This window comes from Pseudomonas sp. 3296, from assembly GCF_031456615.1.
Taxonomy (GTDB): Bacteria; Pseudomonadota; Gammaproteobacteria; order Pseudomonadales; family Pseudomonadaceae; genus Aquipseudomonas; species Aquipseudomonas mucoides.
The window spans coordinates 230,686-346,028 of the sequence record NZ_JAVDUY010000004.1 but is presented as its reverse complement, the minus strand read 5'-3'; the positions used below and the strand labels follow the sequence as shown (position 1 = coordinate 346,028).

Below are 115,343 nucleotides of genomic sequence, written 5' to 3'. Positions count from 1 at the left end.
CACTCAATTTTCGGTTCTGTAGACCGTGGTTGGGCGAAGTAAGTTTTCCTACAAGAAAAAAATAGTCAGGGGCGGTGAAATTCAGAGCCCGCTGGGTGAATCGTCATCTATACCTACAAGTTCTTTCCATCGGACAGTCGAGACATCTTCCATGAGTAACGTCTATACGATCGCTGTCGTGGTCGGCAGCTTGAGAAAAGCATCGATCAATCGCAAGGTGGCATTGGCCTTGGCTGACCTCGCGCCGGCCAATCTCAAGCTACAAATCGTCGAAATCGGCGACTTGCCGCTCTACAACGAAGACATCGATGGTGCTTCACCGCCGGCAGCCTACAGCACTTTCCGGCAGCAAGTACGTTCATCCGACGCAGTGCTGTTCGTCACCCCGGAATACAACCGCTCCGTACCCGCGCCGTTGAAGAATGCCATCGACGTGGGATCGCGGCCCTATGGCCAGAGCGCCTGGAGCGGAAAACCAGGTGGTGTGATCAGTGTTTCACCCGGCGCAGTCGGTGGATTTGGTGCCAACCACCACTTGCGCCAGTCCATGGTGTTTCTGGATGTGCCGTGCATGCAGCAGCCGGAAGCCTATCTGGGAGGGGCGGGTTCGGCGTTTGACGAGGCGGGTAAATTGTCCGAGTCGGTGAAGCCGTTCCTGCAGAGCTTCATCAATGCCTATGGCAAATGGGTCGAACAACACAAAAAGGTCTGAAAACACCGTTCCTCCTGTAGGAGTGAGCCTGCTCGCGATAGCGGTGTGTCAGTTGGCGTTGATTTGGCCGACACACCGCCATCGCGAGCAGGCTCACCCCACAGGGAATTGGGGGCTAAGGGGAGGGCTGCAATCGGCTACAGATCATCGACTCGATCTCCGCCAGCCACGCAGCTGTTTGTGCCGCCGACGGTTGTGCAGTCACGCAATAGCGGCGGCCGCCCCAGGCGGTGATCAACCAGGCATCGATGGTTGTATCTGACGGATGCTCAGGCAAATCACTGCACGCGGCAAACGCTTCGCGCCACTTCTGTGACAGCTCCTGGAACACCCGTCGATGGTGCTTGGGTTCGGCGATCTGGTGTTCAAGGGTCATCAACTCATAGTCGAACAACGGCTGATCAGCATCGGTCGGGTCACAGGTGATGCGGATCAAACGCTTGATTCGCGCCTGCCAATCCAGATGCGTGGGTCGTACGATCTGTTCATCGATGTGCTGTAACAGATTTTCCAGGCAGTGGCGGACATACCCTGACAGCAGCGCTTCCTTGCTCGGGAAATAATCGTACAACGTCCCGATGGCGACGCCAGCTTCCAGCGCCACCGCTCGGGTGGTCAGCCCGGACCAGCCATCGCGCCGCCAAATCCGAACAAACGCCTCGTAAATCGCTTCCACGGTGAAGATCGCCCGGGCCTGACTCGGCCGTTTCAGCGGTTTGGCGCGGGGGTTGAGGGTGGGCGCAATGCCCCTGGTGTTTCCGACCCCGCTCTTCATCGGCTGCCACTACTCTGGTGCTACCCGCCACTCACTCGCAGCAGGAGTCTGAAAGATGCAAAGTCCGAGCACGGTAACACGGCTGATCACCCGCAAAAACGCCCTTGAGCAGAGTCGAATCGAACAGGAACAGCGCAGTCTCGTTCCCGTCGAAGGGGAGGTGATTCTGAAAATCGACCGCTGTGCGCTGACCACCAACAACATCACCTACGCCGCTTATGGCGATTCGATGAATTACTGGGGGTTCTTTCCTACAGGGCTTGAGGAATGGGCACACATTCCGGCGTGGGGATTTGCCGATGTGATCGCGTCAACCGTGGAGGGGGTCGCGGTCGGAGAACGCTTCTACGGCTACTTTCCGATTGCCAGTCATCTGTGGATGCGTCCCGAGCGCGTCACTGATCGAGGGTTCTATGATGCCGCCGAGCACCGGCAGGCATTGACCTCGGCCTACAACCAGTACACCCGCTGTAGTTGGGATCCGTACTACAGCCCCGACACCGAAAACCTGCAGATTTTGCTGAAGCCGCTGTTTTTGACGTCATCGATGCTGGCGGATTTCCTGCAGGATAATCAGTTTTTTGGTGCTACCCGGCTGGTATTTTCCAGTGCTTCGAGCAAAACCGCCTATGGCACCGCCGTGTGCCTGGAAAACCACCCCGACATTGAGCGGGTGGCGCTGACTTCCGCCGGCAACAAGACCTTCGTCGAAGCGCTCGGTTGTTATGAGCGCACGGTGTCATACGCCGAACTGGCGAGCCTGGCCAATGATCGTCCCACGCTGTATGTGGATTTTTCCGGCGACCTGGGTTTGCGTGACCGGGTGCATCAGCATTTCGCCGGGCAACTGGCGTACAGCTGCTTTGCCGGTTCCGCGCAAAGCACCGACGAGGCACAACTGAGCGCCATTGAAGGGCCGCAACCGGTGTTCTTTTTCGCCCCGATCCAGCTGCGCAAGCGCAACGCAGAGTGGGGAGCGGAACGGGTCAGTCAACATATCGGCGAGGGGTTGCAGCGGTTTTATGGGCAAGTGACCGCGCCCGCCAATCCACTGTTGGAGGTGGTGGAGAGTGACGGTTATGAGGCGGCGCAGACGGTGATCACACGGCTGTTCAACGGCCAGGTCGCGCCAATGCAAGGCCATGTCATCCGACTGTAACCCTCCTGTTGTAGCAGCTGACGAGCCTCGCGCTGCCCGCCAGCTGCTACGGGATCGTGGTGTGTAGAAATTGGGGCTTTACTCTGGTCGTGCGTTGCGGCTGAATCGCGGTTTGTTTTTCCGCGCAAGGTTGCTTTGCATGCTCATCGCCTCACTCATTTTCCTGCTGACCATCACCCTGGTAATCTGGCAACCCAAAGGCCTGGGTGTTGGCTGGAGTGCGGTATTCGGTGCCGTGCTGGCACTGATTTTCGGTGTCGTGCACCTGGGCGACATCCCGATCGTGTGGCAGATCATCTGGAATGCCACCGGCACGTTCGTGGCGCTGATCATCATCAGTTTGCTGCTGGATGAGGCGGGTTTCTTTGCCTGGGCTGCGTTGCATGTGGCTCGTTGGGGGCGGGGCAGCGGGCGCAAACTTTTTGCTTATATGGTGTTGCTGGGGGCTTTGGTCTCGGCCTTGTTCGCCAATGACGGCGCGGCGCTGATCCTCACGCCCATCGTGATTTCCATGCTGTTGGCGCTGCGGTTCTCCCCGGCGGCGACCCTGGCGTTCGTGATGGGCGCCGGTTTCATCGCCGACACCGCGAGCCTGCCGCTGGTGGTGTCGAACCTGGTGAACATCGTTTCCGCCGACTTCTTCCACATCACGTTCAACCGTTACGCGGCGGTAATGATCCCGGTCAACCTGGTGAGCGTCGCGGCCACATTGGCGATGCTGATGTGGTTCTTCCGTCGCGACATTCCGAAAGACTATGACCCCGAACAACTGGAGCTGCCCGCCACGGCGATCCATGACAAGGCGACGTTTTATGCCGGTTGGGTGGTGTTGGTGATCCTGCTCGTGGGCTGTTTTGCCTTGGAACCACTGGGTATTCCAATCAGTGCCATTTCTGCGGTGTGCGCTGCGTTGTTGCTGGGTATTGCCGCGCGCGGCCACAAGATTTCCACGCGCAAGGTGATGAAAGAAGCACCGTGGCAGATCGTGATTTTCTCGCTGGGCATGTATTTGGTGGTGTATGGCCTGCGCAATGCCGGCCTGACCGGGTATCTGGCGGGATGGCTCGATGGCTTTGCCCATTACGGCATATGGGGTGCGGCCATGGGCACGGGCGTGCTGACGGCGATTCTGTCTTCGATCATGAACAATTTGCCGACAGTGCTGATCGGTTTGCTGTCGATCGATGCCAGTCAGGCCAGTGGCGTGGTGAAGGAGGCGATGATTTACGCCAACGTCATCGGCAGCGACCTGGGGCCGAAAATCACGCCGATTGGCAGTCTGGCGACGTTGTTGTGGCTGCATGTGCTGGAGCGCAAGAGCATCCGGATCGGGTGGGGGTATTACTTCAAGGTCGGGGTGGTGTTGACGGTGCCGATTTTGTTGGTGACGTTGGCGGCTTTGGCCTTGCGGTTATCCGTTTAGACCGAGTTGGCTTCATCGCGAGCAGGCTCACTCCTGGATGGAATCTCCTTCTGCAGGAGTGAGACTGCTCGCGATAGGGCCAGTTCAGGCGCTACAAAACCTCAACCATTACCCGGCACATTCGGCCAAAGATCCGCCACCAGAAACAACCGCTCCGCTTCCTCCCAGTCCCCCTCGGCATTCTCGGTCAGGCGCACCAACAACTGCGCCGGCGCCAACGGCTCCAGAGCACCGAGCCACGCATTCAATTGCTCGACGCTCCAGGTCTGCTCCGCAGGATAATGCGCCGGCGCCAGCCAGGCATGGCGGGGCAGGGGCTGCCAGCGACCGAAGGGGCGCTGCACGACAAAATCCGCCCAATCCTTCTGATGCAGCCAGCTACCGCGCAAATGCTGCGGATGCGCGCCGCTGGGCGGTTCGGCCTGTCCCGGCCACGGATACAGCAGGTAACCGCCGAGCCACAAGTGTGCGCTGAACTGCTGGATATCCAGGGCCGCCAGCACTTCGCGGCTTTCGCCGCGGGCAGAAATGGGCAATTGATGGTGAGCCAGGTGCGCCAGTTTTCGGTCCAGTCGATCATGACAGCCGGGGCCGAGCCATTGCGCGGTGTCATACCCGTCGCCATGTTGCGGCCCCAGATAGAGCTTGATCGCCAGTTCCAGGTGATGCACGCCGTCGCGGTCACGCAGCAGCATGTCCAGTTCGCCCAGAGTGTGGCCTTCACGGCGGATCGGCAGGTTGGCGGCGATCAGCTCGATCCCCGGCGCGTGACGCACCGCGTACTGCCATAGCCGCTCGCAATACAGGCCCAGACGCCGGGTTCGGGCCTGGGACAGCCAGTGCAGCAAGTCATAGCTGTCACGGTCCAGTTGCCGCAGCCAGCGCTCCAGGCGTTGCGGTTCTTGCACCCATTCACTGCCGGCCAGCGGATGCCGCTGCGGCCACGGCGTATCAACGAGCATCGGCGGCGCGAGGATGACCCAGGCCAGGTCGCGCACTTCGGGGTGGCGCAACTGATGGGGCAACGAGAGCAAATCGGGAAATAGGATCATCTTGCGAGCATAGCCCTAAACATGAGTACACCCTTGTGGCTGAAAGGATTTTGTCTATCCCGCGCTTTCGCCCATAATCGTCTTTTTCGCCGTCCTTGCAGGAACCCCATGGAGCAATTTCGTAATATCGGCATCATCGGTCGCCTGGGCAGTTCCCAGGTGCTGGATACCGTCCGCCGACTGAAACGGTTTCTGCTCGATCGTCACTTGCACGTGATCCTCGAAGACACCATCGCCGAAGTCCTTCCCGGTCATGGCCTGCAAACCTCGTCCCGCAAGATGCTCGGCGAAGTGTGTGACATGGTGATTGTGGTCGGCGGTGACGGCAGCCTGCTGGGCGCCGCTCGCGCGCTGGCCAAGCACAACATACCGGTGCTCGGTATCAACCGTGGCAGCCTCGGTTTCCTCACTGATATCCGCCCCGACGAGCTGGAAGTCAAAGTCGCCGAAGTGCTCGACGGCCATTACCTGGTGGAAAACCGCTTCCTGCTGCAAGCCGAAGTCCGCCGTCACGCCGAAGCCATTGGTCAGGGCGATGCCCTCAATGATGTGGTGCTGCACCCCGGCAAATCAACGCGGATGATCGAGTTCGAGCTCTACATCGACGGCCAGTTCGTCTGCAGCCAGAAGGCCGACGGCCTGATCGTCGCGACGCCCACCGGTTCGACGGCCTATGCGCTGTCGGCGGGCGGACCGATCATGCACCCCAAGCTTGACGCTATTGTGATTGTGCCGATGTACCCCCATACCTTGTCGGGCAGGCCGATTGTGGTCGATGGCAACAGTGAGCTGAAAATCGTCGTGTCCAAAGATATGCAGATTTACCCGCAAGTCTCCTGTGACGGGCAGAACCACTTCACCTGCGCGCCGGGAGACACCATCACCATCAGCAAAAAAGCGCAGAAGCTGCGGCTGATCCATCCGCTTGACCACAACTACTACGAAGTCTGCCGGACCAAGCTCGGTTGGGGCAGTCGATTGGGTGGTGGAGGCGACTGATGCTCGATCCCGCGCGTAGCTACGACCTGATCGGTGACGTGCACGGTTGCGCTCTGACCCTTGAGCACTTGCTCGACCGGCTCGGTTACCACAAACAAGGTGGCGTCTGGCGGCATCCGTCGCGCATGGCCGTGTTTGTGGGCGACATCATTGATCGCGGCCCGCGGATTCGCGAGGCGCTGCACATCGTGCATGACATGGTCGAGGCCGGCCAGGCGCTGTGCATCATGGGCAACCATGAATTCAACGCGCTGGGCTGGAGCACGCCGGCGCCACCGGGCAGCGGCAAGCAGTTCGTCCGTGAACACACACCGCGCCATGCCCGGCTGCTGGGTGAAACCCTGACCCAGTTCGAAGACCATCCCGGTGACTGGCATGACTTCCTGCAGTGGTTCTACGAAATGCCATTGTTCGTCGATGCCGGGCGCTTCCGGGTGGTGCATGCGTGCTGGGATTCGGGCCTGATCGAGCCGCTGCGCGGATTGTTTCCCAACGGTTGCGTCGATGAGCATTTCCTCCAGGCCTCGGCCGTGCCGGGCAGTTTCGCCTGCACCGTGTTCGACCGGTTGCTGCGCGGCACCGACATGCGCTTGCCCGATGGCTTGACCATGACCAGCGGCGACGGTCTGGTGCGTTCGTTCTTCCGCACCAAATTCTGGGAGGACGACCCGCAAACCTACGGAGACATTGTGTTCCAGCCCGACGCATTGCCTGAGCCCGTGGCCAGGACGCCACTGTCGTCCACGGAAAAAAATACCCTGCTGCGCTATGGCGTCGACGAGCCACTGTTGTTCGTCGGCCACTACTGGCGCAGCGGCAAACCGGCGCCGATTCGCCCGAACCTGGCCTGCCTGGATTACAGCGCCGTGCTCTACGGCAAACTGGTCGCCTATCGGCTGGATCAGGAAACCCGGCTCGATCCGCATAAATTTGTCTGGGTCGATGTCGAACGGCCGGAGGTGCTGCAATGAGTGTGGTTGCCGTATTGCGTCTGCCGCTGGCGGTGGATTTGAGCGGGTTCGTCAAACTGCTGCAGCGTATGCAGGTGCCGCACCGCGTCAGCGAGGAGGCGGGCGAGCAGGTATTGTGGGTGCCGTCCAACATCAGCGAAGACGTGCGTTCGCTGTACGAACGTTTTCCGGCCGGTGATCCCGATCAACAGCTCGACATTCCGGCAGCGCAAACCACTCGGCGCCCCGGTTTCGTCGAGCAACTGCGTTACGCCAGGGCGACCGCGGCGATTTTGCTGCTGAGCATCCTGGTCGGTGCTGTGACGCTGCTGGGCGAAAACCTCGACACGATGCGCTGGCTGACCTTCCTCGATTTCCGCGTAGTCGGCGAGTACATCCATTTCGTACCGTTGGCCGACAGCCTGGCGGCGGGGCAGTGGTGGCGCCTGATAACGCCGATGCTGATCCACTTCGGCATCCTGCACCTGGCCATGAACGGTATGTGGTACTGGGAGCTGGGCCGGCGCATCGAATCGCGTCAGGGCAGCATCAACCTGATCGGCCTGACGTTGCTGTTCAGCCTCGTCTCAAACTATGCCCAGTATTATTTCAGTGGTCCGACCTTGTTCGGTGGCTTGTCCGGCGTGCTGTACGGCCTGCTCGGGCATTGCTGGATCTTCCAGCTGTTGTCACCGAACCCGGCTTATCGCCTGCCGCGCGGCGTGCTGGTGATGATGCTGGTGTGGCTGGTGCTGTGCCTGTCCGGGCTGGTCTCGATGATCGGCTTCGGTGAAATCGCCAATGCGGCGCACGTCGGCGGGTTGCTCGTCGGATGCCTGACCGGTTTGTTGGGTGGTTTGTACAACCGCCGTAAACTGGCCGCCTAAAACAGTTTATGTAGTAAAGAGCGCGGAGACCTAGATGTCCTCTTTTAACGAAATGATCCAAAACATCACCCCCGATATCTACCAGAGCCTGAAACTGGCGGTGGAAATCGGCAAATGGTCCGACGGTGGCAAACTTACCGCCGAACAACGCGAGCTGTCGTTGCAAGCGATGATCGCCTGGGAAATCCAGAACCTGCCCGAAGACCAGCGCACTGGTTACATGGGCCCGCAGGAATGCAGTTCGAAGTCGATCAGCGTACCGAACATTCTGTTCAAGTCGGATGCCATCCATTGATCGAGATTGGCCGCGGTGCAATCAGTAAAATGTCGGCGCGTCTTGATGGGTCCGACGTGCAGTACGCGTTTCGCCTGGGCGATGTCGAGGTGCCGGTCAATCCAATGATCGGCACCACTGTACGCCTGGAATACCTGGGGGCGATCTTTTGCTCCCATTGCGGGCGCAAGACCAAAACCAGTTTCAGCCAGGGCTATTGCTACCCGTGCATGACCAAACTGGCGCAGTGTGACATCTGCATCATGAGCCCCGAGCGTTGCCACTACGACGCTGGCACCTGCCGTGAGCCGGAGTGGGGCGAGAAGTTCTGCATGACCGACCACATCGTGTACCTGTCCAACTCGTCGGGGGTGAAAGTCGGGATTACCCGCGCCACCCAGCTGCCGACCCGCTGGATCGATCAGGGTGCCCGCCAAGCGTTGCCGATCATGCGCGTTTCGACCCGTCAGCAGTCGGGTTTCGTCGAAGACCTGTTCCGCAGCCAGGTGGCGGACAAAACCAACTGGCGTGCCTTGCTCAAAGGGGAAGCGGCGTCGGTGGACCTGGCCGAAGTGCGTGATCAACTGTTCGACAGTTGCGCCGAGGGCCTGCAAACCTTGCAGGAACGATTTGGCCTACAAGCGATTCAGACCATTGCCGACGTAGAAACCCTCGAAATCCGCTATCCGGTCGAGCAATACCCGGCCAAGATCGTCAGCTTCAACCTGGACAAGAATCCAATTGCCGAAGGCACGCTGTTGGGCGTCAAGGGTCAATACCTGATCTTCGACACCGGCGTGATCAACATTCGTAAATACACGGCTTATCAGCTCGCCGTGCATCAGTAAGGACTCCAGCATGCGCACCGAACAACCGAAGATGATTTACCTGAAAGACTATCAGGCGCCCGAGTACCTGATCGACGAGACGCACCTGACCTTCGAGTTGTTCGAGGACCACAGCCTGGTCCATGCGCAACTGGTGATGCGCCGCAATCCCGAGCGCGGCCCTGGCTTGCCGCCGTTGGTACTGGACGGTCAGCAGCTGGAGCTGCTGTCGGTCACCCTGGCTGATCGCGAGCTGAGTGAAAGCGACTATCAGTTGACGGACAATCACCTGACCCTGCACCCGACCAGCACCACGTTCACGGTCGACACCAGCGTCAGGATTCACCCGGAAACCAACACCGCGCTGGAAGGCTTGTACAAATCCAGCGGCATGTTCTGCACCCAGTGCGAGGCCGAAGGCTTCCGCAAGATTACCTATTACCTCGACCGCCCGGACGTGATGAGCAAGTTCACCACCACGGTCGTCGCCGATCAGCATAGCTATCCGGTGCTGCTGTCCAACGGCAACCCGATTGCCTCGGGCCCTGGCGAAGACGGCCGGCACTGGGCGACCTGGGAAGACCCCTTCATGAAGCCGGCGTACCTGTTTGCGCTGGTGGCCGGTGATTTGTGGTGCGTTGAAGACACCTTCACCACCATGACCGAGCGTTCCGTGGCGCTGCGCATCTACGTCGAGCCAGAGAACATCGACAAGTGCCAGCACGCCATGAACAGCCTGAAGAAGTCGATGCGCTGGGATGAAGAGGTGTACGGTCGCGAGTACGACCTGGACATCTTCATGATCGTCGCGGTCAACGACTTCAACATGGGCGCCATGGAGAACAAGGGCCTCAACATCTTCAACTCCAGCGCCGTGCTGGCCCGCGCCGAAACCGCAACCGATGCCGCACACCAGCGCGTCGAAGCCATCGTCGCCCACGAATACTTTCACAACTGGTCGGGCAACCGCGTGACCTGCCGCGACTGGTTCCAGCTGTCGCTCAAGGAAGGCTTCACCGTGTTCCGCGATGCCGGATTCTCCTCGGACATGAACTCGGCTACGGTCAAGCGCATCCAGGACGTCGCTTACCTGCGTACGCACCAGTTTGCCGAAGACGCCGGTCCCATGGCTCACGCCGTGCGCCCGGACAGCTTCATCGAGATTTCCAACTTCTATACCCTGACCGTGTATGAAAAGGGTTCGGAAGTGGTCGGCATGATCCATACCTTGCTCGGGGCCGAGGGCTTCCGCAAAGGCAGTGACCTGTATTTCGACCGCCACGATGGCCAGGCGGTGACCTGCGACGACTTCATCAAGGCGATGGAAGACGCCAACGGTGTCGACCTGACGCAATTCAAGCGCTGGTACAGCCAGGCGGGTACACCGCGCTTGGCGGTGAGCGAGTCTTACGACGCAGCGGCGAAAACCTACAGCCTGACCTTCCGTCAAAGCTGCCCGGCGACCCCGGACAAGGTTGAAAAACTGCCGTTCGTGATACCTGTGGAATTGGGCCTGCTGGACGCCAAAGGCGCGGCGATTGCCTTGCGTCTGTCCGGCGAAGCCAGCGCTCAGGGCACATCGCGGGTGATCTCGGTGACCGAAGCCGAGCAGACGTTCACCTTCATCGATATCGCTGAACAGCCGTTGCCTTCATTGCTGCGTGGTTTCTCGGCGCCGGTGAAACTGAGCTTTCCGTACGACCGCGATCAATTGATGTTCCTGATGCAGCATGACAGCGATGGTTTCAACCGCTGGGATGCCGGTCAGCAATTGTCGGTTCAGGTGCTGCAAGAGCTGATTGCCCAGCATCAGGCGGGTGAAACGCTGGTGCTGGATCAGCGTCTGATTTCTGCTTTGCGCACGGTGTTGTCGGACGAGACGCTGGACCAGGCCATGGTTGCGGAAATGCTTTCGTTGCCGGGTGAGGCGTACCTGACTGAAATCAGCGAAGTGGCTGATGTCGATGCGATTCACATTGCCCGTGAGTTTGCTCGCAAGCAATTGGCTGAAGGTTTGTTTGAGGCGTTGTGGCTGCGTTATCAGGCCAATCGTGACCTGTCGAAGAAGACCCCTTATGTGGCCGAAGCCGAGCACTTTGCTCGTCGCGCGTTGCAGAACATTGCGCTGTCGTACTTGATGCTCAGCGGCAAGGCGGAAGTGTTGGCGGCGACGCTTGAGCAGTTCGAGGCGAGCGATAACATGACCGAGCGCCTGACGGCGTTGGCGGTGTTGGTCAATTCGTCGTTTGAAGCAGAGAAGGCCAAGGCACTGACAAGTTTTGCCGAGCACTTCAAGGACAATCCGCTGGTCATGGATCAGTGGTTTAGTGTTCAGGCGGGCAGTACGTTGCCGGGTGGTCTGGAGCGTGTGCGTCAGTTGATGCAGCATCCGGCCTTCAACATGAAGAACCCGAACAAGGTTCGCGCGCTGGTCGGTGCGTTTGCCGGGCAGAACCTGATCAACTTCCATGCGGCGGATGGTTCAGGGTATCGCTTCCTGGCGGATCTGGTGATCGAGTTGAACGGGTTTAACCCGCAGATCGCTTCCCGGCAGTTGGCGCCGCTGACTCGCTGGCGCAAGTATGATGATGCGCGTCAGGCGTTGATGAAAGGCGAGCTGGAGCGGATTCGTGCTTCGGGTCAGTTGTCCAGCGATGTGTTTGAAGTCGTAAGCAAGAGTCTGGCCTGAGTCTGGTTTTTTCTCCCTCAGGGTTCACTCGGACCCTGTGGGAACTGACTTTTGTGCTTTGACTGCCTACTGATGTACACCGACCACTAAAACCCCAATCACCTAACCTGATACCCAATCATTCAGCCAAACCCCATCCCCGTCAGGTTAACAAAAGATAACGTGGCGTCGATTGTCAGACCTTTCCAAACCCCGATAGGATAAGCCAGCTTCCGAAGGGGCTCTAGATTGCGCGTTTCAGGACTAAGCTCCAAACAGCCAATCACCACGAGCCACCTTACGGCGCCCTGAAAGGTTGAACGACCTAACAATAATAATGGGGGAAGGTCTATGAGTGAGCCTGTCATGGGTGTGGGTATCTGCCGCCCGCCGGCACTGCGCAAATTCGCGTTGCTGGCTACAGCGCTCTCGCTGTTGGGCTGTGCCGCATTGTCGGCACCTGCGCTGGCCGCTGCCGCGCCAGCATCCGATACTGTTTTTGCCATTGAATCTGCCAAGGCCGTCAAAAGCCTGATGCTCGATGTCGTCCACGCCGGCAAGCGCCTGGTGGCGGTCGGTGATCGCGGGCATATCCTGTATTCCGACGACCAGGGCGCAACCTGGGTTCAAGCCAAGGTGCCAACCCGCGCACTGCTGACCTCGGTGTTTTTCGTCGATGACAAACACGGCTGGGCCGTCGGCCATGACGCTCAGATCCTCGCCAGCGAGGACGGTGGCGCCACCTGGACCAAGCAATTCGAAGATTTGAAACGCGAAGCACCGCTGCTCGATGTCTGGTTCAAGGACGTCAACAGCGGCTTTGCCGTGGGCGCGTATGGCGCGCTGCTGGAAACCACCGACGGTGGCAAGCACTGGGAAGACGCCAGTGATCGCCTGGACAACGAAGACCAGTTCCACCTCAACGGCATCGCATCGGTCAAGGATGCCGGGCTGTTCATCGTCGGCGAACAGGGCAGCATGTTCCGCTCTGCCGACTGGGGCCAGACCTGGGAAAAACTCGAAAGCCCGTACCAAGGTTCGCTGTTCGGCGTGATCGGCACAGCACAGGCCAATACGCTGCTGGCTTACGGCCTGCGCGGCAATCTCTACCGCTCTACGGATTTCGGCAGCACCTGGGAGCAGGTTGAGCTGAAAGCCGCTCGCGGCGCGCTGGAGTTCGGGTTGTCCGGCGCAACCCTGCTCGACGACGGTTCCATCGTGATCGTCGGCAACGGCGGCTCGGTGATCCGCAGCAACGACAACGGCGAAACCTTCAGCGTGTTCAACCGTCCGGATCGCATTTCCGTTTCGGCAGTGACGGCGGCGGGCAATGGCAATCTGATTCTGGCAGGACAGGGCGGCGTTCGCGCTACTTCGCCAACCGGCTCAGAGCTGGGCAAATAATAAGAAGGGCGGAGCTATGACATCCATGACAAGTCATCACCAGGACAAGGCGACGTTTCTTGAGCGCCTGATTTTCAACAACCGCCCGGCAGTGATCACGATCTGCCTGCTGGTCAGTATTTTCCTGTTCTGGCAGGCGACGCTGATCCGGCCGTCCACCAGTTTCGAAAAAATGATCCCGCTCGAGCATCCCTTCATTCAAAAGATGATGGAGCACCGCAACGATCTGGCGAACCTGGGCAACACCGTGCGCATCTCGGTGGAAGCGACTGACGGCGATATCTTCTCCAAGGAATACATGGAGACCCTGCGTCAGATCAACGACGAGGTGTTCTACATTTCCGGCGTCGACCGCTCCGGCCTCAAGTCGCTGTGGAGCCCGAGCGTGCGCTGGACCGAGGTGACGGAGGAAGGCTTCGCCGGGGGTGAAGTGATCCCGCAAAGCTACAACGGTTCCCAGCAAAGCCTCGATCTGCTGCGCAACAACGTCCTCAAGTCCGGGCAGGTCGGGCGGCTGGTGGCCAACGACTTCAAGTCGAGCATCGTCGACATCCCGCTGTTGGAGTCCTACCCGGACCCGCAGGACCAGGGCAAGTTGATGGCGCTGGACTACCGCCAGTTCTCCCACGAACTTGAAGACAAGATTCGCAACAAGTTCGAAGTGCAGAACCCCAACGTCAAGATCCATATCGTCGGTTTCGCCAAGAAAGTCGGCGACCTGATCGATGGCCTGGTCATGGTGGTGATGTTCTTCGGCGTCGCCTTCATCATCACGCTGATCCTGCTGTACTGGTTCACCAACTGCATGCGCAGCACCGTGGCGGTACTCAGTACCACCCTGGTGGCGGTGGTCTGGCAGTTGGGGTTGATGCACTTCTTCGGCTTCGGGCTCGATCCTTACTCGATGCTGGTGCCGTTCCTGATCTTCGCCATTGGTATTTCCCACGGCGTACAGAAGATCAACGGTATCGCCTTGCAATCCAGTGAGGCCGATAACGCACTGACCGCTGCGCGACGCACGTTCCGTCAGCTGTTCCTGCCGGGGATGATCGCGATCCTCGCGGATGCGGTGGGTTTCATTACGCTGCTGATCATTGATATCGGTGTGATTCGTGAACTGGCCATCGGCGCGTCCATTGGCGTGGCCGTGATCGTGTTCACTAACCTGATCCTGCTGCCGGTGGCGATTTCCTACGTCGGTATCAGCAAGCGAGCCGTTGAGCGCAGCAAGAAAGACGCACACCGCGAACACCCGTTCTGGCGCCTGCTGTCGAACTTTGCCAGTAAAAAAGTCGCGCCGGTGTCGATCTTCCTTGCCTTGATCGCCTTCGGTGGCGGCCTCTGGTACAGCCAGAACCTGAAAATCGGTGACCTCGATCAGGGCGCGCCAGAACTGCGTCCGGACTCGCGCTACAACAAGGACAACAACTTCATCATCAGCAACTACTCCACCAGTTCCGATGTGTTGGTGGTGATGGTCAAGACCAAGGCAGAAGGTTGCTCACGCTATGAAGCCATGGCGCCGATCGATGAGCTGATGTGGAAGATGCAGAACACCGAGGGTGTGCAGTCGGCGATTTCCCTGGTGACCGTGTCCAAGCAGATGATCAAGGGCATGAACGAGGGCAACCTGAAATGGGAAACCCTGTCGCGTAACCCGGACGTGCTGAACAACTCCATTGCGCGTGCCGATGGCCTGTACAACAACAGTTGCTCCCTGGCGCCGGTGCTGGTGTTCCTCAACGATCACAAGGCGGCAACGCTGGATCGCGCGGTGCATGCCGTGCAGGACTTCGCCAAGGAGAACAACAAGGACGGTCTGGAATTCATCCTCGCCGCCGGTAACGCCGGCATCGAGGCGGCTACCAACGAGGTGATCAAGGAATCCGAGCTGACCATCCTGATCCTCGTCTACATCTGTGTCGCGACCATGTGCATGATCACCTTCCGTTCGTGGGCGGCGACCTTGTGCATCGTGTTGCCACTGGTGCTGACCTCGGTACTCGGCAACGCCCTGATGGCCTTCATGGGTATCGGTGTGAAAGTGGCGACCCTGCCGGTGGTTGCGCTGGGTGTAGGGATTGGCGTGGACTACGGCATTTACATCTACAGCCGTCTGGAAAGCTTCCTGCGTGCCGGTCTGCCGTTGCAAGAAGCCTATTACCAGACGCTGAAGTCTACCGGTAAAGCCGTGTTGTTCACCGGTCTGTGCCTGGCCATCGGCGTGTGCACCTGGATCTTCTCGGCCATCAAGTTCCAGGCTGACATGGGGCTGATGCTGACCTTCATGCTGCTCTGGAACATGTTCGGCGCGCTGTGGCTGTTGCCGGCGCTGGCACGTTTCCTGATCAAACCGGAGAAACTGGCCGGGCAGAAGGGCAACTCGCTGTTCGCTCACTGATTCTTGCCTGGAACAAAAAAGCCGCAACCCTGATTGCGGCTTTTTTACATCTGAAGGTTGACGCTCCCACATTGGATTTGTGGTGACTATGAGTGATCGCTACCCAACACCACATTCAACGCACTGCGCGCATCATCCAGCTGCACCAGCGTCGCATGCCGTGCGCCGAGGGCGTCGCGATTCTCGATGGCTGTGAGGATTGCCTTGTGCCGGGGCAGCGCCAGTTCGTGCAGATTCGGTCGCTGGTTCGAATGCTTCAAGGCTTCGGCAATCGCCACCGACAGCATGTTGCACAGGTTGGCCAGCAAATCGTTGTGGGTTGCATCGGCGATGCGGCTGTGGAAGTCCAGGTCCGGTTGCAGCAACGCTTCCGGGGTCGGCGCCGCTTCCATGCGCTGGTAGGCTTCGCCGATGGACGCGATGTCTGCTTCCGTGGCGAACTGCGCGGCGAGTGCAGCGGCGGCGGGTTCGATGATGCTGCGCACACTGGTGAGCAAATCGAAAAACTGATTCTGCGGGCTGCTTTGCATCAACCAATGCAAAACGTCCGGGTCGAGCATGTGCCACTCCTTGCGCTGCTTGACCACCGTGCCCACTCGCGGACGCGAATACACCAGGCCTTTGGCAACCAATACTCGGGTGGCCTCGCGCAGCACCGGGCGGCTGACCGCATACTCCTCACACAACAGGGCTTCGGCGGGCAGTTTGTCGTCCGGCTTGAAGCGCCCGGAAACGATCTGCATGCCCAGTTCCTGGACAATGCGCGAGTGCATGCTTTTGCGGTCGGAGGGTTTGCGGTAATCCATGGGGAACGGCGCGGTCCTGTGCGTGGGGGTGTCGCGCATGATAACAGGCACGACGGGATCTTGAGGCAGGTGCAAAGCAAATGTGGGAGCGAGGCTACTCGCTCCCACAGGGGGGCAGCGGGGTTAGTGAGAGTGGCGGGGGACCTCTGCGCCGCGGCAGCCGACCAGGAAGTCGAAATCGCAACCCTGATCCGCCTGCAGCACATGGTCGATGTACAGCTGACGATAGCCGCCCAGGATCATCTGTTGCGGTGGCTGCAAGTCCGCCATCCGCGCCGCCAGTTCAGCATCCGGAATATCCAGGTGCAAACGGCCGCTGGCGCAGTCCAGCTCAATCCAGTCACCTTCCTTCACCGCCGCCAATGGCCCACCTGCCGCCGCCTCCGGTGCGACGTGCAAGACCACGGTGCCGTAGGCGGTGCCACTCATGCGCGCATCGGAAATGCGCACCATGTCGGTCACACCTTGGGCGAGCAACTTGGCCGGCAACCCCATGTTGCCGACTTCAGCCATGCCTGGGTAACCCTTCGGCCCGCAGTTCTTCATCACCAGGATCGAGTTGGCGTCGACGTCCAGTTCCGGATCGTTGATCCGCGCCTTATACATGTCGAAGTTCTCGAACACCACCGCACGCCCGCGATGCTGCATCAGTTCTGCCGTGGCTGCGGACGGCTTGAGCACCGCACCGAGTGGCGCCAGGTTGCCGCGCAACACGCAGATGCCGCCGTCGGCGCGGATCGGGTTGTCGAGGGTGCGGATGACTTCGTCCTCGCCATAGATCGGCGCGTCCTTGGTGTTCTCGCCGAGGGTCTTGCCGTTGACAGTCAAGGCATTCGGGTGCGGGATCAGGTTGGCCTCACCGAGACGGCGCAGCACGGCGGGCAAGCCGCCGGCGTAGTAGAACTCTTCCATCAGAAAGCGCCCGGACGGTTGCAGGTCGACGATGGTCGGCATGCCGCGACCGATACGGGTCCAGTCGTCCAGTTCCAGATCCACGCCGATGCGGCCGGCGATGGCTTTCAAATGGATTACGGCGTTGGTCGAACCGCCAATGGCGGCGTTGACGCGAATGGCGTTTTCAAAGGCTTCTTTCGTAAGGATTTTCGACAGCTTCAAGTCTTCGCGAACCATCTCCACCGCACGCATGCCGGACATGTGCGCGAGGACATAGCGGCGTGAATCAACCGCCGGAATCGCCGCGTTGTGGGGCAGGGAAGTGCCCAGTGCTTCGGCCATGCAGGCCATGGTCGATGCCGTGCCCATGGTGTTGCAAGTGCCCGCCGAACGGGACATGCCACCCTCGGCTGCGAGGAAGTCGTCGAGTGTGATGGTGCCGGCTTTCACTTGTTCGCTGAGCTGCCAGACCACCGTGCCCGAACCGATGTCCTTGCCCTTGTGCTTGCCGTTGAGCATCGGACCGCCGGTGACGACGATCGCCGGCACGTCGCAACTGGCCGCGCCCATCAGCAGCGCCGGGGTAGTTTTGTCACAACCGGTCAGCAACACCACGCCATCAATCGGGTTGCCGCGAATGGCTTCTTCGACGTCCATGCTCGTCAGGTTGCGGGTGAACATGGCAGTCGGGCGCAGATTCGATTCGCCATTGGAGAACACCGGGAATTCAACCGGCCAGCCACCGGCCTCGATCACCCCGCGTTTGACGTGCTCCGCGATCTGGCGGAAGTGCGCGTTGCACGGGGTCAATTCCGACCATGTATTGCAGATGCCGATAATTGGCTTGCCCTGGAACTGGTGGTCGGCGATGCCCTGATTCTTCATCCAGCTGCGGTACATGAAGCCGTTCTTGTCGGCGGTGCCAAACCATTGGGCGGAGCGCAGGGTGGGTTTCTTATCAGACATGATCGATTCTCTTATTGTATGACTATATTGTTAAGGCTACGGCGTAACATAGGCTCAAATTCACCAGTTTGGAAGTGTTGTTGGTTAATTAGTAATACTATATAGTCGATTTCAACGGAGGGTTGGCCCTGGTTGTTTTCGGCGAGAGGCGGCCCCCGAGGTTCTATAACAACAACAATCGGAGACCGATCTCATGAGCCAGGAACTGCGGCTTATCCGTCGCATCACGCTGAAACTGATTCCCTTCCTGATCCTGCTGTACCTGATCGCCTATGTGGATCGCTCCGCCGTAGGCTTCGCCAAGCTGCACATGGGCGCCGACATCGGCCTCGGCGATGCCGCTTACGGCTTGGGTGCCGGGCTGTTCTTCATTGGCTATTTCCTGTTTGAAATTCCCAGCAACCTGATGCTCGATCGCTTTGGCGCACGACGCTGGTTTGCGCGGATCATGATCACCTGGGGCGCAATCACCATCGGCATGGCCTTCGTTCAGGGACCGCAGAGCTTCTATGTGATGCGCTTTCTGCTCGGTGCGGCGGAAGCCGGGTTCTTCCCCGGCGTTCTGTACTACATCACGCAGTGGTTCCCGATTCGCCATCGCGGCAAGATCCTCGGTCTGTTCATCCTTTCCCAACCCATCGCGATGATGGTCACCGGCCCTGTGTCCGGCGGCTTGCTCGGCATGGACGGCACCCTTGGTTTGCACGGCTGGCAGTGGTTGTTCATCGTCATCGGAACACCGGCGATCCTGCTGACCTGGCCGGTGCTGCGTTTCCTGCCTGACGGCCCACAACAGGTGAAATGGATGGACCAGGCCGAGAAGGACTGGTTGTCCGGCGAGCTGAAAAAGGACCTCGAGGAATACGGCCAGACCCGTCACGGCAATCCGTTGCACGCACTCAAGGACAAACGTGTGCTGCTGCTCGCGCTGTTCTATCTGCCAGTGACGTTGAGCATTTATGGCTTGGGTCTGTGGTTGCCGACGCTGATCAAACAGTTCGGCGGCAGTGACCTTGTGACCGGTTTCGTTTCAGCAGTGCCGTACATTTTCGGAATCATCGGCTTGTTGATCATTCCTCGCAGTTCCGACCGATTGAATGACCGCTACGGTCACCTGGCCGTGCTGTATGTACTGGGTGCCATCGGCCTGTTCCTCAGCGCCTGGCTGACGGTGCCGGTGTTGCAACTGGCGGCGCTGTGTCTGGTGGCGTTTGCGCTGTTTTCCTGCACGGCAGTGTTCTGGACTTTGCCGGGTCGATTCTTTGCCGGGGCCAGTGCGGCGGCCGGGATCGCCTTGATCAACTCGGTGGGCAATCTGGGCGGTTACATCGGTCCGTTCGTGATCGGAGCGCTCAAGGAGTACACCGGCAACCTGGCGTCGGGGCTGTATTTCCTGTCGGGTGTGATGGTGTTCGGGCTGGTGCTGACGGGCGTGGTTTACCGGTTGCTGGAGCGCAGGCATGTGCTGCCGGCGGATCAGTTTGCCGCTAGCGCCCGAGGTGCAACCCGTACTTGAATCTCAGGATTAACACCAATCAACTGTAGGAGTGAGCCGGCTCCGGGCGTCGTTACGACGATAGCGGTGTATCAGTCGTCATCAATGTTGAATGTGATGGCCTCATCGCGAGCAGGTTCACTCCTACAGGGAGATCGGTGGTGTTTCGAATAAACAGGAGAATATTCATGCGTTTGGTTCAATTCGAATTGAGTAACGGTGAGCGCCGCGTCGGTGTCGTCGAGGACAGTCTGGTCCGTGAAGTGCAGAACGCGCATACCGTTCGCGACCTGGCACTGGCAGCCATTGAAGCCGGCACCACTCTGCAGCAGCAAGTAAACGCCCTGGGCCTGGGCATCAGCCACAACTACGCCGAACTGCTCGCCGCGCTGCGCATCCTGCCACCGCTGGACCACCCGGACCCGGCGCATATGCTGGTCAGCGGCACCGGCCTGACCCATTTGGGCAGCGCCTCGGCGCGGGACAAAATGCATCAGCAGGCCGGTGACGAAGCGGCTATGACCGACACCATGCGCATCTTCAAATGGGGCGTGGAGGGCGGTAAGCCGGACGCGGGGCAGGCCGGCGTACAACCGGAATGGTTCTACAAGGGCGACGGCAGCATCGTCGTTCGGCCCGGCCACCCGTTCCCGCTGCCACCGTTCGCCGAAGACGCCGGTGAAGAGCCCGAGCTCAGCGGCCTCTACGTGATCGGTCACGACAGCAAGCCTTATCGCCTCGGTTATGCCGTCGGCAACGAATTCTCCGACCACGTCATGGAACGTAAAAATTACCTGTACCTGGCGCACTCCAAATTGCGCAGTTGCAGTTACGGCCCGGAGCTTCGGGTCGGCGAATTACCCCAACACCTGGCCGGCACCAGCCGCATCCTGCGCGACGGCGAAGTGCTGTGGCAGAACGAGTTTCTCAGCGGCGAAGCCAACATGTGCCACAGCCTGGAAAACCTCGAATATCACCATTTCAAATACAGCCAGTTCCTGCGTCCGGGGGACGTGCACATTCATTTCTTCGGCACCGCGACCCTGTCGTTCGCCGACGGTATTCGTACGCGGCCGGGTGATGTGTTTGAAATCAGCCAGGCCGAGTTTGGTGCACCGTTGATCAACGGCATCGAACTGGCGCCAGCGGCGTTCGAACCCGGCACCGTCGGCACCCTTTAAGGAGATACGCATGACCCTGATCCTTGGACACAACTACATCGGTGGCCAGCGTAGCGCTGTCGGCTCACTCAAACTCCAGAGCATCGATGCCAGCACCGGCGAAGCCTTGCCACACGATTTCTACCAGGCCACCCCGGAAGAAGTGGACGCCGCCGCCAAGGCTGCAGCGACCGCTTACCCGGCCTATCGCAGCTTGAGCGCGGAACGTCGTGCGCAATTCCTCGATGCAATTGCCGATGAACTGGACGCGCTGGGTGACGAGTTCGTCGCCGTGGTCTGCCGCGAAACCGCGCTGCCTGCTGGCCGTATTCAAGGCGAACGCGCTCGCACCAGCGGCCAGATGCGCTTGTTCGCCAAGGTGCTGCGTCGCGGTGATTTTTACGGTGCGCGGATCGATAAAGCATTGCCCGAACGCACACCACTGCCACGTCCGGATTTGCGCCAATACCGTATCGGGCTCGGCCCGGTGGCCGTGTTCGGGGCGAGCAATTTTCCGTTGGCGTTCTCGACGGCCGGCGGCGACACCGCCTCGGCCCTGGCGGCGGGCTGCCCGGTGGTGTTCAAGGCGCACGGTGGCCACATGGCCACGGCCGAATGGGTAGCTGACGCGATCGTGCGTGCCGCGGAAAAAACCGGCATGCCGGCCGGTGTGTTCAACATGATCTACGGTGGCGGGGTCGGCGAAGCGCTGGTCAAGCATCCGGCAATTCAGGCCGTCGGCTTCACCGGCTCGTTGAAGGGCGGTCGAGCCTTGTGCGACATGGCCGCTGCACGCGCGCAGCCGATCCCGGTGTTCGCTGAAATGTCGAGCATCAACCCGGTGATTGTGTTGCCGCAGGCGTTGCACAGCCGCGCTGAAACGGTCGCCCGAGACCTGACAGCGTCGGTGGTTCAAGGTTGTGGTCAGTTCTGTACCAATCCCGGATTGGTGATTGGGATTCGTTCGCCGCAGTTCAGCGTGTTTGTGCAGCAGGTGGCCTGGTTGATCAACGACCAACCGGCGCAAACCATGCTCAATGCCGGGACCTTGAGCAGCTATGGCAAAGGCCTGGAAAAACTCCTCGCGCACCCGGGCATTTCGCATCTGGCGGGCAACGCGCAACAGGGCAATCAGGCTCAGCCGCAATTGTTCAAGGCTGACGTCGACCTGTTGCTCAAGGGCGACGAAGCCTTGCAGGAAGAGGTTTTCGGTCCGACCACGGTGGTGGTGGAAGTGGCCGATCAGGCACAACTGAGCGCTGCACTGAACGGGCTGCATGGCCAGCTCACGGCGACGATCATTGGCGATCCGGCGGACTTTGAACAGTTCGGCGAACTGACGGCGCTGCTGGAGCAAAAGGTCGGGCGGATTCTGCTCAATGGTTATCCGACCGGTGTGGAAGTGTGCGATTCGATGGTCCATGGTGGACCGTACCCGGCAACATCCGATGCACGCGGCACATCGGTGGGCACTTTGGCGATTGACCGTTTCCTGCGCCCGGTGTGCTTCCAGAACTACCCGGACAGCTTGCTGCCGGACGCGTTGAAGAATGGAAATCCGCTGCGTATCCAGCGGTTGGTGGATGGGCAGCCGTCCAGAGAAGCCCTCTAACAGCCGGAAACGGACCCTGTGGGAGCGAGCAAGCTCGCTCCCACAGTGGGTTGGTGTTGTGTCGGAGTTTTGTGTTCGGCATTGGGCTGCAAGCACATTGAGCTATCATTGCGTCTTTCCCATTCAAAGATTGATTGCCATGACTGCCCAAGCCGACACTTTGCTCAACACGCTCGAACACTGCGACATGGTGGAAATCGACGGGTTGCATGCATTCGAATTCTCCCTCGATGAAGACGACAACTTGCACATCGAATGCATCGACGGTCGTGTGTCCAAGCACTGGGAATTCACCCCGGCCGAAGTCGAAGCCGCGACCTTCGATCCAGACCTGCAAAGCTGGCTGATCACGGGCAGTTCCGGCGAACACCGCCTGGTGTGCGTGACCGCGTTCAGCGCCGGTGACGACGAGGACGAGGACGAGGACGAGGACGATGAGCGTGGGTAAGCGTAATTTTTGGCCTCTGCTGATGGCGGGCAGTATCGGTGCTATGGGCGTTCAGATGGCCTCGGCCGAGGACTATCAGTTACTGGTGGGTTCCTACACGGCGGGTCAGAGCCAAGGCATTTATCGCCTGAATTTCGACAGCTCGACCGGGCAGATCAACCCCAAGCCTCTGCAAGTCATCAAGAGTGAAAACCCGTCCTGGCTGGCCCTGTCCAAGGATCAGCATCGGCTGTTCGTGGTCAACGAAAATGGTCCGGGACAGAACGATCCAGTCGGGCGCGTCAGCAGTTATGCGATCGACCCCAAGACCCATGCCCTGAGCCTGAGCAATCAGGTGCAGAGCCTGGGCAATGAGCCGACTCATTCGAGCCTCAGCGTTGATGGCAGTCATCTGTTCGTCAGCAACTACTCGGTGGCTGAAGATCCGGGCGGCACCCTCGCTGTGTTGCCCGTGGGCGCAGACGGAAAACTCAGCAGCGTAGTGCAGATGAGCAGTCATCCCTCGAGTCGGGTCAACCCTGAGCGGCAGATGTCGGCTCACGTGCACTCGACGATTTCCTCGCCAGACGGTCGGTACGTGTTCTCCAATGACCTGGGCGCTGACAAGGTCTTTGTCTATCGCTTCGACCCCAAGGCCAACCCGGACTTGCCATTGACGCCGGCCAAACCGGCGTCAGTCCAGTTGCCGCCAGGCAGCGGGCCGCGTCATCTGCTGTTCAGCGCCGATGGCAAGCATGCCTGGCTGACCCTGGAAATGAGTGCTCAGGTGGCCGTGTTCGATTACAAGGACGGCACGCTGGAGCAAACGCAGATAGTTGACCTGGCAGCGGGTCAGCCCGCGTCTGATAAGGCCGCGGCGGCGCTGCATGCCTCCGCGGATGGCAAATTCCTCTACGTCAGCAACCGTGGCACCGCCAATCAGTTGCTGGTGTTTGCCATCGACCCGGCGACTGGCCAGCTCAAGGAATTGCAGCGACGCTCCGTGGACGGCGACCATCCGCGCGAATTCAGCCTCGATCCCAGTGGCCAATTTGTGTTGATTGCCAACCAGAAGAGCAACCAGATTGTCGTCGTCGAACGCGATGCCAAGACCGGTTTGCTGGGCAAAACCGTGCAAAAGCTGCCGATGGACGCGCCAAGCGACCTCAAGTTCATGCTGCGTCAATAGGCCGCAGGCCCCGGTACAAGGGGCCTGCATCCTTCTATTAATGATGCTGATATCTGCTAATGCTACAAAGCATTTCAAGACGCGGACCCTCGAAGGTTAAGTTTGCTTCACGGCCCCACCGGGCAAGCAAGCCAACTGAATCCGAGGAATACCGCCATGAACTTCAATCTCTTCTCTGTAATCGCCGCTTCCGCCATCTCCGCCACCGTTGCTCTGCCAGCCAGCGCCAACGTTGAAATCAGCGAGAAAAAATCCCACGCTCAGAGCTACACCCAGAAATACCTGCAACAGAGCGCCAACTTCTACGCCGCTCTGGATCACAAAACCCAAGCCTGAAATTCCAGCCCTGCACCTTTTATGCAGGAGCGAAGTCACTTGCGTTGATCAGGCTGAAAAGCTTTGAGAAACCTGAGTGATGTCGCTCCTGCATAACGCGTTTACGACAGCATCACATTGCCACCTACTCTCGACTTGATATCACATGGCCACGAGTCTAGATTTGACGCTGAGTTTTTGACTCCTTTTCTAATAATAAGGATCGACAGCATGGCGATGCGTCTGGCAGTGGTTCTTCTTTTTCTGTATTCCACCCCCATTCTTTCGGACGCACAGCCCGTTCCAGACGAACCGGACGCGGCCCGCGAACGCATGATGAGTTTTATCAACGACTGAAATAGATCGGCTTAATGATCAACGAAGCTGATGGTCACTATGGATAACCCTGAGTGGTTACCACAGCATTTTTGATTGATTCTGTGGGCATCGAAACATGCCCACGGAGAACACCATGGCCAGCTCAATCCTCACTTCTGCCAAACACGGCGCCTACCTGGCCATCGGTCTTTACGTTTCAATGGTGCTGGTGGTCAGCCTTTCGGCTCAATCGCAACACACCGTGGACGCACCGATTCAGGTCGCTTATCCCGCCATCCAGTTCGAACACCGCGCTCAAGACGTCGTGGTCGATCACGCAGAAATGGCGGGAGTGGTCGGAGCATGAAAGGGCGCAAACTCTGGGTAATCGCCTTTCTGGCAATCATAACCAACGGCGCTTCGTTGCTGGGCATCGGGCAGGGCTCGGCCGGTTCCGTGGCCCGGTCGATAGAGGCCAATCACAACCTCGCACGCAATATCGAAACGCAGAAAGCGTTGGGGTTGTTGGCGGGCAATCCACCGATCAAGCGCCAGCTCGATTTCCTTGGGCCATTCCAGGTGGATTGCTCGGTGTTGCAGATGTGCGAAGTGTTCGCCTGAATCGCCTGGACGACACACACTTTGTAGCGGGGATCAGGGTGTAGTTATTTTTGCATCACGCCGGTAAACAGGTCCGACTCCAGAAACCGCTGCAACCATTCCTGCAACCGCACATAAGGCGTCTGTGTAAACCATTCGCGATCGACATGGGCGAACTGCCGTACGAACGGCAACAACGCTACATCCGCGAGGCTTGGATGTGCTGCCAGCAAGTATTCGCGCCCCTGCAGCCATTCATCAAGCTGACGCAAAAACACTTCACCTTGCGCCCGATAAACCTCCATCGGCTGCTCGGGATAACGTTCGGCGTACTTGTAGCGATTCAAATGCACCTTGAACACCTGATCGTTTGCTTCGATCAGGGCGGTGATCTGCGCCTGTCCGGCGGGATCATCCTTGAGCAGCCAGTCCTGCGGATCGTTTTGCGCCAGCGCCCAGTGCATGATCGCCAGGCTTTCATCAATTACCCGGCCATCAGCGTTCAGCACCGGCACCGTGCCTTTGTTCGACAGCGCGAGCATCTCGGCGGGTTTGGCCTTGAGGCTGACCTCGACGATATCAACCGCGACCCCTGAGTAGCGCAGGGCCATGCGCGCACGCATGGCGTACGGGCAGCGGCGGAACGAATACAGCGTATTCATTTCACCTCCAGCGTACTCAGGCCGTTGCCCTGGCGATGAACCTGAATCTGCACCGGAATCCGCTCATGCATTTCCTGCACGTGGGAAATCACCGCGACTTTACGACCCTGAGCCTGCAAGCCATCGAGCGCGTCCATGGCCAGTTGCAGGGATTCCGGATCGAGGCTGCCGAAGCCTTCGTCGATGAACAGCGATTCGATTTTCAGCGTGCTCGAGGCCATCGACGCCAGGCCCAATGCCAGCGCCAACGACACCAGGAACGTCTCGCCGCCCGACAACGAATGCACCGAGCGCAGTTCATCACCCATCTCGGTGTCCATCACCAATAACCCAAGCATGCTGCCGCCGCGCTTCAACCGATAACGGCGCACCAGTTGGCGCAGTTGCACGTTGGCGTGATGCACCAGCAGGTCGAGGTTGTACGCCTGGGCGATCTTGCGGAAGGTATCGCCGGTGGCCGAGCCGATCAGGGCACTCAAACGCGCCCAGCGTTGATACTCGGTGTAGGCATCGGCAATCTGCTGTGCAAGCGCCTGATTGGCGTTTTGCCGACGCTGATCTTCGGCCTGTTCGGCGCGCAGCTCGGCGCAGCGGTGTTCGCTGGCGGCAAACAGGTTTTGCAGTTCGGCAAGCGCGCTAGCCAATTGTTCGGCGTCGAGGTTGCCGTTGTGCTGCGCTTGATGGTTGAGCAGGCGCTTGTCGCGCTCCTGCAACAAGACCTTGGCCTGTTCGATGGCTTTTTCGCTGTGCTGCAATTGCTGGCGCAGTTCGCTGAGCTGTTGGTCGTCGACGCTCAGCAACGCTTCCAGACCACCGTCATCCAGCTCCGGATGCAGCGCGCGCCAATCAGCAATCTTGCTGTTCAACTCACGGTCTTCGGCTTCCAGTGCCAACGAGCGTTCCTGCAGGGCCTTGAGTTCGGCTGCCAATTGCACCAGGCGCGTGCGCACGGTTTGCAGTTCCTGATTGGCGGTCGATTCTGCGGTGCGTGCCTGTTCGACCGCTTGATCGAGTTGCTGCTGCCATTGCTCGGCACTGGCGTGTGCGCCCAACAATTGCGTCAGGGTCTGCTGACAGGCTTGCTGCTGCTCGGCGAGGGTATCGAACTGCTGCTTGGCAACTTCCAGTTGCTGAAGGCGCGTCTGCTGGCGGTCCTGTTCTTTCTCCAGCGTCTGCTGGCGTTGCAGCTGTTCGCTGAGTTCATCGCGTTGCTGGTCGAGTTGCTCCAGGCGCTGGGCAATCTGCCGGTCGAGTTGCATGAACGTCGCGGCGGGCTCGTTGCGCAATGCCTCCAGCGTCTCGCGCGGAAGCAGGGTGCTGAACGCCGTCAGTTCTTCATCCAGACGCTGGCGATCGCTGCTCAACTCGCGTTGCTGAGTACTCAAGTGCTGCGCCGCTTGCTGGCTCGCAGTTTCGGCACTGCGCAGTTGATGCTGAAGGCGTGCGGCGTCCTGTTGCAAGGTGAGCAGGGCGGTTTGCCGCTGTTCGTCCTGGGTGATGCTCTGGTTCAACTGAGTGTTTTGCTGTGTCAGCCAGGCATCGCGTTTGTTCGTGTCCTGCGCCAGTAATTGCGCCGACAAGGGATGAGCGTCGAGGCTTGGCGTCAGGGCTTGTTGCTGGGTGGCGAGCTGTTCTTGCTGCTGTAACAGCTCTTTTTGCTGAGCGATCAAGCCACCGACTTCGCCGCGCAAGTCAGTGAGCCTTTCCTTCAGCTGGTCGACGGCTTTCTGCGCGTTGGCCTGCTCGCTTTCATCATGACGACCGAGGCTTTGCAGCAGCGCTTCCGGCTGATGATAGGGATGGTCGGGGCTGCCACAAACCGGGCACGGTTGATCGTCTTGCAACTGCTCACGCAATTCTTCGACGCTGGCGCTGCGGGCCAGACGCTGACGCTCCAGCAGTTCGCGGGTGACGGTCAGGGTCTGTTCGGCGACCGTCAGTTCGTTCCTGGTTTTTACCCCGTCCTGGGTCAGCCGATCCCGTTCTTGCTGAGCGGTCGACTGGCGTTTTTGAAGCTCCGCGCCACGGCTGTCCAGTTCCCGCTGCTGGGTCCACAGTCGTGTCAGCTCTTCGAAGGCTCGCAGTTGCTTGCGGTTGTCCTGCAACAGATTGCCGAGTAACTGGATCTGTTCAGCCACGGCCTCGGGCTCGGCGCCTGCCTCTTTGTAGAGCACTTCCAACTGCTGCTTTTGCACGGCGAATGCTTGCGCTGCGCGAGTGGCGCTGTGCTCAAGGTCGGCCATTTCGGCCTGGCCCTTGTTCAGGCGATTGCCGATCAACATCAGCTGTTGCAGGCGATCGCGATAGGCATTCCACGCCTCGCTGAGCGGCGCCAGAGCGGCGCTTTGTTCCAGCTCGCCGGCGATGCGTTGCAGGCGTTCGGCGACGAGTTTCTGTTGGTCCAGCAAACCTTGAATCGTGTTCTGACCCTGAGTGCAGGCCAGTTCGGCTTGCTGCTTGAGATCGGCGCTGAGGCTCGTGTCCTTGACCAGACGGGTGAGGGTGCTTTGCGCTTCAAAGGCCTGGCGCAGCAACGGCGCACTGTGGGTGTGCTGATGTTGCGCTTCGGTCAGTGCGGTGTGGGCGCTGCTCAGGCTCTGCTCGAGTTGCGCCTGGCGCAGCGTCAGTTCCTGTTGCTGTTGCGTGTGGTGCTGAATCTGTTCGGCCAACGGTGTGAGCTGGGCGGTGAGTTCGGTTTTGCGGGCGAATTGATGCCGTTGCGGGGCCAATTGCTCCAGGCGCGTCAATTTCAGGCGTTCGCCAACCTGGCTTTCCCAATGCTGCTGCGCGCCGGTCAATTGCTCCGTGGCGCTCTGCTGTTCTTCCTGCAACTGGCGCAGGTCTTTGAGCCAGGTGTGTTGCAGCTCAAGCTGCTTGAGCTGCGCCTGCTGTGTCTTCAGTTGTTGCTGCGCTTCATTGAAGCGTTCATCCAGTTCGGCGCGGGCTTCGGGCGCCAGCGGCGTCACGCCGGTGGCCTGGTCTTGCAACAGCTTGTGCGCTTCACGCGCCTCCTTGGTCTTGTCGAACGCACGACGACCGAGCTGGGTGTACAGCGCGGTGTCGGTGAGTTTTTCCAGCAGTTCGCTGCGTTCGTTGTCGTTGGCCTTGAGGAAGGCACTGAACTCGCTCTGGGCGAGCAACACAGCGCGGGTGAACTGCTCGAAATTGAGGCCCAATACGGATTCGAGCTGGGTTTTGAACTCGACTTTCTGGCTCGCCAGCAGTTGATCCTGATCGATGTCGCGCAAGCTCTGGCGACTGGCTTGCAACTTGCCGCCAGCCTTTTCCCGGGCGCGATTGGCTTCCCAGCGCGCCCGGTAGCGGCGACCGTCAATGCCGACGAAATCCACTTCGGCATAGCCTTCGCCGGTGCCGCGACGCAGCAGCGTGCGCGGGTCGCCGGTGCTGATTTCGCCATCGGCGTCCGGCGCTTTCGCGGACACTTGCGCATTGCTCAGGCGCGGCACGGCGCCAAACAGAGCCAGGCACAAGGCATCGAGCAAGGTGCTCTTGCCGGCGCCGGTCGGGCCGGTGATGGCAAACAAACCGGCGCTGGCCAAGGGTTCGGCGGTGAAGTCGATCTCAAAGGGACCGGCCAGGGAGGCGAGGTTCTTCAGGCGGATCGCGAGGATCTTCATGGTTGTTCGCTCCCCATCTGCACATCTTGCAGTAACTCGGCAAAGTCCTTCAGCGTTTGCTCATCGACCTCACTGCCGTAGCTGTCCTGCCAGGCGCGACTGAACAATTCCTGAGGTGTGAGCTGGTCCAGTTCCACCAGCGTGGTGCCGTCGTCGACACCATCGCGGCTGCCATTGCCGGCGTATTCGGCGGCGATGCGCACCAGACGCACGGCTTTGCCTTGCAGGGCGGTTTCCACCTGATGACGCAGGTCGGGTTGTGGCTCGTCGAGGCGCACCCGAACTTCCAGCCACGGTTGGCGCTGGATGTCGGCCAGCAAATCGATGTTGGGCAGGTCCGCCAGTTGCAGGAGGATCTCTGCCAGCGGCGCCGGGCCGATGCGTTGCAGGTTCACTGCCCGTGGAATCAGTTTCGGTTCGACGCTGACCAGGGTTTCGCCGTCGAGGGCGACGTCGAGAATCTGATGCTGATAACCGATCTCGGAGAACGACAGCGGAATCGGCGAGCCGCTATAGCGGATGCGCTCTTCGCCGTTGACCTTCTGCGGCTTGTGCAAATGACCGAGGGCGACGTAGCTGATGCTGGGGCCGAACAGGCTGGCGGGCAGGGCCTCGGCGTTACCGATGATCAGGCTGCGCTCGGAATCTTCAGACACCGAACCGCCGGCCATGTGCGCGTGGCTGATGGCGATCAATGCCTGGCCAGGTGTGCGCTTGGCGTTGGCCGCTTCGATCAGCCATTCGTGAACCTGGCCAATCCCGCGCAGATAATTGTCGCCCAACTGCGCACCGGTGACTTCGGCAGGGCGCAGGAACGGCAGCGCCAGGCACCAGGCGGCAACCTCACCGCTCGCATCCGGTAACGGTAGCAACAGGCGTTCAGCATCCAGTTGACCATCATCCAGCCACAGCACGCGGCCGAGCGCATGGGTGCGCAGGCGTCGCATCAATGGCGCGGGCAGTTCGATTCGTGAGCCGGAATCGTGGTTGCCGGCGATCATTACGATGGTCAGCAACGGCTGCTGCTCGTGGGCACTGACGATGAAATCGTAGAGGCGTTCCTGGGCTTTGACCGGCGGGTTGACCGTATCGAAGATGTCGCCGGCGATCAGCAGCACATCGGGCTGGTCCAGCTTCAGTTGGCGTAACAGCCACTCGAGAAAACAGGCGTGCTCGAAATCGCGTTCCTGGCCGTGCAGATTCTGCCCAAGGTGCCAGTCGGAGGTGTGGAACAGACGCAAGGCGGACTCCGTTGGAAATAAGGTAATGGCCGCGTGAGGAATGAAGGCGGCTAAAGGGGAGGGAGTTTACTGGCAAAAAAAGCGTGGCGCGCGGTGGATGTGATCAAACCGCGGACTTGTGGCGAGGGGGCTTGCCCCCGTTGGGTCGCGAAGCGGCCCCAGCAATTTCACTGACATATCGCAGCGCCTGAGTTTACGACTGCTACGCAGCCGAACGGGGGCAAGCCCCCTCGCCGCAAAAGCTCGATTACTTGGGGTATAGCGGAGGCAGCCCGCTATCACCCACCGGGTCCTGAATCCGTTCGGCAATCGGGATGGCCTTGATCGCCCGCCACAGTTCTTCGCCTTGCCAGTGCTGACCGGTTTCGCTGTAGAGCGCACCGTTCAAGCCGTCCAGCGCATCGGACAAGGGCACGAAACGGGCGGCCATGTCGGCCAGGGTTTCCGGTTGTTGCCGCGCCCAGGCGTCGAGCGCCTGGCGGGTGGCGTGTGGATCGTTCGCCAGGCAGGCGCGCTTGAGGTCATCCAGCACGGTGCGCGGGCTTGGGCCGGTCTGCGTGGCACGCAGGATCGCCGGTTGCCAGCGCGCTCGCCACCACAGGCCGAAGCCGAGCAGGGTGGTGCAGGCCAGGATCAGCGTGCTGAGTTTCCAGCGCCACAGGGTTTCGCTATCCGCGACGAAACCGGCCTGAGGCATCCCGGCTGGCGTATCGACCTGCATGCTCGGATTGTTCGCGACCTGCAGGGTGCGCGCCGGCAGGCTGCTGCGTTCCAGATGATCTTCGAAGGTGTTCCACCAGACTACGTCCACTGCTGGCAACTCGATGGCACCGCTGCGCGCAGGCACCAGGGCCTCACGGTCTTCACGACTGCCGATCAGGCCGCGTTCGCTGTTCTGGTTACCCAGTACCGGTTGATCCGGGTAGCGCCGCAAGCCGTTGACATCGGTGGCTGGCAGCGGTGGCAGTTGCGAACTGGCCAGGCCTTCAACCTTGAGGATCAGGCTGCGGGTCAGCGAGTCGCCGACCTGCGCATGGTCCGGTTCCGGATTCCAGCTTTCGCTCAGGGTTACGCTGCGGGCCGGCAACCAGGGCAGATCGGCAGGGTAGGTGATCGGTTTGGCCTTGACCGTCAGCAACATTTGCGTAGAGCTGACGCGCATCAGCTTGCCGGATTTTGGCACTTGGGCGGCGGCGTCCTGTGCCGGCTGGGAGTCGACCAGTGTGGCGCTGAAGATCTGCGCCGGAATCGCCAATTCGCCACTGTGTTGCGGATAAATCGCGTAGCGCATTTCGATCACGCCATGGCGCAGACCATTGATGACTTTCTCGTAGGTGCGCGACTCGCCCAGCTGTTCGATGCGCGCATCGGGCACCTGCAATGGGGTCAGGCTGCTGTCGTCGTACAGCGACACCGAATGGTAGATGCGCAAAGTCAGGATCGCCTGGGCCTGCACGTACACACTGCTCTGGTCGAGGCTGGCGTCGATGAACACCGGGGCGAGTTTGGTCGCGGTGTCCTGGTTTTCGCTCTCGACCACTTGCAGTGTGATCGACTGGCTCTGCGCCTCGCCCAGTTGCAACGGCGGAATGGTCACGCTGCCGTTTTCCTTGGGCAGCAAGGTAATGATCCAGCGCGTGGTCGCGCGGTTGTCGCCACTGAGGGTGTTCAACTGGTTGACCTGTCGGGTGCCGCGCACTTCGAACATCGGCTCCAGCGGGTTCAGGTCCGGCTTGCCAAACTGGGTGACGTCGCTGGATTCAAGAGTCAGCTCGACCGTCTCGCCGGAGTTCAGGCGACTGCGATCAACGCTGGCAACCAGCCCCTCTGCCTGTGCCTGGACGGCACAGCACAGCAGGGCGAGTATGAAGAGGGTGAAGCGGGTCATCGAGTTTTTCCCTGATCCTGATGTTGTTGCTGTTCGTACCAGAATTTGCGCCGGAGCAATTCACCCGGATCATCCGGGATCTTGCGCAACCATTGCTCCAGTGCTTGAAGCTGTTCGCCTTCGATCGTGTCGCTGGTCGGGCGCGGTGGCGGCCGGGTGCTTTGCTCGTCGCCCAACTCGCTGCCCGGCACTTCATTGGCGCCCGGTTTCGGCGGCGAGGTGGCCTGTTGTTGGGCGTCCGGTGTGGTCTGTTGGACGTCGGTCTGCGGTTCACCTTCGCTCGTCGGTTGCGTGGCCGCGCCGGGCTGCGATTCTTGCGCGGCGGACGGTGCCTTGTTGTCGTCAGGCGTTTCGGGCTCTACCGGCGGCGGGGTGTTTTTCTGTTTGAGCAGACTCTCCACCAACGCTTTGTTGGTCAAGGCCGGGCGCAGATCCGGTTGCAATTCCAGCGCCTGTTCGTACGCATCCAGCGCAGCTTCCAGCTCACCGCTTTTGGCCAGGGCGTTGCCTCGATTGTAGTGGGCGTGGGCGTCACTGCCTTGGGCAAACCGCTGGGCGGCGCCACTGTAGTCGCCGGCTTCATACAGCGCCACGCCTTGCCATTGCGGGTCCTGGAAATACTGCGCAGCCCTGGCCGGATGGTCTTGCCTGAGCAAGTGCAGGCCCCGTTGATCGGGGCGCAGCCATAAGTCTTCGAAGTCGAAGGCATAACTCGGTTGTGGCAGCGCCAACAGCAACGGCAGGCAGAACAACCAGCCGCGCCGCCCGGCACACGCCGCCAGCAGCAACAGCGGCAGCAACAGCCAGTAACCCTGGTCGGCCCAGGTATCGAGACGCAACATTTGTCCGTCATTGCGTAGCATGCGCGGGCCATCCAGCAGGCCAAGCGCACGCAGGTCGGCCTCGTCCAGTTGCGCCTGGCGATAGCGTCCGCCGAGATCATGGGCAAAAGCTTTAAGGCTTGAGTTGTCCAGGCGCGGCACCAGAATGGCGCCCTCGCTGTCCTTGAGGAAGCTGCCATCCTCCTGAGCCACCGGCGCACCCTCGGCGGTGCCGATGCCCAGCATCAAGAATTCGGTTGAGTGACCGTCCAGAGCCTTATGGATGCCTTCGCGTTCCTGTTCGGTCAGGGTCGAACCGATCAGCAGGATCCGGCCATCGCCCAGGGCTCCCTGACTGAGCAACGCAAGGGCCTTGCTCACCGCGAGGTCGGCGCGATGGCCAGCCTCGGGCATCAGCGAGGGTTTCAGCGCATCCAGCAGGTTGCGGCTGGTCGACAGATCATCCGACAGCGGCACCAACGTGTGAGCGCTGCCGGCGTAGACGACGATGGCGGTCTGAGCGTCGCTGCGCACCTCAAGCAGATCGAGGAGCTTGCGCCGAGCCTGCTCCAACCGGTTCGGTGTCACGTCGGTGGCGAGCATTTCCGGGGTCAGTTCAAGCACCACTACCAGCGGGTCGGCGGGTTTCTGACTGTTTTGTTCGACCCGTTGCCAACTCGGGCCGAGCAGCGCCAGCACGGTCAACATCCAGGCCAGGCCCAGCACGACCCATGGCAGTTTGCTGTCGCGTCCGTTGCCGCCGCTGAGCAGTGCGGCGTGAAAGGCTGGCGGCAGAATCATCTGCCAGCGCCCGGCTCGCTTTTGCCGGTGCCAGAGTTGCCACAGCAGCCAGCCGAGTACCGGCAACAGCAACAGCCACCAAGGACGGAACCAGAAAGGCCAGAGCGCGCTCATCGGCGTCTCCGCAGGCGCAGGCGTTTGAGGCGCTGGCGCCAGTCAGGCAGGGGCGATTGCAAGAACAGGTCCTTGGTAAACAGGCGTTGCAACGGGTTATCCGGCCAGCGCTCGCGAACGACCAAGAGCATGCTCAACAACAGAGCCAGCGCCAGCGGCCAGTGATACAACGCCTGCGCCGGGCGGGCCTGGGTCGGTTGTTGCGTGACGGGCTCGAGTTTGTCGAGGGTGTCCTTGATGATCTGCAGTTCGTTGCCGTCATGGGCGCGGAAGTACTGACCGCCAGTGGCTTCGGCGATGGCTTTCAGGGCCGGCTCATCGAGGTCCAGGCTCGGGTTGACCCCCAAAAAGCCCAGCGTGCCGCTTTCTTCCGGGTTGGCGCCAATGCCGATGGGGTAGATTTTTACCCCTTCGTTGGCCGCCAGTCGCGCCGCCGTCAATGGGTCGATTTCGCCGCCGTTGTTGGCGCCGTCCGTGACCAGAATCAGCACACGACTCTGTGCCGGACGCATGCGCAGGCGTTTTAGGGCCAGGCCGATGGCGTCGCCAATGGCGGTGTTCTTGCCGGCGATGCCGATCCGCGCTTCATCCAGCCACACGCGCACGGTGTGCCGGTCGAACGTGAGCGGCGCTTGCAGATAGGCCTGGCTGCCAAACAGGATCAGGCCGACCCGATCGCCATCGCGGCTTTCGAGGAAATCACCGAGCAAATGCTGCACCAGGCTCAAGCGGCTGACGTCTTCGTCCTGCCACTGCATGTCGGGGAAATCCATTGAGCCGGACACGTCCACCGCCACCAGCAAATCACGACCACTGGCGGCAATCGGCAGCGGTTCACCCAGCCATTGCGGGCGCGCGGCGGCGATCAGCAGTAACAGCCACAACAGCATGAACGGTGCCTGCTGACGCCAGGCCGGCAGGTTCGCCCGAGCGCGGCGGCGGGCCAGGCCTTCGAGGTCATTGAGGAAGCTGACTTTGAGGGCCGGCTCGCCGCTGTCGGCCACTGGCAGCAAGACGCGCATCAGCCACGGCAAGGGCAGCAAGGCGAAGATCCACGGCCAGGCGAACTCAAACATGTTTGCGAATCCAGGTGTCGACGGCCTGAGTCAGGCCGGCGATGGCCTTGTCGTCGAGTTTGCATTCGGGTTTGTAGGCGCCTTCCACCAGCACCATCCAGCGGGTCAGGCCGGCCGCCGGGCAGCGGTTGTCGAGAAAGGCCAGCCATTTGCGCCCGTTGAGGGTGTGGCTCTGGCTGTAGGGGTAGTGGTTGCGGCACAGCCGCTTGAGCAAGCCATTGAGCTGCTGCAGCCAGGCGCCGGCCGGTGCGCCGTCGTAGGGCTTGGGCATTTGCGCCAGTTCGGCCAGCGCGGCGAGACGCACCGGGTCCAGCGGTTGTTCGGCGCGAACGATGGGACGTTTGCGCACGACCAAGTGGCGCATCCGCCACAGGCCAAAGCCGATCAGCGGCAGCAATAACAGCAACAGCCACCAGCCCGGCGCGGGCGGCCAGAATTCGATGGGCGGCGGGCTAATCAGCGGTTGCAGTTGATCGAGGCTGCTCATCGACCTTTCCCCGGTTTCTGTGGGTTCAGGAATTCGCGCAGTTGTTCGACCATCTCGCTCTGGGTGCTCAACGGCATCAGCAACACGCGCAGCTTCTGGGCGAGCAATTCCCAGCGGGCGATGCGTGCTTCGGCCTGGGCGCGATAGGTCTGGCGCAGTTCGAAATTCAGGGTGTCGAGTTCCAGTTGCGCGCCGCGTTCGGCGAAACGCAGCAAACCGGCGGCGGGCAGGGCGTGATCCAGCGGATCGGAGAGGGGCAGCAGCAACAGGTCGCAATGGCGCGACAGCAGGCTCAACTGTTGTTCTGAACCTTCAGTCAAGGCGCGCTCGTCACAGATCACGATCACCAGACTGCCGGGCCGCAACACTTCCCGCGCCCGACGCAGGGCCAGGTTGAGGGAGTCGCGGTTCTGCTCGGTTTCGGTGTGCAGCGATTGATTGACCCGCACCAGCCGGTTGAGCAATTGCAGCAGGCTCTGTTTGCTGCGCCGCGGCTTGATTTCGTAATGCTCGTTGTCACCGAACACCAACCCGCCCACCCGGTCGTTATGACCCAGCGCGGCCCAGCCAATCAGGCTGGCAGCCTGAGCGGCGAGCACCGATTTGAACATCAGGCCCGAACCGAAAAACAACCGGCAACTTTGCTCGACCATGATGAAAATCGGCCGTTCGCGTTCTTCATGGAACAGTTTGGTGTGAGGCTCCTGGGTACGCGCAGTCACGCGCCAGTCGATGGTGCGCACATCGTCACCCGCCTGGTACACCCGCACCTGGTCGAAATCCACCCCGCGCCCGCGAAATTTCGAGTGGTGCAGGCCAATCAGGGGGCTGCGCTGGCTCGGCGTGGAAAACAACTGCACTTCCCGCACGCGATGGCGCATGTCGATCAGCTCGGCGAGGCTGATACGGATGCCCGGCTCGGGCGGCAGTAGGGCGTTCATCGGGGTCAAGCGACGGCTACGACGTCGAGAATCCGCTGGACCACCCGGTCCTGGTCGATGCCAGCAGCTTCGGCTTCAAAGGACAGAATGATGCGATGGCGCAGCACGTCAAACAGCACGGCCTGGATGTCTTCCGGGCTGACGAAGTCGCGGCCGGCCAGCCAGGCGTGGGCGCGGGCGCAGCGGTCGAGCGCAATAGAACCGCGAGGGCTGGCGCCGTAGGCAATCCAGTCGGCCATTTCCGGGTCGAACTTGCCCGGGTTGCGCGTGGCCATGACCAGTTGCACCAGGTATTCCTCCACGGCGTCGGCCATGTACAAACCGAGGATTTCCTTGCGTGCGGCGAAGATCGCCTGCTGGCTGACCCGGCGTTCCGGCTTGGTTTCGCCGTTCAGGGCTTCGCCACGGGCTTGCTGGAGGATCTTGCGTTCAACCGCGGCGTCCGGGAAACCGATTTTCACATGCATCAGGAAACGGTCGAGCTGCGCTTCGGGCAGCGGGTAAGTGCCTTCCTGCTCGATCGGGTTTTGCGTGGCCATTACCAGAAACAGTGGCGACAGCTCATAGGTGCTGCGCCCGACACTGACCTGGCGCTCGGCCATGGCTTCGAGCAGCGCCGACTGAACCTTGGCCGGGGCACGGTTGATTTCGTCCGCCAGCACCAGGTTGTGGAAGATCGGGCCTTGCTGGAAGACAAAGCTGCCGGTTTCCGGGCGATAGATTTCGGTACCGGTAATGTCGGCAGGCAACAGGTCGGGGGTGAACTGGATGCGGTGGAACTGCGCTTCGATCCCTTCGGCAAGTTCTTTGATGGCCTTGGTCTTGGCCAGGCCCGGGGCGCCCTCGACCAGCATGTGGCCGTCGGCAAGCAACGCGATGAGCAAACGCTCGATGAGTTTTTCCTGGCCGAGAATCTGCGTTGAAAGAAAGGTTCGCAGCGCGAGCAGCGCTTCACGATGTTCCATCGATGACTGTTCCTGGAAAAGGTGGCCGAAGTCGTTCGAATAACGCTTGGGCTGGGGGCGTTACTTTAATCCATCGCGGGGGGCGGGGACTAACGGCATTTTGTGCAAAGTGCGGGAAATGGTTGGGCTAATTGCTGGATTTTTTCTAACAGGGGAGTGATTGGGTGGCTGTGCCGGCCCCATCGCGAGCAGGCTCACTCCTACATTGACGGTGTACGACGATCAATTGTAGGAGTGAGCCTGCTCGCGATGAGGTCAGATCCAACACCTCAAATCTGGCTGATAAAGGTGCCAGTGCCTTTAAGAATGTTTTGCAAGGTTTCCTCGACTTCAGCCAAATCCCCCGCATCCGTGTTGTGAATGATTTCCAAAGAATCATCCCCATTCAGCGCATCCGCATCCGCCGCGGCGATTTCGATCAGCAGGCGGGTAGGGCTGAGGGTGACTTTCACTCCGTCCAGCGTCGAAGGCTCGCCGTCGAGGGTGATTTCCAGTTCGTCCTCGTCCGGGTAGCGGCTCATCAGGAACATGTCACCCGCCTCACTGTGGCAGCAGAGCATGGCCATGTTGTCTTCCTCGTCATCGCAAGGGTTCACAATCAAGAGGGCGGTGGTCATTTGCATGGGAAATTCCTGGCTCGACGAGCGTGGTGAAGACGCACAAAGCGCAATTCTGCCAGCCCAACGGAATTTCTGCTCGGCTGAGTGTCAGAGGAGGGGCGTGGACACCTGGAGTGTTACTGGTCATTTCTGGTACGCAGGTGCCGGAAAACCGGGGATAAAACGCCCGTTTTTGCCTGCGGCTGCTAGTGTTGTTCGAGGCGTGTGCCGCCAGTTGCGTACCGATGACCGAATATGTCGCAGCACCGCAAGCACGGGCCTCGCCGCACTCGTTAAGCTGCGCAACGGATGAGCACCTGTAAAGACATTGCGCTGTTCGCAGCCCAGTCGGTTTTGCAGATGCCCATTCATGGAAGGTGAATGTGACCTGAGTGTCTCGTCCAGCTTCACCCACCTGTCCCCTGTTTCCTCTGCCCGAGAATCAGGAGCAGGGTGACGGATCGCCCCGAAAGGGGTTTTGCACGCGACGCTTCCATCAATAACAAGCCCAAGCGGAGTACCACAGATGGCGTTCTTCACCGCAGCCAGCAAAGCCGACTTCCAGCACCAACTGCAAGCGGCACTGGCACAGCACATCAGTGAACAGGCACTGCCACAAGTGGCGCTGTTCGCTGAACAATTCTTCGGCATCATTTCCCTGGACGAGCTGACCCAGCGTCGGTTGTCCGACCTCGCCGGCTGCACCCTTTCTGCGTGGCGCCTGCTTGAGCGCTTCGATCACGCGCAACCGCAAGTGCGCGTCTACAACCCCGACTATGAACGCCACGGCTGGCAGTCGACCCACACCGCGGTCGAAGTGCTGCACCACGACCTGCCATTCCTGGTGGACTCGGTGCGTACCGAGCTGAACCGTCGCGGCTACAGCATTCATACCCTGCAAACCACTGTGCTGAGCGTGCGTCGCGGCAGCAAGGGCGAATTGCTGGAAATCCTGCCCAAAGGCACCCAGGGCGAAGGCATTCTTCAAGAATCGCTGATGTACCTGGAAATCGACCGTTGCGCCAACACCGCCGAGCTCAATGTCCTGAGCAAAGAGCTGGAGCAGGTACTCGGTGAAGTCCGCGTCGCCGTCGCCGATTTCGAACCGATGAAAGCCAAGGTCCAGGAAATCCTCACCGGTCTGGACAACAGCCAGTACGCGGTCGACCCTGAAGAAAAAGGCGAAATCAAAAGCTTCCTGGAATGGCTGGTGGGCAACCACTTCACGTTCCTCGGCTACGAAGAGTTCGTGGTACGCGATGAAGCCGACGGCGGCCACATCGTCTACGACCAGGATTCCTTCCTCGGTCTGACCAAACTGCTGCGTACCGGCCTGACCTACGATGACCTGCGCATCGAAGACTACGCCGTGAACTACCTGCGCGAACCGACTCTGCTGTCGTTCGCCAAGGCTGCGCACCCAAGCCGTGTACACCGTCCGGCTTACCCGGATTACGTGTCGATCCGTGAAATCGATGCTGACGGCAATGTGGTCAAGGAATGCCGTTTCATGGGCCTGTACACCTCTTCGGTGTATGGCGAGAGCGTGCGGGTCATCCCGTACATCCGTCGCAAGGTCGAAGAAATCGAACGCCGTTCCGGCTTCCAGGCCAAGGCTCACCTGGGCAAGGAACTGGCGCAGGTGGTTGAAGTGCTGCCGCGCGATGACCTGTTCCAGACCCCGGTCGACGAACTGTTCAGCACCGTGATGTCGATCGTGCAGATCCAGGAACGCAACAAGATTCGCGTGTTCCTGCGCAAAGACCCGTACGGCCGTTTCTGCTACTGCCTGGCCTATGTGCCACGTGACATCTATTCCACCGAAGTGCGCCAGAAGATCCAGCAAGTGCTGATGGATCGCCTGAAAGCCTCGGATTGTGAATTCTGGACGTTCTTCTCCGAATCCGTGCTGGCCCGCGTGCAACTGATCCTGCGTGTCGATCCGAAGAATCGCCTCGATATCGACCCGGTTCTGCTGGAAAAAGAAGTGGTGCAAGCCTGCCGCAGCTGGCAGGACGACTACGCGAGCCTGGTCGTGGAAAGCTTCGGCGAAGCCCACGGCACCAACGTGCTGGCTGACTTCCCGAAAGGCTTCCCGGCCGGTTACCGCGAGCGTTTCGCCGCCCATTCGGCCGTGGTCGACATGCAGCACCTGCTGAGCCTGAACGAAAAAAATCCACTGGTGATGAGCTTCTATCAGCCACTGGGTCAGGTGTCCGGCCAGCGCATGCTGCACTGCAAGCTGTATCACGCCGACACACCGCTGGCGCTGTCCGACGTGTTGCCGATCCTGGAAAACCTCGGCCTGCGCGTGCTGGGTGAATTCCCGTATCGCCTGCGTCACACCAATGGCCGCGAGTTCTGGATTCACGATTTCGCGTTCACCGCTGCCGAAGGCCTGGAACTCGACATCCAGCAACTCAACGACACGCTGCAGGACGCTTTCGTTCATATCGTGCGTGGCGATGCCGAGAACGATGCGTTCAACCGCCTGGTGCTGACCGCCGGCCTGCCGTGGCGCGATGTGGCGCTGCTGCGTGCTTACGCTCGCTACATGAAACAGATCCGTCTGGGCTTTGACCTGGGCTATATCGCCAGCACCCTGAACAACCACACCGACATCGCTCGCGAGTTGACCCGGTTGTTCAAGACCCGCTTCTACCTGGCGCGCAAACTGTCGGGCGATGATCTGGAAGACAAGCAGCAACGCCTGGAACACGCGATCATCGTCGCTCTGGACGAAGTCCAGGTGCTGAACGAAGACCGCATCCTGCGTCGCTACCTGGACCTGATCAAGGCCACCCTGCGCACCAACTTCTACCAGACTGATGCCAACGGCAAGAACAAGTCGTACTTCAGCTTCAAGTTCAACCCGCACCAGATTCCAGAGCTGCCGAAGCCGGTACCGAAGTTCGAAATCTTCGTTTACTCGCCTCGCGTCGAAGGCGTGCACCTGCGCTTCGGCAACGTCGCTCGTGGTGGTCTGCGCTGGTCCGACCGTGAAGAAGACTACCGCACCGAAGTGCTGGGCCTGGTAAAAGCCCAGCAAGTGAAGAACTCGGTCATCGTGCCCGTGGGCGCGAAGGGCGGCTTCCTGCCGCGTCGCCTGCCACTGGGCGGCAGCCGTGACGAGATCGCGGCCGAGGGCATCGCCTGCTACCGCATCTTCATTTCGGGCCTGTTGGACATCACCGACAACCTGAAAGACGGCGCGCTGGTGCCGCCGGCCAACGTCGTGCGTCATGACGACGATGACCCGTACCTGGTGGTGGCAGCGGACAAGGGCACTGCGACCTTCTCCGACATCGCCAACGGCATCGCCATCGACTACGGCTTCTGGCTGGGTGACGCGTTCGCTTCCGGCGGTTCCGCCGGTTACGACCACAAGAAGATGGGCATTACCGCCAAAGGCGCATGGGTCGGCGTTCAACGTCACTTCCGCGAACGCGGCATCAACGTCCAGAAAGACACCATCACCGTGGTCGGCGTCGGCGACATGGCCGGCGACGTATTCGGCAACGGCCTGTTGATGTCCGAGACGCTGCAACTGGTGGCCGCGTTCAACCACCTGCATATCTTCATCGACCCGAACCCGGAGCCAGCGAACAGCTTCGCCGAACGTCAGCGCCTGTTCGACCTGCCGCGTTCGGCCTGGTCGGATTACGACACCAGCATCATGTCCGAAGGCGGCGGGATCTTCTCCCGTAGCGCGAAAAGCATCGCGATCTCCCCGCAGATGAAAGAGCGCTTCGACATTCAGGCTGACAAGCTGACTCCGACCGAACTGCTCAATGCCTTGCTCAAGGCACCGGTAGACCTGCTGTGGAACGGCGGCATCGGGACCTACGTCAAAGCCAGCAGCGAAACCCACGCCGATGTCGGCGACAAGGCCAACGATGCGCTGCGCGTGAACGGCAACGAACTGCGCTGCAAGGTCGTGGGCGAGGGCGGTAACCTCGGTATGACCCAACTGGGTCGAGTCGAATTCGGCCTCAATGGCGGCGGTTCCAACACCGACTTCATCGACAACGCCGGTGGCGTGGATTGCTCCGACCACGAAGTCAACATCAAGATCCTGCTGAACGAAGTGGTTCAAGCGGGCGACATGACCGACAAGCAACGTAACCAGTTGCTGGCGAGCATGACCGACGAAGTCGGCAGCCTGGTGCTGGGCAACAACTACAAGCAGACTCAGGCTCTGTCCCTGGCTGCGCGTCGTGCCTTGCCGCGTATCGCTGAATACAAGCGTCTGATGAACGACCTGGAAGGCCGCGGCAAGCTGGATCGCGCCATCGAGTTCCTGCCGAACGAAGAAGCGATCAACGAGCGCGTTGCAGAGGGCCACGGCCTGACCCGCGCCGAGCTGTCGGTGCTGATCTCCTACAGCAAGATCGACCTCAAGGAGGCGCTGCTCAACTCCCTGGTGCCGGACGACGACTACCTGACCCGCGACATGGAAACCGCTTTCCCGCCGACCCTGGTGAGCAAGTTCTCCGAAGCCATGCGCCGTCACCGTCTGAAGCGCGAAATCGTCAGCACCCAGATCGCCAACGACCTGGTCAACCACATGGGCATCACCTTCGTTCAACGACTCAAAGAGTCGACCGGCATGAGCCCGGCGAACGTGGCGGGCGCCTACGTGATCGTGCGTGACATTTTCCATCTCCCGCACTGGTTCCGTCAGATCGAAGCCCTGGACTACCAGGTTTCCGCTGACGTGCAACTGGAACTGATGGACGAGCTGATGCGCCTGGGCCGTCGCGCCACGCGCTGGTTCCTGCGCAGCCGTCGTAACGAGCAGAACGCCGCTCGTGACGTCGCGCACTTCGGTCCACATCTGGCAGCGCTGGGCCTCAAGCTCGACGAACTGCTGGAAGGCCCGACCCGCGAAGGCTGGCAGACCCGCTATCAGGCTTACGTCGCTGCTGGCGTACCTGAGTTGCTGGCGCGCATGGTTGCAGGCACCACTCACCTGTACACCTTGCTGCCAATCATCGAAGCGTCGGACGTGACCGGCCAGAACGCAGCAGACGTCGCGAAGGCTTACTTCGCCGTCGGCAGCGCGCTGGACATCACCTGGTACCTGCAACAGATCAGCGCGCTGCCGGTTGAAAACAACTGGCAGGCCCTCGCCCGTGAAGCGTTCCGTGATGACGTCGACTGGCAGCAACGTGCAATCACCATCTCCGTCCTGCAACAGGGCGATGGCACTCAGGACGTGGAAACACGCCTGGCGCTGTGGATGGAAGCGCACGAAGGCATGATCGAACGCTGGCGCGCGATGCTGGTGGAAATCCGTGCCGCCAGCGGCACGGACTACGCCATGTACGCGGTGGCCAACCGTGAGTTGCTGGACCTGGCGTTGAGCGGGCAAGCGGTGGTAACCACCACTGCAGCCGTTAGTGAAGAGCTGGAGCCGGCGGCCTGATAGGCGCTGGATGAAAAAACCCCGCATGGAGACATGCGGGGTTTTTTTTGCCTGATGGTTATGGGGTCGTCTGCCTCAATACAACTTCCGAGCCGTCTTATTATCCAGCATCGACACTTTATCTGTCGGGCTGGTCAATAAATTACTGAGCGACTGGTCAAACTTTTGCAGCGCCCTGACTTGCACATTCTGTTGCTCGTTAATATCCGAAACGATCTCCGAGCTCGGTTTAAAGTCCGCCCAAAGAGGGCTCAGTGCTTTCGCATCATGCCCTTGTGCGGTGCCAATATAGTTGAGGTTAGTGTCGTAAAAGTCTGCGCTGACATCCGCCGCTATATCCGAACTGCGCGAGGTCATCAACTGGCTGCGGCTGTCGACAATCGCGACCACGTCCGGTTTCGCCGCCTTGAGGCTCTGTATGTCCGGGTACACCGTGACCGAGCCGAACTGGCGCTGCAACGAGGCCTTGATCCAATCCACGGCCAGGTCAGGCTTGGAAGTGGCGACGAAGGCGTCATGAATCGGCTGCACCAGCAAACTCTGGCCGAAACCGGTGCCCGCGTTGGCCTGGTAGTCCTGGAGGTAGGCGCGATTGGTCTGGGTGTTACGGCTGTAGACGATGCCCAGCGAGACGTTACTGCCATTAGGAATAGTCGTGGCATTGCTGCGGCCGACAGGCGCAGTGAAGATGCCGTCCAGCGAAGAGACCGCACTCGGGGCGGTAGGGATCGAGCAGCCGGTTAAAACAACCGTCATCGCCAAGGTACTGACAAGTGCAAATTTCATGGTGTTACTCCAGTGAATCAATCTAAATCGGAAAGTTTGAATGCCGGTAGTGTCCGGCGGTGATTCCAGACTAGACCTGTCTTCACTGAATTAAATAACCAATGGGTGTGCTTGTTGGGAGGTCAATAGTTTTATTTGGTTTAAGTAAAGTCGGTTAATTGCGCCTGGAAATAAAAAGGCCCGAAATCGAAGTTCGAACCAATTTATTTATAGCTGCACGTGCAGCCATCAGTTTTCCAAGGGGATCAACACTTTCTCATCGGGCGACAACACCATGAACACCAGCAGTTTGGCGGGCTGGGTGGCGCTGGCGTTTTTCGAGACCAAATGCTCCGATCCTGCCGGCTCGTACCAGTATTGGCCGGCCTTGTAGGTGATCGCTTTTTCACCCTTCACCTGGGAAGTGATCGAGCCGGAAATCACGTACGCCATGGCCGTGCCTTCATGCTTATGGGCAATCGAGGATTGGCCTGGCTTGTAGTCCACTTCGATCATCATGGCTTTTTTGCCGGGGACGTTTTTCAGCAATTCGTCCTGGAGCACCGTGACCTTTTCTGAAGGGCCTTCGTGGGCGAGCGCGGTGACTGAGGCGGTCAGGGCGAGGACAGCAAGCGGGGCAGCAAGGAAACGCAAAGCTTTCATGGTTCAGTACCTGCGGTGGTTATCGTCAGCAACAACGATAGTCCGCAGGGTGGACCAATCAAACAGCCAATATTCGGGAAGGTGAGGGGACCAATCCAGCCCCCGAATTACGTATGCCTTGTAGCAGCTGTCGAACAACGCGAGGCTGCGTTCGGCGGCTGCTACAGAGCGGCTACAGGGAGCTTTAGCGGATCGGGAAGCTGTTGAAATCCACGGCACTCGCCAGTTGGTGGTCAATCAGGCCGATAAAGCCCTGGACTTCCGGGCAGTTGAAATGCGAGTGCATCGCCGCTTCCGATTGCCAGCGCGCGCTGACGGTCCAGCGGTTGGTGTCCTCGGGGCAGCGGTCGACCATATAAGAGTCGCAGCCCGGTAGCTCGCGCAGGGTTTCGACAATTTTTTGCAGTTGCTTGCCCAGTTCATCCGAGCGGCCGGCGGCAGCCTGCACCTGTACGGTATTGATCACGTCGTTGGACATTGCTCACACTCCTGAATCAGGCCGGACGAATCCTGCTCATTGAGGGATAACGCTTATGCAGGATAGGCCTGCAACCCCGGACCACCAATAGCCAATCACCCGGTAAAGGCGCAGACCAATCTGTCAGGCTACCTGCTGCAAAATGTCGCGCAGACGGTCCAGGGCGGTGTCGATGTCCAGGGTGTCAATCGCGCCAAAACCCAGCAAAAGCCCGGCCTGCGGCGCTTGCTGGAAGTAAAAGGCCTCGATCGAATAGAGCCCGACTTCGACCTTTTTCGCCAATTCAATCACCAGAGCCAGATCGAAAGGCACTTTGCACATCACCACCATGTGGAACCCGGCCGTGGTCGGCACTGGCTCGAACCACGGCGACAGGTCGCCCGCCATGCGCGCCAGGATACGTTCGCGGCGCCCGGCATAGATCGTATGACAGCGGCGGATATGCTTGAGCAGGCAACCTTCGGCGATGAATTTGGCCAGTGCCCACTGCGGCATCGTCGAGGTGTGCAGGTCGGTGAGTTGCTTTGCGCGGATCACCGCTTCGAGAATCGCCGGCGGCAAAATTGCATAGCCGAGCCGCAACTCCGGCAGCAAGGTTTTCGAAAACGTCCCGACGTAGGCGACGATCCCGCGTTCATCCATGCTTTGCAGCGAATCGGTAGGGCGGCCTTCGTAGCGAAATTCGCTGTCGTAGTCGTCTTCGATGATGATTGCGCCCAGTTCATAAGCGCGTTCCAGCAGGGCCACCCGGCGTTCCTGGCTCATCGGCAGGCCCAGCGGGAACTGATGGGACGGTGTGACGTAGATCAGCCGTGTGCCGAGGGGGATTTTGTCCACCTGAATGCCTTCTGCGTCCACCGGTACGCCAATGACCGTGGCACCGTGCGAACCAAACAACAGGCGGGCCGGCGGGTAACCGGGGTCCTCCATGGCGACGATGCTGCCGGGGCGCGTGATCACCCGGGAAATCAGGTCCAGCGCCTGTTGCGCGCCGTTGCACACCACCACGTCTTCGTCCTGGCAATTGACCCCGCGCGAGAACGCGATGTGCCGGGCGATGGCGTTGCGCAGCGCCGGCAGGCCCTCGGGCAGGCTGTAGAAGCCCTTGGAACCGGCAATCTGGCGCAAGGCATGGGAGGTGCAGCGGCGCCAGTCATCCTGCGGGAACTGGCCCTTGCTGGTGGCGCCACCAATGAAGTCATAACGCAACGAGCCTTCCAGCGTCGGATGCCGCAGGAACACCGGCAGTTGGCGCCAGGATTCGATCACCTCAAAACTCGCCAGCTCGGAATGGCTCTGTTTACGGGCGACTTTCGAGGGGCGCGCATTTACGTAAGTGCCCTTGCCGATTACCCCGGTGAGGTAGTTTTCGTAGGTCAGTTGCGCATAGGTGTCGGAAATGGTCTTGCGCGAAATCCCCAGCTGTTCGGCCAGCAAGCGGCTGGGCGGCAGTTGGGTTCCGGCGGCGAGGCGCCCGGATTCGATGGCGCTGCGCAACTGGTTGTACAACTGGCCCGTCAGGTCTTTGCGGCCGTTGATGACAACATGAAGTTCCATACCGGCGAGGCTCCTGCAGCGGTTGAGGCGCGTGTGCGTTGCGCCAGATTACCCGCATGCGCGGCCGTGCAGAAGTTGCGCAGGCGAAAACCCCGGGATTGGCCTGATGCCGAGTGGTCCACGGTTATTCCGCAGAATTGGCTCTGTCACGCCGCTGCCTCGACGACTACCGTGAAATACACATCATCGCGTCACGAGGTCGCCCCATGAGTTCCCGACTGGATTACTACAGCGCGTCGCCCAAAGCGATGAAAGCGATGATTGCCATGGAAGCCTTGACCAGCAACCTCAGCATCGAGTCAGCCTTGTTGCACTTGATCAAGATCCGCGCCTCGCAACTCAACGGCTGCGCCTTTTGCACCGACATGCATTCGGTGGACGCACGTCGTCTGGGCGAGACCGATCGGCGCTTGTATTCGATCGTCGTGTGGCGCGACAGCGGCTTTTTCAACCCTCGAGAGCGGGCTGCGCTGGCCTGGACCGAAGCGGTGACACTGCTCTCCGAAAGCCACGTGCCGGATGACGTTTTCGTACTGGCGAGGGAGCAATTCAGCGAAGCGGAGCTCGTCGATTTAACGATTGCCGTGACCACCATCAACAGCTGGAATCGCCTGGCGGTGAGTTTTCGGCAAACCCCTGGCGGCTGAATCGATTATCCGCACCGGGTGTCACATCAGGTTCATACACGCTGCGCAGGATGAGGTTTTCAAGGATAGATCGACAGGGAGTCAAAGATGTCATTGATGGAATCCACCTATGCGGCCGGCATCGACCCGGTACTGGCGCAGTCCTTCCGGGTGAGCGCTCGTTGCGGGTGCTTCATGCAAGCCGCTCGCAGCCTCAATATCAAATCCACGCAGTTGCGCAAACATCTCGCGCAGCTTGAGTCGCAATTGCAATGTTCACTGTTCAATCACCAGGACAATGGCCTGGCCCTGAGTCGTGAAGGCCTGGCGCTTCAGGCGCAACTGATCGCGATGGCCCATGAGCGCGATGCGCCGGTGATCGAGCAACCGCTGATTCGCCTGGCAGTGGCGGAGTCGATCCTGCATGACATCCTCGGTCGTGACCTGGTCGCCTTGTTGCGCCGCAACGCCAGCGTGCGCCTGGACATCATCACCCTCGACAGTGAGCTGAGCCTGCAAGCGATCAGCGCCGATGTGGTGCTGTGGCTGGCCGGCACGGATTCGCCGCTGCCGGGGCCTAGTTTTGCGGTTAGTGAGCCGCAACGTCTGGCGCGTCTGGAGTATCTGCCGCACATCGCCAAACGCTATTCGCGGGTCGCGGCGCGGCCGGACAGCCTCGATGATCTGGCCGACTTCATGCTCGTGCAGTGGCAGCATGACCGTCAGGTCGAGAGTTTTCGGCCGTGGAACACCGTGGTGGATCAGCGACTGGCCGGCGTGGTGCAGTTGCATTCCTATGAGCTGATGCTGGAGATGATACGCTGCAGTGCCTGCATCGGGTTGTTGCCGCGCTACATCAGCCAGTTCGACCGCGGTTTGATTGCGTTGCCTGAACTGTTCGAGCAGCCGATGCAGCGTCAGGTCTGGATGGCGGTGAATGCCGACACTCAAGGTCAGGCCGATGTGAAGATGATCGTCGAGCTGATCCATAACACCTTCAACGAGCGCCGGGAGTGGTTCGAGAGCTGACCAAGGTCAAAAATGTGGGATCCATGCCTGAAGAATGCGTTGTAGAGTAAGCGGCCATGTCTGCATCAAGGATGAATCACCCATGCCTGCCACCGAACCGGTCATCACCCTCGAACGTTTCAGCGAAGCCCACATCGAGGGCGTCACCGCGCTCTACAACGACCCGGCCATTACCCGTCAGGTCCTGCAAATGCCGTTTCAATCCACCGAGATCTGGCGCCAGCGCCTGGCCTCGGATAACGAACGGCTGGTGAAACTGGTCGCGCTGCATCAAGGCACGGTCATCGGCAACATTGGCCTGGAACAGTTTTCGCGGATCCGCCGCAGCCATGCCGGCAGTATTGGCATGGGCGTCGCGGTGGCGTGGCAGGGAAAAGGCGTGGGTTCGAAGCTGTTGGCGGCGGTGCTGGACATCGCCGACAACTGGATGAACCTGCGACGGGTCGAGCTTTCGGTGTACGCCGACAACGAAGCGGCCATCGGCCTGTACCGAAAGTTCGGATTCGAAACCGAAGGCCTGTTCCGCGACTACGCCGTGCGTGATGGCCGATTGGTCGACACCCTGAGCATGGCGCGTCTGCGTCGCACACCTGTCGCCGATTGACTCAGTCGCCCAGTGCAAACGCCACCGCCGCCTGCGCATGCAGCTCGGTGGTGTCGAGCAGGGGCAGGGCGCTGTGTTCGGGTTTGATCAGCATGCCGATCTCCGTGCAACCGAGGATAATCGCCTGGGCACCGCGCTGGGTCAGCGATTCGATCACTTGCTGATAGACCTTGCGCGATGTTTCGCTGATCACCCCGACGCACAACTCGTCGTAGATGATCCTGTGCACGGCGTTGCGCTCCTCGGCCTCCGGCACCAGCACGGTCAAGCCCATCGCGCTCAGACGGTCCTTGAGAAAATCCTGTTCCATGGTGAACGCGGTCCCCAGCAACCCGACCTTCAGCGCACCGGCATCGACCGCTGCCTCACCGGTCGGGTCGGCGATGTGCAGGAACGGAACAGTGATCGCGGCCTGAATCTGCCCGGCCACCTTGTGCATGGTGTTAGTACACAGCACCACACACTCGGCGCCGCCAGCCTCAAGCCGTTGCGCCGCGTCCACCAGAATCGCCGCCGCATCGTCCCAGCGCCCGGCATGCTGGGCCTGTTCGACAGGCCCGAAGTCGACGCTGTACATTAGCAACTGCGCCGAACGCAACGGCCCGAGCCGGTCACGAACCTGCTGGTTGATGAGGCGATAATATTCGGCGCTGGACTCCCAGCTCATGCCGCCGATAAGGCCGATGGTGCGCATGCGGTGCTCCCTGTGAATGGCTAACCTTGCGAGAGTATCCCGTGGATCTTGACGGTCATCTATCAGGAAATTTCACATGCCCGGCGTGCTGAGCCAGTACGTGCTGGGCGCTAGAGCTTGCCTGCAACTGTTGCCCCGTGCGGCCTACAGCGTTCGTGATCCGGCGCAGTCGTTGACCCTGGGCGTGACGCTTGAGCGCCAGCAAGGCGTACACGCCATTGATTCAGACTTGCGGGTGGATTTCGATACTTTGCCCGGTGTGCTGGCGTTCACGCCGGTGGGCGTCGAGGTGTTTTCCGAATCGGCGAGCGGTGGTGAATACCTGTTGATGCGCCTGGATGAGCCGTTTGCGGATGAGATGCTGCCAGCCGTCCGCCAGCGTGTTCAGTCACCCGGTGATCGACGGGCGCTGACGTTCGCCCGCGAGATCCGACGCCTGTTGCTCACCCCTCAACCGGATCTGATGGCGCTTGAGCAAGCCGCCTTGAGCCTGATTGACCGGGCGCCGGTGACGACCCGGTCCAGACTGCACGCCAAAGCGTTCGCCCCGGTACTGGATCAGATCGCCGAGCAGTTCCATGAGCCGCTGACGCTGGACCAGTTGGCCGCGACTTACGGGCACAACGAACTGCGTTTTCTGCGCGACTTCACTCGGCTCATGGGCCTGACACCGCATGCGTATCTCGTTGAGGTGCGCCTGCAAGCCGCCCGACGGATGATCGAACACACGGACCTGCCGTTGGCCAGCATCGCCCTGGACAGCGGTTTCGCCCATCAGTCGCACATGGGCAGCATTTTTCGCAAACACCTGGCCATGACCCCCCGCCAATACCGCTCGCGCTTTTAGTCGTACGTGGACGGCCTGCATCTGCCATGCTCAATGTCCGCAGCACCGCTCCAACCAAAGGAACACCGCAATGGACGACGTACAACAACTGGGCGAAATGCTTCGCCACTACGCAGAAAGCGAAGCGCACAAAAAGCAGACGTTCGAGTCGCAATCGGCGCTGTGGGCAACGCGTATCGGTGAGCTGTTCGATCAGATCCAGCAGTGGCTGGAACCGGTCCAGGCGCCGCATCTGCTGGAAGTGAGCCGCGAGGCGTATGTGGCTTCGGGGCCGAGCGTGCCGGCGGAAACGTCGCCGTTCAAGACCGAGAAACTGTCCATTGTGATAGCCGGGAAACCGGTGGAGTTCGTGCCGGACGTGATGGGCGCTGGCGGTCAGATTTCCCTGGCGGTGATGGGGCTGACGGCCGCGCGCTATGGCAGCGTTTCGCTGGTGTGCCTGCCGCCGTCGACCAGCTGGCAGTGGCGCAAGACCAATGGCCTGAAAGACCCGGACACGTTTGCATTTGATGCGAATTTTCTGGCGCAGCAGTTGCAGGGCCTGATCCCGCGTGATCGCGGCCAGGTCCTCCCGGACTGAACTAAACCCCCTTGCAGGAGCCGAGCTCGGCTCCTGCATTGGATAGGGTGTGGGTCAGATTTTGAGGTTGCCCCAGCCGGGCTTGGCCTCTTCTGGCGCTACCGCCTTCACCTTCTTCCCCGTGGCCGACTCCACTCGCCGCGCCACTTCGGGATCATCCGCAAACGGAATCAGACTGGCATCCTCCAGGCTCTGCGCCGTCTCTCGCTTCAGGCAATACTCAACCCCCAGCCAAAGCCCCAGCACCGCCATCACATTCAATAACATTTCAAACATTCCAGGCTCCTTGCCTCAGGCAATCTGTGCGTCACGTTCAGCCATCGCCACGTCCGCAACGCGCACGGTGCGCCAGGTGTTGTAGGCCATCAGCAGCATGCCGCTGAGGAAGAACACCCCGCCGGTAAAGCGCACCACAAACCCCGGATGACTGGCCTGCAAGGCTTCGACGAACGAATACGTCAGCGTGCCGTCGTCGTTGATCGCGCGCCACATCAGGCCCTGGGTAATGCCGTTGACCCACATCGAGGCGATGTACAACACGGTGCCGATGGTCGCCAGCCAGAAGTGTGCATTGATCAGGCCGATGCTGTGCATCTGCTCGCGGCCAAAGACTTTCGGAACCATGTGGTAGACCGCACCGAAGGTAATCATCGCCACCCAGCCGAGCGCCCCGGCGTGAACGTGGCCGATGGTCCAGTCGGTGTAATGGGAGAGGGCGTTGACGGTCTTGATCGCCATCATCGGACCCTCGAAGGTCGACATGCCGTAGAAGGCCAGGGACAACACCAGAAAGCGCAGGATCGGGTCTGTGCGCAATTTATGCCAGGCGCCCGAGAGGGTCATCATGCCGTTGATCATCCCGCCCCAGCTTGGCGCCAGCAGGATCAGCGACATCGCCATGCCCAGCGACTGTGCCCAGTCCGGCAGCGCGGTGTAGTGCAGGTGGTGCGGACCGGCCCAGATGTACAGGGTAATCAACGCCCAGAAATGCACGATGGACAGGCGATAGGAATACACCGGGCGCCCGACCTGTTTCGGCACGAAGTAATACATCATCCCGAGGAATCCGGTGGTCAGGAAAAAGCCAACGGCGTTGTGGCCATACCACCACTGCACCATGGCGTCGGTCGCCCCGGAATACACCGGATAAGACTTGAACCAGTCCACCGGGATCGACAGGTGATTGACCACATGCAGCATCGCGATCACCACGATGAACGCGCCGAAGAACCAGTTACCGACGTAAATGTGTTTGGTCTTGCGCTGTACCACGGTGGTGAAGAACACGACCGCGTAAGCGACCCAGACCACCGTCATCCATACCGCGCCGGTGAACTCGATCTCGGCGTATTCCTTGGTGGTGGTGTAGCCCAGCGGCAGGGTGACCAGCATGGTCACGATCACCGATTGCCAACCCCAGAAGGTAAACGCGGCGAGGGTGTCGGAGTGCAACCGCACCTGGCAGGTGCGCTGCACCGCGTAGTAACTGGCGGCGAACTGCGCGCTGCCGGCAAAGCCGAAAATCACCAGGCTGGTGTGCAGCGGACGCAAGCGACCGAAGGTGGTCCACGGCAGGTCGAGATTCATCTCGGGCCATACCAGTTGCGAGGCGATCCACACCCCCATCGCCATCCCCACGACACCCCAGACGATGGTTGCCACGATGAATTGGCGGACAACCTTATAGTTATAGGCCTGTCCGATTGTTGCTGTGCTCATGGTCAATGCTTCCACGGTTGCAAAGTCTTGTACTGTAGAAACCCCGTCGGAAACAAAACAGACTCAGGAAAACTTCATTTATACGGATCAGATTCGAGATAGCCCTGCGGTGATCTGCCACAGGCTGATACGGTTTTTTAACGCCAGGTAGAATCTGTAACGCGCTGCGCCGCAGGTCCATAGACCCTCCTCACAATCACCGCCAACCCCCGTAGGCCGCCGACGAGCACGGGTGTGTTTTTGCTTGGGGCAGTGATGGCAATTTGGTAGAGTCCGCGGCTTGTCAGGGAGCAAGTGAAGAAAGGAGTCTGGTGTGAGTGCGGGCAAAAAGATTTTAGGGCTGATATCGCTAATGCTGATGCTGGCCCTGTGGGCCAGTTACGTTTATGTGTTCAAGGACAACCGTGAAGGGCTGTTGGGCGGCGCCTTCGACAGCACGGCCTGGTGCGGCACGCCACCGGCCAGTGATAGTGCTGCGCTGGGCAAGGATCAACTGACCCTGCGGATCACCAACAACCTGCGCGGCGAGTTCATGCTCAGCGGCGCCATCGTGGTTTCCGAACGCACGTTCAACCGCTACGACCTGGCCCGCAACGAGCTGCGCCTGCGTCTGGAACCCTTGCAATGGTCGTACGGTGTCACGCCAATTTTCCTCGAACAGGTCAAGGTCCAGCCACTGACGCATAACCTGTCATCGCTGAACAAGAGCGCCTATGCCGAACTCGAACCGCGCCCCATTGGCGTTCAGGGGCGGGCGGCGGACTTCCCGTTCGACACTTACCGCTACGGCTACAAACCAGTGTTGTATTACCTCAAGGGTAACGATCGCATCGACCTCAAGTTCAAGCACATCACCACCAGCTTGGAGATGTCGAACACCTTCACACCGATCCAGAAGTACAACCGTGCGGAGTACATCAACGAGAAAAACTCGCTGGCGCGTGAGGAAGACTACAAACCTTATGCAACCAATGAGTGTGCGTTCAGTGTCGAGCGCAAGGGCTCGTTCAAGATGATCGTCTTGATGTTGCTGCTGGTGATCGGCTTGCCGTTGCTGCATGTGTTTTATCGCGACGAGCCGGGTATCGACTTTCTGGCGACGCTGGTCAGCATCGGGGCGATTCGGGTGTTGCTGGTGGGGCCGCTGAATGACTTCCAGTTGTACAAAGTCGACTTTCTGTTTGTCGGAGTGATTTTACTGGTGGGCACGGTGTCGTTGATCAAGGCGATGCGGGCTAACAGTCGGCGGGAATTGGCGTTGAAGAGTGGTTCTTCGTGGTAGGAAGAGGGAGGTCTGCAAGGACTGGCACATAACCTGTGGCGGGGGAGCAAGCGCCCTCGCCACAGAGTGTCCGGCTCCCATTCGTTGGGAGCCATTTACTTCAACGCCGGATCACCCATGTTCATTTTCTTCCAGCCCTGCAGCAGCACTTGCGCTTTCGGTTCCTGCCCGTTGTCCAGGTAATACTGGATCAACGACAGCCGTGCATTGCGGTTGGCCGGCTGCACTTTCAGCAAGCGCTCCAACACTTCGCAGGCCTCTTCAACCTTGCCGCTGTCATGCAACGCCACGGCCAGCACGTAGCCGTATTGAGCGTTTTGCGGTTCCAGTTGCGCGGCTTTGCGCAGCGCCGACATGGCCTGGTCCGATTTGCCGGCACGCACCAGTGACAAGCCTTGGGTGTGTTGCAGCAGCGCGGCGTCCGGGTGGTCTTTTAGCCCTTGGGCCAGCAGCGCCTGTGCTTCCTGGCTGCGGCCATTGGCTTCGAGCCATTGCACCAGCGTCACCAGTGCCGGGTAGAAATCCGGATCGCGCCTGAGCGCCGTGCGCAGGTAAGGTTCGACCTGGTCATTGCGTCCGCTGGCTTGGTAGAGCATCGCCAGGTTGAGGTTGGCTTCGGCGCGTTCCAGCAGGTTTTTCTGTGCTGCTTCGTACTCGGCAATCGCCGCATTCCAGTTAGCCTGGGCAGCGCCCAAACCATTGCGTGCGGCTCCCAGCAGGTCCCGGGCAGAAGCAATACGCACGGCCATCACCGGGTCTGTCAGCAACGGCGTCAACAGCGGTGCCCGCTCAGGTGGCGGCAGGAACGCGCTGATGGCGCGCACGGCACTTTCACGCACTTGAGGCGCCGGGTTGCTCAGGTCCTTGGTGGCCAGCTTCAACGCCTGTTCACTGGGGTACAACGGCAACTCGGCGAGCAGGGTGGCCCGTTGAATCGCCGGCAAGTTGCTGCGTTGCAGTTGTTCATACAGGGCTTGCGCCGCGCCGGGCTGGCCGTTGCGAATCAGCCACAGGCTTTCGTCATATCGCGGGGCCTGTGCGGTCGGTGCGCTGTTCCACAGTTTGAATTGTTCGGTGACTTTGTCGCCATCCTTGCCCTGGTGGCAGGTGAGGCAGGCGTCCGGGGTGCCGAGTTTTTTCGCCCGCTCCGGGTTGGGAATGCTGAAACTGTGGTCATGCCGGAAGTCATTGCCCATGTAGAATTTGCCGGGCATGTGGCAATCCACGCACTGCGAACCCGGCTGGCCCATGATGTGGCGGGTGTGTTCGATGGCGTCGTAGTTTTTTGCTTGCAGGCCTTTGCCGTCGACGCCTTCCACCGGCGTTTTACCGGCGGTGTTGTGGCATTGCAGGCAAACACCGTTGCCCGGCGTCTTGAGTTCGGTGCTGTGCGGGTTGTGGCAGTTGCTGCAACGTACGCCCTTGTCGAACATTTTGCTTTGGGCAAAGGAGCCGTGTTCAAACACCTCGTCCTTGATCTTGCCGTCCAGCGCATACAATTCGCGGGTCAGGGGGCTCGGCAGGTAGTCATCCATCAGGCGTTTGCCGACAGTGTAGCCATCGCTCAGCGGTGCCCGGCGCGAATGGCAGCGGGCGCAGGTTTCGATCTCGACGGTGGCGTTCTTGTCCTTGAGGTCGACGGCAAAACCGGCATGAATCAAATCACCTTTTTTCGCCGTCCATTCCAGGTGATTGGAGGCCGGGCCGTGACAGGCCTGGCAGCCGACGCCGAGGCTGTTCCATTGGCTGTCGAAGGTGTTTTTCGCGGCATCGAAATTGCGCTTGTAGCCAGTGGTATGGCACTCGACGCACATGAAGTTGGCATTCTGGCTCGGTTTGCTCCAGTGCAGCGGGTTCTTGAAATTCACACCCTGGCCCGGATAGAGGTGGAACCAGCGGTTTTTCTCGGTATCCCAGGCCACGCCCAGGGGTTGCAAGCGACCTTCGCCCACTTCGATCAGGTATTGCTGCAACGGCGCGATGCCGAAGGTATAGGCCACCTTGAAGTCGGCGTTCTTGCCATCGATACCCGGCGTGTTGACCCAGAAGCCGTCGTCCTTGCGCGAAAAAACGGTGGTTTCGTTTTCTGCTTTGAAGGTGACGTTATTGAAGTCGCCCAGCATCGTCTCGGCAGTGGCTGCCTGCATCGCCAATTGGTGATGGGAGCCTTTCCAGTCCTTGACCTGTTCGCTGTGGCAGCCTTGGCATTGTTGCTCATCGACCATCTTCGCCGGCGCCATCGCAACCGGTTGCGGTTTGGCCGGTTGAGCGACTGGGGCAGTGAAGGGCGCGGGTTTCAGCGGTGCCGGTGTGCTGCTCAATAGAAACCAGCCGATGCCGATGACCGCCAACAGTAATGCACCGATGGTCACGGGAAAAAGATAGCGGTTAATCAGGTTCGGTGGTGAATCAGGGGTGGGGTTTGTTGCTTTGTTTTTATGTTTCGGCATTGCGACTTCCGTAGTCCAGGTGCGATTGCCTTGAGGCGTGCGATCTAGCTGAGTGCAGCTTTGCCGGATGCCGGGCGTCTGTCAATTGACGGTTGCGAGGGAGTCCGCAGCGTTAGATGAAATGTGTGCTTTTTTTGAGTTTTTTATCGCGAAATGCCTTGACTCCAGTCGCCTTTGCACTAGGGTGTTCGCCCTTCAAAACAGGAGTTCAAGCATGAAGCTTGCGTTAATGATGAGCACGTTGTGCATCGCCACAATCGCGGTGACAGGGTGTGCGAGCAAGGTCGTCGAGCCTGAGCAGTATTCCGGTTTCCTCAAGGATTACAGCCAGCTCCAGGAAGCCAAGTCGCCGTCCGGCGCGACAGTGATGCGTTGGGTCGATCCTGCGCTGGATGTCAGCAAATTCACCAGTGTCTATGTCGAACCGACCCAGCTCTACCCGGCTCCCCAGCCTACGGTGAAAATCCCCCAGGCCACGCTGAGCGGGATCACCGGTTATTACGACCAGGCACTCAAGCGTGAACTGGCCAAGTCGCTGCCATTGGCCGCCGGTCCTGGCCCGGGTGTGATCGTGGTGCGTGCCGCCATTACCGCGGTCAGCAGCAAGACCGAAGGCTTGAAACCTTACGAAGTGATCCCGATTGCGTTGGTTGCCGCAGCCGTGAGCACCGCCAGCGGTATTCGTGATCAGGAAACAGACCTGGCCACCGAAGCGGCATTCATCGACGGCGCCAGCAATAAAGTCATCGCTCAGGTCGTGCGCAAGGGCACCGGCAAGTCGCTGGAAAACGACGCGCAGGTGATGAAGGTGGATGACGTCAAAGGCGTGATGGATGGCTGGGCGTCGGATTTGAATCAGTCGTATTTGAAGATCAAATCCAAGTGACGTGCTGAGGTTGATGGCTTCTTCGCGAGCAGGTTCACTCCCACACTGGATCTGTGTACGCCACAAATCCCCTGCAGGAGTGAGCCTGCTTGCGATGGCTACCTGAACGGCAGCGCCCATACCCTCGGGTCTTACATCCCATCGCCAACAAACCAGCGGTAATACGGGTTCCCGCCATCGCCCATCATCACTTCTCGAATATCCCTGGCCCAGGCATCCCGATCACCGTCATACGCGTGCAGACTCGCCCGATAGAACTGCATCAGGCGTTGCTGATGGGTGTTCATGCGTTCGATGAACCCATCGTCGGCATTTAGCAAGGGTATCGGTTGACGCAAGTCCAACAAGGCCGGCAGCACGCGGCTGATTTCCTTGGCGCGCACCCACGGAGCGTACTCGATCCTCGGCTGATCATCGGTCACCGGCAGCGCATCGTCGGCAAACCGTTCCAGCCCGGCGTGGTCGGTCACCCACGTGGCGAGCAATGCTGCGGCTGAACCGACGCCCACATCCTGCATCGTGCTGCGCACGGTTTCCTGCTGGAAGCGCTGGCTGATTTTCGCTGCGTCCAGCTCGATAGGCTCCAGGGAACCCACCAGTAACATCTCGTGGAACTCGCTGGTCCACAGCGTGGCGTAGGGGAAAACGTCGAGGAAGCTGCGCACCAGCGAGCGCGAATCGTCGATGTTCTGGGTCGGCAATGGCAGCCATTGCGCGACCAGGCCTTTCTTCTCCAGCCGGCTGGCGGCCAATTGGTAGAAATCGCGCGAATACAGATTCACCACGCCGGCGGCGGAGGGCGGTGGGGGTTCGAGGGTGATCAAGTCGTAGTTTTGTGGGCTGCGCAGCAATTCCTGGCGACCGTCACGCAAGCGGACATCCACCGTCGGGTCGGCGGCGGCATTGAAGTTGCCTTTGAACAAAGGCGCGGCTTTGACCACCGACGGCAGCAATTCGGCGACGACGCGATGTTCCAGGCCCGGATAGCGGGTCAGGGCGCCGGCGGTAATGCCGGTGCCGAAACCGATCACCAGCGCCGAGCGCGGTTCGCCGTTATGGATCAGCAGCGGCAGCAGCGCCTGAATCCGCATGTAACGCAGCGATGGCATGGCGTCGCCGGTGTTGGACACGCCCTGGATATACAGGCGCTGAAACGTCTTTTGACCCTTGCCCTGCGTGACCACGGCCACGGTGCCGCCGCGTCCTTCTTGATAAAATGCCAACGTACCGTTGCGGGCACCGGGCAGAAGGCTGGCCAGTTTGTCGACCGGAGTGAGCACCGCCACGACCACCGACAACAGGCCGAGGGCGACCACAGCCTGGCGTCGACCTTTCTTGACGTGATGCCCTTTACGCACCGCGAGGTAACCGATCCCGGCAGCGATAATCGCCAGCAGGCCCAAGGTGTGCACCAGTCCCAGCAGCGGGATCAGCAGGAACCCGCAGAGCATTACGCCGACAATCCCGCCCAGCGTGTTGAACGCAACAACGGCCCCGACATCCTTGCCGATGTGGTCATGGCCCACGCTCAAACGCAACGCCAGCGGAAACGCCGCGCCCAGCAACACGGTCGGAACGAACACGATGCTCAACGCCGCCACGGCGAACCGTGCGCTCATGCCCATCAACTCGCTGGCGCCCATGGCCAACACAGCAATTTCGGCCTGGGATTGCACATACACCAGCCAGCGCCCGAGAAAGGCCACTTCCAGCAACGCGATCAGGCCGGCGCCGGCAATCAGCAAGCCAAATACGCCCCAGGGATCGCGAATGCGATCCACCCGACGGGCCAGCAGTGCGCTGCCGAGGAACAAACCGGTGAGGTAGGTCGCCAGCACCACGGCAAACGCATAGGTACGGGTGCTCATGAATTGCACGATGGATTGCGACCAGACCACTTCATAGCCCAGCGCCACGCCGCCAGCGATGGAATACAGCCACAGCGCCAGGCGATCCGGGGCTTTTGCCACGCGGTGTTTGACCGGGACCTCCACCGGCGCCGGGCGATGGCGCTGAAACCACAGCGCCCCCGCGGCGGCCAACAGGTTCAGCATCGCAGCGGCCAAGGCACTGCCGCGCACGCCCAGGGTGGCGATCAACACGAAGGCCGCGAGGAGGGTGCCGGCAATCGCGCCCGCGGTGTTGGCGGCATACAGTTGGCCGCCAGCCTTGCCCAGGTGTTGCGGCTCACTGGCCAATGAACGAACCAGCACCGGTAGCGTGCCCCCCATCAACAGCGCAGGAATACCCACCAGCGCAAACGGCAAGACCCAGGCGGCCAGCCCCACGTGCTGTTCCAGCCAGGCGAATGGACTGGCCGCCAGGCTCATCGCAAAGGTCGCACCGACGCCCAGCACCGCCACCAACACTTCCAGCCCCGCATACAGCAACACCGGTTGCTGCAAGCGATCAGCCCAGCGCCCGAACAGCAATCCACCCAAGGCCAGCCCGGCAAAAAAAGCGCTGATGCCCGTGGTGATCGCATACACCTCGACGCCCACCACCAGCGACAACTGCTTGATCCACAGCACCTGGTACACCAGCGCAGCCGCACCCGAAACGAACAGCAGCAGGGCGGGAATCAACAGGGCCGGGGAGGCGACGATGTGCGGGGCTGGTAGGGCCGATGACTTGCTGGCGACACGTGAGGACATTGCGGGTTGCCTTGTGCAATTTCTGAAATTTCCAACGATAAACACAGCATCTGTAGCCGCTGCCGAAGGTTGTGTCCGGCTGCGAAGCAGTCGTCAACCAGACAGCCCGGTGTGTCAGATAGACCGAGGGGGCGAGAACTTCGTCCTCGAACGCAGCCTTCGGCAGCTGCTACAGGGTGATGTGTTCACTCAAAATAAGTCCGCCCGCCGGTGAAGGCGAGCGGCGGTCACGCGATCTTACTGCGCAGGCTGTGCAGCTTTCATTTTTTCAGCGATTTTTGCATCTACCGCAGCGCGGATCTGGTCAACACTGAAGCTGGCCGGTTTCTGGCTAGGTGGATACTCGATGAAGGTCTGCAGGAACTGCGCAGACTTGGTCACCGCTTGTGCGACCAGGTAAACGTTTTTGGTGGTCCAATCGTAATACTGATCGGAAACGATGTCGGCGCGTTCGTACGGGTCCATGCGCAGGTTGAAGATTTTCGGTACGCGCAGGCATACGAACGGTTCGCTCCAGACCTTGAAACCGCCCGGTGCGCGTTGCTCGCAGAACACGGCTTTCCAGTTGTCCCATCGCATCGATACCAGCACACCGTCGTCGTTGAAGTAGTAGAACTCCTTGCGCTCGCCTTTAGGCTGTTGGCCGGTCAGGTAAGGCAGTTGGTTGTAGCCGTCCAGGTGCACTTTGAAGCTGGCGCCACCGGAAACCGGCGCCCAGCCCTTCAGCAGTTTGTCTTTCACGCTGTTATCGCCCGCAGCGGCGAGCAGGGTAGGGAACCAGTCCATGCCCGAGAACATTTCGTTGGAGACTTCACCGGCCTTGATCTTGCCTGGCCAGCGCACAATTGCCGGTACCCGGTAAGCGCCTTCCCAGTTGGAGTTCTTCTCGTTACGGAACGGCGTGGTCGCCGCGTCCGGCCAGGAGAACTGGTTCGGGCCGTTGTCGGTGGTGTAGACGACGATGGTGTTGTCAGCGATTTTCAGGTCATCGAGGGTCTTCAGCAGTTTGCCGACGTCGCCGTCGTGCTCCAGCATGCCGTCCGCATACTCGTTGCCGGGCATGCCGCTCTGGCCCTTCATCGATTCGCGCACGTGGGTGAACAAGTGCATGCGGGTGGTGTTCATCCAGACGAAGAACGGTTTGTCGGCCTTGGCCTGTTTCTCGATGAACGCCTGGGCGGCGGCGGTGGTTTCGTCGTCAATGGTTTCCATGCGCTTGGCAGTGAGGGCGCCGGTGTCCTCGATCTTTCCGTCAGCGAAACTGTGGATCACGCCGCGCGGGGAGTTGGCCTTGACGAACTCAGGGTCGTCTTTGGGCCAGTACGGACGTTCAGGCTCTTCTTCGGCGTTGAGGTGGTACAGGTTACCGAAGAACTCGTCGAAACCGTGGTTGGTCGGCAGGTATTCATCCTTGTCGCCCAAGTGGTTCTTGCCGAACTGGCCCGTCGCGTAGCCTTGGGACTTGAGTGCCTGGGCGATGGTGATATCACGCTTTTGCAGACCGACCGAGGCACCTGGCGCGCCGACTTTCGACAACCCGGTACGCAGTGGCGTCTGACCGGTGATAAACGACGAGCGTCCTGCCGTGCAGCTGTTCTCCGCATAGTAGTCGGTGAACATCATGCCTTCCTTGGCAATCCGGTCGATGTTGGGAGTCTTGTACCCGACCACACCCATCGAATAGGCACTGATGTTGGTCTGGCCGATGTCATCGCCGAAGATCACGAGAATGTTGGGTTTTTCAGCGGCCCCGGCAGTTGCCGAAATCGCCATGACCGAGGCTGCCACCAGGGCGAGTTTCGGTAGCCACTTGTGTATGCGAGTCATCCGACTTGCTCCTTTGCTCACTACGTCGCTGATTGCGACAAACGTTTATTGCTGTCCTTCGTTACGCTTTTTTTACTGTTGTTGCTCGGGTGTGGCGGCGTCGTAGGGATAGATCCGGCGCCATTCGGCGGCCATGTCCACGACTGTCCAGTCACGTGTTTTTGCTTCGTCCAGGGCTTTGTCCAGCCGTCCGATGTCGGACTTTCGGTCGTAGGCCCATTCGCGTTTGGCGTCGGTGTGATGCACCAGCCCCATGAAGCGTTTGCCCGGTCCTGCGGCGGTCCATTGCAGCATCTGCAAGTCGCCGTCGGAGTTGCCGAAGGCGAGGATCGGCCGCTTGCCGATGACCGCATCGATGCTTTCCGGTTTGCCCGGGCCGTCATCGTTGTGGGCCAGTTTCGGCGTGCGCAGGATCGAGGCCTTGCCGTCCTTGTACTGGAAGGCTGTGACGAATGTGGTGCCGATCACCTGTTCCGGCGGGATGCCGTAAACCTTCTCGGCAAAGGCGCGCATGAAGCCGGTGTCACCACCGGAGACGATGTAGGTCTTGAAGTTCTGCTCGCGCAGGTAGTCGAGCATTTCCAGCATCGGCTGGAACACCATCTCGGTGTACAGCTTGCCGGTTTTCGGGTGTTTGGCCTGGCTCAGCCAGGTCTTGGCGTAGTCATCGAAGGCTTCGGTGGTCATCCCGGTGTGGGTCGCCCCGAAGATTTTCATGATACCGCCCATGCCGGAGGCGGCCAGCGCCTTGTGATCGTTTTCCAGCACGGCCTGGAACGGCTGGGTGGTTTTCCATTCCGGGTGTTGCGGCGCGGTGCGCTTGACCTCTTCGAGGGCAAACAGCAACTCGAAGTACATAGGCTGTTCGCTCCACAAGGTGCCGTCGTTGTCGAACACGGCAATGCGGTCTTCAGGTTTGACGAAGTCCTTGCTGCTTTGATCGGTGACCGCCTGGACGAACTCGATGATGTGTTTCTTTGATGGACCGTCGTTCCACGAGGGCAAGGGTTCGACTGCTTGAGCGAGCAATGGCAGGGCCAGTGCAAAGAGCAAAGTCAGCCCGAAGCGGTGGTAGATCGATCTCGGGTTCGTCATGGGGAATCCTTCTCGCGAACTGGGTTTAACGGCCGTAATGACGAGGCGGGCGACGCCTGCCGTTGTTCGGCCTGACTATGCAGCGTAGACAACGAATCCTTGAGTTGCCGCAACGCCTGATCTTCGGCAGGCGCACGGCCGTAGCAGGCGCGCAGCAGGTCTTGCAGTCGAGGATTGAGCGTGCTCAATGTCAGGCCCAGTCGGCTGCGCCTGAGCCACAGGTACAACGCACTCAACTGAGCCGGTTTGCCGTCGATTTGTGGCGGAATCTGCCGCCATGCGTAGTCGGCGGATTCCAGCCATGCCGCGTGCCGGGCTTGACGTCGGGCTTGGGCTGCCACGTACGCGCGATGCACGAAGGGGCGGGCGAACCCCCCGGCCAAAATCGCCACCAACAGCAACGTCAGGACCACCAGCCAGTGCCCGGAAAGGTGCACGCGACTTTGCTGGCCGAGTTTTTTCAGGTCATCAGCAATCGAGAAAACAGGTTTGTAAGCACTGTTGGCGGTGGCCTCGAAGCTCACCGCCGGAACTTGCGCGGTAAGGGTTTGCTGGCTGCTGGCGTCCCACCAGGTCAGTTCGATGGCCGGCAGGTTGTAACGGCCTTCGGTGTCGATGCGATAGGTCACAGTGTCAACGCGCTGGCCGCCGTTGAAGTTGCCTCGGCCATCATCCAGATTGCTGACCTGTGGGTTTTTCGGGTATCGGCTCAAGCCACTGACGTCGTCGAGCGCCGGTGCCGGCAGCGACATGGCCATGGCGTTGTCGGCCTGCAAGGTCAACTGACGGGTGATGCTGTCGCCCACTTTCAGCGGCGTCGCCGAGTTGATGACTTTCTGGGTGAAACGCAGGCCTTGCGCCACCAATACCGTCTCGCCGGGCTTGAACCCTGGAGGATGCGCTGCGGTGAAGTGCAGTGCCTGACTTCGCGCGCTCAACGGGGCGCTGGCCTGACCCGGCGTCGCCTGCACAGTCAGCGGCGGAATGTCGAAACCCTGGGCCAGATTCGGGGTGATCCGGTAGGTGTAGCGCATGCCGTTGAACGATTTGCCATCGAGCGTCTGATTGATGTGCTCGGCGTGGCCGTCTGGCGGCAAGACCAGTGCGCCTTGCAGCTTGAGGTCGGGCAGGGTGGGCGCGTCGGTGAACCAGCTGTCGGTGAGGACGTCGAGTTGCAGCTCCAGAATGCCGCCGACCATGACGGAGGTGGCGGGCTGCAGGTGGGTCTGGACGCGGAAGTCGGGTTCGGCGGCCAAGGCTGCGGTGGTGAACAGGCAGAGGAGCAGGGTGCTGATATTTGCATTCAATGATCTGGCGCCTTCGCGAGCAGGCTCGTTCCCACAGGGGATCTTCAGCGCACGCAAATCAACTGTGGGGGCGAGCCTGCTCGCGATGGCCGCGACTCGATTCATGGTTTAGCCCCCGCCTGATCCTGCAAGCTGAATTTCTGCTTGAGGAACTTCGCCGGCGACGTGCTCAAGTTCTGCAACCACAGTTCATCCGAAGCCGCCTGTTCCGTCTGCACTGGTTTGCTCTGGCCCTTGCCCGGCGCCTTGTCCATTTTGATTTCGTCTGGCTTGACCTCGGGCGCGTTCTGCTCGGCGCTGTCGGTGTCTTTCTGCAAGGCAATCGCCAAGGCCAGATTGGCCGTGGCCTCGGGGAATTGCGGCTGCAACTTCAGCGCCTGGGTGTACGCGGCAATCGCCTGATCAAATTTGAAGCGGCGCACGTAAATGTTGCCCAGGTAGAAATACGCCTGCGGTGTTTCCAGCCGGGCGAAACTGGCCAGTGCCAGATCGAAGTCCGCCGCGTTATAGGCGGCGATGCCTTTCCAGTACGGATCAACGAAGTGCGCTGCCGCCTGGGGGAAGTGTTCGTGCTCAAAGGCCCAGCGGCCTTGCTGATCAGGCGTGAAGAAGGCATCGGTCAGGGCGTTTGCTTCGGCGCTGGTCGGCTGCAAACCAAAGCCCAGAGCCAGCAATACACCGGCCATCCAGTTCAGGCTCCAACCCTTGCGCACGCTGAAAAACGCGAGCAGCAGCAACGGCCAACACAGCCAGTAACCGGCGTCTTTCCAATGCAGTTCACGCTGTTCGTCGCTGGCAGTCTGGAAATGCTGCTGGGCGTGCAGTTCCACCCAGTCCAGGTCGTCGTTGTTCAGCGTCAGGCTGCCCAGCGGCGCGTCCACCGCGGATGCCAGCTGCTTGAGCGCCGCCTGATCAAAGCTGCCAAGCACCGGGCGACCGTTGCTGTCTGTGCGCGGCTGGCCACTGGCGTCATGAATGATGCCGCCATCCTCGCTGCCGACCGCGAGGATCAGCACTTGCAGCGCGCTGTCGTCCAGTTGCTTGTCCAGCCCGGCCAGTGGCGAGGTGTCGGCGCCGTCGGTGATCAGCAGCAGCGTGCCCGGGGTTTTCTCGGCGGCCAGCAGGCGCTTGGCTTGCTCGATCACCGCGCCGACGTTTTTGCCTTGCTGGGCGATCAGGTCGGTGCTCAGGGCCTGAATGAACGTCTTCAGCAACGCCGGATCATCCGTGGGCGGCAACACCAGGTGCGCGCTGCCGGCGTAGGCGATCAACGCGTTGCGCGCACCGGCACGGCGCTGGATCAGGTCGTGCAGTTTGTGCTTGGCCGCTTCCAGTCGACTCGGCGGTACATCGCTGGCGTCCATCGACGGCGACAGGTCGATGGCGATGATCAGCGGCGCACGGTTTTCCAGGAAGTCCGGACGATCCTGCTCCCAGGTCGGGCCGGCGGCCGCGACAGCGCCGAGGATCAATACGGCGCAGACCAGATGCACCGGGCGCAAGCGATGTTGATCCTGTGGGGTGATCAGCAGGTGCGGCAGCAAGTGCTCGGCAATGTTGCTGCGCAAGCGTCGTTGCAAGTCACGGCTGCGGCGCCAGAGCATCGGCAGCAAGGCGGCGAATGGCGCGAGCAGCAGCCAGAGCGGGCGCAGGAAATGGAAGTCGTTGAGGTTGATCTCCATTTCAAGCCTCCTGCCGTTGACGCGCGAGTGTCAGGTGCGGGCGGAGCAGGGCGCCCAGGTGATACAACGCCAGCAACCCGATGGCGGCGCCGAGGGGCCACCAGAACAGGTCCTTTTTCGGCTGATGGCTGAGGGTTTTCACCTGGTGCGGGGTCAGCTTGTCGAGGGTGCTGTAGACCTGATCCAGTCCGGTGCGGTCTTCGGCGCGGAAGAACTGGCCACCGGTGGCCTTGGCGATCTGTAGCAAGCCTTGCAGGTTGACCTTGGCTTCGCCTTCGGCAGTCGGGTCGCCAATGCCAATGGTGTGAATCACTACGCCCTTGGCGGCGGCCATTTCTGCGGCGTGGTCCGGGGTAATGGCGCTGCTGGTGTCGTTGCCGTCGGTGAGCAGGATCATCACTTTCTCTTGCTCGTGGGCCTGGTCGAGCAGTTTCAGACTCAGGCCAATCGCATCGCCGATGGCGGTGTTGGGGCCGGCCATGCCGATACCTGTGTCGTCCAGCAACAGCGAGAGGCTGGCGTGGTCCAGGGTCAACGGTGCTTGCGGATAGGCGCCACTGCCGAACACGATCAGCCCCAGGCGATCGTCTTTACGCTTGTCGATGAAGCCCTGCACCACTTCCTTGACGGCCGCCAGGCGATTGATTTTTTGGCCGTTGGCGTCGGTGAAATCGGTGGTTTCCATCGACTGGGAGATGTCGATTGCGAGCATCAGGTCGCGCACCGGTTGCTGACGTTCGATGGGCTGTTCGACGAACACCGGACGCGCGGCAGCCAGCAGCACCAGCGTCCAGACCAACAGGTTCAAGGCGAGCTGCCAGCGATTATTGCGCGTGCCGGCCTGACTCGGCGCCTGACCGACCGCGCGGCTCATGGCGCCGAAAAACGGCACACGCACGGCGCTGCGGGCCTCACGGTAATCAGGCAGGAAGCGGTAGCCGAACCACGGCAACGGCAGCAGAATCAGCAGCCACGGGTAATCAAGCTGCCACATGATGACACTCCACCCAGCGTTTGCAGGTGTTAAACAGGTGCTCGCGTTGGTCGCTTGGCATTGCGAGCAGGGTTGAGTCGGGGGCATAGGCCAACTGCGCCAGTTGCTGGCTGAAGTCGGCGGGTAGTGGCTGTGCACTGTGCAGCACCAAAAATGCCTGCCAGTCCTCGCCCCCAAGCGCTCCCACAGGTTTTGCATTCCAAGGGGAGGGCATGGAGAGGGCCACCCGTTTTAGCAGTTCGGGGAGTTCGCGTAATGCTTTGAGCTGATCGTCGCTGGTCTGCAATCCAGCGAGGCGCACCAGCGCTTCGCGCCGATACCGGTCCCGCTGCCACTGCCAATACCGCCGTGCACCGACCAGCAGAACTGCCACCACCAGCACACCAAGCAACGCCCACCAACCCCACGTCTGCGGCGCATAGCTGACCGGCGCCGGCAGGGCAATTTCCTTCAGTTGGTCGACGCTCGGAATATTCGGATTCATCGCCGACCTCGGCCCAGTTCAACCCGCAACTGTTCCTGCGCATCAGTCGCCGTGCTGAACATCATCAATGGCACCTGGCTGCGCCGCAGCAACGTCGCGACATCCTTGAGCCGCCCACTGAGGAAATCCCCCAGCGGCTGATGCACGCTGCGCTGCTCGACCGCCAATTCCACCTGTAACTGCCCTTGAGTGATCAGCAAGCGTCCGTTCTTCGGCAGGTTCAGCGCCAAGGGGTCATAGACTTGCATGGCAATCACATCGTTGTGCGCCGCCAATTGGCGCATCAGTTGCAGCGTGCGCTCACCGGCGCCGGCAAAATCACTGATGATGCAAATCAAATGATCGTGCCCGGCCACTGCCAGGCAATGCTGCAACACCTTGTCCAGTTGGTCTTCGCCTTCGGCGTCAGGGTTGGCGGCGTTCAGTTTCTGGTTCTGCTCGGCAATACGGCTGCAAAACGCTTCGATCCGTTTGCGGCTGCGCAACGGGGCGATGCTGTCGATGCGCTGATCGTTAAAAACCAGACCGCCGACCCGATCACCAGCGTTGAACGTCATCCATGCCGCCAGTGCGCCCAGTTCGGCGGCAATGGCCGATTTGAAACTGCGTTGCGAACCGAAGAACATCGACATGCGCTGGTCCACCAGAATCAGCGCCGGGCGATCACGCTCTTCGGTAAAGGTGCGCACCACCGGTTTGCCGGTGCGCAGCGAGGCGCGCCAGTCGAGGTGGCGCAGGTCGTCCCCCGGCTGGTAGCGGCGCAGTTCATCGAAATTCAACCCACGGCCGCGCAGACGCGAAGCATGGTTGCCGGCGAGGATGCTGCCTTGGGGCTGCCGCGCCAGAAAACTCAAGTCACGGGCCTTGAACTCCAGCGCCATCAAGTGCGCGAGAGAGACATAGACCAGACCGTCGGTGCTGTTCATGTTCTACCTCAGGCCGGAATCGCAACCATGTCGAGCAAACGATCAAGCACCTGATCCGCCGTCACGCCATCAGCCACCGCGTCGTAACTCAGTTGCAAACGATGACGCAGCACCGGATGGACCACGGCGCGCACGTTATCCGGCGAAACGAAATCCTGCCCCTGCAACCAGGCATCGGCGCGGGCGCAGCGGTCCAGGCCGATGCCTCCGCGCGGGCTGGCGCCAATGGCGATCCAGCGCCCCAGATCAGCGTCGTAATCGGCGGGATGACGGGTGGCGTTGATCAGGTCGATCAGGTAGCGGTCGATGGCCGGGGATACGTGAACCGCACTGACTTCACGGCGCGCGGCGAAGATCACCTCTTGCGACAGTGAGAAGCCCTGGACCGGCGCCGTTTTGGCACCCAGTGCAAACTCCTCCTCACGCAGCAGGCGCAGCACCTGGCTCTCGTTTTCCGCACTCGGGTAGTCGAGCAGGACTTTCATCAGGAACCGGTCCATCTGCGCTTCGGGCAGGGGATAGGTGCCTTCCTGTTCAATCGGGTTCTGCGTGGCGACCACGATAAACAGCTCCGGCAACACATGGCTGTTGCCGGCCACGGTAATTTGCCGCTCTTCCATGGCTTCCAGCAACGCCGCCTGGACCTTGGCCGGGGCACGGTTGATTTCGTCCGCCAGGATCAGGTTGCCGAACAACGGACCGGGCTGGAACTGGATCTCGTTCTTGCCGTCGACCTGGTGCAAGACTTCGGCGCCGGTGATGTCCGACGGCAGCAGGTCCGGGGTGAACTGGATGCGGCTCATTTTCGCGTCCAGGTGCTTGGCCAGCGCCTTGACCGTGCGAGTCTTGGCCAATCCCGGCAAGCTTTCCAGCAGCAAATGCCCGTTGGCCAGCAGCCCCAGCAGAATCTGACGGATCACCTGATCCTGCCCCAGCACGCTTTCGGCGATGCTGGCTTGCAGGGCGTTTAGGTCATTGAGTGCAGTCATGGCGGATCCTTGATTCAAAACATGAACGTTGGAATGACGGGAATGAACGACAACCGGAAATTCCAGCGGCTGCTGATCAGGTCGTCCGGGTGAATCGCCGAGTATTGAATCTCTCCGGAAATCCGCACCGGCATCTTGCCGAAATTGAAGATTCGCCCGGCGCCGAGGCCGATCGGGAAGGTGACCTTGTTGCCGCCTTCGGCCTTCCAGTTGACGGTGACGTTGGGCGTCATGCCGATCCGCCATTGCTCGGGGCCGGGGATGGCGCGCTGGATGAAATACTGAACGTTGGTCAGGCTAACGTCTTTGCGATTGCTGTCGCCGCCGACCGACCACCAGTGCTGCGGGAACAGTGCGAGGGTCCAGTCTTCGCCCAGGTACGCCGCGACAAATGCCGGGCCCAGGGAATATTTGCCGGTGCCGAGCACGTCTTCTTCGGCGGTCGGGAACATCGCGGTTGGGCCGAAGCCCCAGACCATCTTGCCGCCGCCCGCCATGCGCACCGGTTCCTTGGGCGAAAACACGCCGACGTAAGCGATGTCACCGAAGCCGCTGGTACGGTCAAACGGATCGTGTACCACTGAGGCGAAATCGGCTCGGTCGCTCAAGATATCGGTGGGCCCCATGCCGATCAGGTTGCCGGCCTTGCGGTTGACCGGGGCGCTGACGTAGCTGATGGGCAAGCGGTTGATCAGGTTCCAGTCTTCGCCGATGGAGATCGGGAAGGTCGGCATGAAGCTGTATTTGGCCAGCATCCGCGTGCCATTGCTGTTCGGACCTTTGAGCGCGGTGTAGTCGACCTGATTAAACAGCAGCACCAGGTTGCCCACCGGGTTGTCCATCAGCTTGGCGATCTGCTCGGTGGAGGGATCGCATCCGGCCGCCACGACCTTTTTCAGGTCAATTTCGAAGTCCTGTTGCAGTCGCTGGCAGGTCTCGGGATCACCTTTGGCAACGGGTCGCGCGGGTGTGCTGCCGATAGCGGGCAAGTCGCTGCTGGCGCAGGCGAAGCCGCTGAATAGCATGGTGCATAAAGTGAGTCTGGAACCGGTGGCCATCCCTGGTCACTCCCTAGAAAAATGCCAATGTCAGGTTGACGCTGACGCCGTTGCCTTCAGGCCGGTTCTTGGTATCGAACTCTGGCACCCAACGGGCGCTGACGCTGGCCTGGGCATCGTTGAACTTGCCGGCCCAGCCAACGGTCGGGCCTGCACCCACCGAACGACCGCGAAAACCACCGAGTGCGTCGGCGGTATCCCCTTTGTCGTCGGTGAATTGCTGCACGTAACCGGCCACAAGGCCAGCGTTCCAGCCATTGCCGAAGCCATGCGTCCACATCGCATCGAGGGAGAAAATATTGCCGTTACGGTAATCCGTGGCGTGGTTCTCGGTGTAGAACTCCAGCCCGCTCGACAGGGTGAATTCGCCCCCTTTACCGTCAAGGTGCGTGAACGCTACGGTTGGCATGAAGGTGTAGGTATTTTGGCCGGGGTTGGCCAAGCGATTATCGTTATAGGCGCCGGTAGGGACGTAGATCGGTAAGGACAACGAGAAGTGGTTGACCTCGTCGATGTGATAACCGGCGGCAATCGGCGTGATCAGCATGTCGGCAAACTGTGTGCCGGTGTCTTCGCTACCCAGTGTCCGGCCTCGTGGACCCGTGATGGAAATGTTGACGTCGGTGTACTGCACCGGCACGCCTATGGCTGAGGCATAGTTCCAGCTGCCTTTGCCGGTGTCCCAAATGTGCGTGAAGTTGGCCATGGTGTAGGAGACTTTCATGTCCAGACCCGCGCCGATCTCGCCGACAATCGGCACTCCCTTGCTGCCCTTGAGGGTGCCGTCGTACCAAATGCTGGTGATGGACGTTACCCAGCCGGCTTCCGGCGGCACGATACCCGCGTTGGAAAATACCTGTTGCCCGGTAATCGGCCGCCCGACACCGCCCTCGGCCGCCAGCGTCAACGGGCTTGCCCCGATGACACACAGCGCCAATAAAGGACGTACTACAAAAGGCCTGACCATGACTGACTCCGCTTACTGTTCTTATTGTGAATTGACCGGCGTCAACAATGGCATCTGCCACTGGCCGCTGGTGACTTCCGGTTTTGGCAGGTACAACCGCAAGACCCCGTAGAACGGGCCTTTCGGTGCTGGCAGCCAGTTGTTCTGGAATTCTTTGGCCGGGGCCTTGTTCTGCACGTACAGGGTCAGGCCACCATCGGCGTCGAGCTTCAGGTCAGGCAGCATCCGCGAGTTGATCAGGTAGCGATTCAACGGGTTGGCCACCAGCAGTTTGTTCTTGCCGTCGTACATCGTCAGCGACCAGAACGCATCGGCCGGGGGCAGGGCGCCCTTGTCGAAATGCAGGGTGTAATCGTGTTTTGAGGCGTCGACCGGCTGACCGTCCTTGTCGACGAAGTAGCCGATGTAATTCGCTTCTTCGGCAGAATTGCCGAAAATCCCCATGTTGGCACCGGCGTAGCGGTACAGGTAGTTGCCGTTAAGGTGATCACGGGTGCCGAAGACGTCGCCGCTGGTGATCTGGTGAGTGTCGACCTTGTCCTTCTTGAACTGGGCGAACTCGGCCTTGGCGTCGCTGATGCCGTCTTCCAGTGCCTGGCGCTGTTCAACGCTGAGGTCATGCAGCTTGAACGGCTTGCCGGCTTCGATGCCGATCTTGGCAAAACGCGCGAGCAGGTCTTTTTCCGCGTCCTGCGCCGGGGCGAACGACAGCATAAAGTTCAGGTAGCGGAACAGGTCCGGGGTGTCGCTCATGGTCGGCAGCGGTTTTGGCCAGTCGATCTTCGGCGCTGCCGGCGGTGCCTTCTGTTTGACGTAGTGGCTCAGGGTTTCGACCTTGTAGCCTTTCTGGATCTGCTTGACCTTGGCCAGGTCCTTTTCATCGAACAACTGCGTGCGATACAGCGCGTAGGCGATGTTGCTTTCACTGCGCAGCAAACGGTCCATTTCCACCGGTTGCTGACCTTGCCAGTTCGGGCCGGCGATCATGAAATGGCCACCGTTGTTGCCCGTGCTGCGAGTGCCCAGGTACGCAAAGTTCTGCGTATACGCATCAATCAACTGCACCGAGTAATAACGATGCTCTTCGATGGGCGGCAGGGTCAGCACGATCGGCTCGGTACGCAGGTCCATCCACACGAAAGAGTAGGGCGTGTCGGCGTTGGGCGTAACGAACGCGGTGTCCTTGGCGGTGAACGCTTTGGCAGTGTTGCCGATCTGGTTCAGCGGCGCCTTGAAGTTCGGGCTCTTCCTGTCGATGGCCTGGGTGTAGAGGGTCTTGTACATCTCCACCACCGGGAAGCCGTACAGATAGGCTTCCTTGGCGATGCCCCGGGCTTCTTCAGGTGTGGCGGTGAAGTCGGCCCAGGCGCTGGTGCTCAGGGAGAGTGCGAGTGCGGTGAGCAAAAAACGGTTATTCATAAAGCGTCCTTATTGACCTTTTGGGCGTCATTCCACAGCCGTGATGTCGTCGAGCTTCCAGCTTTTATCGAAGTAAGCTTCGGTCGGCGCGTACAGACGGAAATAGCTGAACCAGTGTTTGCCCGGTACGGTTTGCACCCAGTTGTTCTCGAAGCCTTTGGGCGCGGTCGGACCGAAGTACAAATCCACGGAACCATCTTCATTCTTTTTCAGGTCCTGACGGGACGACAGGTCGGCCTTGCGCTGCGGGTTATCGATCAGGCAGCGGCTGTCGGTGTCGTACACCGTCATCGACCAGAACTGCTTGGCCGGCGGATTGGCGCCGACGTGCAGGCGATAATTCTTACTGCCGTCGAGCCAGTTGCCCTTGCTGTCGGTGTAGGCGCCCAGATAGGTCTGACCGAGGCCCGGGGTCTTGGAGACCATGCCCTTGGTGTTGGTGACTGCTTCGTAGAACCAGGCGCTGCGCTCCCACAACTGGTCGTAATAGGCCACTCGCTGCGACGGTTCGGCGATATTCAGCACGGTATCCCACTGACGATCCGGCCAGAACTGCGCACCGGGGAAACGCTTGGCGAAGGTGTTGGCTTTGGCGATCAATTCGCCGACCTGGGCGCCTTGTTCCAGAGCCTTGCGCTGGTTGTCGTCAGGGTTGAAGGGCTTGTCTTTCTCGATGCCGAGGCTGGCGAGCATGGCCATGTAGAAACGGTCACGTTCGTTGACTGGTTCTTTCTGGATGATCTGGTGCAAGCGCTCCCAGTACGCCATCCCGCGCGGTTGGGTGCCGGACCAGGCTTTGCCCCCAGGGCTGAGCAGTTTGGTTTTACTCGGTTCGTTGCGCTGGGCGTACGGGTACATCTTGAAGTGTTCGACCAGCGCCTTGCCTTTGGCCGGATCCGGATCAAGAACCCGGAAGCCGACCAGCACGTTCATCGTTTCCGATTTGGCCAGGTAGTACTTGCCCGCGTCGGCCGGTGGCTCGGCACCCGGTGGCAGGACCAGGTACTTGCCGCCCTTGCCTTTGTCCGGCCCGGTCTGGCCCATGTCGATGATCGCCCGTTGCCAGAAATCACCGACGCCACCTGCGGTTGGGCCGGCCGGCAGTTCGATCACCAGCGGGCCGGTTTCATTCAGGTCGACAAAGCCGAGGATGTAAGGGGTGGTGGCGTTGGCGGTGATGACGCCCAGTTTGTCTTCGTAGCTGTTGAGCACCATCAGGTCGCCACTGCGGGCACCGAGTTTGTCGCGGAACTCTTCCTGCCATTGGGCGTAGGACACCAACGGCAGCGCCCAAAGGTAAGTTTGGGTGGCCTGCTGGAAATCCAGCTCGGCATAGAGCTGGGCGATCGATTGATGTGCTGGCAATTCGCCCTCCATCGCGATTTTGCCGATCCGCGTATCAAAATCCTGGGCGCCAACGCCACAACTGACGAACATGGTCATCAGGCTGAAACCGGCCGCGCGAATTGCACTGTGCATAAATTCTCCTTATTTACCGAACGTGACGTTAATCCCGGCGAACAATGTGAACTGAGGCAAGCCATCGCCTTTGCGTTCAACCGTCCACTGCGGCTCGATGAAGGCGTTAAGAATATTAGTCCCGGATTTCCACACTTTGCCGCCACCCAAACCGAGTGGGATGTAATGGGTGGTGTTTTTCAGATCGAATGTCCAGGTACCGGTGGAACGCAGGTACCAGCCCTTTTCCAGGTTGTGCATGAGGAAGGGCTGCAGCGTTGCGGTTTCGACATGGGCGCGGTCATGGTCGCCGGCGAATGAACTCTGGTACTGCACCAATGCGCCCAGCAGGCCACGAGGGGAGGAGTCGATGGCCACGGCCGCAAAGCCTGCCTGCCACTTGCCGGTGCCCAATTCGTCCTGTTCCGCGGTAGGCGCAGTGATTTGCGGGCCGATGCCCAGCTGCACGCCGTCGGTCTTGAGAATGAAAATGTCGAACAGGTTCAGGTCGCCGATACCGGTGCTGTAGCCGCTGTGCGGGTCGGGGCGAGTGCTGATGGGAAGGGTGGCGCGTAACAGTTGCGGCACACCGATAAAGTCGTTCGACGCCATCGGCAAGGTGCCGCGCAGCAAGACATCGTTGGTGTGGGCGTCGGTGTCGTAGAGCTTGGGGGTGTAATAATCCTGAAGGTTGGCGCCAGGGGCCAGACTCAGCGGGTTGTTACTTTTGTTGGCCACGTCGGCGTTATCGGCGAATGCACAAACGACAGGCGCAAACCATGCCGCCATCACCAACAAAGCGTTCTTTTCCATATTGACTAACATGATTCCCCGGATCCCTGGTGGCTCAATAGGCGACTCGGCACTTTCCGGCCGATGTTGCGTAATCTCTTTCCGATCAAGCTTGTAGGAAAGCTCTGAAGCTACCAGCTAACCACGACTTGGCCAATCGAGGAAGTTAATTCTTTCAAGATGTGTGCAAATTCTCGTTATTTCGGTGTACTAAAAAGTTAATAAAAATCATGGGGTTACGTGCAAAACCTGTTCGGCAGTCGAGACGGTAACCCCGTGGGAGCAGGCTCACTCCTGCATTGAGTGATGCTCAGCGTTTTTTCGCCTCTGCGCGAATCCGTTCTTCCTGCTCGCGCAATTCCGGGGTGAACTCGGCACCAAAATCCTCGGCCTCGAATACCTGACGAATCTCGATCTCTGCGTCGGTGCCAGGCATCGGGTTCGGGCACCGCTTGACCCAGTCGATAGCCTCTTGTTTCGACTTCACCTGCCAGATCCAGTAGCCGGCAATCAGCTCTTTGGTTTCGGCGAACGGGCCGTCGATGACGGTGCGTTTGCCACCCGAAAAGCGCACCCGTGCGCCTTTGCTGCTGGGGTGCAGGCCTTCGCCTTCGATCATGATGCCGGCCTTGACCAGTTCTTCGTTGTAGTTGCCCATGGCGGTCAGCAGTTCTTCGGTGGGCATCACGCCGGCTTCGGAATCCTGGCTGGCTTTGATGATGATCATGAATCGCATGGTGTTATCTCCGGTGGAGGTGGGGGATTCACTACATGGTCGAATGGCGGCAGTGCAATTCGACAGGTCAATGATAAATTTCAGGCAACGCACTACCTGTGGCAACGAAGTGTTGATTGAAGGTTGGCCACAACACTTCACGATTTGTATCAGGCCATAGGTCGCCAGCCCATTTCGTGGTTAACTTTGGCCTTTCCGAGATTCTTTACCACAACGTTCAGAAGGACTCCGTTCATGGCTCAAGTCACTCTCAAAGGCAACCCGGTTCAAGTCAACGGCCAACTGCCCCAAGCCGGTTCCAAGGCACCAGCCTTTTCCCTGGTTGCCGGCAATCTGTCCGACGTGACCCTGGCGAGCTTCGCCGGCAAGCGCAAAGTGCTGAACATCTTCCCAAGCGTCGACACCCCGACCTGCGCGACTTCGGTTCGCAAGTTCAACGCCCAGGCCAACGATGTCGCCAATACCGTTGTTCTGTGCATCTCCGCTGACCTGCCGTTCGCCCAGGCCCGCTTCTGCGGCGCCGAAGGCCTGGAAAACGTACAGAACCTGTCGACCCTGCGCGGTGCCGAGTTCATCGAGAACTACGGTGTTGCCATCGCAGACGGCCCGCTCAAAGGCCTGACCGCCCGTGCGGTCGTGGTTCTGGATGAGAACGACAACGTGCTTCACAGCGAGTTGGTCAAGGAAATCGCTGAAGAACCGAACTACGAAGCAGCACTTTCCGTTCTGAAGTAAGCGGCGTCATTACAATTGTTAACGGCCTGGCCCTGTCCAGGCCGTTTTCATTTGTGCTTCAGTGCCTTAGACAAATCTCCTGTTACGTAAGCCGAAGGTAAATTGCCGGTAAAGCCGCTTTGCTTAATAGCTGCCAGTGCTTATCGTTCAGCCTCATGTAAAAGAAGCCCACGCGCCCAATGGTTGATTATTCAATGCAATCCTCCGCTTCCCGTAGTCCTCGTCGCTGGCTGTTCGGCCTGCTTGTCCTGTTGGTCATTGCTGGCGTGTGCTGGAAATTCTGGCCCACCGGTGCTGCACAAAAGGAGGGCGCAGGGCAGAAAGCCGTGGCCGGTCATACCGGCAGGTCCGGAGGGATGCGTCCAGGGTTCGGCGGGGCGACTGGCCCGGTGCCCGTGCGCGTGGCGCCTGCGGTCAAGGGTGACTTCCCGCTGTATTACAAGGCGCTGGGCACCGTGACTGCGCTGAACACCATCAACGTGCGCAGCCGTGTGGGCGGCGAGTTGACCAAGGTGGCGTTCGAGGAAGGGCAAATGGTCAAGGCTGGCGATCTGCTCGCTGAAATTGACCCCCGTCCGTACCAGAACGCCTTGCTCCAGGCCGAAGGCACGTTGCTGCAGAACCAGGCGCAACTGAAAAACGCCCAGGTCGATGTCGAGCGATATCGCGGGCTGTTCAAGGAAGACAGTATCGCCAAGCAGACCCTGGACACTGCCGAAGCTTTGGTCGGTCAGTACCTGGGCACCGTCAAGACCAATCAGGCGGCGGTCAACGACGCCAAGCTCAATCTCGAATTCACCAGGATCCGCGCGCCGATTACCGGGCGTGTCGGTTTGCGTCAGCTTGATGTTGGCAACCTGGTCGCCGCCAACGACACCACGGCGCTGGCGATCATCACCCAGACCCAACCGATCAGCGTCGCCTTCACCCTGCCGGAAAACAGCCTTGACGTGGTATTGGCCCGCTATCGCACCGGCGCCAAGCTGCCCGCCGAAGCCTGGGACCGCAGCGACACCAAACTGCAGGCCACCGGTGTCTTGCAGAGCCTGGACAACCAGATCGACACCACCACAGGCACCCTGAAATTCAAGGCGCGCTACGAGAACCGCGATCAGACCCTGTTCCCTAATCAGTTCGTCAACGTCCACTTGCTGGCCGACACCCTCAAGGGGGTGGTGCTCGCACCGTCGGCGGCGATTCAGTTCGGTACCAATGGCACCTTCGCCTATGCGCTGGACGGCGACAAGAAAGTCACGATCCGTCAGTTGAAAGTCGGCGCCAGCGATGGCACGAACACGGTGATCACCGAAGGCCTGGCGCCGGGGGATCGTGTGGTCCTGGAAGGCACCGATCGCTTGAAGGAAGGCAGCGAAGTCGAAGTGGTCAATAGCCCCGAGGACGTGCCTGCTACCCCGACCGGTCACCTGCAAGGCAAATCGGCGGCGGACGCCAATGAGCCGGCCGCTGCCGACAAGGCGAAAAAGGGCGGCGCATGAACATCTCGCGGCTGTTCATCCTTCGTCCGGTCGCCACGACCCTGAGCATGCTGGCTATTGTACTGGCCGGTTTGATTGCCTATCGGTTGCTGCCGGTGTCGGCATTGCCCCAGGTCGATTACCCGACGATCCGCGTGATGACGCTTTATCCCGGCGCCAGCCCGGATGTCATGACCAGCGCAGTCACTGCGCCACTGGAGCGTCAGTTCGGGCAAATGCCCGGCCTGACCCAGATGGCGTCGACCAGTTCGGGCGGCGCCTCGGTGCTGACCTTGCGGTTCAGCCTCGACATCAACATGGATGTTGCCGAACAGCAGGTGCAAGCCGCGATCAACGCCGCGACCAATTTGCTGCCCAAGGACCTGCCGGCACCGCCGGTGTACAACAAGGTCAACCCGGCGGACACCCCGGTGCTGACCCTGGCCATTACGTCCAAAACCATGTTGTTGCCCAAGCTCAATGACCTGGTCGACACGCGTATGGCGCAGAAAATCGCCCAGATCAGCGGTGTCGGCATGGTCAGCATCGCTGGCGGCCAGCGTCAGGCGGTGCGGATCAAGGTCAACCCCGAGGCCCTCGCGGCCAACGGTCTGAACCTGTCGGACGTACGTACGCTGATCGGCGCTTCCAACGTCAACCAGCCCAAGGGCAACTTCGACGGCCCGACCCGGGTGTCGATGCTCGATGCCAACGATCAACTGACGTCGCCCAAGGACTACGCCAACCTGATCCTGGCTTATGCGAACGGCGCGCCGTTGCGGCTCAAGGACGTGGCAGAAATCGTCGACGGCGCGGAAAACGAACGCCTGGCGGCATGGGCCAATGAAAACCAGGCTGTACTGCTGAACATTCAGCGCCAGCCGGGTGCCAACGTGATCGAGGTGGTCGACCGGATCAAGGCGTTACTGCCGAGCATCACTGACAACCTGCCGGCCGGTCTCGACGTCACGGTACTGACCGACCGCACCCAGACCATTCGTGCCTCGGTCAAAGACGTGCAGCACGAGTTGCTGATCGCCATTGCCTTGGTGGTGATGGTGACCTTCCTGTTTCTGCGCCGTGCCAGTGCGACGATCATTCCATCAATTGCCGTGCCGTTGTCGTTGATCGGTACGTTCGGCGTGATGTACCTCGCCGGGTTTTCGGTAAATAACCTCACCCTGATGGCCCTGACCATTGCCACCGGTTTTGTGGTGGACGATGCGATCGTCATGCTGGAGAACATTTCCAGGTTTATAGAAGAAGGGGACAGCCCCCTGAATGCCGCGCTCAAGGGCGCGAAGCAGATCGGCTTCACCCTGATTTCCCTGACCCTGTCGCTGATCGCGGTATTGATTCCGCTGCTGTTCATGGCCGACGTGGTAGGGCGCTTGTTCCGCGAGTTTGCGATCACACTGGCGGTAGCGATCCTGATTTCGCTGGTCGTGTCCCTGACCCTGACGCCGATGATGTGTGCGCGTTTGCTTAAGCGTGAACCGAAGGAAGAAGAGCAGGGGCGTTTCTACCGGGCCAGCGGCGCGGCGATTGACTGGATGATCGCGGCCTACGGGCGCAAATTGCAGTGGGTGCTCAAGCACCAGCCGCTGACATTGCTGGTGGCCATCGGCACGCTGGCGTTGACCGTGTTCCTCTACATGGTGGTGCCCAAGGGCTTCTTCCCGGTGCAGGACACCGGGGTGATCCAGGGCATTTCCGAGGCGCCGCAGTCCATTTCCTTCGCGGCGATGAGCGAACGTCAACAGGAACTGGCAAAGGTAGTCCTCGCCGATCCAGCGGTGGAAAGCCTGTCGTCCTACATCGGTGTCGACGGTGACAACTCGACGCTGAACAGCGGGCGCCTGCTTATCAATCTCAAGTCTCATGGCAACCGTGATCTGAGTGCCACCCAGGTGATTGCCCGCCTGCAACCGGAGCTGGACAAGCTGGTCGGCATCCGCCTGTTCATGCAGCCGGTGCAGGACCTGACCATCGAAGACCGTGTCAGCCGCACGCAATACCAGTTCAGCATGTCGTCCCCGGATTCGGAATTGCTCTCCCTGTGGAGCGGCCGTCTGGTCGATGCGTTGTCCCATCGGCCAGAATTGACCGATGTTGCCAGCGATTTGCAGGACAAGGGCCTGCAGGTCTATCTGGTGATTGACCGCGATGCCGCTTCACGGGTCGGGGTCTCGGTGTCGAACATTACCGATGCACTCTACGATGCTTTCGGTCAACGGCAGATTTCGACGATCTACACCCAGGCCAGCCAGTACCGCGTGGTTCTGCAATCGCAGTCCGGTGAGAAGATCGGTCCGGATGCGCTGAATCAGATTCACGTGAAAACCACGGACGGCGGGCAGGTTCGCCTGTCCAGCCTGGCGCATATCGAAGAGCGCCAGGCGCAACTGGCAATCACCCACATCGGCCAGTTCCCGGCGGTGATGATGTCGTTCAATCTGGCGCCGGGGGTGGCGCTGGGGCATGCGGTCGAGATCATTGATCAAGTGCAGAAAGACATCGGCATGCCGATTGGCGTGCAGACCCAGTTCCAGGGCGCGGCCGAGGCGTTCCAGGCGTCGCTGTCGAGCACCTTGCTGCTGATTCTGGCGGCGGTGGTGACCATGTACATCGTGCTCGGTGTGCTGTACGAGAGCTATATCCACCCGATCACCATTCTCTCAACCTTGCCGTCTGCGGCGGTCGGGGCCTTGCTGGCATTGATCCTGAGCGGCAATGACCTGGGCATGATCGCGATCATCGGCATTATTTTGCTGATCGGTATCGTGAAAAAGAACGCGATCATGATGATCGACTTCGCCCTCGATGCAGAGCGGAATCAGGGCATGGACCCGGAAACCGCGATCTATCAAGCCGCGTTGCTGCGCTTCCGGCCGATTCTGATGACCACGCTGGCGGCGTTGTTTGGTGCGGTGCCGCTGATGCTGGCCACCGGTTCCGGCGCGGAATTGCGTCAACCGCTGGGCTTGGTGATGGTCGGTGGGTTGCTGGTCAGCCAGGTACTGACCTTGTTCACCACGCCTGTCATCTATTTGTACTTCGACCGTCTCGGTCGGCGCTGGGGCCACAAGGCTGATACCGTGGAAGCGGTAGAGCAGCCATGAACCTCTCCGGACCGTTCATCAAGCGCCCGGTCGCGACGATGTTGCTGAGCCTGGCGATCATGCTGCTGGGCGGCGTGAGCTTCGGCCTGTTGCCGGTGTCGCCGTTGCCGCAGATGGATTTCCCGGTGATCGTGGTGCAGGCCAGCCTGCCCGGCGCGAGCCCGGAGGTCATGGCCTCGACCGTGGCCACGCCGCTGGAGCGCTCCTTCGGCGCCATCGCCGGGGTCAACACCATGAGCAGCCGCTCCAGCCAGGGCTCGACCCGGGTGATCCTGCAATTTGACCTCGACCGCGACATCAACGGTGCGGCGCGGGAAGTGCAAGCGGCGATCAACGCCTCGCGCAACCTGTTGCCGAGCGGGATGCGCAGCATGCCGACCTACAAGAAGGTCAACCCGTCCCAGGCGCCGATCATGGTGTTGTCGCTGACGTCGGATGTGCTGGAAAAGGGCCAGCTCTACGATTTGGCCTCGACCATCCTGTCCCAGAGCCTGTCGCAGGTGCAGGGCGTGGGCGAAGTGCAGATCGGCGGCAGTTCATTGCCGGCGGTGCGTATCGAGCTTGAACCGCAAGCCCTCAACCAGTACGGCGTGGCCCTCGATGATGTGCGCAACACCATTGCCAATGCCAACGTGCGTCGGCCCAAGGGCTCGGTCGAAGATGGCGAGCGGTTGTGGCAGGTCCAGGCCAACGATCAACTGGAAAAAGCCAAGGATTACGAGTCGCTGATCATCCATTACAACGGCGGTGCAGCCTTGCGCCTCAAGGATGTGGCGAAGGTCAGCGACGGCGTCGAGGACCGCTACAACAGCGGTTTCTTCAACGACGACGCGGCGGTGCTGCTGGTGATCAACCGCCAGGCGGGCGCCAACATCATCGAGACGGTCAATGAAATCAAGGCGCAGCTGCCGGCGTTGCAGGCGGTGCTGCCGGCCAGCGTCAAGCTGAACCTGGCGATGGACCGTTCGCCGGTGATCAAGGCGACCCTGCACGAAGCGGAAATGACCCTGCTGATCGCGGTGACACTGGTGATTCTGGTGGTGTTCCTGTTCCTCGGTAACTTCCGTGCCTCGCTGATCCCGACGCTGGCGGTGCCAGTGTCGCTGGTCGGCACCTTTGCGGTGATGTACCTCTACGGATTCTCGCTGAACAACCTGTCCCTGATGGCGCTGATCCTCGCCACCGGGCTGGTGGTCGACGATGCCATCGTGGTGCTGGAGAACATCTCCCGGCACATCGACGAAGGCGTGCCGCCGATGAAGGCCGCGTACCTCGGTGCTCAGGAAGTCGGGTTTACCTTGCTGTCGATGAACGTCTCGCTGGTAGCGGTGTTCCTGTCGATCCTGTTCATGGGCGGGATCATCGAGAGCCTGTTCCGCGAGTTTTCCATCACTCTGGCCGCGTCCATCGTGGTGTCGCTGGTGGTCTCGCTGACCCTGACGCCAATGCTCTGTGCCCGTTGGCTGAAGCCACACACGCCAGGCCAGGAAAACCGTTTGCAGCGCTGGAGCCAACGCGCCAACGAATGGATGGTCGGCAAATACGCCACCAGCCTCGACTGGGTATTGCGCCATCGCCGACTGACCTTGCTCAGTCTGTTCGTAACTATTGGCGTGAACATTGCGCTATATGTGGTTGTTCCAAAAACGTTTTTACCGCAGCAGGATACCGGGCAGCTGATTGGTTTCGTGCGGGGTGACGACGGCCTGTCGTTCAACGTTATGCAGCCGAAAATGGAAACCTTCCGCCGTGCCGTACTCAAGGACGACGCGGTGGAAAGCGTCGCGGGGTTCATCGGGGGCACGAACGGCACCAACAATGCCGTCATGATCGTGCGCCTCAAGCCGATCAAAGAGCGCAGCATTTCCGCGCAGAAAGTCATCGAGCGCCTGCGCAAGGAAATGCCCAAGGTTCCCGGCGCACAGCTGATGTTGATGGCGGACCAGGACCTGCAATTTGGCGGTGGCCGCGAACAAACCTCGTCGCAGTACTCCTACATCCTGCAAAGCGGTGATCTGGGGGCGTTGCGCGAGTGGTACCCGAAAGTCGTCACCGCGCTCAAGGCGTTGCCGGAATTGACGGCGATCGACGCTCGGGAAGGTCGCGGTGCGCGGCAGGTCACGCTGATCGTCGATCGCGATCAGGCCAAGCGCCTGGGTGTCGACATGAACATGGTCACGGCCGTACTGAACAACGCCTACAGCCAGCGGCAGATTTCGACGATTTACGACAGCCTCAACCAGTATCAGGTGGTGATGGAAGTCGACCCGAAATACGCCCAGGATCCGGTCACGCTCAAGCAAGTGCAGGTAATCACCGCCGATGGTGCGCGGATTCCTTTGTCCACCATCGCTCACTACGAAAACAGCCTGGAAGACGATCGGGTCAGTCACGAAGGTCAGTTTGCCTCCGAAAGCCTGTCGTTCGACATGGCCGAAGGCGTGACGGTCGAGCAGGGCGCCGCTGCCATCGAACGGGCGATTGCCAAAGTCGGTTTGCCTGAAGACGTGATCGCGAAAATGGCCGGTACCGCCGATGCGTTCGCCGCTACCCAGAAGAGCCAGCCTTGGATGATTCTCGGCGCACTGCTGGCGGTTTATCTGGTGTTGGGTGTGCTGTATGAAAGCTACATCCATCCGCTGACCATTCTGTCGACCTTGCCGTCGGCCGGGGTCGGCGCGTTGCTGTCGATCTATGCGCTGGGTGGCGAGTTCAGCCTGATCTCGTTGCTGGGGCTGTTTCTGCTGATCGGCGTGGTGAAGAAAAACGCCATTCTGATGATCGACCTCGCGCTGCAACTTGAACGCCATCAAGGCCTGGCACCGTTGGAGTCGATTCGCAGTGCGTGTCTGCAACGTTTGCGTCCGATCCTGATGACCACCCTGGCGGCGATCCTCGGCGCTGTGCCGTTGCTGCTGAGCCGGGCCGAAGGGGCGGAAATGCGCCAGCCACTGGGCTTGACGATTATTGGCGGGCTGATCTTCAGCCAGGTGTTGACCCTTTACACCACCCCGGTGGTTTACCTCTATCTCGACAAACTGCGCCATCGCTTCAATAAATGGCGTGGGGTCCGTACCGATGCTGCTCTGGAAACTCCGCTATGACTGACCGTTCGCTTATCAATCTGGCCGTCCCGCTGGCCGCCGTCCGAGGCTCGCGTCTGCTGAGTCTGGCGCTGTGCGTGGCGATGCTCAGCGCTTGTGCTGTCGGCCCGGACTATCAGCGCCCGCCAGCGGCGGCGCCGGTGCAATATAAGGAAGCGGCAGGCTGGCGTCAGGCCAGTCCGAGCGACTCCCTGGCGCGCGGTGCCTGGTGGGAGTTGTATGGCGATCAGCAGCTCAACGGCCTGATCGAGCAACTCAACCGTTCCAACCAGACAGTGGCCCAGTCCGAGGCCCAATACCGTCAGGCCCAGGCTTTGGTGCGCAGTGCGCGCGGGGCGTTTTTTCCGACGGTGGATTTGACCGTTGGCAAAAACCGCTCAAGCCAAGGCACCGGCAGCAGCAATTCGAGCCTGACCAGTTCCTCCAGCGGTATTCGTGACACCTATACCGCCCAGGCTGGAGTCAGTTGGGAAGCAGACGTGTGGGGCAAGCTGCGCCGAGGCCTTGAAGCCGACACCGCCAATGCCCAGGCAAGCTTTGCCGACCTGGCCGCGATGCGCTTGAGCCAGCAGTCCGAGCTGGTGCAGAACTACCTGCAATTGCGGGTGATCGACGAACAGAAACGCTTGCTGGAAGCCACGGTGGAGGCCTATCAGCGTTCGCTGACCATGACTGAAAACCAATACCGCGCTGGCGTTTCCGGCCGGGACGCGGTGGCGCAGGCGCAAACCCAGCTCAAAGGCACCCAGGCCGACATGGTTGACCTGATCTGGCAGCGTGCCCAGTTCGAGAACGCCATTGCCGTGTTGATCGGGCTGCCTCCCGCCGAGTTCAGCCTGGCAGAAACCACCAGCATCCCGACCTTGCCCGAAGTGCCGGTAGGATTGCCTTCGCAACTGCTGGAGCGCCGTCCGGACATTGCCTCCGCCGAGCGCTCGGTGATGGCCGCCAACGCCAACATCGGCGTTGCCAAGGCCGCGTATTACCCGGATTTCACCTTGAGTCTGAACGGCGGGTATAGCAGCAGCACCTATTCCAACTGGATCAGTGTGCCGAACCGCTTCTGGTCGGTCGGGCCGCAACTGGCAATGACCTTGTTTGATGGCGGCCAGCGTTCGGCAGAAGTCGATCGCAGTGAAGCGGCCTACGACGAAACGGTGGCCAAGTACCGCCAGACCGTGCTCGACGGCTTCCGCGAGGTGGAAAACTACCTGGTGCAGCTCAAGGTGCTGGAGCAGGAAGCCGGCGTGCGTCAGGAAGCACTGGAGGCCGCGCGTACCTCGTTGCGACTGACCCAGAATCAGTACAAGGCCGGTCTGATTGCTTATCTGGATGTGGTCGTGGTTCAAGCCACGGCGTTGAACAACGAACGCAGCGTGCTGGATCTTTTGCAGAGCCGGTTGATTGCCAGTGTGCAATTGATCGCTGCGCTGGGCGGCGGTTGGGACGGGGCGTTGCAGGTCAGCGAAAACAAATAACTCCGTAGCAGCCTCGCGCTGCTCGTCAGCTGCTACGGGGAACATATGCGTTGGAGGGCATCAAACAAGCGTTTCATCGGGTTGATGGCCAATTGCTCATTTTGTCAGTGCGTTCTTTTGCGCAATCAGTACAATCGCCCGCATTTGCCCCCCGAGTAAGGACGCTCTACGGCGGGCGCTCGCGAGAAGTCTCATGCTGATCGGTAGCTATTCACCCACCCTGGTTATCATTTCGCTCTGTGTGGCGATTCTTGCGTCCTATACCGCGCTCGACCTGACTGGGCGCATCGCCACGGCCAAAGGTCGGGCGGTGCATCTTTGGACGGCGGGCGGTGCCTTTGCCATGGGCATTGGCGTTTGGTCGATGCATTTCATCGGGATGCTCGCGTTCAATTTGCCGATTGACCTGGGCTACGACCTCACGATCACCGTCCTGTCGCTGCTGACCGCCATTCTCTCTTGCGGATTTGCCCTTTGGCTTGTCAGTCAGCCGAAGTTGCCAGCCTGGCAACTGGCGTTTGGCGCGCTGGCGATGGGCGCCGGGATCAGTGCGATGCACTACACCGGCATGGCTGCCATGCGCATGCAACCTGGCATCGATTACGATCCGACACTGTTTGGCACCTCGCTGCTGATCGCCGTTGCCGCGTCGGGCGCGGCACTCTGGATCGCTTTCCGTCTGCGCCAGTACACGCCTTACGTCGGCCTGATCCGCGCGGGCGCGGCGGTGATCATGGGCATCGCCATCGTCGGCATGCACTACACCGGCATGGCGGCAGCGCGTTTCCCGGACGGCAGTTTCTGTGGGGCGGCCGTCAGCGGCTTGAACGGCAAGGGCCTGGACAATCTGGTGCTGATCACCACGCTGGCGGTGCTGAGTATCGCCCTGCTGACATCGGTGCTGGATGCACGTCTGGAAGCGCGCACCGCTGACTTGGCGCGCTCGCTCACCGAAGCCAACCGCGAACTGACGCAACTGGCTTTGCACGACCCTCTGACCGGCTTGCCCAATCGCGTCTTGCTGGCCGATCGCATCGAACAGGCGATGTCGAAGGTAAAGGAGCAGGGCGGTTGTTTCGCATTGATGTTCATCGACCTCGACGGCTTCAAACCGGTCAATGACGCCTTTGGCCACCACATGGGCGATCAGTTGTTGCGCGAAGTCAGCCTGCGTTTGCGTGAAGATTTGCGCAGTCAGGACACGTTGGCGCGCATTGGCGGCGATGAGTTTGTGCTGCTGGTGCGGCTTGCCGAGCCCGATGATGCGCTGAGCCTGGCGGCGCGTCAGGTCGGTTTGATTGCTCGCGCGTTCCGGGTGGCTGAACATGACTTGCAGATTTCCGCCAGCGTCGGCATCGCGCTGTACCCGGGCAACGGACAGACTGCCCAAGACCTCCTGATGAACGCTGACGCCGCGATGTATCACGCCAAGGGTGCGGGGAAAAACGGCTACAGCTTTTTCGACGCCTCAATGAACAGCAATGCGCGCAAGCAGCTGCAATTGCTGCAGGATTTGCGCAATGCGCTGGAACAGAAACAGTTCAGCCTCTATTACCAGCCCAAATTCGACGCGATGGATGGTCGGCCAGTGGGCGCCGAAGCTCTGCTGCGTTGGGCGCATCCGACGCGCGGCATGATCCTGCCGGACACGTTTATCGACCTGGCGGAAAAAACCGGATTGATCATTCCGATCGGCGAGTGGGTGCTCAACGAAGCCTGCCGCCAGATGCGCGAATGGTATGTGCTGGGCTACACCGACTGGCGGATCGCGGTGAACCTCTCGGCGTTGCAGTTCTGCCATGCCGGGCTGGTTCAAAGCGTCGCCAGGGCCCTGAGCGCCCATCAGCTGCCGGCCAATAGCCTGACCCTGGAAATCACCGAAACTACCGCCATGAGCGACGCCGATGCGAGCATGACGGTGTTGCAGGAGCTCTCGGCCATGGGCGTCGACCTGTCCATTGATGACTTCGGGACGGGCTATTCGAGCCTGATGTACCTCAAGCGCCTGCCGGCCAATGAATTGAAGATCGACCGAGGTTTCGTCCGCGACCTCGAACACGACAGCGACGACGCGGCGATTGTCTCGGCGATCGTCGCACTCGGTCAGGCGCTGGGCTTGCGGATCGTTGCCGAAGGCGTCGAAACCGGCGTGCAGCAGGACTTCCTGACCAAGCTGGGATGTGATTCGTTGCAGGGCTATCTGCTGGGGCACCCGCTGCCGGCGGATCGCTTCATGGTCGACATCCTGCGCGCAGAACAGTTGACCACCGCCTGAACCCGCGCGGTCGGTCGGGGCGGGCAGTCGGCGGTGGGGAGGTGTTGGTCGTATCTGTTGATGTGAGCCCATGCAAAAGCCGGCAATGGCGGTTATTCTTGATCCCGACTGCTTACGTTGGATTGGGGGAACGCTTACATGGACAAAGTCATCGTCATCACCGGTGGCGGCCGCGGCATTGGTGCCGCCACCGCCTTGCTGGCCGCCGAGCAGGGCTATCGCATCTGTATCAACTACCAGTCTGACGAGTCCGCCGCGCAAAGTGTGCTGGAGCAAGTCCGCGCAATGGGCGCCCAGGCCATTGCGGTGCGCGCCGATGTCAGCATCGAAGATGAAGTGATCGCCATGTTCCGCCGCGTGGACACCGAACTGGGTCGGGTCACGGCACTGGTGAACAACGCCGGCACCGTCGGGCACAAGTCCCGGGTCGACGAAATGTCCGAGTTTCGCATTCTCAAAATTCTCAAGACCAACGTCCTGGCGCCGATCCTCTGCGCCAAACACGCGATCCTGCGCATGTCGCCCAAACATGGCGGGCAGGGGGGCAGCATCGTCAACGTGTCCTCAGTGGCCTCGCGTCTGGGCTCGCCCAATGAGTACGTGGATTACGCCGCGTCAAAAGGTGCGCTGGACAGCTTCACCATTGGCCTGTCCAAGGAAGTGGCGGGTGAGGGCATTCGCGTCAACGCTGTGCGGCCGGGGTTTATCTTCACCGACTTCCATGCGCTCAGCGGGGATCCGGACCGGGTCAGCAAGCTCGAGTCAGCGATTCCGATGGCTCGCGGTGGTAGACCGGATGAAGTGGCGGAGGCGATTGTGTGGTTGCTGTCGGATAAAGCTTCTTATGCGACCGGGACTTTTGTTGATCTTGGCGGTGGGCGTTAATCCGTAGCTTTTGCATTGCCTTTACTGGCCTCATCGCGAGCAAGCTCGCGATGGCGGCAGCCTGGACAACACAAACCCTCAGAACGACCGAACAATTCGCCCCAACGTCTCCATCGCCTTCTCCGAATCTTCGGTCCACGGACTGCCATAATTCAGCCGAATACAATTCCTGAACCGCTGTGTCGGCGAAAAGATCGGCCCCGGCGCGATGCTGATGCCTTGCGCCAAGGCCATCTGGAACAATTTCAGCGAATCCATCTGCGGCGGCAATTCCAGCCACAAGAAGTAGCCGCCGGCCGGCTGACTGACGCGGGTCTGTGCCGGGAAGTAACGGGCGATGGCGGCGAGCATGGCGCTTTGCTGTTCTTCCAGCGCATAACGCAATTTACGCAAATGCCGGTCGTAACCACCGTGTTGCAGGTAATCGGCGATGGCGGCCTGCGCCGGCATCGAGGCGCAGAGTGAGGTCATGAGTTTCAGACGTTCAATCTTCTGCGCAAAACGCCCGGCCGCGACCCAACCGATGCGGTAGCCGGGGGCCAGGCTTTTGGCGAACGAACCGCAGTGCATCACCCACCCTTCGGTATCAAACGCCTTGGCCGGTTTCGGCGCCTGTTGCCCGTAATACAGCTCGGCATAGACGTCGTCTTCGATCAGCGGCACTTGATGGCGGCGCAGCAATTCCACCAGTTCCTGCTTTTTCGCCTCGGGCATGGTCGCGCCCATCGGGTTCTGGAAACTGGTCATGCACCAGCAGACCTTGATCGGATGACGCTCCAGCGTCTGCGCCAGGACCCCAAGGTCGATGCCGTCCCGAGGATGCACCGGGATTTCCACGGCTTTGAGTTTCAGTCGTTCGAGTACTTGCAGGCAGGCGTAGAACGCGGGCGCTTCAATGGCCACCAGGTCGCCGGGTTCGGTGACTGCTTGCAGGCACAGGTTCAAGGCTTCGAGAGCGCCGTTGGTGATCAGCAGTTCTTCCATCGGCAGCATCAGCCCGCCGACCATGTAGCGCAGTGCGATTTGCCGACGCAATTGCGGGTTGCCCGGCGACATGTCGGTGACCACCATGCGCGGGTCCATCTCCCGGGAGGCGCTGGCCAGTGAGCGCGAAAGGCGCTGCAACGGGAACAGGGTCGGGCTTGGGAAGGCTGAACCGAACGGGACGGTGTTCGGGTCCTTGATCGAGTCCAGCACCGAGAACACCAGTTCACTGACGTCGACCTCGGTGGACTCGTTGACCTGGCTGCTGATCACCGGCTCCGAGAACGGGCTCGGTGCGTGGACGTTGACGAAGTAGCCGGAGCGCGGGCGTGCGCGGATCAGGCCTCGGCGTTCGAGCAGGTAGTAGGCCTGGAATACCGTGGACGGGCTCACGCCGTAGGTCTGGCTGGCGTAACGCACCGATGGCACGCGCTGGCCGGGGCCAAGGACGCCGGAGCGGATCAGTTCAGCGATATCGTCGGCGAATTTTTCGTAGCGTTTCATCGAGTGCCCGAGTTGGAGTGATTCATGTGGTGCACCGTTGTGGCGAGGGGGATTGCCCCCTCGCCACAGAGCACCGCAGTCTAAGGGATCAACGGTTCATCGGCGCAACAAACCGGCTCGTGGCTTCGCTATAAACATCCGGCTCATCGCTGTCTTCAATCTTGAATATGATCGTCTGCGAACTGCTGCTCGGCCGTTCCGTGGTCATCGCCACCGACACCGGCACATCGACAATCTCGCCCGGCGCCAGGCTCAGTTGCGTCTTGCCTTGCAGCTGGAAGCCGTCGCCGTCGAGCAGACTCAAACGATAGTCCTGGCGCAGCTGGGTTTTATTGATGACCTTGAGGCTGTAGATGTTTTCGATCTGCCCCTGACTGTTTTCACGGAACAACCCACGGTCTTTGCTCACGTCCAGCGACACCATCGGCCGTTCCACCAAGGCAAAAGCGAGGGCGCCGATCATCACCAACAGCACTGCCGTGTAACCAATCAGCCGTGGCCGCAGCAGGTGGGTCTTGCCTCCCTGCAATTGATGCTCGGAGGTGTAGCTGATCAGCCCACGGGCATAGCCCATTTTGTCCATGATCGAATCACAGGCGTCGATACACGCGGCACAACCGATGCACTCCATCTGCAAGCCATCACGGATGTCGATGCCGGTCGGGCAGACCTGCACGCACAACTGACAGTCGATGCAATCACCCAGCCCGACCTCGGCCGGTTTCACTTCACGTTTACGCGCACCACGGTTTTCGCCACGGGCCGCGTCATAGGAAATGGTCAGGGTGTCCTTGTCGAACATCACACTCTGGAATCGCGCATACGGGCACATGTGCATGCACACCGCTTCGCGCAGCCAGCCGGCGTTGATGTATGTGGCGCCGGTAAAGAACAGTACCCAGAACAGACTGACGCCGCCCATTTGCCAGGTCAGCAGCTCTTCGGCCAACGGCCGGATCGGGGTGAAATAGCCGACGAAGGTCAGGCCGGTGAGCAGGCTGATCGCCAGCCACAGCGTGTGTTTGGCGGAACGACGCAGCAGTTTATTCACCCCCCACGGCGCGGCTTGCAGCTTGATGCGCTGGTTGCGCTCGCCTTCGGTGATTTTTTCGCACCACATGAAGATCCAGGTCCAGGAACTCTGGGGGCAGGTGTAGCCGCACCAGACCCGACCGGCGAACACGGTGATCGCAAACAGGCCGAACGCGGCGATGATCAACAGCGCCGACAGCAGGATGAAGTCCTGCGGCCAGAAGGTTGCGCCAAAGATGTGGAACTTGCTTTCGGACAGGTCCCAGAGCACCGCTTGGCGGTCGCCCCAATTCAGCCACACCGTGCCGAAAAACAGCAGAAACAGAAAACCCGCACCGCTCAATCGCAAGGTGCGGAACAGGCCGGTGAAGCTACGGGTGTGGATCAGGTTGTCGCTGGACTTGGCCTTTATCTTCGGTCTCGAAGGCTCAAATATCTGGACCGCAGGGGTGCTTTCAACTAATCGGACGGGGATTCTATCGCTCATGGTCTGTCGCTCATCAGCCTCCATCAGGCCAGCGCACTATGAGCGTTGATCTGTTTGCATAACAGACTCAGGTATTGCAATAAAAAGCGGATCAGATGAGCGCAGATCCGCTGTGTGCGACAACTTGAAGCACCTGTCCTGGCAGGACGCAGGCGCCTATCTCAAGCCTGCTCCGCGGTTGTTGATCGACGTCAGTCAAATTACCGAATCACTGTCCGTGGCCTTCAAATGCCGGCGACCGTCTACCGCGCCTGCTACGGTCAATGCGTCGGCTTCTGCTTCGGTGATGTAAATACGCTGGTCGTTGAGGTCCACCGCTGACATGGATTTTTCCGCGTCAGTGATGATGGTGACGTCGGGACCCAAACGAATTTCCTCGCCGTTTTCGGTGGTAAAGAAGCAGGTCTCGTTTTCGATGCGCACGGTCATGGTGTTGTCCTTTTTTCTGCGGGTACTTAAACGTTAGGGCGCATTCGCCGGCCATCGTTCGGTGCAACTGATTAATGGTCGGCGCGGTCCATCCTCAAACAACCCGCACAAAGGACCACAGCATGAACGCCTGGTGGCATGAGGTTTGGGTGACGCTGCAAGCGGAGTTCGCCGACATCGCTGACGCGTCGCAACTGACGCGCATTACCGTGCGCCTGCTGATAGCGGCAGTGCTGGGCGGTATTCTCGGTTTCGAGCGCGAGCATAAGGGGAAGGCCGCCGGGGTGCGCACCCACATGCTGGTGGCGCTGGGGGCGGCGCTGTTTGTGCTGGTGCCACAGATGTCAGGCGCTCAGGCCGATGCCATGAGCCGGGTAGTGCAGGGCGTTATCGCCGGAATCGGCTTTCTCGGCGCCGGGACTATCCTGAAAAACAACGAGGGTGATGAAGGCCATGTCAAAGGCCTGACCACCGCCGCCGGCTTGTGGATGACCGCCGCCATCGGCGTGTCGGCCGGGCTGGGGCGCGAGGCGACCGCGGTGTTCAGTACGTTGTTGGCCTTGGCGATTTTCAGCGTGATGCCGAGGATCGTGCGCCTGATCGACAAGGACCGCACCCCGTAAATTGTCATGATCAGGGCTTCACAATCACCGGCGGCAGGGTGCTCGGTGGTTCTTCCCGAGGTGGCGGTTGAGTGCCGGGCGGGTCTTGCTCGGGCACGGGTTGCGGCTCGGTCGATGGAATCGCCGGGCTGTCGATGTTCGGATCCGGTGTTTCGGCAGGAATTGGAATACTCATTGTTCAAGCCTCCAGTGGCACATGGCGTAAGTCGTGCTTAAGTGGATTGACCTCCCGACTCGGGATTTGATTCCCCTTAAATACCAGGGCAAATCCCTCTGAACTTTTAGTGAAGCCGGTGGCTCCCAACCTAAGTGAATCTATTCAGGGAACATCCGGTACAAGAGCGTCCATGGGGCGTAAAGGAGAGATGCTCGATGACTGCTGAAAAACCGACAGAGCTCAACTACAACCCTCACATGCCGCTGTCGCAGGCGTTGCTGCTACCGCGAATCGCGATTGAAAACACCCACCCGACCCTCGATGGCGGACAGTTCGCCGTCAAGGCCGTGATCGGTCAGGACGTGGTGGTGACCAGCAAAGTGTTTGCCGACGGTCATGACAAACTGGCCGTGCGGGTGCGCTGGCGTGCCGAAGGCGACGAGGTCTGGCAAAGCGCAGTCATGGCGGAGCTGGGCAATAACGGCTGGCAAGGCCAGTTCCGTGTCGTGCGTGAGGGGCGCTACCTGTTTTGCATCGAAGCCTGGATCGATCAGTTCGCCAGCTTCTGTTATGAGCTTGGGAAGAAGCACGCGGCGCGAGTCCCGGTCAGTCTCGAGTTGCAGGAAGGGCGCACGCAGGTCCACCTGGCGGCCGAACGTAGCGACGGCGAGTTGAGCGAACAACTGGCGGCGCTGCACCACGAATTGTCCGGCCTGCTCGAAAACGAGCAGGTGGCGCTGTTTCTGCACCAACGTAGCGCCGACCTGATGGCCCAGGCCGACCATCGTGCTTATCTCAGCCTCAGCCCCGAGTTCCCGCTGGATGTCGAACGGGAACTGGCGCAGTTCGCCAGTTGGTATGAGTTGTTTCCGCGCTCGATCACCGACGATCCGACCCGTCATGGCACCTTCAATGATGTGCACTCGCGGTTGCCGATGATTCAGGACATGGGCTTCGACGTCCTGTACTTTCCGCCGATCCACCCGATCGGCCGCAGTTATCGCAAAGGCCCGAACAATTCCCTGACCGCCGGTCCCGACGACCCCGGCAGCCCCTATGCGATTGGCGGCGAAGAGGGCGGGCACGAGGCGATTCATTCAGAACTGGGGACCCGCGAAGACTTCCGCCGACTGGTCGCCACGGCGGCGGACTACGGACTGGAAATTGCCCTCGACTTTGCCATTCAGTGCTCACAGGACCACCCATGGCTGCAGCAGCACCCGGGCTGGTTCAACTGGCGGCCGGACGGCACGATCAAATACGCCGAGAACCCGCCGAAGAAATATCAGGACATCGTCAACGTCGATTTCTATGCGGCCGAGGCGATTCCCAGTCTGTGGGTTGAACTGCGCGACATCGTGGTCGGCTGGGTCGAGGAGGGTGTGAAGATCTTTCGAGTCGACAACCCGCACACCAAGCCGCTGCCGTTCTGGCAATGGCTGATCGCCGATGTGCGAGCGTTGTACCCCGAGGTGATTTTTCTCGCGGAAGCCTTTACCACCCCGGCGATGATGGCGCGGCTGGGCAAGGTCGGTTACTCGCAGAGCTACACCTATTTCACCTGGCGCAACACCAAGCATGAGCTGGCGACGTATTTCACCGAGCTCAATGAATCGCCGTGGCGCGAATGCTACCGGCCGAACTTTTTCGTCAACACCCCGGACATCAACCCGTTCTTTCTGCATGAGTCCGGGCGCGCCGGTTTTCTGATCCGTGCGGCGCTGGCAACCATGGGTTCTGGCCTGTGGGGCATGTACTCGGGTTTTGAACTGTGTGAATCGGCGCCGATCCCGGGCAAAGAGGAATACCTCGACTCCGAGAAGTACGAGATTCGTCCGCGGGACTTTAACGCGCCGGGCAACATCATTGCCGAGATCGCGCAGCTCAACCGCATCCGCCGGCAGAACCCGGCATTGCATACGCACCTGGGCCTGAAGGTCTACAACGCGTGGAACGACAACATTCTGTATTTCGGCAAGCGCAGCGCCGACGGCAGCAACTTTATTCTGGTGGCGGTCAGTCTCGATCCGCATAACGTCCAGGAAGCGAATTTCGAATTGCCGCTGTGGGAAATGGGTTTGCCTGACGACGCCAGCACCCAGGGCGAAGACTTGATGAACGGGCATCGCTGGACCTGGTATGGCAAATACCAGTTTATGCGCATCGACCCGGCGTATCAGCCGTTCGGCATTTGGCGAATCACCGTCTAGCACGATCGTTCCTGCGCTCTGCGTGGGAATGCAGCCCGGGACGCTCCGCGTCCCCTCCAGAGCCGAACGCGGAGCGTCCGTAGAGGCATTCCCGCGCAAAGCGTGGGAACGATCATCAACAGGAGTTTCAAATGGCGAAGAAACCCAAGGCAGCCACCTTCATCAAGGACCCGCTCTGGTACAAGGACGCGGTGATCTACCAGGTTCACGTCAAATCATTTTTCGACTCCAACAATGACGGGATCGGCGACTTTCCCGGCCTTATCGCCAAACTCGACTACATTGCCGACCTCGGCGTCAACACCATCTGGCTATTGCCGTTCTACCCCTCGCCACGCCGCGATGATGGCTACGACATTGCCGAGTACCGAGGTGTCCACGCCGACTACGGCACGATGGCCGATGCCAAGCGCTTCATCTCTGAAGCCCATGAGCGCGGCTTGCGGGTGATTACCGAACTGGTCATCAACCACACCTCGGACCAGCACGCCTGGTTCCAGCGCGCCCGCAAGGCCAAACCCGGCTCGGCGGCGCGGGACTTCTATGTCTGGTCCGATGACGACCACAAGTACGACGGCACCCGCATCATCTTTCTCGACACCGAGAAATCCAACTGGACCTGGGACCCGGTGGCCGGCCAATACTTCTGGCACCGTTTCTACTCCCACCAGCCGGACCTGAATTTCGATAACCCGCAGGTCATGAAAGCCGTGCTCTCGGTGATGCGCTACTGGCTCGACATGGGCATCGACGGCCTGCGGCTGGACGCCATTCCGTACCTGATCGAACGGGACGGCACCAACAACGAAAACCTCCCCGAGACCCACGACGTCCTCAAGCAGATCCGCGCCGAGATCGACGCCAATTACCCGGACCGCATGCTGCTGGCCGAAGCCAATCAATGGCCGGAAGACACGCAACTGTATTTCGGTGAAACCGACGCCCAAGGCTTGAATGGCGACGAGTGCCACATGGCCTTTCACTTCCCGTTGATGCCGCGCATGTACATGGCGCTGGCCCAGGAAGATCGCTTCCCGATCACCGACATCCTGCGCCAGACCCCGGAGATCCCGGCCAATTGTCAGTGGGCGATTTTCCTGCGCAACCACGATGAGCTGACACTGGAAATGGTCACAGACAAGGAGCGTGACTACCTGTGGAATTACTACGCGGCCGACCGTCGGGCGCGGATCAATCTGGGGATCCGCCGCCGATTGGCACCGCTGGTTGAGCGAGATCGCCGTCGCGTCGAGCTGCTCAACAGCTTGCTGTTGTCGATGCCCGGCACGCCAACCCTGTATTACGGCGATGAAATTGGCATGGGCGACAACATCTACCTCGGTGACCGCGATGGCGTGCGCACGCCGATGCAGTGGTCGATTGACCGCAACGGCGGGTTCTCCCGCGCCGACCCGGCGAGCCTGGTGTTGCCACCGATCATGGACCCGCAATACGGCTACCTGTCGGTCAACGTCGAAACCCAGGCTGGCGATCCGCATTCGCTGCTCAACTGGACCCGCCGCATGCTTGCCGTGCGTAAGCAGTCCAAGGCATTCGGGCGCGGCACGCTGAAAATGCTCTCGCCGAGCAACCGCCGGATTCTGGCCTACACCCGTGAATTCACTGGCGAGGATGGCAAGCACGAAATCATCCTCTGTGTAGCCAACGTCTCGCGCAGTGCCCAGGCGGCGGAGCTCGACCTGTCGGCGTACGTCGGCATGGTGCCGGTGGAGATGCTCGGTGGTAATGCGTTCCCGCCGATTGGCCAGCTGAATTTCCTCCTGACCCTGGCGCCATACGGCTTCTATTGGTTCGGGCTCGCGGCGGAGAACCAGATGCCGAGCTGGCATGTGGAGCCGGCACAAAGCCTGCCGGACTTCACCACGCTGGTGTTGAAGAAACGCATGGAAGAACTGCTCGAAACGCCGTCTCGCGGCACGCTGGAACAAGGCATTCTGCCGAACTGGCTACAGAACCGCCGCTGGTTTGCCGGCAAGGACGCGGCCATCGAACAGGTCAACCTGGCCTATGGCGTACGCTTCGGCGATCCACTGCACCCGGTGCTGTTGAGCGAAATCGAAGTCACTAGCGCCGGCCAGACCCACCGCTACCAGTTGCCATTCGGCTTTATTCCCGAAGATCAGGTCGGCGCCGCACTGCCTCAGCAGCTGGCGTTGTCGCGGGTGCGTCGGGGCCGTCAGGTGGGTTTGATTACTGATGCCTTCAGCCTCGAACCCTTTATCCATGCCGTGCTGGCTGGTATGCAGAACGAGACGGTGTTGCCGTCGAGCGCGGGTGACATCCGCTTCGAGCCGACCGCGGAGCTGGCGAAACTTGGACTGACGCAAGAGTCGCCTATTCGCTATCTGTCAGCCGAACAATCCAACAGTTCGGTGGTGATCGGCAACAGCCTGGTGCTCAAACTGATCCGCAAACTCGCCTCGGGCGTGCACCCGGAACTGGAAATGAGCGCCTATCTGACCAACGCCGGGTTCCAGAACATCTCGCCACTGTTGGGCTCGGTGGTGCGCCGTGACGAACACGGCGAAGACACCTTGTTGATGATCGCCCAGGGTTATTTGAGCAATCAGGGCGATGCCTGGGAATGGACCCAGAACAACCTCGAACGCGCGCTGCGTGACGAGTTGGCTGATGCGATCTCCGAGCAGGAACAGCACTACAACGCCCTCGGTGAGCTGAGGGATTTTGCCGGCATGCTCGGCCAGCGCCTGGGGGAAATGCACCAGGTGCTGGCAGCGCCGACCCAAGACAAGAACTTCGCGCCGCAGGTCACCACGGCGAAAGAGGCGCTTGCTTCGGCCAAGGACGTGGCGGCGCAACTGGAACACGCGCTCAAGTTGCTCAAGCAGCATCAAAATCAACTGAACCCGGCGGACCACGCCTTGGTCAGTCGTTTACTGGACAACAAAAAAGCCATCCTCGGCCATGTTCAGGAACTGGGCAGGAAAGCCGTCGGTGGCTTGCGCATCCGCGTCCACGGCGACTTGCATCTGGGCCAGGTGCTGGTGATCAAGGGCGATGCCTACCTGATCGATTTCGAGGGTGAGCCGGCGCGGCCGCTGTGTGAACGACGGGGCAAGCACAGCCCGTACAAAGACGTCAGCGGCGTGTTGCGTTCGTTCGATTACGCCGCCGCGATGACGATCAACGTGCACAACGTCGACAACACGGCTGAGGCTCAGGGGGCGCGCCAACGGGTCGCCGAGCGTTACCTGATTGAAGCAAAACAGGCATTTGTCGACGCTTATCGGCTGGCGGCAGCTAGTCTTGCTCATGCGTGGCAAGATCCGGAAGGCGAGGACGCCGCACTGGCGTTGTTCGGTCTGGAGAAGGCGGCCTATGAAGTGGCGTATGAGGCCGAAAATCGACCCACATGGCTGCCGGTGCCGTTGCACGGTTTGTATGGATTATTAAGTGGGCTTAAACCCTTTTCCGATCTTGGTGGAGAGTAGTCATGAGTTTCTCGAACAAGGAACAGGGTCACGCTAAAGAGGCGTTACTGCCCAGATCGCGGGACATCGACGCGCTGGTGCGCGCCGAGCATCACGACCCCTTTGCAATTCTCGGCCCCCATGACGATGGCGCCGGTGGGCAATACATTCGTGTCTATCTGCCGGACGCCTTGAGCGTTCAGGTGCTGGCCAGGGACTCCGGGGAAGAACTCGGCCACCTTGAAGCCACCCAGACACCGGGGCTGTTTGTCGGGCATTTTGATCGCCCCCAGGCCTACCTGTTGCGCACCCGTTGGGCCGGCGGCGAACAAGTCAGCGAAGACCCTTACAGCTTTGGCCCGCTGCTCGGCGAAATGGATTTGTACCTGTTCGCCGAAGGCAATCACCGCGACTTGAGCAGTTGCCTCGGCGCGCAACTGATGACGGTCGATGGCGTCGACGGCGTACGTTTCGCCGTGTGGGCGCCCAACGCCAAGCGCGTGTCGGTGGTCGGTGATTTCAACAACTGGGACGGTCGCCGCCATCCCATGCGTCTGCGCCATCCGACCGGTGTCTGGGAGCTGTTCATTCCGCGCCTGTGTGCGGGTGAGGCGTACAAATATGAAATCCTCGGCAGTCACGGCATCTTGCCGCTCAAGGCTGACCCGATGGCGCTGGCCACTACCTTGCCGCCAGACACGGCCTCGAAAGTCGCTTCACCGCTGAACATCGACTGGCAGGATCAGGCGTGGATGGCGTCGCGTGGTGATCGTCAGCGAGCTTCGGCGCCGCTGTCGATCTACGAACTGCATGCCGGTTCCTGGCAGTGTGAACTGGACGATCTGGGCGAGGTCGCCCGCCAGTACACTTGGCACGAGTTGGGTGAGCGGCTGATTCCTTATGTGAAGGACTTGGGCTTCACTCACATCGAACTGATGCCGATCATGGAGCACCCGTTCGGCGGCTCGTGGGGTTATCAACTGCTGTCGCAGTTCGCCCCCAGCGCCCGTTACGGCTCACCCGATGACTTTGCCGCGTTCGTCAACGCCTGCCACCAGGCGGAAATCGGCGTGATTCTCGATTGGGTGCCGGCGCATTTTCCGACAGACACCCACGGCCTGGCGCAATTCGACGGCACGGCGTTGTATGAATATGGCAACCCGCAGGAGGGTTTTCATCAGGACTGGGACACGCTGATCTACAACCTCGGCCGCACCGAAGTGCACGGTTACATGCTGGCCTCGGGGCTGCACTGGCTCAAGCATTTCCATGTGGATGGCCTGCGTGTCGATGCGGTGGCCTCGATGCTCTATCGCGATTACTCGCGCAAGGCCGGCGAATGGGTGCCAAATCGCCACGGCGGTCGGGAAAACCTCGAAGCCATCGACTTTTTGCGTCACCTCAACGACGTGGTGGCGCTGGAGGCGCCGGGTGCGCTGGTCATCGCCGAAGAGTCCACCGCATGGCCGGGTGTCAGCCAAAGCACGCAACAGGGCGGTCTGGGCTTCGCCTACAAATGGAATATGGGCTGGATGCACGATTCGCTGCATTACATCCAGCAGGACCCGGTGTACCGCGCCCATCATCACAACGAATTGAGTTTTGGCCTGGTGTACGCCTGGTCCGAGCGTTTCATCCTGCCGATTTCCCACGATGAAGTGGTCCACGGCAAACATTCGCTGATCGACAAGATGCCCGGCGACCGCTGGCAGAAGTTTGCCAATTTACGCGCCTACCTGAGCTTCATGTGGACGCACCCGGGCAAGAAGCTGTTGTTCATGGGCTGCGAATTTGGCCAATGGCGCGAGTGGAACCATGATCAGCAACTCGACTGGTACCTGCTGCAATACCCTGAGCACAAAGGGGTGCAGAAGCTGGTCGGCGATCTCAATCGGCTGTACCGCGAAGAGCCGGCGCTGCATGAGCAGGACGATGCCCCGCAAGGCTTCCAGTGGCTGATCGGCGACGATGCGATCAATAGCGTCTACGCGTGGTTGCGCTGGAGCAAGGAGGGGCGGCCGGTGCTGGTCGTGGCCAACTTTACGCCGGTGCCGCGTGAGGGCTATCGCGTCGGCGTACCGTTTGCCGGGCGCTGGACCGAGTTGATCAACAGCGATGCGGCGATGTATGCCGGTTCCAATTATGGCAACAGTGGCGGGGCGTTTACGGAGGAGGAACCGAGCCATGGGCAGGCACTGTCGCTGGTATTGAATCTGCCGCCGCTGGCGGTTTTGATCTTGCGGCCTGAGGGCTGATCTGAGACCCGGTCGCTGCCATTGCGAGCAGGCTCACTCCTACAGAGGAATGCATTCCAAGTGTAGGAGTGAGCCTTCTCGCAATGGCGTCAGCGCTGACCAAGCCTCTTTTGATGTCTGGCGCTCACCACCGCATCCGCACCCCGAGACTCCCGATCAACCCATTCAAATCATTGTCATCCACATCACTGCTGTAATCCGCACTGACGTACAAACTCACCGCCGGCGTAACCCTGGCCACCAATCCCAACCCCACTTCAACCGTGGATGAATTGCGGCTGCTGCTGATTTTGTCGACCTGGTCGAGGGTCACGGTAGTGCCGGTGTACACGGTGTGCCACAAGTTGGTCCGCACGTAGGGTTCGACGCCCAGGCCATTGATGTCGTAACTCCCTTTCAATCGCGCACCGACCCGGCCGCTCCAGGACGTCAGGTCGCTGGATGACGCGTTCCCTGAGCCGGCATATGGCGTATCCAGTGTGATGCGTTGATTGATCAATTGAGCCTGGGGTTCGACGACCCAGTTCTCACTCAGGCCAATCGGGAAACCGCCTTCCACCGACAACGTCATCGCACTGCCTTCGGTGGCTTGCCGCGCGCCCTGGTCATTTCGGCTGAAGCCGTTGACCCGGCCGCCGCTGGCGGTCAAATCCACGTGCCAGCCTTGAGGGCCCGTCAGGCTCCAGTAAGCACCGAGGCTCTGGCCTTGAAGGTTGAGGGTGTCGTTGTCGGGGTCGACCAAAGCTGGACTGGTCAGCAAGCCATTGCTGTTGCCTTGTAATCGGGTGGTGCCACCGATCAACCCGACCTGCTGGGTATGACCGCTACCACTCTGCAGGGTGAGGATCGCCGGCCCTTTGAATTCAGTGCTGCCCGGGATCGAAGAGCCCTGTGACAGAAAATCGCTCTGCGCCTGCCGTGACGGCTTACCGTAGATCTGGTCCCAGGTCGAAGGGGCTTCGTCTTCGATGGTCAGGTGTGAACTTCGACTATCGGAAGCGGCGCTGAAGACGCCGGGATAGAACGCGGTGAGGTGCGAGGTTGGCAAGGTGAGGACGGGAACATCCTGGCGATACCATGGAAGGGTTTCTTCCTCCGCGGGTGCCGCCTGGGTCTCGAGGGTCGAGCACAGCAGGATCGAGCTCGAGACAGTGCAAAAAGTGACTTTTATCTCTTGTTGGGTGAATGAAGTCTTCATGGGGGTCTACCTTGCAATCGCATGCGGTATCTCGCTGTGGCGTCTCTCCTACCCCGAATGAGGGGCGGCCGAATGGATTGAGGGCAAGCCGCTGGGCGCCCGGATTGGCGGGTGTCTGGGGGGTTGCCCCCTGATGGTACTTCGGGGGTAGTAAGGTGTAGCTAAGAAGACCGTGGACGGCGCGTCAAGAAAATGGCCGATAAATGGTATCGGTATTTTAGGTGTTGCAAGTGACTGATTTTCGACGCAGATATAAGCGCTTGTTTGTTCGACAAAACGTCAAGAAAGCCGCTAATCAGAGCTTTTACTCAATGGCTAGAGGTGTACCTCCACCGCCAGCGGCAGGTGATCCGACAGGTGCGTCCAGGGTTTATTGCCGAGGATTCGTGGGGCATGGCTGCTGGCATTGCGCAGATAAATCCGGTCCAGGCGCAGCAATGGAAAACGCGCGGGGTAGGTTTTGGCCGGCCGTCCGTTATGGCGTTCGAACGCTTCGTGCAGGTAGTCGCGACGGGCGAGGGCGGCATTGCCGTGCAACTGCCAGTCGTTGAAATCACCGGCAATGATCACCGGGGCATCGTCGGGCAGGGAGTCCAGCAGTTGGCAGAGGAGCTGCAACTGCAACTGACGATGACTTTCGAGCAGGCTCAGGTGTACGCAAATCGCATGCACTTCAGCGTGCCCTGGCACCTCCAGCACGCAATGCAACAACCCGCGTCGTTCGGGACCGGTGATTGACACATCAAGATTACGAAACTCGCGGATAGGGTATTTCGACAGCAGGGCATTGCCGTGGTGGCCATACGGGTAGACGGCATTGCGCCCATAGGCGAAATCGCTCCACATGCTGTCGGCGAGGAATTCGTATTGCGAGGTCTGTGGCCAGTTGTAATAACGCGAAGAGTGCCGATCGTGTTCCCCGACCACTTCTTGCAGGAACACAAGATCTGCCGACGTACTGCGCACCGCTTCACGCAGCTCCGGGAGGATGAAACGCCGGTTGAGGGCGGTGAAGCCCTTGTGCGTATTGACCGTCAGCACCCTCAGGCGATGAATCGCCGGGGACGGCTTGAGGTTGGCCCGTTGCTCGGAATCGCTGGTCACGATGGCTCCTCTGAAATATGGCTGCTTATGCATCCGACTGATGCGGCGGCGGGCAGTTCAGCGGGATCCTCGCATTACCGCGATTTTGGGTTTTGCGGTGTGTCAGACGAAGACGATTTCATAGGGCAAGCGCATACGGTCCAGGATCACCCGGGGCAGCAGCGGTGCGATGCCCAAGGCCGGTTCGCCGTCGAGCTGGCTGGCGTAGGCGTGGGTGGCGTGGCTTTTGCGCGCGACCGTCCAGGTGTCGAGGCGGACTTTGCGGGCCCGATGCCAGGGCATCAGCCCCTGGTCGCGAGCCGGCCAGTGCCAGGCCCACACCGGAATTTCATGGAAGGTCGCACCGACCAAGCTCGCCGCAGCGGCGCTGGCACGGCCGACGGCGTCGTGATCGGGCGTGCCGTCTTCGCGCCAGGTGCTGAACACCACATCGCCGGGACGCAGGTAGCGGACGATGAAGCGGGTCAGTTGCGTCTCGTATTCCGCCAGGACGTAATCTGTAAAGCCACCCCGAATCCATTTCAGGCTGTGCATCGGCAAGCCGAGTCGGCGCAAGGCTTCGACGCTTTCCTGGCCGCGAAACACGCTCAGGCGTTTCTCGGACCATTGCTGCGAACCCGGTTGAGTGGCACTGCCATCGGTGACCGAGATCAATTGAAGGGGATGACCGAGGGTCGATAGCAACTGCAACAGGCCGCCGCAGGTGACCACTTCATCGCCGGGATGCGGCGCGATCACCACGGCGCGAGCGCCGGCGGGGACCAGGGTCTGGGTGTTGATGACGGGGATGTTGTCCAGTTGCAGCGCGCTGTTCCAGATTTGTGCTGGCTGGCTGCTGTCGATGATGGAGACGGATTTCATCGGGGCTACGTCCTTGTTCTGTTTGATAGCAATGTGCGACTTCTCCGTACCCTGGATCGTCGCGAGCTGAGTATTGCTCAAGTAATCCTATTCGTCGCGTGACGGTTTCATCTGAATCCGATTTTTTTAATCAATTCGTGCCAAATCGGATAGATAGTCGCCGAAACCACCCCGGGCGCGACTGTCCAGGCGGGCGCTGGTGAGCACTTGCGGGCGATGACTCCAGGCAATTTTCGCGCCGCAGCGCTCCAGTTGTCGCACCAATTGCACATCTTCATGGCAGGCCAGCGGTTCGAACCCACCGGCACGCCGATAGGCGTCGGCACTGATGCCCAGGTTGGCGCCGTGAATGTGCCGATGGTCGTCGCGGGCCTGGTAGTGCTGGTGGTAGCGAATCTGTGCCGATTCGTCGAATGACTCGTGCCACGCATCGACCGTGACCGTGCCGCACACCGCGTCCGCGTCCAGGGACAACTGCGCCACCAGCCAATCCTGCGCCACTCGACTGTCGGCGTCGGAGCAGGAAATCCAGCGCACCCCCAATGCCAACAGAAAACTGGCCCCAACCGCGCGTGCCTGGCCGACGTTGCGGGCCTCGATGCTCAGGCTGTGGACTGGGTAGCGCTGGACAATCTCGACCGATCGATCGGTGCAACTGTCGAGCACCACCAGCACCGCGACGCTTTCACCGCGCAGCAACTCATGTTGCGACGCGCACAGGGCGGCTTGCAGGCAGTCGGCGAGCAAGTCTTCTTCGTTATGCGCGGGGATCAGAATGCCAATCATCGCAGGCCCTCAAGTGTCGCCACGGAGCGCGGTTCGCGGCTCCAGAGCTCCAGCAGGAAATCCGCTTCCTGATGCAAAACCAGACGCGCCAGCGGCAAATGTTCATGGAGCAAATCGTGCACCTGTCGCGCGTTCAACGGGCAGCCGTCGATGGGCGGGCGCCAGTGGCAGGCCAGCAATTGGCCGTCGGCGGTGAGTGACTGTTCGGCCTGTTGGATCAGGCGCTTCAAGTCTGCTGCATCAAGGTAGTAACCGATTTCGCTGAGCACGATCAGATCGAACTTTTCCTCCGGCCAATTGGCAGGCAAACGTGCGTGGCGCACTTCGGCATGGTCGAACGGGCCGAGGCGGGTGCGCGCCAACGCCACGGCTGCGGCGGCGGTGTCGCAGCACAGCAGGCGATCGCAGCGGCTGGCCAGTTCAAAACTCAGTTCGCCATTGGCGCAGCCGGGTTCAAAGATCGCGCGGTAATGCGCACGGGGCAGGGCGGCGAGGGTGATGGCGCGTTTGCGCTGCTCGTACCAACGCTGACGAAATGCCCACGGATCATCGTTACCGGCAAACAAGCCGTCGAAATAACGATCGTCGACACTCATAGGAACACCACCTCGAACGGCTGCAACAGGCGGTCCAGCACGTAGGGCGCCAGTACGGGCGGCAGGCCGATGTGCGGGTCACCTTCCAATTGGCTGGCGAAGGCGTGAATCGCATGGCGTTTGCGCGCGATCAGCGGCGGTGTCAGGAGGATTTTTCGTGCGCGGTGCCATGGCACAAACGCGTCTTCCGGCGTTGCCCAGTGCCAGGTCCACACCGGCAGTTCATGCAGGGTTGCACCGACGCGTCTGGCGGCGGTGGCACTGGCTCGCCCCACGGCTTCATGATCGCAATGGCCGTCTTCGCACCAGGTCGTAAACACCACGTCGTTGGGGCGTAGATGCTGTTCGATGAACGCGCTCAACTCGATTTCGCGCGCGGCCACCTGGCTGTCGCTGAAACCGCCGCGCAGCCATTTCAGCTGGTGCAGCGGCAAACCGAGACGGCGCAGCGCTTCAGCCGATTCTTGCGGACGCACGGCGCTCAGGCGTTCCACGGGCCAGCGTGTCGAACCGGGATGACTGGCGCTGCCATCGGTGACCGAAATCAGTTGCAACGCCCGACCCGCCGCCGCAAGCACTTGCAGGAAACCACCGCAGCCCAGCACTTCGTCGTCCGGGTGCGGAGCGATGATCACCGCGCGAGCACCTTCTGGCACCAGGCTGAGGATGTCGATCACCGGCAATTGCGCCAGATGACGGGAGGTTTGCCACAGGTGCAGGGGCGTGCCCTGGCCGACGATGGGGTTGGTTTTCATAACGTCCATGTTCCGTTGATAGTGTGTTTGCCCAGTGCGGCAAGGTCCCGCTCGGCATGGCTTTGTCGCAGGAACACCGGCAGGTCAGCGATCAGTCGGGCGAATTGCCGGTCCTTGCAGTAAGGCCCGGCGCCGAGGGCGTGGCCGACGTGCAGGATCACTTGTTCCGCGGCCTGTTCGACCACCGCCCGGGCACGGCGAGCGAGCAACTCGGTATTATCCAGCGGCGAGGCATCGATGCTCATGGCACTGGCGCGCAACACCTGTGCGGCGGCGAAAAGAGTACGGTCGAGCGCACCGAGGTGGGCGAAGGCGTGGGGTTCTTCGCGTTGCGCGCAGTGAGTGCGCAGGCGTTCGGCGAGGCTGCGTGCGGCGCCGTACCAGCAGGCGGCAATGCCGATTCCGCCCTGCCAGAAACCCGGCCGTTGCAAGTAATCACCGGGTTGGCCAATGAGGTGCACGTCAACATTGTCGAACAGCACGTCGACGCTGCCGGTGGCGGCCATGCCGACGGCTTGCCAGCCTTGATCCGTCATGTTGACACCGGGTTGATCCAGTGCCACCGCGACCAATTGCTGACAGTCGTTTTCATCCCATGCGGTGAGCAAGGCATGGCTCAACACCGCCGCGCCCGAGCACCAGGCTTTGCGCCCATCCAGCCTCACGCTCAAACCTTGCCGACTGACCTGCACCCGCGCATTCGGTGGTTCGGCGGCCCACATGCCCCACGTGCTACCGGGCGTGGGCTCGCCACCCAGTTGCGCGATGATTGCGAGCGCATCGGTGTGACCTTCGTACAGTTTGCACACCCCCAGATCATGCCCGCCGACCTCTGCCAAACACTGAAAGCGCTGCAGAGTCCGACCACTGCCCGGCAGCGGAAGCTGATCCAGTCCAGCTTCCACCAGCGCCCGCACGCAACGACCTAACGCCTGAGTGTCAGGGTAATGCCCGGGTTGGCTCGCAAGAAACGCCTGAAGGTCCATTTCACTCTTCTTCCTCATGCTGCAGCTCAAACAGCAGCAGCGAACGCCCGGTCACCGAATATTCGTGGCCGATTTCAAAGCGTTCCTGGCCCCGAATCGAGGGTTGATTGGTGTCGATCATGCAGGTCCAGAACCCGCCGTCCGGCACTTCCGGCAATGTGAAGTTGACGATGTCGTGGTGCGCGTTGACCACCAGCAACAGGGTCGCGTCAGCACCTTTGCGGCGGATCCCGGTTTCCTGGGCGCGGCCATCGAGCAAGATCCCGAGACAACGGCCGTGGGCCTCGCCCCATTGTTCCTGGGACATTTCACTGCCGTCCGGCGCGAGCCAGGTGATGTCCTTGACCCCGATGTCCTCGTTGTAATTGCCCACCAGGAAGCGCCCGCGACGCAGGATCGGGTAGGCCAGGCGCAACTTGATCAGGCGTTTGACGAACTTGAGCAGGGCCTTGCCGTCCTCGCTGAAGTCCCAGTTGACCCAGCCGATCTCGCTGTCTTGGCAGTAGGCGTTGTTGTTGCCTTCCTGAGTACGGGCGAATTCGTCGCCGGCCACCAGCATCGGCGTACCCTGGGACAGCAACAGCGTGGCAAAGAAGTTGCGCATTTGCCTTTGACGCAACTCGTTGATCTCGGGGTCGTCGGTCGGGCCTTCGACACCATGGTTCCAAGACAGGTTGTTGTTGCTGCCGTCCTGATTGTTCTCATCGTTGGCTTCGTTGTGCTTGTCGTTGTACGACACCAGGTCGTTGAGGGTGAAGCCGTCGTGGGCGGTGATGAAATTCAACGAGGCATAAGGCCGACGGCCGCGCTGGTTGAACATCTCGCCCGAGGCGGTCATGCGGCTGGCGAAATCGGCGAGTTGGCCGTCATCACCTTTCCAGAACGCGCGCACGGTGTCGCGGAACTTGTCGTTCCATTCCACCCAGCCCGGCGGGAAGTTGCCGACCTGATAGCCGCCGGGGCCACAATCCCACGGTTCGGCAATCATCTTCACCTGGCGCAGCACCGGGTCCTGACGACAGGCCACGAGGAAGCTGTGACGTTCATCGAAACCGTCGTGGTAGCGCCCGAGAATGGTCGCCAGGTCGAAGCGGAAACCGTCGACGTGCATTTCCGTCGCCCAGTAGCGCAAGGAGTCGGTGACCATTTGCAGGACGCACGGATGGCTCAGGTCCAGGGTGTTGCCGGTCCCGGAATCGTTGATATAGAAGCGCTTGTCATCGGGCATCAAGCGGTAGTACGAGGCGTTGTCGATGCCGCGCATGGACAGGGTCGGCCCTTGTTCATTGCCCTCGGCGGTGTGGTTGTAGACCACGTCGAGAATCACTTCCAGGTTGGCTTCGTGCAGGTGCGCGACCATTTCCTTGAACTCGGCTATCTTGCCGCTGGCCAGATAGCGCGGGTCCGGGGCAAAGAAGGCGATGCTGTTGTAACCCCAATAATTGGTCATGCCTTTGTGCAGCAAGTGCTGGTCATTGACGAACGCGTGGATCGGCAGCAACTCGACCGACGACACCCCGAGTTTGCGGATGTGTTCCAGCACGTCATCAACCATTAACCCGGCAAAGGTGCCACGCACGTTCTCGGGGACGGAGGGGTGACGCATGCTGATGCCGCGCACGTGGGTTTCGTAAATGATGGTTTTGTCCCACGGCACGCTGACGCGATGGTCGTGGCCCCAGGTGTGCGCCGGGTCAATGACTTTGCATTTGGGCACGAAGGGCGCGCTGTCGCGTTCATCGAAACTGAGGTCGGCGTCGGGGTGGCCGATGGTGTAGCCGAACAGCGCTTCGGACCATTTCAACTGACCGACCAATTGCTTGGCGTAAGGGTCGATCAGCAATTTGTTGGGGTTGAAACGATGACCATTGGCCGGGTCGTAAGGGCCGTAGACGCGATAACCGTAGATCATCCCCGGATGGGCGTCAGGCAAATAGCCGTGGTAGATCTCGTCGGTGTATTCGGGCAGTTCGATCCGTTCAAGTTCCACTTCGCCGGCGTCGTCGAAGATGCACAATTCGACGCGGGTGGCGTTGGCGGAAAACAAGGCAAAGTTGACCCCTAGACCATCCCAGGTTGCGCCCAGCGGGAAGGGCAAGCCTTCACGGATTCGCGAAGCCTCGGCGTGAGGTTCTGGCGCGGATTTTTTTGGCGTGGTCATACGTGCTCCTGCAAGAAAGAATCGGGTGTTTTTCGAGGGCGAGCGCGCCCTCAGTGGCGAGCGAACTCGCCACGTTTTCGATCAGGACAATTCGGTTGGCGCGTCAGGTGATCGGTGGTTTTTTCGCCACGCGAGGCTTTTTCTCGACGGCTTTCTCACCCGGCGGGATCACTTTCGACGCCGCTGCAGGTTTGGCCTTGGCCTTCGGTTTGGCGATGCTGGCTTTACCGTCCAGTGCGCCATTGGCCGTGGCTGTCGCAGGCTTGGCAGCAGTTTTGCTGCCACTGGCCTTCGGTGATTTTTTCGGTGCCAGGGCTTCCGCTTCGGCCAGCTTGCGCGCCATCTCCCAGTGGCGGGCTTCCTGACCCTCGGGTTTTCCTTCCGATTCCCAGATCTGATAGGCAAATTCGCGAACGCGTTTATCGTCGGTACTCATCGCAATGCTCCTGAACTGAACTCAAGCTTGGGTAAAGAGTTGGATAAAGAGATTGACCGGGACAACCCCCAGCGCGGCGCTGATGTTCAGCTCCCTGTTTTTTGTGACTGCGACGCTGGAAAAAAGTCCCTTCAGATTTTCATCGAAGGAGGCGAACGGCAATTTGACCCGTGTATCGCCCCACAGCGGCGCATCAATCTGTGGTTGGGCACTGTTTTTCAGCAGTTCGGCGCAGCGTATCGGGACGATCACGATGGCGCGTTTCCCCTCCAGCACGCGGGCAAACGCCAGCACCCGATGGGCCTGACTGCCGATCACTTCAAGGGCCTGATAGCGCCCTCGGGAAAACAGTTCGGCATGCTCGGCGCGCAGCTGCAGCACCTCGGCGATCAGCGTCTGCTTGATGCGCCCGTCACGCCAGCTCGACAACAGTTCGGGCACCTGCGGTGTCGCTTGCAGGGCTCGTTCACGACTGGCGTAATCCACCGGCCGGCGGTTGTCCGGATCGACCAGGCTGAAGTCCCAGAAGTCGTTGCCCTGATAGAGGTCCGGCACCCCCGGCACGGTCATTCGCAGCAAGGTTTGCGCCAAGCCGTTGATCGCGCCGGAAGGGGCGATGGCCTGAGCCGCTTTACCGAGGGCGGCGCGTAACAGCTCACCCTCAGGGGCCAGAAACAGCCGCTCGATAAACCCCTGCATCGCTTGTTCATACGGTTCCTTCGGCGCGCTCCAGCTGCTTTGCAGTTTGGCTTCGCGCAGGGCTTTTTGTTGCCACTGCCAGAGGCGTTTGGCGTAGTCTGCCAGCGCCGGTTGATCGTCAATGTGCAGGGTCAACGGCCAACTGCCGAGGATCGCCTGATACAGGATCAATTCATCGCCCGCCGACGGCATGTGGTCGTCGTCGCGCAGTGGCCGGGCGAGCGTGCGCCAGAGCGGGACTTGCTCGGCGTACCAGGCGCTGCGTTCGCTCAACACGGCCAGGCGTGCGCGGGTGTCTTCGCCGCGTTTGTGGTCGTGGGTGGCGGTGGCCAGCAGGTTGTCCGGGAACTCGGCCAGACGCTGAGCGCAGACCGCATGGAAGTCCGACACCGGCGCGCTGAACTGTTCGGTGCTGAACCCCACGTCATTGCGCGACAGCAATACCGCCGAGCGATAGAACGCGGTGTCTTCGACCGCTTTGGCGGCAGCCGGCGATGTCAGTTGCTGAAAGCGTACGCAGGCATGCTTGAGCATCTTGCGCTGGCGACCCACCGGACGCTTGCGCCACGGTTCGCCGCCGAGCCAGCCGGCCAGGCAATCGAGCACTGGCCAATCGGCTTCGCTGAGGGTGTGTCGCGCACCGTCCATGGCCTGCTGGAAAAACACATCGTCTTCAGCGGATCGGCCACGGGGGCTGATGTAGGTGCGGTACACCGGAAAGTGCACGATCAATTCCTGCAACGCCCGGCGGATCGCACCGAGGGTCAGGTCGCGGGTCATCAGGTCGTCACGGGCCACTTGCAGCAAGGCCTGGGCAACGCTTTCAAAATCGCCGGCCAGCGAGCCATTGAGGATCTGCTGCCGCGCCAGTTCTGCTTCATGTTGGAAGTCGGCAGGTCGTTCGCTGAAGCGCTGCCAGAGTTCGCCCAGGGTGTGAGCGCCATGTGGATCGTGTTGCAGCAGCGACAGCTGGTTCATGAATTCGTAACCGGTAGTGCCGTCTACCGACCAGTCGCGGTGCAGGGTTTCGCCTTCGCCGAGGATCTTCTCGACGTAGATTGGCAAGTGCCGCCCCGGCGACAGGCTATCGACCCGGCGTCGTAATTTGCGGCAGTAGCCACGGGGATCGGCGAGGCCGTCGATATGGTCGATGCGCAGACCGTCCACCAGCCCCTCAGCCACCAGTTCGAAGATTTTCGCGTGGGTGGCTTCGAACACGGCGGGGCGTTCTACGCGTAAACCACCCAGTTCGTTGACATCGAAAAAACGACGCCAGTTAATGTCATCAGCTGCGGTGCGCCAACTGGCCAGACGATAACTCTGGCGTTCAAGCAGTGTGTGCAAACGCTGGAAACCGTCGGTGGTCAGCGAGTCGTAAGCGCCGAGGTGCTGTTCGATGGACTTGAGCAGCGAAGGATCGCTGGCCAGTTCGCGCAATTCGGCTTTCAGTGGCACCGCCAGGCTGTGCGCGTCGGTCTGGTAACTCAGGGTGGTGAAGCGTTCCGCCAATGACTTCAGCGGTTCGACCTCGGTGGGCAGCAACTCGCCGTAGTTCATCGGGCAGATCGGGAAACGGTGGTCGTAATGCTGCACATAAAAGCTGCCGTCCTGCGCATCGAAGCGCAAGGGCAGGGTGCCGTCCTGCAAGGCGATGCCGTAGTCGCTGCCGAGGAACGGTAGCAACAGCTGACCTTCCATCAACGGGTCCGGCGAGTGCCATTGGATGTCGAAAAACTCGCCGAACGGACTCAGGCGCCCCCATTCCAGCAAGTCGAGCCACCACGGGTTGTCCGCGCCACCGACGGCCATGTGGTTGGAGACGATGTCGAGGATCAGCCCCATCCGCTGTTCGCGCAGGGCACTGACCAGACGTCGCAGTGCGGCTTCGCCACCCAGTTCGCGGTTGACGGTGGTCGGATCTACCACGTCGTAGCCATGCATCGAGCCGGCGCGGGCGGCCAGCAACGGCGAAGCGTAGACGTGGCTGATGCCCAGACGGGCGAAATACGGCACCAGCTGCACTGCTTGATCGAGGGTGAAGCCTTTATGAAATTGCAGCCGCAAGGTCGCCCGCAGTGGTTGGATATTCGACGCGGTCATTGGTCACGCTCGCCCGCCTGAAGCCGCGCGCAGGCGAGCAGTTCCAGGCGCCGGGCCGCGTCCGGGTCATCGAGCAGGGCTTCGCTGTCGCCGGGCAGGCGTCGTGACCAGTTGGGATGGGCGTCGATGGTGCCGGGCAGGTTAGCCTGCTGTTCAATGCCCAAGGCATCTTCAAGCGGCAGCAACACCAACGGTGCGCGGGTATGCCCGAGGAAACGGACACTGGCGTCGAGCACCTGATCAGTTTCGTGGGACTCTTCGCAAAAGTTCTGTGGGTCCTGGCTTAACACACGACGCAGGCCTTCACGCTCGCGTTCACGGTGTTGGCGCCACTCGATTTCACCGCTGGCGTCGGTCAGGCCGAGCCGGGCGTTCCAGTCGATGTCGCGGCCGTGCCACCAGCCATTGAGCGTCGGCAAGTCATGGGTGCTGGTGGTCGCCAGTGCGTTGTCCGGCCAGTCGAGGATCGGCTTGAAGTGGGCGTTGTCCTGCTCAAACAGCAGTACGCGCATGCCCAGGATCGAGCGTGCAATGAGTTTTTCCCGCAGGCCATCCGGCACGGTGCCGAGGTCTTCGCCCAGCACAATGGCTTGATGACGGTGGGACTCGAGCGTGAGCAAACGCAGCAAGTCGTCGACCGGGTAGTACAGATAGGCGCCATCGCGGGGCGGTGCGCCGTTCGGGATCACCCACAAGCGTTGCAGGCCCATGATGTGGTCGATCCGCAAACCGCCTGCGTGGGCGAAATTGGCGCGGAGCATTTCGATAAACGCACGGAAGCCGTTGCGCACCAGACCTTCTGGGGAAAACGCAGAGATGCCCCAGCCTTGGCCGGTCCGGTTGAGGATGTCTGGCGGCGCACCCACTGTCAGCGAGGCGAGCAATTCGTCCTGGCGGCTCCAGGCCTGACTGCCACCACCGTCAGCGCCCACCGCGAGGTCGGCGATCAGGCCAATGCGCATCCCGGCACCGCGGGCCGCGGTTTGCGCACGCTCCAGGCAACGGGTGATCAGCCACTGGCAGAAGGCGAAGAAACCGATGCGTGCGGCGTTCTCTTCAGCGAATTCGGCCAAGGCAGCGCTGCGCGGGTCGCGCCATTGCTCGGGCCATTCGCGCCAGTCGAGGCTCTCGCCTTTGGCAGCGCGTGCCTCTTGCAGGGCTTCGAAGCGGCAATGATTTTCCAGTGCTTCGCCCGAGGCATGGCGGAAGCTGCTGAAGTCTTCGTGCAAGGGATGTTCACCGTGGACGAAGCCTTCGTACAACGCCTGCAGAATGCGGTGTTTGGCTTGCGCAGCCACGGGCCAGTCAATCAGCGGGCGTTCTTCCAGCGCTTGCAGTTCGGCGGCCAGCCCGGTGGCGTCAAGCGCCGCGCGCATCGCGCGCTCGCCGAGGATAGCGCCGGGTGCGGCGTACAGGCTGTTGAGAAACAAACGGCTGGAAGGGGAATAGGGGCTGTACCGCTGGGTGTCGCTGCCGAACATGGCGTGCAACGGACTGATTGCCAACGCCTCGGCGCCGCGTTCACCGGCCACCCGTGCAAGGTCTTCCAGCGCCTGGGTGTCGCCGAAACCGCCATCGCCGGCCCGTCGCAGGGAGTACAGCTGCACGCTCAGGCCCCAGGTGCGCGGAATAGGATTGTCGACCGCGTCGCCGACGCTGTAGCAGCGCTCGGGCGCCACCGCCAGGGTGAAGGATTGTCCATCGATGCTGACGTGCTGGTAGCCGACCGGAATCAGCCCCGGCAGCACGGCTTGTGCATCAAGCTTCAGGTAGATCTTCGAGCCGTCTTCGAGGTGAATGTCACACGGGGTTTCGGGCTCGAAATAACGCGCCAGATCGAGGCCAGCACCGACATCGACCGTCAACAGGGGCGGCAGGCGGTGGGTCTGCTGGACGGCTTGCAGTTCCAGCA

Annotated in this window: 91 protein-coding genes (1 of these 91 running past the window's edge); 39 read left to right on the top strand and 52 right to left on the bottom strand. The window is 60.5% G+C overall.

The annotated features are described in order from the left end of the window. The first annotated feature begins 151 nt into the window (after positions 1 to 151). The gene (locus tag J2X66_RS12805) at positions 152 to 712 is read left to right on the top strand and encodes an NADPH-dependent FMN reductase (RefSeq protein WP_027923395.1); all 561 of its coding nucleotides are present in this window, start codon (positions 152 to 154) and stop codon (positions 710 to 712) included. Positions 713 to 827: 115 nt separating this feature from the next. Here the strand turns inward: J2X66_RS12805 and J2X66_RS12800 are convergent, their stop codons facing one another. Continuing rightward, a complete protein-coding gene (locus J2X66_RS12800; RefSeq protein ID WP_310264771.1) occupies positions 828 to 1,487 on the bottom strand; it encodes a TetR/AcrR family transcriptional regulator in 660 nt (219 codons plus the stop codon). Positions 1,488 to 1,542: 55 nt separating this feature from the next. On the opposite strand from J2X66_RS12800, the gene J2X66_RS12795 reads away from it, so the two are divergent. Together J2X66_RS12795 and J2X66_RS12790 are read left to right on the top strand one after the other, a co-directional pair. Next, on the top strand, positions 1,543 to 2,646 hold the full coding sequence (locus tag J2X66_RS12795) for a DUF2855 family protein (RefSeq protein ID WP_310264767.1): 1,104 nt from the start codon (positions 1,543 to 1,545) through the stop codon (positions 2,644 to 2,646). 139 nt (positions 2,647 to 2,785) lie between these two features. Further along, positions 2,786 to 4,069 carry an arsenic transporter gene (locus tag J2X66_RS12790; protein ID WP_310264765.1) on the top strand — a complete coding sequence of 428 codons (1,284 nt, stop codon included), beginning with the start codon at positions 2,786 to 2,788 and terminating at the stop codon, positions 4,067 to 4,069. Between the two features lie 101 nt (positions 4,070 to 4,170). On the opposite strand, the gene J2X66_RS12785 is transcribed toward J2X66_RS12790, so the two are convergent. Beyond that, complete coding sequence (locus J2X66_RS12785) at positions 4,171 to 5,121, bottom strand: DUF1853 family protein (RefSeq protein ID WP_310264761.1); 951 nt, start codon at positions 5,119 to 5,121, stop codon at positions 4,171 to 4,173. A 108-nt stretch (positions 5,122 to 5,229) separates the two neighbouring features. On the opposite strand from J2X66_RS12785, the gene J2X66_RS12780 reads away from it, so the two are divergent. The 8 genes from J2X66_RS12780 (at position 5,230) to J2X66_RS12745 (ending at position 15,531) form a co-directional block, all read left to right on the top strand. Continuing rightward, positions 5,230 to 6,120 carry an NAD(+) kinase gene (locus J2X66_RS12780; RefSeq protein ID WP_027923400.1) on the top strand — a complete coding sequence of 297 codons (891 nt, stop codon included), beginning with the start codon at positions 5,230 to 5,232 and terminating at the stop codon, positions 6,118 to 6,120. After that, positions 6,117 to 7,091 carry a metallophosphoesterase gene (locus tag J2X66_RS12775; RefSeq protein WP_371258947.1) on the top strand — a complete coding sequence of 325 codons (975 nt, stop codon included), beginning with the start codon at positions 6,117 to 6,119 and terminating at the stop codon, positions 7,089 to 7,091. Before J2X66_RS12780 ends, J2X66_RS12775 begins: the two co-directional genes overlap by 4 nt. Further along, entirely contained in the window at positions 7,088 to 7,957 is an 870-nt protein-coding gene (locus J2X66_RS12770) for a rhomboid family intramembrane serine protease (protein ID WP_310264754.1), read from the top strand. The genes J2X66_RS12775 and J2X66_RS12770 overlap by 4 nt, the downstream gene beginning before the upstream one ends. A gap of 34 nt (positions 7,958 to 7,991) precedes the next feature. After that, positions 7,992 to 8,252 carry a YeaC family protein gene (locus J2X66_RS12765; RefSeq protein WP_123435606.1) on the top strand — a complete coding sequence of 87 codons (261 nt, stop codon included), beginning with the start codon at positions 7,992 to 7,994 and terminating at the stop codon, positions 8,250 to 8,252. Beyond that, entirely contained in the window at positions 8,249 to 9,079 is an 831-nt protein-coding gene (locus tag J2X66_RS12760) for a DUF2797 domain-containing protein (RefSeq protein WP_310265269.1), read from the top strand. Before J2X66_RS12765 ends, J2X66_RS12760 begins: the two co-directional genes overlap by 4 nt. A gap of 10 nt (positions 9,080 to 9,089) precedes the next feature. Further along, positions 9,090 to 11,747 (top strand): aminopeptidase N, encoded by a 2,658-nt coding sequence (gene pepN, locus J2X66_RS12755; RefSeq protein ID WP_310264751.1) that lies wholly within the window; start codon positions 9,090 to 9,092, stop codon positions 11,745 to 11,747. Positions 11,748 to 12,077: 330 nt separating this feature from the next. Next, complete coding sequence (locus tag J2X66_RS12750) at positions 12,078 to 13,130, top strand: YCF48-related protein (RefSeq protein ID WP_310264749.1); 1,053 nt, start codon at positions 12,078 to 12,080, stop codon at positions 13,128 to 13,130. A 25-nt stretch (positions 13,131 to 13,155) separates the two neighbouring features. Next, positions 13,156 to 15,531, top strand: coding sequence for an RND family transporter (locus J2X66_RS12745; RefSeq protein WP_405046770.1), 2,376 nt, complete (start codon positions 13,156 to 13,158; stop codon positions 15,529 to 15,531). Between the two features lie 86 nt (positions 15,532 to 15,617). Here the strand turns inward: J2X66_RS12745 and J2X66_RS12740 are convergent, their stop codons facing one another. Both J2X66_RS12740 and J2X66_RS12735 read right to left on the bottom strand, forming a co-directional pair. Continuing rightward, on the bottom strand, positions 15,618 to 16,337 hold the full coding sequence (locus J2X66_RS12740; RefSeq protein ID WP_310265267.1) for a FadR/GntR family transcriptional regulator: 720 nt from the start codon (positions 16,335 to 16,337) through the stop codon (positions 15,618 to 15,620). A 123-nt stretch (positions 16,338 to 16,460) separates the two neighbouring features. Further along, positions 16,461 to 18,197 (bottom strand): IlvD/Edd family dehydratase, encoded by a 1,737-nt coding sequence (locus tag J2X66_RS12735; protein ID WP_194939972.1) that lies wholly within the window; start codon positions 18,195 to 18,197, stop codon positions 16,461 to 16,463. Between the two features lie 193 nt (positions 18,198 to 18,390). On the opposite strand from J2X66_RS12735, the gene J2X66_RS12730 reads away from it, so the two are divergent. From J2X66_RS12730 to J2X66_RS12690, 9 genes are all read left to right on the top strand, one after another. Continuing rightward, complete coding sequence (locus J2X66_RS12730; RefSeq protein WP_310264745.1) at positions 18,391 to 19,713, top strand: MFS transporter; 1,323 nt, start codon at positions 18,391 to 18,393, stop codon at positions 19,711 to 19,713. Between the two features lie 167 nt (positions 19,714 to 19,880). Further along, positions 19,881 to 20,873, top strand: a complete 993-nt coding sequence (gene araD1 / locus J2X66_RS12725) for an AraD1 family protein (protein WP_310264744.1) — start codon at positions 19,881 to 19,883, stop codon at positions 20,871 to 20,873. Positions 20,874 to 20,883: 10 nt separating this feature from the next. Continuing rightward, complete coding sequence (locus tag J2X66_RS12720; RefSeq protein WP_310264742.1) at positions 20,884 to 22,464, top strand: aldehyde dehydrogenase (NADP(+)); 1,581 nt, start codon at positions 20,884 to 20,886, stop codon at positions 22,462 to 22,464. Between the two features lie 139 nt (positions 22,465 to 22,603). Beyond that, positions 22,604 to 22,912 carry a DUF5629 family protein gene (locus J2X66_RS12715; protein WP_310264739.1) on the top strand — a complete coding sequence of 103 codons (309 nt, stop codon included), beginning with the start codon at positions 22,604 to 22,606 and terminating at the stop codon, positions 22,910 to 22,912. 22 nt (positions 22,913 to 22,934) lie between these two features. Further along, a complete protein-coding gene (locus tag J2X66_RS12710; RefSeq protein ID WP_310265265.1) occupies positions 22,935 to 24,080 on the top strand; it encodes a lactonase family protein in 1,146 nt (381 codons plus the stop codon). A gap of 156 nt (positions 24,081 to 24,236) precedes the next feature. Beyond that, positions 24,237 to 24,416: a hypothetical protein gene (locus tag J2X66_RS12705; RefSeq protein WP_059180948.1), complete on the top strand. Its 180-nt coding sequence runs from the start codon at positions 24,237 to 24,239 to the stop codon at positions 24,414 to 24,416. Positions 24,417 to 24,626: 210 nt separating this feature from the next. Continuing rightward, entirely contained in the window at positions 24,627 to 24,752 is a 126-nt protein-coding gene (locus tag J2X66_RS12700) for a hypothetical protein (RefSeq protein ID WP_275671759.1), read from the top strand. A gap of 115 nt (positions 24,753 to 24,867) precedes the next feature. Further along, the gene (locus tag J2X66_RS12695; protein ID WP_310264735.1) at positions 24,868 to 25,080 is read left to right on the top strand and encodes a hypothetical protein; all 213 of its coding nucleotides are present in this window, start codon (positions 24,868 to 24,870) and stop codon (positions 25,078 to 25,080) included. Continuing rightward, positions 25,077 to 25,334 carry a hypothetical protein gene (locus J2X66_RS12690; RefSeq protein ID WP_310264733.1) on the top strand — a complete coding sequence of 86 codons (258 nt, stop codon included), beginning with the start codon at positions 25,077 to 25,079 and terminating at the stop codon, positions 25,332 to 25,334. The genes J2X66_RS12695 and J2X66_RS12690 overlap by 4 nt, the downstream gene beginning before the upstream one ends. A 44-nt stretch (positions 25,335 to 25,378) precedes the next feature. Here the strand turns inward: J2X66_RS12690 and J2X66_RS12685 are convergent, their stop codons facing one another. From J2X66_RS12685 to J2X66_RS12640, 10 genes are all read right to left on the bottom strand, one after another. Continuing rightward, on the bottom strand, positions 25,379 to 25,975 hold the full coding sequence (locus J2X66_RS12685; RefSeq protein WP_310264731.1) for a glutathione S-transferase: 597 nt from the start codon (positions 25,973 to 25,975) through the stop codon (positions 25,379 to 25,381). After that, positions 25,972 to 29,613, bottom strand: coding sequence for an SbcC/MukB-like Walker B domain-containing protein (locus tag J2X66_RS12680; protein ID WP_310264728.1), 3,642 nt, complete (start codon positions 29,611 to 29,613; stop codon positions 25,972 to 25,974). Before J2X66_RS12680 ends, J2X66_RS12685 begins: the two co-directional genes overlap by 4 nt. After that, a complete protein-coding gene (locus J2X66_RS12675; protein WP_310264725.1) occupies positions 29,610 to 30,854 on the bottom strand; it encodes an exonuclease SbcCD subunit D C-terminal domain-containing protein in 1,245 nt (414 codons plus the stop codon). The genes J2X66_RS12680 and J2X66_RS12675 overlap by 4 nt, the downstream gene beginning before the upstream one ends. 247 nt (positions 30,855 to 31,101) lie before the next feature. Beyond that, the gene (locus J2X66_RS12670) at positions 31,102 to 32,742 is read right to left on the bottom strand and encodes a BatD family protein (protein WP_310264723.1); all 1,641 of its coding nucleotides are present in this window, start codon (positions 32,740 to 32,742) and stop codon (positions 31,102 to 31,104) included. Further along, positions 32,739 to 34,478 carry a tetratricopeptide repeat protein gene (locus tag J2X66_RS12665; protein WP_310264721.1) on the bottom strand — a complete coding sequence of 580 codons (1,740 nt, stop codon included), beginning with the start codon at positions 34,476 to 34,478 and terminating at the stop codon, positions 32,739 to 32,741. Before J2X66_RS12665 ends, J2X66_RS12670 begins: the two co-directional genes overlap by 4 nt. Beyond that, the gene (locus tag J2X66_RS12660) at positions 34,475 to 35,554 is read right to left on the bottom strand and encodes a VWA domain-containing protein (RefSeq protein ID WP_310264719.1); all 1,080 of its coding nucleotides are present in this window, start codon (positions 35,552 to 35,554) and stop codon (positions 34,475 to 34,477) included. Before J2X66_RS12660 ends, J2X66_RS12665 begins: the two co-directional genes overlap by 4 nt. Next, positions 35,547 to 36,041, bottom strand: a complete 495-nt coding sequence (locus tag J2X66_RS12655) for a DUF4381 domain-containing protein (RefSeq protein ID WP_310264718.1) — start codon at positions 36,039 to 36,041, stop codon at positions 35,547 to 35,549. Before J2X66_RS12655 ends, J2X66_RS12660 begins: the two co-directional genes overlap by 8 nt. Continuing rightward, on the bottom strand, positions 36,038 to 36,982 hold the full coding sequence (locus J2X66_RS12650; RefSeq protein WP_310264715.1) for a DUF58 domain-containing protein: 945 nt from the start codon (positions 36,980 to 36,982) through the stop codon (positions 36,038 to 36,040). Before J2X66_RS12650 ends, J2X66_RS12655 begins: the two co-directional genes overlap by 4 nt. A 5-nt stretch (positions 36,983 to 36,987) precedes the next feature. Continuing rightward, a complete protein-coding gene (locus tag J2X66_RS12645; protein ID WP_027923426.1) occupies positions 36,988 to 37,947 on the bottom strand; it encodes a MoxR family ATPase in 960 nt (319 codons plus the stop codon). A 269-nt stretch (positions 37,948 to 38,216) separates the two neighbouring features. After that, entirely contained in the window at positions 38,217 to 38,570 is a 354-nt protein-coding gene (locus J2X66_RS12640) for a hypothetical protein (RefSeq protein WP_310264709.1), read from the bottom strand. A gap of 502 nt (positions 38,571 to 39,072) precedes the next feature. On the opposite strand from J2X66_RS12640, the gene J2X66_RS12635 reads away from it, so the two are divergent. Continuing rightward, the gene (locus J2X66_RS12635; RefSeq protein WP_310264707.1) at positions 39,073 to 43,974 is read left to right on the top strand and encodes an NAD-glutamate dehydrogenase; all 4,902 of its coding nucleotides are present in this window, start codon (positions 39,073 to 39,075) and stop codon (positions 43,972 to 43,974) included. 75 nt (positions 43,975 to 44,049) lie between these two features. On the opposite strand, the gene J2X66_RS12630 is transcribed toward J2X66_RS12635, so the two are convergent. The 4 genes from J2X66_RS12630 to J2X66_RS12615 all read right to left on the bottom strand — a co-directional run bounded on the left by J2X66_RS12630 (position 44,050) and on the right by J2X66_RS12615 (position 47,437). Further along, entirely contained in the window at positions 44,050 to 44,760 is a 711-nt protein-coding gene (locus J2X66_RS12630; protein ID WP_310264705.1) for an ATPase, read from the bottom strand. Positions 44,761 to 44,988: 228 nt separating this feature from the next. Next, positions 44,989 to 45,402, bottom strand: a complete 414-nt coding sequence (locus J2X66_RS12625) for a cupin domain-containing protein (RefSeq protein ID WP_310264702.1) — start codon at positions 45,400 to 45,402, stop codon at positions 44,989 to 44,991. 184 nt (positions 45,403 to 45,586) lie between these two features. Next, positions 45,587 to 45,880, bottom strand: coding sequence for an antibiotic biosynthesis monooxygenase family protein (locus tag J2X66_RS12620; protein WP_310264700.1), 294 nt, complete (start codon positions 45,878 to 45,880; stop codon positions 45,587 to 45,589). Positions 45,881 to 46,003: 123 nt separating this feature from the next. Continuing rightward, on the bottom strand, positions 46,004 to 47,437 hold the full coding sequence (locus tag J2X66_RS12615; RefSeq protein WP_310264697.1) for a PLP-dependent aminotransferase family protein: 1,434 nt from the start codon (positions 47,435 to 47,437) through the stop codon (positions 46,004 to 46,006). 206 nt (positions 47,438 to 47,643) lie between these two features. Between J2X66_RS12615 and J2X66_RS12610 the strand changes: the two genes are divergently transcribed. From J2X66_RS12610 to J2X66_RS12600, 3 genes are all read left to right on the top strand, one after another. Then, complete coding sequence (locus J2X66_RS12610) at positions 47,644 to 48,084, top strand: carboxymuconolactone decarboxylase family protein (protein WP_310264695.1); 441 nt, start codon at positions 47,644 to 47,646, stop codon at positions 48,082 to 48,084. An 87-nt stretch (positions 48,085 to 48,171) separates the two neighbouring features. Continuing rightward, positions 48,172 to 49,092 carry a LysR family transcriptional regulator gene (locus J2X66_RS12605; protein ID WP_310264693.1) on the top strand — a complete coding sequence of 307 codons (921 nt, stop codon included), beginning with the start codon at positions 48,172 to 48,174 and terminating at the stop codon, positions 49,090 to 49,092. Positions 49,093 to 49,174: 82 nt separating this feature from the next. After that, entirely contained in the window at positions 49,175 to 49,696 is a 522-nt protein-coding gene (locus tag J2X66_RS12600; RefSeq protein ID WP_310264691.1) for a GNAT family N-acetyltransferase, read from the top strand. Position 49,697: 1 nt separating this feature from the next. On the opposite strand, the gene J2X66_RS12595 is transcribed toward J2X66_RS12600, so the two are convergent. Further along, positions 49,698 to 50,390, bottom strand: a complete 693-nt coding sequence (locus J2X66_RS12595; RefSeq protein ID WP_310264688.1) for an aspartate/glutamate racemase family protein — start codon at positions 50,388 to 50,390, stop codon at positions 49,698 to 49,700. A 76-nt stretch (positions 50,391 to 50,466) separates the two neighbouring features. Between J2X66_RS12595 and J2X66_RS12590 the strand changes: the two genes are divergently transcribed. Both J2X66_RS12590 and J2X66_RS12585 read left to right on the top strand, forming a co-directional pair. Then, positions 50,467 to 51,237, top strand: a complete 771-nt coding sequence (locus J2X66_RS12590; protein ID WP_310264686.1) for an AraC family transcriptional regulator — start codon at positions 50,467 to 50,469, stop codon at positions 51,235 to 51,237. A gap of 70 nt (positions 51,238 to 51,307) precedes the next feature. Continuing rightward, positions 51,308 to 51,817 carry a hypothetical protein gene (locus J2X66_RS12585; protein WP_310264683.1) on the top strand — a complete coding sequence of 170 codons (510 nt, stop codon included), beginning with the start codon at positions 51,308 to 51,310 and terminating at the stop codon, positions 51,815 to 51,817. Positions 51,818 to 51,871: 54 nt separating this feature from the next. Here J2X66_RS12585 and J2X66_RS12580 read toward each other — a convergent pair whose 3' ends face one another. After that, the gene (locus tag J2X66_RS12580; protein WP_310264681.1) at positions 51,872 to 52,093 is read right to left on the bottom strand and encodes a cbb3-type cytochrome c oxidase subunit 3; all 222 of its coding nucleotides are present in this window, start codon (positions 52,091 to 52,093) and stop codon (positions 51,872 to 51,874) included. 15 nt (positions 52,094 to 52,108) lie between these two features. Beyond that, positions 52,109 to 53,536 (bottom strand): cytochrome-c oxidase, cbb3-type subunit I, encoded by a 1,428-nt coding sequence (gene ccoN, locus J2X66_RS12575; RefSeq protein ID WP_310264679.1) that lies wholly within the window; start codon positions 53,534 to 53,536, stop codon positions 52,109 to 52,111. Between the two features lie 313 nt (positions 53,537 to 53,849). Here ccoN and J2X66_RS12570 point away from each other — a divergent pair, with 313 nt between their 5' ends. After that, complete coding sequence (locus tag J2X66_RS12570; protein ID WP_310264676.1) at positions 53,850 to 54,818, top strand: hypothetical protein; 969 nt, start codon at positions 53,850 to 53,852, stop codon at positions 54,816 to 54,818. A gap of 95 nt (positions 54,819 to 54,913) precedes the next feature. Here J2X66_RS12570 and J2X66_RS12565 read toward each other — a convergent pair whose 3' ends face one another. After that, complete coding sequence (locus J2X66_RS12565) at positions 54,914 to 57,268, bottom strand: tetratricopeptide repeat protein (protein ID WP_310264674.1); 2,355 nt, start codon at positions 57,266 to 57,268, stop codon at positions 54,914 to 54,916. A gap of 214 nt (positions 57,269 to 57,482) precedes the next feature. Between J2X66_RS12565 and J2X66_RS12560 the strand changes: the two genes are divergently transcribed. Then, positions 57,483 to 58,154 carry a DUF3313 domain-containing protein gene (locus J2X66_RS12560; RefSeq protein ID WP_310264672.1) on the top strand — a complete coding sequence of 224 codons (672 nt, stop codon included), beginning with the start codon at positions 57,483 to 57,485 and terminating at the stop codon, positions 58,152 to 58,154. Positions 58,155 to 58,285: 131 nt separating this feature from the next. Here the strand turns inward: J2X66_RS12560 and J2X66_RS12555 are convergent, their stop codons facing one another. From J2X66_RS12555 to J2X66_RS12485, 15 genes are all read right to left on the bottom strand, one after another. Beyond that, complete coding sequence (locus tag J2X66_RS12555; RefSeq protein ID WP_310264670.1) at positions 58,286 to 60,808, bottom strand: fused MFS/spermidine synthase; 2,523 nt, start codon at positions 60,806 to 60,808, stop codon at positions 58,286 to 58,288. 237 nt (positions 60,809 to 61,045) lie between these two features. After that, the gene (locus tag J2X66_RS12550) at positions 61,046 to 62,635 is read right to left on the bottom strand and encodes an arylsulfatase (protein ID WP_310264668.1); all 1,590 of its coding nucleotides are present in this window, start codon (positions 62,633 to 62,635) and stop codon (positions 61,046 to 61,048) included. A gap of 72 nt (positions 62,636 to 62,707) precedes the next feature. Further along, positions 62,708 to 63,730, bottom strand: coding sequence for an HAD family hydrolase (locus J2X66_RS12545; RefSeq protein ID WP_310264664.1), 1,023 nt, complete (start codon positions 63,728 to 63,730; stop codon positions 62,708 to 62,710). Then, positions 63,727 to 65,142, bottom strand: coding sequence for a hypothetical protein (locus J2X66_RS12540; RefSeq protein ID WP_310264661.1), 1,416 nt, complete (start codon positions 65,140 to 65,142; stop codon positions 63,727 to 63,729). Before J2X66_RS12540 ends, J2X66_RS12545 begins: the two co-directional genes overlap by 4 nt. Then, complete coding sequence (locus J2X66_RS12535; protein ID WP_310264659.1) at positions 65,139 to 66,719, bottom strand: VWA domain-containing protein; 1,581 nt, start codon at positions 66,717 to 66,719, stop codon at positions 65,139 to 65,141. The genes J2X66_RS12540 and J2X66_RS12535 overlap by 4 nt, the downstream gene beginning before the upstream one ends. Before the next feature lies 1 nt (position 66,720). Further along, complete coding sequence (locus tag J2X66_RS12530) at positions 66,721 to 67,713, bottom strand: VWA domain-containing protein (RefSeq protein WP_310264657.1); 993 nt, start codon at positions 67,711 to 67,713, stop codon at positions 66,721 to 66,723. After that, complete coding sequence (locus J2X66_RS12525; RefSeq protein ID WP_310264655.1) at positions 67,700 to 68,197, bottom strand: DUF4381 domain-containing protein; 498 nt, start codon at positions 68,195 to 68,197, stop codon at positions 67,700 to 67,702. Before J2X66_RS12525 ends, J2X66_RS12530 begins: the two co-directional genes overlap by 14 nt. Beyond that, positions 68,194 to 69,123 carry a DUF58 domain-containing protein gene (locus J2X66_RS12520; protein ID WP_310264652.1) on the bottom strand — a complete coding sequence of 310 codons (930 nt, stop codon included), beginning with the start codon at positions 69,121 to 69,123 and terminating at the stop codon, positions 68,194 to 68,196. Before J2X66_RS12520 ends, J2X66_RS12525 begins: the two co-directional genes overlap by 4 nt. An 8-nt stretch (positions 69,124 to 69,131) precedes the next feature. Continuing rightward, positions 69,132 to 70,112, bottom strand: coding sequence for a MoxR family ATPase (locus J2X66_RS12515; RefSeq protein WP_310264650.1), 981 nt, complete (start codon positions 70,110 to 70,112; stop codon positions 69,132 to 69,134). Positions 70,113 to 70,126: 14 nt separating this feature from the next. Continuing rightward, on the bottom strand, positions 70,127 to 71,170 hold the full coding sequence (locus J2X66_RS12510; protein ID WP_310264648.1) for a hypothetical protein: 1,044 nt from the start codon (positions 71,168 to 71,170) through the stop codon (positions 70,127 to 70,129). 13 nt (positions 71,171 to 71,183) lie between these two features. Further along, entirely contained in the window at positions 71,184 to 72,137 is a 954-nt protein-coding gene (locus J2X66_RS12505; protein WP_310264646.1) for a transporter, read from the bottom strand. A 21-nt stretch (positions 72,138 to 72,158) separates the two neighbouring features. Further along, on the bottom strand, positions 72,159 to 73,556 hold the full coding sequence (locus J2X66_RS12500; protein ID WP_310264643.1) for a DUF1254 domain-containing protein: 1,398 nt from the start codon (positions 73,554 to 73,556) through the stop codon (positions 72,159 to 72,161). 27 nt (positions 73,557 to 73,583) lie between these two features. Continuing rightward, positions 73,584 to 75,035: a DUF1254 domain-containing protein gene (locus tag J2X66_RS12495; protein WP_310264642.1), complete on the bottom strand. Its 1,452-nt coding sequence runs from the start codon at positions 75,033 to 75,035 to the stop codon at positions 73,584 to 73,586. 9 nt (positions 75,036 to 75,044) lie between these two features. Continuing rightward, positions 75,045 to 75,827 carry a hypothetical protein gene (locus J2X66_RS12490; protein ID WP_310264640.1) on the bottom strand — a complete coding sequence of 261 codons (783 nt, stop codon included), beginning with the start codon at positions 75,825 to 75,827 and terminating at the stop codon, positions 75,045 to 75,047. A gap of 289 nt (positions 75,828 to 76,116) precedes the next feature. Further along, positions 76,117 to 76,542: a YciI family protein gene (locus J2X66_RS12485; protein ID WP_310264638.1), complete on the bottom strand. Its 426-nt coding sequence runs from the start codon at positions 76,540 to 76,542 to the stop codon at positions 76,117 to 76,119. Positions 76,543 to 76,776: 234 nt separating this feature from the next. On the opposite strand from J2X66_RS12485, the gene tpx reads away from it, so the two are divergent. The 7 genes from tpx to J2X66_RS12450 all read left to right on the top strand — a co-directional run bounded on the left by tpx (position 76,777) and on the right by J2X66_RS12450 (position 89,616). Next, entirely contained in the window at positions 76,777 to 77,277 is a 501-nt protein-coding gene (tpx, locus tag J2X66_RS12480) for a thiol peroxidase (RefSeq protein WP_027923449.1), read from the top strand. Positions 77,278 to 77,456: 179 nt separating this feature from the next. Next, on the top strand, positions 77,457 to 78,773 hold the full coding sequence (locus J2X66_RS12475; RefSeq protein WP_310264635.1) for an MdtA/MuxA family multidrug efflux RND transporter periplasmic adaptor subunit: 1,317 nt from the start codon (positions 77,457 to 77,459) through the stop codon (positions 78,771 to 78,773). Next, on the top strand, positions 78,770 to 81,874 hold the full coding sequence (locus tag J2X66_RS12470) for an MdtB/MuxB family multidrug efflux RND transporter permease subunit (protein WP_310264633.1): 3,105 nt from the start codon (positions 78,770 to 78,772) through the stop codon (positions 81,872 to 81,874). Before J2X66_RS12475 ends, J2X66_RS12470 begins: the two co-directional genes overlap by 4 nt. Next, the gene (locus J2X66_RS12465) at positions 81,871 to 84,978 is read left to right on the top strand and encodes an efflux RND transporter permease subunit (RefSeq protein ID WP_310264630.1); all 3,108 of its coding nucleotides are present in this window, start codon (positions 81,871 to 81,873) and stop codon (positions 84,976 to 84,978) included. The genes J2X66_RS12470 and J2X66_RS12465 overlap by 4 nt, the downstream gene beginning before the upstream one ends. Beyond that, positions 84,975 to 86,456: an efflux transporter outer membrane subunit gene (locus J2X66_RS12460; protein ID WP_310264628.1), complete on the top strand. Its 1,482-nt coding sequence runs from the start codon at positions 84,975 to 84,977 to the stop codon at positions 86,454 to 86,456. Before J2X66_RS12465 ends, J2X66_RS12460 begins: the two co-directional genes overlap by 4 nt. A gap of 193 nt (positions 86,457 to 86,649) precedes the next feature. After that, a complete protein-coding gene (locus J2X66_RS12455) occupies positions 86,650 to 88,731 on the top strand; it encodes an EAL domain-containing protein (RefSeq protein WP_310264626.1) in 2,082 nt (693 codons plus the stop codon). Positions 88,732 to 88,869: 138 nt separating this feature from the next. Continuing rightward, a complete protein-coding gene (locus J2X66_RS12450) occupies positions 88,870 to 89,616 on the top strand; it encodes an SDR family oxidoreductase (protein WP_310264622.1) in 747 nt (248 codons plus the stop codon). Between the two features lie 78 nt (positions 89,617 to 89,694). Here the strand turns inward: J2X66_RS12450 and mapR are convergent, their stop codons facing one another. From mapR to J2X66_RS12435, 3 genes are all read right to left on the bottom strand, one after another. Beyond that, on the bottom strand, positions 89,695 to 91,104 hold the full coding sequence (gene mapR / locus J2X66_RS12445) for a GntR family transcriptional regulator MpaR (RefSeq protein WP_310264620.1): 1,410 nt from the start codon (positions 91,102 to 91,104) through the stop codon (positions 89,695 to 89,697). A gap of 88 nt (positions 91,105 to 91,192) precedes the next feature. Continuing rightward, the gene (gene ccoG / locus J2X66_RS12440; RefSeq protein WP_310264617.1) at positions 91,193 to 92,623 is read right to left on the bottom strand and encodes a cytochrome c oxidase accessory protein CcoG; all 1,431 of its coding nucleotides are present in this window, start codon (positions 92,621 to 92,623) and stop codon (positions 91,193 to 91,195) included. Between the two features lie 195 nt (positions 92,624 to 92,818). Then, entirely contained in the window at positions 92,819 to 93,052 is a 234-nt protein-coding gene (locus tag J2X66_RS12435; protein WP_310264615.1) for a DUF3203 family protein, read from the bottom strand. 122 nt (positions 93,053 to 93,174) lie between these two features. Here J2X66_RS12435 and J2X66_RS12430 point away from each other — a divergent pair, with 122 nt between their 5' ends. Continuing rightward, positions 93,175 to 93,675 (top strand): MgtC/SapB family protein, encoded by a 501-nt coding sequence (locus J2X66_RS12430; protein ID WP_310264612.1) that lies wholly within the window; start codon positions 93,175 to 93,177, stop codon positions 93,673 to 93,675. Between the two features lie 10 nt (positions 93,676 to 93,685). On the opposite strand, the gene J2X66_RS12425 is transcribed toward J2X66_RS12430, so the two are convergent. Continuing rightward, complete coding sequence (locus J2X66_RS12425) at positions 93,686 to 93,850, bottom strand: hypothetical protein (protein WP_310264610.1); 165 nt, start codon at positions 93,848 to 93,850, stop codon at positions 93,686 to 93,688. 197 nt (positions 93,851 to 94,047) lie between these two features. Between J2X66_RS12425 and J2X66_RS12420 the strand changes: the two genes are divergently transcribed. The 3 genes from J2X66_RS12420 (at position 94,048) to glgB (ending at position 101,749) form a co-directional block, all read left to right on the top strand. After that, positions 94,048 to 96,042 carry an alpha-1,4-glucan--maltose-1-phosphate maltosyltransferase gene (locus tag J2X66_RS12420; RefSeq protein WP_310264607.1) on the top strand — a complete coding sequence of 665 codons (1,995 nt, stop codon included), beginning with the start codon at positions 94,048 to 94,050 and terminating at the stop codon, positions 96,040 to 96,042. 131 nt (positions 96,043 to 96,173) lie between these two features. Beyond that, the gene (gene treS, locus J2X66_RS12415) at positions 96,174 to 99,515 is read left to right on the top strand and encodes a maltose alpha-D-glucosyltransferase (RefSeq protein ID WP_310264603.1); all 3,342 of its coding nucleotides are present in this window, start codon (positions 96,174 to 96,176) and stop codon (positions 99,513 to 99,515) included. 2 nt (positions 99,516 to 99,517) lie between these two features. Beyond that, the gene (glgB, locus tag J2X66_RS12410; protein ID WP_310264601.1) at positions 99,518 to 101,749 is read left to right on the top strand and encodes a 1,4-alpha-glucan branching protein GlgB; all 2,232 of its coding nucleotides are present in this window, start codon (positions 99,518 to 99,520) and stop codon (positions 101,747 to 101,749) included. Between the two features lie 124 nt (positions 101,750 to 101,873). On the opposite strand, the gene J2X66_RS12405 is transcribed toward glgB, so the two are convergent. The 11 genes from J2X66_RS12405 to malQ all read right to left on the bottom strand — a co-directional run. Further along, a complete protein-coding gene (locus J2X66_RS12405) occupies positions 101,874 to 102,947 on the bottom strand; it encodes an autotransporter outer membrane beta-barrel domain-containing protein (protein WP_310264597.1) in 1,074 nt (357 codons plus the stop codon). A gap of 315 nt (positions 102,948 to 103,262) precedes the next feature. Then, positions 103,263 to 104,051, bottom strand: coding sequence for an endonuclease/exonuclease/phosphatase family protein (locus J2X66_RS12400; protein ID WP_310264593.1), 789 nt, complete (start codon positions 104,049 to 104,051; stop codon positions 103,263 to 103,265). A 102-nt stretch (positions 104,052 to 104,153) separates the two neighbouring features. Further along, positions 104,154 to 104,912, bottom strand: coding sequence for a PIG-L family deacetylase (locus tag J2X66_RS12395; protein ID WP_310264591.1), 759 nt, complete (start codon positions 104,910 to 104,912; stop codon positions 104,154 to 104,156). Positions 104,913 to 105,038: 126 nt separating this feature from the next. Continuing rightward, on the bottom strand, positions 105,039 to 105,698 hold the full coding sequence (locus J2X66_RS12390) for a glycosyltransferase (RefSeq protein ID WP_310264589.1): 660 nt from the start codon (positions 105,696 to 105,698) through the stop codon (positions 105,039 to 105,041). After that, positions 105,695 to 106,294 carry an SAM-dependent methyltransferase gene (locus tag J2X66_RS12385; RefSeq protein ID WP_310264587.1) on the bottom strand — a complete coding sequence of 200 codons (600 nt, stop codon included), beginning with the start codon at positions 106,292 to 106,294 and terminating at the stop codon, positions 105,695 to 105,697. Before J2X66_RS12385 ends, J2X66_RS12390 begins: the two co-directional genes overlap by 4 nt. Beyond that, the gene (locus J2X66_RS12380) at positions 106,291 to 107,049 is read right to left on the bottom strand and encodes a PIG-L family deacetylase (protein ID WP_310264584.1); all 759 of its coding nucleotides are present in this window, start codon (positions 107,047 to 107,049) and stop codon (positions 106,291 to 106,293) included. Before J2X66_RS12380 ends, J2X66_RS12385 begins: the two co-directional genes overlap by 4 nt. Continuing rightward, positions 107,046 to 108,035, bottom strand: a complete 990-nt coding sequence (locus tag J2X66_RS12375) for an acyl-CoA dehydrogenase family protein (protein ID WP_310265261.1) — start codon at positions 108,033 to 108,035, stop codon at positions 107,046 to 107,048. The genes J2X66_RS12380 and J2X66_RS12375 overlap by 4 nt, the downstream gene beginning before the upstream one ends. Before the next feature lies 1 nt (position 108,036). Continuing rightward, positions 108,037 to 110,196 (bottom strand): glycogen debranching protein GlgX, encoded by a 2,160-nt coding sequence (gene glgX, locus J2X66_RS12370; RefSeq protein ID WP_310264581.1) that lies wholly within the window; start codon positions 110,194 to 110,196, stop codon positions 108,037 to 108,039. Positions 110,197 to 110,299: 103 nt separating this feature from the next. Then, positions 110,300 to 110,632, bottom strand: coding sequence for a DUF2934 domain-containing protein (locus tag J2X66_RS12365; protein WP_310264579.1), 333 nt, complete (start codon positions 110,630 to 110,632; stop codon positions 110,300 to 110,302). Positions 110,633 to 110,653: 21 nt separating this feature from the next. Further along, positions 110,654 to 113,431, bottom strand: coding sequence for a malto-oligosyltrehalose synthase (locus J2X66_RS12360; RefSeq protein WP_310264577.1), 2,778 nt, complete (start codon positions 113,429 to 113,431; stop codon positions 110,654 to 110,656). Beyond that, on the bottom strand, positions 113,428 to 115,343 hold the 3' portion of the coding sequence (malQ, locus tag J2X66_RS12355; protein ID WP_310264575.1) for a 4-alpha-glucanotransferase. 163 nt of this gene lie beyond the right edge of the window; 1,916 of the gene's 2,079 nt are visible here — the last part of the coding sequence; the start codon falls outside the window, past its right edge; it ends in the stop codon at positions 113,428 to 113,430. The genes J2X66_RS12360 and malQ overlap by 4 nt, the downstream gene beginning before the upstream one ends.

Excerpts from the sequence above, each read along its gene's own strand:
- J2X66_RS12805 (WP_027923395.1), top strand. The coding sequence starts at position 152 with ATGAGTAACGTCTATACGATCGCTGTCGTGGTCGGCAGCTTGAGAAAA.
- J2X66_RS12800 (WP_310264771.1), bottom strand. The coding sequence starts at position 1,487 with ATGAAGAGCGGGGTCGGAAACACCAGGGGCATTGCGCCCACCCTCAAC.
- J2X66_RS12795 (WP_310264767.1), top strand. The coding sequence starts at position 1,543 with ATGCAAAGTCCGAGCACGGTAACACGGCTGATCACCCGCAAAAACGCC.
- J2X66_RS12790 (WP_310264765.1), top strand. The coding sequence starts at position 2,786 with ATGCTCATCGCCTCACTCATTTTCCTGCTGACCATCACCCTGGTAATC.
- J2X66_RS12785 (WP_310264761.1), bottom strand. The coding sequence starts at position 5,121 with ATGATCCTATTTCCCGATTTGCTCTCGTTGCCCCATCAGTTGCGCCAC.
- J2X66_RS12780 (WP_027923400.1), top strand. The coding sequence starts at position 5,230 with ATGGAGCAATTTCGTAATATCGGCATCATCGGTCGCCTGGGCAGTTCC.
- J2X66_RS12770 (WP_310264754.1), top strand. The coding sequence starts at position 7,088 with ATGAGTGTGGTTGCCGTATTGCGTCTGCCGCTGGCGGTGGATTTGAGC.
- J2X66_RS12765 (WP_123435606.1), top strand. The coding sequence starts at position 7,992 with ATGTCCTCTTTTAACGAAATGATCCAAAACATCACCCCCGATATCTAC.
- pepN (WP_310264751.1), top strand. The coding sequence starts at position 9,090 with ATGCGCACCGAACAACCGAAGATGATTTACCTGAAAGACTATCAGGCG.
- J2X66_RS12750 (WP_310264749.1), top strand. The coding sequence starts at position 12,078 with ATGAGTGAGCCTGTCATGGGTGTGGGTATCTGCCGCCCGCCGGCACTG.
- J2X66_RS12745 (WP_405046770.1), top strand. The coding sequence starts at position 13,156 with ATGACAAGTCATCACCAGGACAAGGCGACGTTTCTTGAGCGCCTGATT.
- J2X66_RS12740 (WP_310265267.1), bottom strand. The coding sequence starts at position 16,337 with ATGGATTACCGCAAACCCTCCGACCGCAAAAGCATGCACTCGCGCATT.
- J2X66_RS12735 (WP_194939972.1), bottom strand. The coding sequence starts at position 18,197 with ATGTCTGATAAGAAACCCACCCTGCGCTCCGCCCAATGGTTTGGCACC.
- J2X66_RS12730 (WP_310264745.1), top strand. The coding sequence starts at position 18,391 with ATGAGCCAGGAACTGCGGCTTATCCGTCGCATCACGCTGAAACTGATT.
- araD1 (WP_310264744.1), top strand. The coding sequence starts at position 19,881 with ATGCGTTTGGTTCAATTCGAATTGAGTAACGGTGAGCGCCGCGTCGGT.
- J2X66_RS12720 (WP_310264742.1), top strand. The coding sequence starts at position 20,884 with ATGACCCTGATCCTTGGACACAACTACATCGGTGGCCAGCGTAGCGCT.
- J2X66_RS12715 (WP_310264739.1), top strand. The coding sequence starts at position 22,604 with ATGACTGCCCAAGCCGACACTTTGCTCAACACGCTCGAACACTGCGAC.
- J2X66_RS12710 (WP_310265265.1), top strand. The coding sequence starts at position 22,935 with ATGGCGGGCAGTATCGGTGCTATGGGCGTTCAGATGGCCTCGGCCGAG.
- J2X66_RS12705 (WP_059180948.1), top strand. The coding sequence starts at position 24,237 with ATGAACTTCAATCTCTTCTCTGTAATCGCCGCTTCCGCCATCTCCGCC.
- J2X66_RS12700 (WP_275671759.1), top strand. The coding sequence starts at position 24,627 with ATGGCGATGCGTCTGGCAGTGGTTCTTCTTTTTCTGTATTCCACCCCC.
- J2X66_RS12695 (WP_310264735.1), top strand. The coding sequence starts at position 24,868 with ATGGCCAGCTCAATCCTCACTTCTGCCAAACACGGCGCCTACCTGGCC.
- J2X66_RS12690 (WP_310264733.1), top strand. The coding sequence starts at position 25,077 with ATGAAAGGGCGCAAACTCTGGGTAATCGCCTTTCTGGCAATCATAACC.
- J2X66_RS12685 (WP_310264731.1), bottom strand. The coding sequence starts at position 25,975 with ATGAATACGCTGTATTCGTTCCGCCGCTGCCCGTACGCCATGCGTGCG.
- J2X66_RS12680 (WP_310264728.1), bottom strand. The coding sequence starts at position 29,613 with ATGAAGATCCTCGCGATCCGCCTGAAGAACCTCGCCTCCCTGGCCGGT.
- J2X66_RS12670 (WP_310264723.1), bottom strand. The coding sequence starts at position 32,742 with ATGACCCGCTTCACCCTCTTCATACTCGCCCTGCTGTGCTGTGCCGTC.
- J2X66_RS12665 (WP_310264721.1), bottom strand. The coding sequence starts at position 34,478 with ATGAGCGCGCTCTGGCCTTTCTGGTTCCGTCCTTGGTGGCTGTTGCTG.
- J2X66_RS12660 (WP_310264719.1), bottom strand. The coding sequence starts at position 35,554 with ATGTTTGAGTTCGCCTGGCCGTGGATCTTCGCCTTGCTGCCCTTGCCG.
- J2X66_RS12655 (WP_310264718.1), bottom strand. The coding sequence starts at position 36,041 with ATGAGCAGCCTCGATCAACTGCAACCGCTGATTAGCCCGCCGCCCATC.
- J2X66_RS12650 (WP_310264715.1), bottom strand. The coding sequence starts at position 36,982 with ATGAACGCCCTACTGCCGCCCGAGCCGGGCATCCGTATCAGCCTCGCC.
- J2X66_RS12645 (WP_027923426.1), bottom strand. The coding sequence starts at position 37,947 with ATGGAACATCGTGAAGCGCTGCTCGCGCTGCGAACCTTTCTTTCAACG.
- J2X66_RS12640 (WP_310264709.1), bottom strand. The coding sequence starts at position 38,570 with ATGCAAATGACCACCGCCCTCTTGATTGTGAACCCTTGCGATGACGAG.
- J2X66_RS12635 (WP_310264707.1), top strand. The coding sequence starts at position 39,073 with ATGGCGTTCTTCACCGCAGCCAGCAAAGCCGACTTCCAGCACCAACTG.
- J2X66_RS12630 (WP_310264705.1), bottom strand. The coding sequence starts at position 44,760 with ATGAAATTTGCACTTGTCAGTACCTTGGCGATGACGGTTGTTTTAACC.
- J2X66_RS12625 (WP_310264702.1), bottom strand. The coding sequence starts at position 45,402 with ATGAAAGCTTTGCGTTTCCTTGCTGCCCCGCTTGCTGTCCTCGCCCTG.
- J2X66_RS12620 (WP_310264700.1), bottom strand. The coding sequence starts at position 45,880 with ATGTCCAACGACGTGATCAATACCGTACAGGTGCAGGCTGCCGCCGGC.
- J2X66_RS12615 (WP_310264697.1), bottom strand. The coding sequence starts at position 47,437 with ATGGAACTTCATGTTGTCATCAACGGCCGCAAAGACCTGACGGGCCAG.
- J2X66_RS12610 (WP_310264695.1), top strand. The coding sequence starts at position 47,644 with ATGAGTTCCCGACTGGATTACTACAGCGCGTCGCCCAAAGCGATGAAA.
- J2X66_RS12605 (WP_310264693.1), top strand. The coding sequence starts at position 48,172 with ATGTCATTGATGGAATCCACCTATGCGGCCGGCATCGACCCGGTACTG.
- J2X66_RS12600 (WP_310264691.1), top strand. The coding sequence starts at position 49,175 with ATGCCTGCCACCGAACCGGTCATCACCCTCGAACGTTTCAGCGAAGCC.
- J2X66_RS12595 (WP_310264688.1), bottom strand. The coding sequence starts at position 50,390 with ATGCGCACCATCGGCCTTATCGGCGGCATGAGCTGGGAGTCCAGCGCC.
- J2X66_RS12590 (WP_310264686.1), top strand. The coding sequence starts at position 50,467 with ATGCCCGGCGTGCTGAGCCAGTACGTGCTGGGCGCTAGAGCTTGCCTG.
- J2X66_RS12585 (WP_310264683.1), top strand. The coding sequence starts at position 51,308 with ATGGACGACGTACAACAACTGGGCGAAATGCTTCGCCACTACGCAGAA.
- J2X66_RS12580 (WP_310264681.1), bottom strand. The coding sequence starts at position 52,093 with ATGTTTGAAATGTTATTGAATGTGATGGCGGTGCTGGGGCTTTGGCTG.
- ccoN (WP_310264679.1), bottom strand. The coding sequence starts at position 53,536 with ATGAGCACAGCAACAATCGGACAGGCCTATAACTATAAGGTTGTCCGC.
- J2X66_RS12565 (WP_310264674.1), bottom strand. The coding sequence starts at position 57,268 with ATGCCGAAACATAAAAACAAAGCAACAAACCCCACCCCTGATTCACCA.
- J2X66_RS12560 (WP_310264672.1), top strand. The coding sequence starts at position 57,483 with ATGAAGCTTGCGTTAATGATGAGCACGTTGTGCATCGCCACAATCGCG.
- J2X66_RS12555 (WP_310264670.1), bottom strand. The coding sequence starts at position 60,808 with ATGTCCTCACGTGTCGCCAGCAAGTCATCGGCCCTACCAGCCCCGCAC.
- J2X66_RS12550 (WP_310264668.1), bottom strand. The coding sequence starts at position 62,635 with ATGACTCGCATACACAAGTGGCTACCGAAACTCGCCCTGGTGGCAGCC.
- J2X66_RS12545 (WP_310264664.1), bottom strand. The coding sequence starts at position 63,730 with ATGACGAACCCGAGATCGATCTACCACCGCTTCGGGCTGACTTTGCTC.
- J2X66_RS12540 (WP_310264661.1), bottom strand. The coding sequence starts at position 65,142 with ATGAATCGAGTCGCGGCCATCGCGAGCAGGCTCGCCCCCACAGTTGAT.
- J2X66_RS12535 (WP_310264659.1), bottom strand. The coding sequence starts at position 66,719 with ATGGAGATCAACCTCAACGACTTCCATTTCCTGCGCCCGCTCTGGCTG.
- J2X66_RS12530 (WP_310264657.1), bottom strand. The coding sequence starts at position 67,713 with ATGTGGCAGCTTGATTACCCGTGGCTGCTGATTCTGCTGCCGTTGCCG.
- J2X66_RS12525 (WP_310264655.1), bottom strand. The coding sequence starts at position 68,197 with ATGAATCCGAATATTCCGAGCGTCGACCAACTGAAGGAAATTGCCCTG.
- J2X66_RS12520 (WP_310264652.1), bottom strand. The coding sequence starts at position 69,123 with ATGAACAGCACCGACGGTCTGGTCTATGTCTCTCTCGCGCACTTGATG.
- J2X66_RS12515 (WP_310264650.1), bottom strand. The coding sequence starts at position 70,112 with ATGACTGCACTCAATGACCTAAACGCCCTGCAAGCCAGCATCGCCGAA.
- J2X66_RS12510 (WP_310264648.1), bottom strand. The coding sequence starts at position 71,170 with ATGGCCACCGGTTCCAGACTCACTTTATGCACCATGCTATTCAGCGGC.
- J2X66_RS12505 (WP_310264646.1), bottom strand. The coding sequence starts at position 72,137 with ATGGTCAGGCCTTTTGTAGTACGTCCTTTATTGGCGCTGTGTGTCATC.
- J2X66_RS12500 (WP_310264643.1), bottom strand. The coding sequence starts at position 73,556 with ATGAATAACCGTTTTTTGCTCACCGCACTCGCACTCTCCCTGAGCACC.
- J2X66_RS12495 (WP_310264642.1), bottom strand. The coding sequence starts at position 75,035 with ATGCACAGTGCAATTCGCGCGGCCGGTTTCAGCCTGATGACCATGTTC.
- J2X66_RS12490 (WP_310264640.1), bottom strand. The coding sequence starts at position 75,827 with ATGGAAAAGAACGCTTTGTTGGTGATGGCGGCATGGTTTGCGCCTGTC.
- J2X66_RS12485 (WP_310264638.1), bottom strand. The coding sequence starts at position 76,542 with ATGCGATTCATGATCATCATCAAAGCCAGCCAGGATTCCGAAGCCGGC.
- tpx (WP_027923449.1), top strand. The coding sequence starts at position 76,777 with ATGGCTCAAGTCACTCTCAAAGGCAACCCGGTTCAAGTCAACGGCCAA.
- J2X66_RS12475 (WP_310264635.1), top strand. The coding sequence starts at position 77,457 with ATGGTTGATTATTCAATGCAATCCTCCGCTTCCCGTAGTCCTCGTCGC.
- J2X66_RS12470 (WP_310264633.1), top strand. The coding sequence starts at position 78,770 with ATGAACATCTCGCGGCTGTTCATCCTTCGTCCGGTCGCCACGACCCTG.
- J2X66_RS12465 (WP_310264630.1), top strand. The coding sequence starts at position 81,871 with ATGAACCTCTCCGGACCGTTCATCAAGCGCCCGGTCGCGACGATGTTG.
- J2X66_RS12460 (WP_310264628.1), top strand. The coding sequence starts at position 84,975 with ATGACTGACCGTTCGCTTATCAATCTGGCCGTCCCGCTGGCCGCCGTC.
- J2X66_RS12455 (WP_310264626.1), top strand. The coding sequence starts at position 86,650 with ATGCTGATCGGTAGCTATTCACCCACCCTGGTTATCATTTCGCTCTGT.
- J2X66_RS12450 (WP_310264622.1), top strand. The coding sequence starts at position 88,870 with ATGGACAAAGTCATCGTCATCACCGGTGGCGGCCGCGGCATTGGTGCC.
- mapR (WP_310264620.1), bottom strand. The coding sequence starts at position 91,104 with ATGAAACGCTACGAAAAATTCGCCGACGATATCGCTGAACTGATCCGC.
- ccoG (WP_310264617.1), bottom strand. The coding sequence starts at position 92,623 with ATGAGCGATAGAATCCCCGTCCGATTAGTTGAAAGCACCCCTGCGGTC.
- J2X66_RS12435 (WP_310264615.1), bottom strand. The coding sequence starts at position 93,052 with ATGACCGTGCGCATCGAAAACGAGACCTGCTTCTTTACCACCGAAAAC.
- J2X66_RS12430 (WP_310264612.1), top strand. The coding sequence starts at position 93,175 with ATGAACGCCTGGTGGCATGAGGTTTGGGTGACGCTGCAAGCGGAGTTC.
- J2X66_RS12425 (WP_310264610.1), bottom strand. The coding sequence starts at position 93,850 with ATGAGTATTCCAATTCCTGCCGAAACACCGGATCCGAACATCGACAGC.
- J2X66_RS12420 (WP_310264607.1), top strand. The coding sequence starts at position 94,048 with ATGACTGCTGAAAAACCGACAGAGCTCAACTACAACCCTCACATGCCG.
- treS (WP_310264603.1), top strand. The coding sequence starts at position 96,174 with ATGGCGAAGAAACCCAAGGCAGCCACCTTCATCAAGGACCCGCTCTGG.
- glgB (WP_310264601.1), top strand. The coding sequence starts at position 99,518 with ATGAGTTTCTCGAACAAGGAACAGGGTCACGCTAAAGAGGCGTTACTG.
- J2X66_RS12405 (WP_310264597.1), bottom strand. The coding sequence starts at position 102,947 with ATGAAGACTTCATTCACCCAACAAGAGATAAAAGTCACTTTTTGCACT.
- J2X66_RS12395 (WP_310264591.1), bottom strand. The coding sequence starts at position 104,912 with ATGAAATCCGTCTCCATCATCGACAGCAGCCAGCCAGCACAAATCTGG.
- J2X66_RS12390 (WP_310264589.1), bottom strand. The coding sequence starts at position 105,698 with ATGATTGGCATTCTGATCCCCGCGCATAACGAAGAAGACTTGCTCGCC.
- J2X66_RS12385 (WP_310264587.1), bottom strand. The coding sequence starts at position 106,294 with ATGAGTGTCGACGATCGTTATTTCGACGGCTTGTTTGCCGGTAACGAT.
- J2X66_RS12380 (WP_310264584.1), bottom strand. The coding sequence starts at position 107,049 with ATGAAAACCAACCCCATCGTCGGCCAGGGCACGCCCCTGCACCTGTGG.
- J2X66_RS12375 (WP_310265261.1), bottom strand. The coding sequence starts at position 108,035 with ATGGACCTTCAGGCGTTTCTTGCGAGCCAACCCGGGCATTACCCTGAC.
- glgX (WP_310264581.1), bottom strand. The coding sequence starts at position 110,196 with ATGACCACGCCAAAAAAATCCGCGCCAGAACCTCACGCCGAGGCTTCG.
- J2X66_RS12365 (WP_310264579.1), bottom strand. The coding sequence starts at position 110,632 with ATGAGTACCGACGATAAACGCGTTCGCGAATTTGCCTATCAGATCTGG.
- J2X66_RS12360 (WP_310264577.1), bottom strand. The coding sequence starts at position 113,431 with ATGACCGCGTCGAATATCCAACCACTGCGGGCGACCTTGCGGCTGCAA.